Origin of the sequence: Shewanella fidelis ATCC BAA-318, from assembly GCF_000518605.1 — a bacterium.
Classification (GTDB): Bacteria; Pseudomonadota; Gammaproteobacteria; order Enterobacterales; family Shewanellaceae; genus Shewanella; species Shewanella fidelis.
In genome coordinates this window covers 516400-607754 of sequence record NZ_KI912458.1, presented here as the reverse complement: position 1 = coordinate 607754, position 91355 = coordinate 516400, and the positions used below count along the sequence as shown (strand labels likewise).

General features: G+C 41.9%; 66 protein-coding genes and 1 rRNA gene. 30 read left to right on the top strand and 37 right to left on the bottom strand.

Annotated features, from left to right (window positions below; all coding sequences use genetic code 11):
* Together L884_RS0116130 and gmhB are read right to left on the bottom strand one after the other, a co-directional pair.
* A 16S ribosomal RNA gene (locus tag L884_RS0116130) occupies positions 1-90 on the bottom strand; the annotation flags it as partial.
* Between the two features lie 934 nt (positions 91-1024).
* A complete protein-coding gene (gene gmhB / locus L884_RS0116125) occupies positions 1025-1579 on the bottom strand; it encodes a D-glycero-beta-D-manno-heptose 1,7-bisphosphate 7-phosphatase (protein WP_028768462.1) in 555 nt (184 codons plus the stop codon).
* 133 nt (positions 1580-1712) lie between these two features.
* On the opposite strand from gmhB, the gene L884_RS0116120 reads away from it, so the two are divergent.
* The gene (locus L884_RS0116120; protein ID WP_028768461.1) at positions 1713-3029 is read left to right on the top strand and encodes an aminopeptidase P N-terminal domain-containing protein; all 1317 of its coding nucleotides are present in this window, start codon (positions 1713-1715) and stop codon (positions 3027-3029) included.
* Between the two features lie 514 nt (positions 3030-3543).
* On the opposite strand, the gene L884_RS0116110 is transcribed toward L884_RS0116120, so the two are convergent.
* Together L884_RS0116110 and L884_RS0116105 are read right to left on the bottom strand one after the other, a co-directional pair.
* On the bottom strand, positions 3544-4833 hold the full coding sequence (locus L884_RS0116110; protein ID WP_245603150.1) for an NAD(P)/FAD-dependent oxidoreductase: 1290 nt from the start codon (positions 4831-4833) through the stop codon (positions 3544-3546).
* Positions 4834-4869: 36 nt separating this feature from the next.
* A complete protein-coding gene (locus L884_RS0116105; RefSeq protein WP_028768458.1) occupies positions 4870-5922 on the bottom strand; it encodes a proline racemase family protein in 1053 nt (350 codons plus the stop codon).
* A 308-nt stretch (positions 5923-6230) separates the two neighbouring features.
* Here L884_RS0116105 and L884_RS0116100 point away from each other — a divergent pair, with 308 nt between their 5' ends.
* The 4 genes from L884_RS0116100 to L884_RS0116080 all read left to right on the top strand — a co-directional run bounded on the left by L884_RS0116100 (position 6231) and on the right by L884_RS0116080 (position 10953).
* Entirely contained in the window at positions 6231-7232 is a 1002-nt protein-coding gene (locus L884_RS0116100) for a 4-hydroxyproline epimerase (protein ID WP_028768457.1), read from the top strand.
* 40 nt (positions 7233-7272) lie between these two features.
* On the top strand, positions 7273-8838 hold the full coding sequence (locus tag L884_RS0116095) for an aldehyde dehydrogenase (NADP(+)) (protein WP_028768456.1): 1566 nt from the start codon (positions 7273-7275) through the stop codon (positions 8836-8838).
* Positions 8839-9118: 280 nt separating this feature from the next.
* A complete protein-coding gene (locus tag L884_RS0116085; protein ID WP_028768455.1) occupies positions 9119-9790 on the top strand; it encodes a GntR family transcriptional regulator in 672 nt (223 codons plus the stop codon).
* 98 nt (positions 9791-9888) lie between these two features.
* Positions 9889-10953 carry a ketoacyl-ACP synthase III gene (locus L884_RS0116080; protein WP_028768454.1) on the top strand — a complete coding sequence of 355 codons (1065 nt, stop codon included), beginning with the start codon at positions 9889-9891 and terminating at the stop codon, positions 10951-10953.
* A 104-nt stretch (positions 10954-11057) separates the two neighbouring features.
* Here L884_RS0116080 and L884_RS0116075 read toward each other — a convergent pair whose 3' ends face one another.
* Positions 11058-11636: a lecithin retinol acyltransferase family protein gene (locus tag L884_RS0116075; protein WP_028768453.1), complete on the bottom strand. Its 579-nt coding sequence runs from the start codon at positions 11634-11636 to the stop codon at positions 11058-11060.
* Between the two features lie 250 nt (positions 11637-11886).
* On the opposite strand from L884_RS0116075, the gene L884_RS0116070 reads away from it, so the two are divergent.
* Both L884_RS0116070 and L884_RS0116065 read left to right on the top strand, forming a co-directional pair.
* Entirely contained in the window at positions 11887-12420 is a 534-nt protein-coding gene (locus L884_RS0116070) for a heme NO-binding domain-containing protein (protein WP_028768452.1), read from the top strand.
* A 22-nt stretch (positions 12421-12442) separates the two neighbouring features.
* On the top strand, positions 12443-14197 hold the full coding sequence (locus L884_RS0116065; RefSeq protein ID WP_084221455.1) for a hybrid sensor histidine kinase/response regulator: 1755 nt from the start codon (positions 12443-12445) through the stop codon (positions 14195-14197).
* 11 nt (positions 14198-14208) lie between these two features.
* On the opposite strand, the gene L884_RS0116060 is transcribed toward L884_RS0116065, so the two are convergent.
* The 8 genes from L884_RS0116060 to L884_RS0116025 form a co-directional block, all read right to left on the bottom strand.
* On the bottom strand, positions 14209-14886 hold the full coding sequence (locus L884_RS0116060) for an exonuclease domain-containing protein (RefSeq protein ID WP_028768450.1): 678 nt from the start codon (positions 14884-14886) through the stop codon (positions 14209-14211).
* Entirely contained in the window at positions 14886-16733 is a 1848-nt protein-coding gene (locus L884_RS0116055; protein WP_028768449.1) for a DUF294 nucleotidyltransferase-like domain-containing protein, read from the bottom strand. Before L884_RS0116055 ends, L884_RS0116060 begins: the two co-directional genes overlap by 1 nt.
* Before the next feature lie 206 nt (positions 16734-16939).
* A complete protein-coding gene (locus L884_RS0116050; protein ID WP_028768448.1) occupies positions 16940-17239 on the bottom strand; it encodes a hypothetical protein in 300 nt (99 codons plus the stop codon).
* A 153-nt stretch (positions 17240-17392) separates the two neighbouring features.
* On the bottom strand, positions 17393-19111 hold the full coding sequence (locus tag L884_RS0116045) for a sodium:solute symporter family protein (protein WP_028768447.1): 1719 nt from the start codon (positions 19109-19111) through the stop codon (positions 17393-17395).
* Positions 19112-19140: 29 nt separating this feature from the next.
* The gene (locus L884_RS0116040; RefSeq protein WP_028768446.1) at positions 19141-19407 is read right to left on the bottom strand and encodes a DUF4212 domain-containing protein; all 267 of its coding nucleotides are present in this window, start codon (positions 19405-19407) and stop codon (positions 19141-19143) included.
* Between the two features lie 387 nt (positions 19408-19794).
* Positions 19795-20667 carry an AraC family transcriptional regulator gene (locus tag L884_RS0116035; protein WP_028768445.1) on the bottom strand — a complete coding sequence of 291 codons (873 nt, stop codon included), beginning with the start codon at positions 20665-20667 and terminating at the stop codon, positions 19795-19797.
* 184 nt (positions 20668-20851) lie between these two features.
* A complete protein-coding gene (locus L884_RS0116030; protein ID WP_028768444.1) occupies positions 20852-22339 on the bottom strand; it encodes a tryptophan halogenase family protein in 1488 nt (495 codons plus the stop codon).
* A 131-nt stretch (positions 22340-22470) separates the two neighbouring features.
* Positions 22471-25113, bottom strand: coding sequence for a TonB-dependent receptor (locus tag L884_RS0116025; RefSeq protein WP_028768443.1), 2643 nt, complete (start codon positions 25111-25113; stop codon positions 22471-22473).
* 489 nt (positions 25114-25602) lie between these two features.
* Between L884_RS0116025 and L884_RS0116020 the strand changes: the two genes are divergently transcribed.
* The 3 genes from L884_RS0116020 to L884_RS0116010 all read left to right on the top strand — a co-directional run bounded on the left by L884_RS0116020 (position 25603) and on the right by L884_RS0116010 (position 30409).
* Positions 25603-26874 (top strand): MFS transporter, encoded by a 1272-nt coding sequence (locus L884_RS0116020; protein ID WP_028768442.1) that lies wholly within the window; start codon positions 25603-25605, stop codon positions 26872-26874.
* An 89-nt stretch (positions 26875-26963) separates the two neighbouring features.
* Entirely contained in the window at positions 26964-27815 is an 852-nt protein-coding gene (locus L884_RS0116015) for an ROK family protein (RefSeq protein WP_037411028.1), read from the top strand.
* 5 nt (positions 27816-27820) lie between these two features.
* The gene (locus tag L884_RS0116010; protein ID WP_028768440.1) at positions 27821-30409 is read left to right on the top strand and encodes a family 20 glycosylhydrolase; all 2589 of its coding nucleotides are present in this window, start codon (positions 27821-27823) and stop codon (positions 30407-30409) included.
* Positions 30410-30479: 70 nt separating this feature from the next.
* Here L884_RS0116010 and L884_RS0116005 read toward each other — a convergent pair whose 3' ends face one another.
* The 7 genes from L884_RS0116005 to L884_RS0115975 form a co-directional block, all read right to left on the bottom strand.
* Positions 30480-31103: a thiol:disulfide interchange protein DsbA/DsbL gene (locus tag L884_RS0116005; RefSeq protein WP_028768439.1), complete on the bottom strand. Its 624-nt coding sequence runs from the start codon at positions 31101-31103 to the stop codon at positions 30480-30482.
* Between the two features lie 58 nt (positions 31104-31161).
* Positions 31162-32001, bottom strand: coding sequence for an SDR family oxidoreductase (locus L884_RS0116000; protein ID WP_028768438.1), 840 nt, complete (start codon positions 31999-32001; stop codon positions 31162-31164).
* 36 nt (positions 32002-32037) lie between these two features.
* Complete coding sequence (locus L884_RS0115995) at positions 32038-33231, bottom strand: cyclic di-GMP phosphodiesterase (protein ID WP_028768437.1); 1194 nt, start codon at positions 33229-33231, stop codon at positions 32038-32040.
* Positions 33232-33759: 528 nt separating this feature from the next.
* A complete protein-coding gene (locus L884_RS0115990; RefSeq protein WP_028768436.1) occupies positions 33760-34227 on the bottom strand; it encodes a DUF2919 domain-containing protein in 468 nt (155 codons plus the stop codon).
* Positions 34228-34362: 135 nt separating this feature from the next.
* Positions 34363-36369 carry an NAD-dependent DNA ligase LigA gene (gene ligA / locus L884_RS0115985; RefSeq protein ID WP_028768435.1) on the bottom strand — a complete coding sequence of 669 codons (2007 nt, stop codon included), beginning with the start codon at positions 36367-36369 and terminating at the stop codon, positions 34363-34365.
* 97 nt (positions 36370-36466) lie between these two features.
* Positions 36467-37441 carry a cell division protein ZipA gene (gene zipA, locus L884_RS0115980; protein ID WP_028768434.1) on the bottom strand — a complete coding sequence of 325 codons (975 nt, stop codon included), beginning with the start codon at positions 37439-37441 and terminating at the stop codon, positions 36467-36469.
* 23 nt (positions 37442-37464) lie between these two features.
* Complete coding sequence (locus L884_RS0115975) at positions 37465-40899, bottom strand: chromosome segregation protein SMC (protein WP_028768433.1); 3435 nt, start codon at positions 40897-40899, stop codon at positions 37465-37467.
* 231 nt (positions 40900-41130) lie between these two features.
* On the opposite strand from L884_RS0115975, the gene cysZ reads away from it, so the two are divergent.
* Together cysZ and L884_RS0115965 are read left to right on the top strand one after the other, a co-directional pair.
* The gene (cysZ, locus tag L884_RS0115970; RefSeq protein ID WP_028768432.1) at positions 41131-41904 is read left to right on the top strand and encodes a sulfate transporter CysZ; all 774 of its coding nucleotides are present in this window, start codon (positions 41131-41133) and stop codon (positions 41902-41904) included.
* 190 nt (positions 41905-42094) lie between these two features.
* Positions 42095-44443: a carbohydrate binding family 9 domain-containing protein gene (locus L884_RS0115965; RefSeq protein ID WP_028768431.1), complete on the top strand. Its 2349-nt coding sequence runs from the start codon at positions 42095-42097 to the stop codon at positions 44441-44443.
* A gap of 82 nt (positions 44444-44525) precedes the next feature.
* Here L884_RS0115965 and L884_RS0115960 read toward each other — a convergent pair whose 3' ends face one another.
* Together L884_RS0115960 and L884_RS22245 are read right to left on the bottom strand one after the other, a co-directional pair.
* Entirely contained in the window at positions 44526-45773 is a 1248-nt protein-coding gene (locus L884_RS0115960; RefSeq protein WP_028768430.1) for a diguanylate cyclase, read from the bottom strand.
* 172 nt (positions 45774-45945) lie between these two features.
* The gene (locus tag L884_RS22245; RefSeq protein WP_037411079.1) at positions 45946-47160 is read right to left on the bottom strand and encodes an RDD family protein; all 1215 of its coding nucleotides are present in this window, start codon (positions 47158-47160) and stop codon (positions 45946-45948) included.
* 230 nt (positions 47161-47390) lie between these two features.
* Between L884_RS22245 and cysK the strand changes: the two genes are divergently transcribed.
* Positions 47391-48359 (top strand): cysteine synthase A, encoded by a 969-nt coding sequence (gene cysK, locus L884_RS0115950; RefSeq protein ID WP_028768429.1) that lies wholly within the window; start codon positions 47391-47393, stop codon positions 48357-48359.
* 34 nt (positions 48360-48393) lie between these two features.
* Here cysK and L884_RS0115945 read toward each other — a convergent pair whose 3' ends face one another.
* Entirely contained in the window at positions 48394-49071 is a 678-nt protein-coding gene (locus tag L884_RS0115945; RefSeq protein WP_028768428.1) for a TetR/AcrR family transcriptional regulator, read from the bottom strand.
* 158 nt (positions 49072-49229) lie between these two features.
* On the opposite strand from L884_RS0115945, the gene L884_RS0115940 reads away from it, so the two are divergent.
* From L884_RS0115940 to L884_RS22240, 4 genes are all read left to right on the top strand, one after another.
* Positions 49230-50303, top strand: a complete 1074-nt coding sequence (locus tag L884_RS0115940) for a class I SAM-dependent methyltransferase (RefSeq protein ID WP_028768427.1) — start codon at positions 49230-49232, stop codon at positions 50301-50303.
* 119 nt (positions 50304-50422) lie between these two features.
* Positions 50423-51412: a TDT family transporter gene (locus L884_RS0115935; RefSeq protein ID WP_028768426.1), complete on the top strand. Its 990-nt coding sequence runs from the start codon at positions 50423-50425 to the stop codon at positions 51410-51412.
* Between the two features lie 485 nt (positions 51413-51897).
* The gene (locus L884_RS0115930) at positions 51898-54603 is read left to right on the top strand and encodes a TonB-dependent receptor plug domain-containing protein (protein ID WP_028768425.1); all 2706 of its coding nucleotides are present in this window, start codon (positions 51898-51900) and stop codon (positions 54601-54603) included.
* Positions 54604-54637: 34 nt separating this feature from the next.
* On the top strand, positions 54638-54943 hold the full coding sequence (locus L884_RS22240; RefSeq protein WP_084221454.1) for a GNAT family N-acetyltransferase: 306 nt from the start codon (positions 54638-54640) through the stop codon (positions 54941-54943).
* 36 nt (positions 54944-54979) lie between these two features.
* On the opposite strand, the gene yfcC is transcribed toward L884_RS22240, so the two are convergent.
* From yfcC to focA, 3 genes are all read right to left on the bottom strand, one after another.
* Entirely contained in the window at positions 54980-56524 is a 1545-nt protein-coding gene (yfcC, locus tag L884_RS0115920) for a putative basic amino acid antiporter YfcC (RefSeq protein WP_084221453.1), read from the bottom strand.
* Positions 56525-56670: 146 nt separating this feature from the next.
* A complete protein-coding gene (gene panF / locus L884_RS22235) occupies positions 56671-58113 on the bottom strand; it encodes a sodium/pantothenate symporter (protein WP_037411025.1) in 1443 nt (480 codons plus the stop codon).
* 430 nt (positions 58114-58543) lie between these two features.
* On the bottom strand, positions 58544-59470 hold the full coding sequence (gene focA, locus L884_RS22230; RefSeq protein WP_245603146.1) for a formate transporter FocA: 927 nt from the start codon (positions 59468-59470) through the stop codon (positions 58544-58546).
* A 1408-nt stretch (positions 59471-60878) separates the two neighbouring features.
* Here focA and pflB point away from each other — a divergent pair.
* Together pflB and pflA are read left to right on the top strand one after the other, a co-directional pair.
* Positions 60879-63161 (top strand): formate C-acetyltransferase, encoded by a 2283-nt coding sequence (gene pflB, locus L884_RS0115900; RefSeq protein WP_028768423.1) that lies wholly within the window; start codon positions 60879-60881, stop codon positions 63159-63161.
* Between the two features lie 63 nt (positions 63162-63224).
* Positions 63225-63965, top strand: coding sequence for a pyruvate formate lyase 1-activating protein (gene pflA / locus L884_RS0115895; RefSeq protein ID WP_028768422.1), 741 nt, complete (start codon positions 63225-63227; stop codon positions 63963-63965).
* A gap of 17 nt (positions 63966-63982) precedes the next feature.
* Here the strand turns inward: pflA and yfbV are convergent, their stop codons facing one another.
* Positions 63983-64426, bottom strand: a complete 444-nt coding sequence (gene yfbV, locus L884_RS0115890; RefSeq protein WP_028768421.1) for a terminus macrodomain insulation protein YfbV — start codon at positions 64424-64426, stop codon at positions 63983-63985.
* A 195-nt stretch (positions 64427-64621) separates the two neighbouring features.
* Here yfbV and ackA point away from each other — a divergent pair, with 195 nt between their 5' ends.
* On the top strand, positions 64622-65818 hold the full coding sequence (gene ackA, locus L884_RS0115885) for an acetate kinase (RefSeq protein ID WP_028768420.1): 1197 nt from the start codon (positions 64622-64624) through the stop codon (positions 65816-65818).
* A 107-nt stretch (positions 65819-65925) separates the two neighbouring features.
* Positions 65926-68073, top strand: coding sequence for a phosphate acetyltransferase (gene pta, locus L884_RS0115880; RefSeq protein WP_028768419.1), 2148 nt, complete (start codon positions 65926-65928; stop codon positions 68071-68073).
* Positions 68074-68235: 162 nt separating this feature from the next.
* Here the strand turns inward: pta and L884_RS0115875 are convergent, their stop codons facing one another.
* The 5 genes from L884_RS0115875 to L884_RS0115855 form a co-directional block, all read right to left on the bottom strand.
* Positions 68236-70323, bottom strand: coding sequence for a peptidase domain-containing ABC transporter (locus tag L884_RS0115875; RefSeq protein WP_028768418.1), 2088 nt, complete (start codon positions 70321-70323; stop codon positions 68236-68238).
* 88 nt (positions 70324-70411) lie between these two features.
* On the bottom strand, positions 70412-70780 hold the full coding sequence (locus tag L884_RS0115870) for a hypothetical protein (RefSeq protein ID WP_028768417.1): 369 nt from the start codon (positions 70778-70780) through the stop codon (positions 70412-70414).
* A gap of 1 nt (position 70781) precedes the next feature.
* Positions 70782-71174 (bottom strand): hypothetical protein, encoded by a 393-nt coding sequence (locus L884_RS0115865; protein WP_028768416.1) that lies wholly within the window; start codon positions 71172-71174, stop codon positions 70782-70784.
* A gap of 73 nt (positions 71175-71247) precedes the next feature.
* A complete protein-coding gene (locus tag L884_RS0115860) occupies positions 71248-71643 on the bottom strand; it encodes a hypothetical protein (protein ID WP_028768415.1) in 396 nt (131 codons plus the stop codon).
* Positions 71644-71842: 199 nt separating this feature from the next.
* Positions 71843-73078: an HlyD family secretion protein gene (locus tag L884_RS0115855; RefSeq protein WP_028768414.1), complete on the bottom strand. Its 1236-nt coding sequence runs from the start codon at positions 73076-73078 to the stop codon at positions 71843-71845.
* A gap of 1500 nt (positions 73079-74578) precedes the next feature.
* On the opposite strand from L884_RS0115855, the gene L884_RS0115850 reads away from it, so the two are divergent.
* Positions 74579-75043 (top strand): hypothetical protein, encoded by a 465-nt coding sequence (locus L884_RS0115850; RefSeq protein WP_037411024.1) that lies wholly within the window; start codon positions 74579-74581, stop codon positions 75041-75043.
* Positions 75044-75678: 635 nt separating this feature from the next.
* On the opposite strand, the gene L884_RS0115840 is transcribed toward L884_RS0115850, so the two are convergent.
* A complete protein-coding gene (locus L884_RS0115840) occupies positions 75679-76590 on the bottom strand; it encodes a class I SAM-dependent methyltransferase (RefSeq protein WP_028768412.1) in 912 nt (303 codons plus the stop codon).
* Between the two features lie 22 nt (positions 76591-76612).
* Positions 76613-77743: an AI-2E family transporter gene (locus L884_RS0115835; RefSeq protein WP_028768411.1), complete on the bottom strand. Its 1131-nt coding sequence runs from the start codon at positions 77741-77743 to the stop codon at positions 76613-76615.
* An 88-nt stretch (positions 77744-77831) separates the two neighbouring features.
* Here L884_RS0115835 and folX point away from each other — a divergent pair, with 88 nt between their 5' ends.
* Both folX and L884_RS0115825 read left to right on the top strand, forming a co-directional pair.
* On the top strand, positions 77832-78203 hold the full coding sequence (folX, locus tag L884_RS0115830; protein WP_028768410.1) for a dihydroneopterin triphosphate 2'-epimerase: 372 nt from the start codon (positions 77832-77834) through the stop codon (positions 78201-78203).
* A gap of 63 nt (positions 78204-78266) precedes the next feature.
* Complete coding sequence (locus tag L884_RS0115825; protein ID WP_028768409.1) at positions 78267-79169, top strand: TIGR01777 family oxidoreductase; 903 nt, start codon at positions 78267-78269, stop codon at positions 79167-79169.
* 69 nt (positions 79170-79238) lie between these two features.
* On the opposite strand, the gene L884_RS0115820 is transcribed toward L884_RS0115825, so the two are convergent.
* Positions 79239-81692: an ABC transporter permease gene (locus L884_RS0115820; protein WP_028768408.1), complete on the bottom strand. Its 2454-nt coding sequence runs from the start codon at positions 81690-81692 to the stop codon at positions 79239-79241.
* Entirely contained in the window at positions 81683-82420 is a 738-nt protein-coding gene (locus L884_RS22225; protein ID WP_037411021.1) for an ABC transporter ATP-binding protein, read from the bottom strand. The genes L884_RS0115820 and L884_RS22225 overlap by 10 nt, the downstream gene beginning before the upstream one ends.
* Between L884_RS22225 and L884_RS0115810 the strand changes: the two genes are divergently transcribed.
* The 4 genes from L884_RS0115810 to L884_RS0115795 all read left to right on the top strand — a co-directional run bounded on the left by L884_RS0115810 (position 82401) and on the right by L884_RS0115795 (position 88543).
* Positions 82401-83030 carry an arylesterase gene (locus L884_RS0115810; RefSeq protein WP_051435653.1) on the top strand — a complete coding sequence of 210 codons (630 nt, stop codon included), beginning with the start codon at positions 82401-82403 and terminating at the stop codon, positions 83028-83030. The genes L884_RS22225 and L884_RS0115810 overlap by 20 nt on opposite strands.
* Positions 83031-83157: 127 nt before the next feature.
* Complete coding sequence (locus L884_RS22220) at positions 83158-84207, top strand: DUF481 domain-containing protein (RefSeq protein ID WP_245603145.1); 1050 nt, start codon at positions 83158-83160, stop codon at positions 84205-84207.
* A 403-nt stretch (positions 84208-84610) separates the two neighbouring features.
* Positions 84611-87259 carry a parallel beta-helix domain-containing protein gene (locus L884_RS0115800; RefSeq protein WP_028768406.1) on the top strand — a complete coding sequence of 883 codons (2649 nt, stop codon included), beginning with the start codon at positions 84611-84613 and terminating at the stop codon, positions 87257-87259.
* Positions 87260-87361: 102 nt separating this feature from the next.
* Entirely contained in the window at positions 87362-88543 is a 1182-nt protein-coding gene (locus tag L884_RS0115795; protein ID WP_028768405.1) for an SO2930 family diheme c-type cytochrome, read from the top strand.
* Positions 88544-88605: 62 nt separating this feature from the next.
* Here L884_RS0115795 and L884_RS0115790 read toward each other — a convergent pair whose 3' ends face one another.
* A complete protein-coding gene (locus tag L884_RS0115790) occupies positions 88606-89646 on the bottom strand; it encodes a helix-turn-helix transcriptional regulator (RefSeq protein WP_028768404.1) in 1041 nt (346 codons plus the stop codon).
* Between the two features lie 658 nt (positions 89647-90304).
* On the opposite strand from L884_RS0115790, the gene L884_RS0115785 reads away from it, so the two are divergent.
* On the top strand, positions 90305-90640 hold the full coding sequence (locus tag L884_RS0115785) for a hypothetical protein (RefSeq protein ID WP_028768403.1): 336 nt from the start codon (positions 90305-90307) through the stop codon (positions 90638-90640).
* 144 nt (positions 90641-90784) lie between these two features.
* Positions 90785-91252, top strand: a complete 468-nt coding sequence (locus L884_RS0115780; RefSeq protein WP_051435652.1) for a GNAT family N-acetyltransferase — start codon at positions 90785-90787, stop codon at positions 91250-91252.
* The last annotated feature ends 103 nt before the right edge of the window (positions 91253-91355 follow it).

Genomic DNA, 91355 nt, shown 5'->3' with positions numbered 1-91355 from the left:
GGAGCAAGCTCCCTTGTGTTACCGCTCGACTTGCATGTGTTAGGCCTGCCGCCAGCGTTCAATCTGAGCCATGATCAAACTCTTCAATTAAAGTTTTGATGGTCCGAAGACCTGCTCAATGAATTCTGTGATTTGATTTGTTTCGGAAAAACAAAATCAAACTTTTTACATATTGCTATGAACACTCGTTCATTAAGAAATTTTTGACTGCTTCACTCTTTACTCTTTACTAGAAAGAAGTAAGGCAGTTTCGAATAACTTAATCTCTGTGAGTGTCCACACAGATTTGCTTGTCATATTGTTAAAGAGCGTTGCCAGCTTGGTGTTCTTGCGAACCGCTTCAAGTGGCTAGGGCTGCGTATTCTACACTTCCCGTTGTTGGCGTCAAGCGTTTATTTTAAGAAGCTTTTCAAGCGATGCTTTCTTAATCAGAAGTCATTGCATGAAGCTCTTAAACCGCTTGTCACCAGAGCTTAATTCCCAAAGAATTTAAACTCTCTAACATTGCTGCAAGTCCCGTGCTATCTAGCGTTACGCTAGCTAGTTGGCCTACTGTGCCGTGTCAGTGGATGCGCATTATAGGCATATCTCAGATCGGCGCAAGCCCCTTTTGCAATAAAATTAGCTTTTTCGAATCGAGCGTGCATTTACTGCACATTATGCGGTTTTAAACAGCAGCAACTGTTGGTTCAACTCTCACGCAGGTTAAGATATAGCTTGTTTGTTCACTATATTTAAAATTAAGTGCATTACACACTGTCTGCTTTTGTCAGTTAACAATTATATATAACTGAGGTCTAGCCAGAATATTACTAAGGCCTAGCCAGCTTTAGTCGTTAAACAAATCGTGAAACGACAACGCCCCTGCTACATATAGTTAGCAGGGGCGTTGATAATACGATTAACTCATAATCTAAGTCGCCTGTAAGAGTTGATCTTACACAGGCTAATTAGCTGCAATCAGTCACGACCAATATCGACTGTGTTGCTTCGTCATTTAGTTAAGACTTCTGCCTCGTTGTCGCTAGACTTGGCTGGTAAGGTAAGCTGGGACATCTGCAATCGAATCTAAAACGACTGTCGCAGCAGCTACAGCTTCGTCAGTAACAGACTTACCCGTTTTTACTAAGATGCGCGTAGGTACACCTGCCGCCTGAGCAGCTAGCATGTCATCACGTTTATCCCCAACCATTACCGATTGTGACAAATCAATTTTCAAAAACTTTGCAGCTGAATTAAGCATACCTGGCTTTGGCTTGCGACAATCACAATCGATTTTATATTCACCAATACCTTTTTCCGCATGATGTGGACAGTAATAGATCCCATCAAGCTCAACACCTTTATCAACAAAGTTCCAATCCATCCATTCAGTTAAAGAATGGAATTGGTCTTCACTATACATGCCTCGAGCAATACCTGACTGGTTAGTGACGACAGCAAGCAAGTAACCCATTTCTTTTAAAGAAGCACATGCGTCAAACACACCATCTACATATTCAAAATCATCAACTTGGTGTACATAACCGTGATCTAAATTGATAACGCCATCTCTGTCTAAAAATACCGCTCGATTCACAATACATTCTCTCTAATATGCAATAGTTATTATTATTTCATCCCTTTCAAAAAATTGCACCGTGAACTTGCTATAAAGATGCCAATATCGTGTAATGAATAAAATATACAAAAAATCACAACAGGAACATATTATGGCTGATGTCTACCAACTAAGACGCGAAGCACTGCTGGCCGAACTACCTGAAGGTAGCCTAGCTATAATCGCGGGCTACCAACAAAAAGTACGCAGTAAAAATATTAAATACCATTTCCGGCAAGATAATGATTTTCTCTACCTGACAGGGTTTGATGAACCTGATGCTGTTGCTGTACTCATCAAGCGCCAAACATGTGAATACTTGCTATTTTGTCGTCCCAAAGATCAAACTCAAGAAGTCAGTTTTGGCGAACGCGCAGGAGTCGCTGGTGCCGTAGCTATTTACGGTGCAGATAAAGGTTACAGCATCAATGATTTTGAAGCTCAGTTGCTGCCGTTACTACAAAATATCGCAAACCTTTATATTAGCGATGAATTGGGACGCTTTTCTTCACAATTAGTTAATTGGGCAAATCATCAAAGACTTCATTGCTCTTTTGATACACCAAAACAATTTACCCATATCATCCCCCTCGCTGAGATATTACATAAAAAACGAGTAATAAAACGTCAAGATGAGTTAGAAAAGATCCGAGCAGCAGTCAGCGCTTCAATAAACGCACACAAAGCCGTTATGAAAGCTTGCCGTCCCGGCGTTAACGAGCGTGAATTATCATCCCTGTTTGACTTTACAATCGCAAAATATGGCTGCAATGATGTCGCCTACCCCAATATTGTCGCCGGAGGTAATAACGCATGCTGCTTGCACTATGAAGACAACAACTGTGAACTGTTAAGTGGACAGATGCTATTAATTGATGCCGGTGGTGAATTTCAACATTATGCCGCTGATATTACCCGCAGTTACCCTGTAAATGGCAGATTTACAGCGGAGCAAAAAGCCATTTATCAACTAGTACTAAGCGCCCTTGATCAAGCAATTGCCAAAGTAAAGCCTGGGGCTAGATGGGAGCTACTATATGAAACCTGTATGCAGGTGATGGCTCAAGGGTTAAAAGAGCTGGGGCTGCTTACAGGCTCAATTGATGAGATCATGGCAACTGAGAGCTACAAGCGATTTACTGTGCACAAAACGGGTCATTGGCTTGGGATGGATGTTCACGACGTGGGTCCGTATCATGATCAACAAGGAAATTGGCGACAACTTGAAGCCGGAATGGTCTTTACCATTGAGCCCGGCATTTATATTCCGCTAAACGCCGACGATGTACCTGAAGCTTATCGAGGTATGGGGATCCGTATTGAGGATGATATTCTTGTTACTGACAGTGGATATGAAAACTTATCTGCCGATGTCCCTCGCACTGTCCAAGAGATTGAGCAATTTATGATGCCAGTAGAAAGGGAATAGACCGTTAATTAGGTGAAAATGAAAATAGACAAGCCTATTTGGCTTGTCTGCAATCTTGATAAATAGCAGGTTTAAGGCGCTGACTAATCAGTTAGCGCACATTACCATGAGTTTGGGCTAATAAGATCGGCTGCAGTCCCCCCACCTAACGCATAAAAAATGGAGAAAAATGCCCAGATAACGCCGAAGCCCAACAAAATTTGAATAATCAATAAAAGATCTTCAACTATTTTTAACGGATCGTCTAACACGGCTTTGCAATAAGATAATAGCTTTTTGATACGCGGTCTCACTAGTGATTAATTTAAGAAGCAATTTAACTGCAATTAACGACAGGATCATCAATACAAGTTTTTATCGGCCAATTAAACTGCAGAAATGCACTAACTGCACAAAAACCACACTTCCATATTCAACGCTGCCCTATTTTTCTCCTATTGCTGAAAGTCTCTATACTCAGTTTTACCAAGTACCAAGACCTTCAAACATTAGCTGATACGACAATTAGGTTAAACTAACTGAACCTATCGATGCGATAAGGGCTTAAATCAATACTCGGCTGTTTACCTTGTATATCTTCTGCTAGCAAACGCGCAGTTATCGCAGACCAAGTCAGCCCCAAATGTTGATGACCAAAAGAAAAGTACACATTCGATTGCTTTAGACTCTGGCCAAGCACAGGCAAGCTATCAGGCATTGACGGGCGAAAGCCCATCCAACGTTCGCCGTCAGACACTTTTGCATCTGCAAATAGTTGTGGCAATAAAGCTTTAGCGTGAGGAAACAAACAGTCTGCTCTAGCGTCAACCAATGGCGCAGCTAAGCCACCAAACTCAACAGTACCAGCTAAACGTGTTCCGGTTTGCATTGGTGTAATAATAAATTTGCGTTCAAAAGAGGCCACCGGCCGAGATAGGCTACTTTTTTGCGGCATCATCAAATGATAACCGCGCTCTGTTTCCAGTGGCACAGAGTAGCCAAGCTGTTTAGCAAAAGGTTTTGACCAAGCACCAGATGCAATAAGCACACGTTTGCTAACCCGCTTAGCTGTTTGGGTTTGCAAAACAATATCTGAACCTTCTGCAGAAACATTAACATTAACTAATTCTTCAGTGAGAATTTTTCCTCCCATCTGTTTAAATTTTGCCGCCAAAGCTAGGCATAAAGCATGTGGATTAGCTGTATGTCCGACTTGAGTAAAATATAGCGCATGGGTGATATTGCTAGTTAATGAAGGCTCTAATAAACGTACTTCATCACCAGTTAACATCTGCACCGCTACGCCAGCATTGCGATAAGCCTCAAACTCTTTTTCAACCACTTTCGCAGTTGTGCCTTCAAATACCAATAAGCTACCGTTTAATGTCAGCAAATGCTCACAATCGCAAAATGTAACTAATGACTTTATTGCCGAGATAGACGTTTGATTTAAACTTTTAATCGCTCGGCTATTATTGGCTCTTCGCCAAGGCAACATATTAGCTAAAAACCGTATAAACCAGGGCAGCGCTTTAAAAAAGTAACGAGGTTGGATCCGAAATGGTCCAAGCGGATCTAACAGCATTCCCGGCAATTTAGGTAGCATTGCAGGATCGGCTAAGGGAAATACTTGCTCTGTTGCAAAATGCCCTGCATTGCCCTTCGAGGCCCCCTCGCCCACACCTTGCTTATCTATTACAGTCACTTGAAAACCGGCTCGCAACAGTTCAATTGCGGCAGACAATCCGACGATACCCGCACCTACAACTGTGATCTGTTCCTTATTTAACGTTGCTATGTCATTCATTTGATTCATATCCAGCATGCTTTTCTCTTTATCGTTATGGAGTCCATTTTTCGGTTAGCGCAAAATAAAACCATTCTGGAAAATATCCTCTGGGTCGAGGTAAAACTCATGCTTGCCGGTGATAAATGCACGACCAGAAACTTCTGGCAATACAGACTGTTTTCCATGAAATTGTGATTGCGCTGTTGCACTTACAATCATGCGACCATTAACAATGCTTTCAATCATTATTGGTTGTTTGAGCGTGACCTCGCCTTTAGCATGAAGCAAAGCAATTCGGCCCGAGACACCAGTACCAGTGGGAGAACGATCAACTTCGCCATCAGCAAAAATACATACATGACGGGAATGAGCTTCAGGATTAGTCACTTTTTTAGAAGTAAATATCGTGCCATATAAAAAACTTAAATCTGACTCAACTGGATGCTTAAGTGAGTGCTGATCCATAACAGCTAATTTGATGCGACGCCCTAGATCTATTAACTCGGCGACATTGTTTGCATCACAACTAATTCCATGGGCGTCAGCATCAACATAAGCATAATAAGCGCCACCAAAGCCAATATCGTAGTTCACCATACCAAATCCAGCGACATCAACAGTGCAATCAAGCGCATCAGCCCACGAGTCAACATTAATAAAGCTGGCTTGGATTTCTCCTTGGTTATCTCTGTACGCTCTAGCGGTAATTAACCCCGCTGGTGAATCAATTTTTATAACTTTTGCATCAACTTTAGTAGACGCCGTTAACTGAATTGCTCCGGTTTGACACATCACTTTTACGAGCGCCAAAATGCCATGGCCGCACATGCTGCTATAACCCTCATTATGTAAAAACAACACGCCAAAATCAGCATCGTCAGTGACAGCTTCAGTGATAAGAGCACCATACATATCAGCATGACCTCTAGGCTCATGCATTAACAATTTACGATAGCTATCAAGGTGTGCCTGCACATACTCTCGCTTAGCTAAAATGGTTTCGCCTTTTATCTCTGGATAGCCGGAAATAATTATCCGTAAAGGCTCCCCTTCGGTATGCGCATCGATGGTGACAAATTGTTTAAAACTATCCGAAAGCTGAGAATTAATTGTGATAGACGTCATATTTTGGTTGCTCCAACATTATTATTTGGATATTGTATACAATAGAAAGCGTGACTTTAGTAGTATTTTTTTTACATACACTTCCATAACAAATGACTTTCAATCTAAAAACACATGCATACAATATACGAGACTGCAGCGCAGTAATAGAGGTCTAAGATGAAGTAGATTGGCAACGTGTTTTCGCGGCGATTTCAACATCGGCTAACCAAAGGGATACCTAAACCCATTGCATTGGAATACACCAATCCTGGGCTCTTATTAGCCGGAACAACACCTAAAAATAATGATAACAAGGAAGTATTTCCATGCAGAAAGGCACTTTTTTTTGCGTCGATGCTCATACCTGTGGCAACCCAGTCAGATTAGTTACCAGCGGCCACCCTCACCTCAACGGCAACAGTATGAGTGAAAAGCGACAGCACTTTCTTCAAGAGTATGACTGGATCCGCCAAGCGCTGATGTTTGAGCCCCGCGGACACGATATGATGTCTGGTGCTTTTTTATATCCCCCTTGTTCAGACAATGCAGATGCCTCAATTTTATTTATCGAGACTAGTGGCTGCTTGCCTATGTGCGGACATGGCACCATAGGCACTGTCACTGCTGCAATAGAGTCAGGTCTGTTAGTTGCTAAAACCCCCGGGCAACTTGTTCTGGATGTCCCCGCTGGACAGATCCGTATCGAATATCAACAAACTGCAGACAAAGTGGATTGGGTAAAAATCTATAATGTAGCAGCCTACTTGGCCCATCAAGACCAAATACTCGACATACCGGGGCTTGGACCACTCAAAGTAGATGTTTCATATGGTGGAAACTACTACGTCATTGTTGACCCACAAGCTAACTTTCCAGGCCTGCGCCATTGGAGTGCCGGTGACATACTAAAGTGGAGCCCTATCGTCAGGACCATTGCTCAAGAGCAGTTAACTTGTGTGCATCCCGATGATCCAACGGTGAGTGGCATCAGCCATGTACTGTGGACAGGCGATACCATCAGCGAGGGTTCTGATGGTGCCAATGCGGTATTTTATGGTGATAAAGCGATTGACCGCTCGCCTTGCGGTACCGGCACCAGTGCTCGCTTAGCTCAGTTATTTACTAAAGGGCTATTGAATGTTGGTGATGAATACACCCACGAAAGCATTATTGGCAGCCAGTTTGTCGGCCGAATAGAAGCTGCCACCCAAGTCGGTAACTTCCCAGCAATTATGCCAAGCATCAAAGGCTGGGCCCGCATTACCGGACAAAACGCAATAACTGTAGATGATAACGACCCTTACGCCTTTGGTTTTCAAGTGGTGTAAGCCCAATATTCGATATGAGCTGCAACTTTAGGGAGCAAGCATGACTGATTTCAACCAGCAAAATATTTCCGGACAACATTTTATTAATGGAGCATGGACAAGTGAAACAACAGACTTTTGTAGCAATAATCCAATAACTAACCAAGCTTTAGCGTTTAAATTTGCAAACGCAAGCGCTGAAATAGTGACTAATGCTACTGCGGCTGCAAAGCAAGCTTTTAAGCAATACAGAAGCATAGCCCCTGAGCGCCGTGCGGCATTTTTAAATACAATCGCTGATGAGATCCAAGCGGATATTGAAGCAATCACAGCAACAGCACATTTAGAAACCGGTCTACCTATGGCACGCCTTCAAGGAGAAACCGGACGAACTTGTGGTCAGCTAAGATTATTTGCAGCAAACTTAATCAATCCAATTGATAACCGTTACGTTGATCTAGCCAACCCAGAAAGAGCACCACTACCTAAACCAGATACGCGTTTATCAACGTTACCCCTAGGTCCAGTTGCAGTATTTGGCGCATCAAATTTCCCTCTCGCTTTCTCTACTGCAGGGGGAGATACAGCTTCAGCCCTCGCAGCAGGTTGCACGGTGGTGGTCAAAGGCCATCCAGCACACGCAGCAACAAGTGAATTAGTATGTAAAGCGATTGAACGCGCTGCTAATCAGTGTGATATGCCAGCAGGTGTATTTAACTTAGTTCAAGGTGTTACCCCTGAGGTTTCAACGCAATTGGTTACTGACTCAGCGATAAAAGCAGTTGGCTTTACCGGCTCATTAAAAGTGGGACGCATTTTAGCGGACCTATGTGCAAGCCGAGCTGAACCCATTCCTTTTTACGGTGAACTAGGCTCTACCAACCCACAATTTATACTGCCTCAGCTGCTTGATCAGCAAGCGCAAGAACTTGCATCAACTCAAGTCCAATCGATGCTGATGGGTCACGGCCAATTTTGTACTAGTCCAGGTGTCATCGTTGCGATAAAAAGCGACGGATTAAACCAATATAAGGCCACACTGGCACAAGATATTGCCGCCCAAAGTGCTGCAAGTATGCTGACATCAGGGATAGCGGCAACATATCAAGCGCAGCTTGAAACATTAATAGCAAACCCGAACATCGAACTTATCGCACAAGGCGAATCGTCACCAGCTAATCACTTTACTCGCCCAACAGCATTAAAAGTGGCAGCAAATGACTTTTTAGCGTCGTCTGAACTCCAGCAAGAAGTATTTGGGCCATGTGCAGTGTTAGTTGAGTGTGATGATGCCGCACAAATGCTATTGATTGCTGAACAACTTGAAGGTCAGCTGACGGCATCAGTTCATGGCTTAGAAGCAGAGTTAGTCAATAACCAAACCCTCATCGAAGCCATCGCCTTTAATGTTGGACGCATAATTTTTAACCAAATGCCAACAGGTGTTGAAGTTTGTCACTCAATGAACCATGGTGGCCCCTACCCTGCTAGCACCGATAGTCGAACCACATCTGTAGGCTCTGCGGCTATGGCGCGTTTTGAGCGACCAATTTGCTATCAAAATATGCCTACGTCTATTTTGCCAGAACGTGTATCTGTTGATGCTCAAGGCGTAAAGACGTTTTAAATTGAAGCAGTTAAACATGAGACCTATTGTGGGTCTCATGTTTATTTATTTTGCAGTTATTGATGAGCGTACTCACGTTATCGTTGAAAATGCATCAGTAATCAGCCCACTAATTACATAATAAAAATAGCAATATAGTGATAGTGAATTTTGCTCAACTAGTGATATGAATTGCAAAAAAGATGATGCTGAATCCATCTGTTGCCCTTTCTTTATAATGGCATAAGCGGTACCCTAGGACGGATCAACGTGTATTAATAACAAAAAAATATCGGGTACTATGAGCAAAACAACACCTATCGTCCATAAAACTCGCACACAAATAGTGGTCGAGGTGCTAAGGGAAAAGATCCTTTCCGGTGAGATTGCCGCAGGCCAACCCTTACGTCAAAGCGCCTTGGCAGACGAATTAAATGTTAGCCGAATTCCTGTAAGAGAAGCATTACTGCAACTAGAAGCTGAAGGACTAGTAAAGTTTGAAGCTCATAAAGGCGCAACTGCGACCCTGCTATCTACAGAACAAGTCACCGAACTTTTTGATTTACGAGCACTGATTGAATCCGACTTACTCGCGAAGTCTATTCCAAATTTAAGTGAAGAAGATATCCATCAAGCAGAAAATATTCTGCAAGAAATGGATACAGCGTACCAAGACGAGGAACAAGTAGAAAATTGGAGTAGTTTAAACTCACAATTTCATACTTGTCTCTATAGCGCTGCAAACCGCCCGCATACACTAGAAGTTGTGCAAGGCCTAAATACTAATTGCGATCGTTATATTCGTTTGCAACTATTTTTAGCAAGCGGTGTACCTAAAGCTCAACAAGACCACCGCGAACTACTTGAATATTGTAAAAATAAAGATATTGAGAAAGCGGTAGAATTATTACGTGCGCATATCTTACATGCCGCTGATGAAATTCGTGTACTAGTTAAGCAGCAAGACGACTAGCTCACAGCTGATTAGCATCATATTTGCTAAGCTTCGCTGATAAAGATCCCATAAGGCAGAGCTCAGGTTCTGCCTTTTTAAGTTAAGAGAATACCTAAATGCAGTACGCCACTATTACTGGTTGGGGCAAGTGTGTTCCGCCCGCAACCCTAACAAACCATGATTTAGCCACCTTTATTGATACCTCAGATGAGTGGATCAAGCCACGAACAGGGATCAGCCAACGTCATATTAGTCATGTTGATACTTCAGAACTCGCCTCTGTAGCAGCTAAAAGAGCACTTGCAGCAGCGGGTATTGATGGCAGCGAACTCGATATGATTATTTTGGCAACAGCTACGCCAGATACGCTTATTCCGAACATTGCATCAACAGTGCAAGCCAACATAGGCGCAACTTGCGCAGCCTTTGACATCAACGCAGCATGTAGTGGCTTTTTATATGGCTTAGGCCTTGGAAGCTCACAGATCAGAAGTGGTCAATGCCAAAAGGTATTGGTTATTGGCGCTGAACGTCTGTCATTTTTCTTAGACTGGTCACGTCGTGATACTGCAGTATTGTTTGGTGATGGTGCCGGAGCCGTCGTTTTAGAAGCAACCGATGAAGCGATTGGTGTTTTAGGCTATGAGCTGAACAATGATCCTGATGGCCGAGATATTCTAAAAGCCGGTTTTGGTACCGCTATGGATCGTTTTGAAGCTTCTTCTTTAGACTTTTATATTGAATTTAATGGTCAAGAGATCTTCAAACGTGCAATTGCTGGCATGGGTAAACTAAGCACTAAAGTGATTGAAAAATGCGGTATCGATAAAGACGAAATTGATTGGGTTATTCCTCATCAAGCAAACGAGCGTATTATTGATACGCTAATTAGCCGCATGAAGATCCCGAAAGAGAAAGCTGTTGTAAATATTGCCAATTACGGTAACACCTCTGCTGCAACCATCCCTATTGCGATTTGTGATGCGTTAGAGCAAGGCAAGATCCAACCAAACCAAACCATTCTTTCTTGTGCATTTGGTGCAGGCTTAACCTCAGCTGCTGCATTGATAAAATGGGGCGACAGAGTAACACCTATCGCTAGCAGTGATGCTGAACTCCCACCTTGCGATAAAACAGGTATTGAGCTAGTTGCAAAAGCGGTTAAACATTTTTGTGGCTAATAAAAACATTGTCGAATAAACCACTAGTAAGCAGAGCGCTGACTATTGAGTCTATTTTGCAATAACATAGCTCCTCATAAAAACACCGGCTTTTGTCGGTGTTTTTATTGAATGATTTCATCCCAATATATGGCTTGCTTAAAGTAACGACCTAAATGGTTATTGAGTTTAGCAAAACTGGTCACTTCACAATCTTCACCGCTCACACACTGCCAAACAAAACGATGGCAATTATTATCAAACAGATCGTATTCTCGGTAACTAAAAATAGCCTGTTTGGCTCGCTCAAGTGTTTCATCTGCCACCAATGCTTGGTGAAGGTGATTGCCCGCTTGGTAAATTCGACTTCCGCTGCGATCGGCAAGAAATCGTTTCGCTGAAATGGCTCTCACTAAACCGCTGCCATGCAGCTCCACCAGCGTGTCATCACCTAGCCAAACACCTGTATGTTCAATCACACCATAAACAAAGCAGCACACGATACTTCCAGGAACAGGCCGCACTTTTTGTCCATCTGTCCGCCAAAGACTGGGAGCAAGCTCAGCAGAGTTACCATTTTCATGACTTATTTTTGCCAAGCCACGTTTACGTAACGAAGCAACCTGCTTTTGCTTTTGTTTTTCCTCAGCAACGATAGCTGCACCAACAGCTGCCACACCAATCCAAATCAACGGCAACGCCATAATCAGCCCCTTTAAAAGCGCTCATTTACAATAACTTTCAACTTAAGTTATAGAAGAGCTATCGTGAATTGAATAGTAAAAATGTAACTAAAAATCAAACAGCAATGCTTATTGCTGCTCATTTGAGCTCGACTATTGAAGCGGCACTATCATCGTTTTCATAAAACTATGATTAAGTTTATGATAATTCATTGAAAGATTACGGCTAATACACTACTTTAAATAGTGACAATAGTTAAAGGAGCCGTATATGAAAGGGATTATTTTTGCTGAATTCTTGGAACTTGTCGAAGATACCTTTGGCCTTGAAACCTGCCAAAAAATGCTTGATGAAAACCAAAATGATGGCGTTTATACCGCAGTTGGCACATACGATCACAAAGACTTAGTCAAATTAATTGTCACTCTGAGTAAACTCACGGGCATTTCTGCAGAAGAGTTACAGCAAGTCTATGGCAAATCTATTTTCAAAACGCTCTATAACAGCATGCCGGGGTTAGAAGGTAAAGCTGATACAACATTTTCATTCATTAATAGTGTTGAAGAATACATTCATATTGAAGTCAAAAAACTCTACGCCAACGCTAACCCTCCCGCTTTTAAATTTGTCTCAGAAACTGAAACCCAATTAATCATGGATTACATGTCTGCACGATGCATGTCTCATGTTTGTCTCGGTCTTATACAAGGTTGTGCGGAACATTTTCAAGAGACAATAGATGTACATATGGAGCCTATGGCTGATGATCAATCTGAAGTGCGTTTTACCTTAACCACTGTTTAGTTTTCTTTGTTGAGTGATTTGTATGCCTAATGATGAGATTATTCAATTAACAGAAAAGGTTAGCTTACTTTCTCGTAAAATAGAACGCGAAAAAGCAGCTAAAAAAGCGGCGGAAAAACTCTTAGAAGAAAAGAGCCGCGAGCTTTATATTGCCAAGCAGTTGGTTGAAGACTCATTAGTCAATATTAAAGAGAAATCCGAGCAAGACATTGCTTTATTGCAATTTAAAACCTTTCTCGAGTCCATATTGCTCGACTTTAATCAACTATTTTTGCAAAAACCTATCTCAAATATTTTATTACAACGCTTACTCGATGATCTGATTGGCATTGACGAGATAAAGGCCAGTAAAATCAGATTTAAGTCTTTGGATCAGAGCGGTAAATTTCGTTCCTACTACGCGGGTGATAAATCACTGATTAATACCGATAGCCAACTTTCCTCACCACTATTTTGGAGTAATGATCACCGCCAGATAAAAATTATCATCAACTCAAGTGAAGTGATTTTAGGCAGCTTAACCTTAGTCATTGATGCTCCAACCTCTTGGCAACACACTATCGAAAAACAATTACTGCTATTTTGTGACATGCTAAGTGCAGCCCATAGTCGGCAAGAGTTACTTGCTCGTACAATTGAAGAAAAGCAGCGAGCAGAAAGTTCTGAGCAATCGACAAGGGATTTTGTCGCAATGATCAACCATGAACTTAGAACGCCACTCAATGGCCTTTTAGGATCTGCAGAGCTTATGAGTGATACAGAGCTAACTCCTCACCAACAACAGTTATTGACGACGATGCATCAGTCAGGCGAATTACTGAGGGTGATTATTAATGATTTGCTCGATCTCAGTAAAATGAGTGCAGGTATGCTACAAATTGTCGAGATTGACTTTTCTCCCGCTAAACTTTGCCAGATGATCTACGATATTTTTAAGTTGCGTACTGAAGAGTTTGGATTAGAGTTTATTTTCAATTATCAAGATGATATTCCAAAAAGACTGCTAGGTGATCCTGACAGGATTAAACAGATCTTAGTCAACCTCATTGGCAACTCCATCAAGTTTACTAAGCAAGGTAAAATCACGGTCAACTTGGAGTGGAAGAATCAGTGTTTCTGTTTTTCTGTATCCGATACAGGTTGCGGTATTCCCCAAGATAAAATTGACACCCTATTTGACCCCTTTACCCAAGTTAATAACTCGAGTAATCGAGCCTTTGAAGGTACAGGCCTTGGACTCGCTATTTGTAAACATCTCATTGAAGAGATGAAAGGCAGCATAAGCTTAGAATCAACCTTAGGTAAAGGCACAGTATTTGATATAAAACTGCCCTTAAAACCTGTGCTAGTACACGCTGAAAGCGTAGATTTAAAGCAACAAGAATTCCCTATCGATACACTTTCATTACTTGTTGTTGAAGACAGCACGGTTAATCAAGTATTGATTGAGATGATTTTAGGTAAATTAGGGATCAAACCAAGTATTGTCAGTAACGGACTGGAAGCGATAGAGTTTTTAGAAAAACATCAGGTAGATGTAGTATTCATGGATTGCAGAATGCCTGTTATTGATGGTTTTGAAGCCACCAGAAGGTTACGGGCGAAAAACTATAACAAACCTATTATCGCCTTAACCGCCAGTACAACGTCAGTAGAGACTGAGCAATGTTACCAATGCGGAATGGATGAAATCGTTAATAAACCCTATCAAAAAGAAGATATAAAAAAAGTACTTATAAAATGGGGTAACAGGCTCGCGGAAGCAAATCAAGAATAATCAATTAACTGTTAAGCTAACAAATCTGTAAGCACTAGCTCATCTTTTCCAGCAATAGCTGCCATTTGTGCCAATAATAACTCACCACAAGCAAGCGCATCGACGGCTGCATTATGTGCAGCGTAGACAGGCAAATTATAACGGCTTCGGCATGCGTCAAGCCTAAGCGAACCTTCCTGAATCACATCATGTTTTCTTAAAAGACGCTTTTTCTCTAATGCCATAGTATCTACAGCAATCAATTTAACTTCTTGCTTTAACCAACGTAAATAACCTGCTTTTAAAAAACAAAGATCTAACGGTGCATGATGCGCAACCAATATATGGCCTTTAGTTTGCTCTAAAAACCACTGAAGAGCTTGCTCGATATCGACGGCATGGGTTAACTGATCATCTACTATCCCATGAATGACTGCGCTGTTACCCACGCTACCCTCTATTTGAACCAATAAATGTTTAGCTTTTGCAAGATGCAACTCCCCCGCTATTATCGGAACAATGCCAATGCTGAGTATCTGATCTTGCTGACTATCAAGACCGGTCATTTCAAGATCAAACGCCATAAAAGGCATTTGACTCACCGGTAACGAAAGCTGCTGATTTAACGCCTGATAATAATCTCTTAATAGCGCATTTTTGCAAAGTAGCGCATCGAGCTGTAACCGCAACTTTAAATAGATAGCGTTCACTAAAAATTCCTCATCATTTTTAGCTTTAGACCAACTTGACCATCATGCACCACTTTAAATGCGTCCCTAAGTTGATGCCTGATAAGCGACGAAACGCTTTGAGGCATAAGGTAATTAGTGATCGGTAATGACTGAGTATATTGAAGGCCTTGGTTAGATAAGCGCATATGAGCAATAAACTCATGAGCGTCTGCTAAGTTGAGCGCATCTTTTCGATTAATAATATTCTGCTCCATAAGGGCACGAATACGCTTAGCAGTATTAACCTCCTTAATCCCAGCAGACAAAGCATAAACTCGGGCAATATCATTAATGAGTGCATTACCCTTATGTTTTAAATCTATACCTTTTACTTCGCTTCCATCGCGCTCTAATACAAACTTTCTGAAAAAGCCTAGTGGAGGAGTACTCGTTAATGAGTTGCCAGTAAGACCCGCTAAAAAGATGTCATTATCTTTAGTTTTACTCAGTACCGAATCTTGTAAGCTATCAAATAAAGACTTCGGACCATAAACACTGCGCATATCAAAAAAGATACTCGCATGCATCAATGCTTTCGGTTCAGGGGTATTAACCCACTTATCAAACACCTGTTGCCAGCGCTGCAATGACATACGCCATTTTGGGTTTTGCGCCATAATATCCCCAGGACAGTACACATAACCGCACTCATCTAACCCTTTACAAACAGCTCGAGATAGCGCTTCAAAATATCCTGCCGCGGCATCATCGGGCTCATGGGCTAGTAATAGCCCATTATCCTGATCTGAACAGGCCGCTTGGTCTTGTCGCCCTTGAGAGCCAAAAGCTAACCAACAAAATGCCATTGGCGCTTCACCTAATATTTGTTGGTTCAACACAATCAACCTACGCGTTAACGCATCGGTGACTGACGTCAGCACCCGGCCAATCTCTTCTGCTCGAGCATCAGCACTAATTAGGTTTTGTAGTAATAAAGGAATTTGTTTGCTGACTTGGATCAGGCTAGCAATATCATTTTGGCGTTCAATTTCACCTATCAGCAGTAATGGTTGTGAACTTTGCCCCCTAAGTATGTCGGTACTGGTAACAATTCCGGTAGCTTGGCCATTATCAAGCACAGGTAGATGATGAATATTATGGGCACTCATCGACAGCATGGCTTCAAATACCAGCGAATTAGACTCTATAACAACAGGGTTACACGTCATCGCTTGATGCACAGGTAAATCACCATTAAGATTTTCAGCAAGTACTCGGTTACGTAAATCCTTATCTGTCAAAATCCCCACTAGCTTATTATTATCAATAACAAGCACTGACGAGACTCGCGCTTTGCGCATTAAACGACTCGCCTCGGCTACACTTGTATTCAAATCAATGGTTAACGGCGTGCGAGACATCAAGCTCGTGATGCGGCTGGTTGTAGTTAGATCTTTTGCTTTAAAGCGGCCTTGATGCCGCAGACGCTTAGCAAATGCCCGATTAAAAAAACGGTCAAACTCACGACTTTCTAAGCGCAGCAAATCAAACATATCCGGTGGCAAGTGATACACTAATCCATCTTCAAGAATAGCCACACGATTGCTAGCATCTTCACCAGACAACAAAGATGGGAAACCGAAATAATCACCCTCGCCTAATCTATCAAGCAGCTCACCATTTTTATCACGCACCTCAAATGCGCCACTGCGGACGATATAAAGCTGTGGATGAGCGGGATCGAGAGGAACAAAGCCAGAAGCCTTACTGTAATAACCAATGCTTAGGCTTTTGCAACAGCGCTCTAATGTCAAATCAGATAGAGTACCGAAAGGGACCAGGCCTTTTATAAAATCGGTGACGGGTTGAAGCTCGCTTGCATCCATAGATTAACTGCCACTATTTTAGATAGTAAAACTATACCGAATTCAACCTAGTGCAGATATTCGACTAATGGCGTAAAAGAGGTGCATTGAACAATTTAGGGCTGAAGCAAAAACATTTACTGCAGTTAGCAACTCAGGCACTGCAACAACTCTGTGAAGGATAAAGCCGGTACAGCTTTGCCGGCTTACGCTTTAACTCAAGCGGTTTACTCCGCTAACCAGTTGGTTATCGCTTTACGCTTTTTTTGCTTGATCTCACGACTAACTTTATCTTTTATCTGCTGTTTGGGATCTAATCCCCCTTTTATTTTCTCTACTTTTTTAGCGGCATTACGCTCAACTTTATTGAGTTTATGTTTAGTACGCCTAAGTTCGTCTTTATATTCAGACTTAGTCTCCTTAATATCCCTGTTCAGACGTACGGCATCCTTAAGAACATTTTGCGCAAACAAGCTCGGTGAAATAAGAGCAATAGAGAGTGCCATCAAGGGCAGATACTTTTTCATATAATCAATCCAAAAATTTAAAGGCCGAATTATCTAGCCTTCGTTTTGAACAATGAACCCGCTTGCGCTCATTATGATTATAAGCAGACCGAATAACACACAAAAAAGAGTGCCGAAGCACTCTTTTTTATTAGCTTAGTTTTAATCTAAAGCCTAGTGATCGTGAGCTTCACCAGAGCCTTTAGGGAATCGAATTGACTCAACCATATCTACGACATCTTGTGGTACAGCTTTAGTCACTCGGCTAACAGCAAATGCCACACAGAAGTTAACCATCATACCGAATAAACCAATACCTTCTGGTGATATGCCAAATAACCAGTTCTCAGCAGAGTTGGCAGATGGGTTAACAAACTTAAAGTACACAATATAGCTAGCACTAAATAGTAAACCTGTCACCATACCTGCAATCGCACCTTCTTTATTCACTGTTTTAGAGAAGATCCCCATGATAATTGCAGGGAACAAAGATGATGCAGCGAGACCAAATGCAATTGCGACTACCGCGGCAACAAAGCCCGGAGGATTAATACCGAAGTAACCCGCCATTACAATACCTGCAGCAGAAGCTAATCGTGCATACATAAGCTCCTTCTTATCGGAAATATTTGGCATCAAGTTTTTCTTCAATAAGTCGTGAGACACAGACGTTGAAATCACCAATAATAAACCAGCAGAAGTTGATAGCGCCGCAGCCAAACCACCAGCGGCCACTAATGCAATCACCCATGCAGGAAGGTCAGCAATCTCTGGAGTAGCAAGTACCATGATGTCACGGTCAATCTTCATCTCGTTTTCAGCTCCCGCTGTATAGAAGATCTTACCGTCGTCATTCTTGTCATCCCATGTGATAAGACCTGTCTTTTCCCAGTTTTTAATCCAATCTGGTGCGGTTTCATAGGCAACACCTGTCGACTCTGGACCATTAATGGTTTCAATCATATTTACACGAGAAAACGCTGATAATGCAGGCACAGTAGTGTACATAATAGCGATAAACACTAACGCCCAACCCGCTGATACACGTGCATCTTTAACTTTTGGCACAGTAAAGAAACGTACAATCACATGAGGTAAACCCGCAGTACCAAACATCAATGCACCTGTGATAAAGAACACATCAATCATGCTCTTAGACCCTTCGGTGTATTGAGCAAATCCCAGCTCGTTTGATAATCCATCGAGCTTATCTAGCAAGTATTCTCCTGTGCCATTACCGGCAGCATCGACCAATTCAGCACCAAAACCGATTTGCGGAATAATGTGACCTGTCATCATCACAGAGATAAAGATAGCAGGAACCATGAAAGCAAAAATCAATACGCAGTACTGAGCCACCTGAGTGTAGGTAATCCCTTTCATACCACCAAGTACAGCATAGAAAAATACCACAGCCATACCAATATATACGCCGGTATCAACCTCAACCTCTAGGAAGCGAGAGAATACAACACCTACGCCACGCATTTGCCCTGCAATATAAGTAAAGCAAATAAAAATCGCACACACGACTGCTACAGTACGAGCAGCTTGAGAGTAGTAACGATCACCAATAAAGTCAGGTACCGTAAACTTACCAAATTTACGCAGGTACGGTGCCATACAAAGCGCCAGTAATACGTAACCACCAGTCCAGCCCATTAGGTATACAGAACCGTCATAGCCGACAAAGGAAACAATACCTGCTAGAGAAATAAACGACGCAGCAGACATCCAGTCAGCAGCAGTTGCCATACCATTCATTACTGGCGGCACACCACCACCAGCGACATAAAACTCTTTAGTTGATCCCGCTCGAGACCAAATCGCAATGCCGATATAGAGGGCAAATGTAAACCCAACAATCAGATAAGTTAATGTTTGTACATCCATCTCATGAATCCTTATATAATGACTTGGGCTTAATCTTCGTGAACGCCATATTTTTTATCTAACGCGTTCGCCTTAGCGACGTAGACAAAAATAAGTGCAACAAAAACATACATAGAACCCTGTTGCGCAAACCAGAATCCCAATTTAAAGCCCATGAAATGGATCTCATTGAGCACATCTACTAATAAAATACCGCAGCCAAATGACACCGCCGCCCATATGACGAGTAAACCTAAAACAAGACGCAAATTCTCGCGCCAATATCCTTCTGCCTTTTCGTTGCTTTCAAAACTCATAGTGACTCCCATGTACTGTTTTTATATTTAAGTCATGACTTAATCTAACAAGCACACAAAGAACAACAATCAAGACCTTAGTCTAACGCCAACGTTAACCAAATAAGTTAAAACAACAAACCACATTTTAAACAAGTACTTAAAGGTTTACGTACGCGTAAGGCTTGAGTGTTTTTCAAACAAGACCTTAGACCAAGGTAGTAGTGAAAAGGCAAAAAGCTTGAGCATAAAACTGCAACTAACATGTAGATAAAAGCTAATATGATGAATAATCGCAGGGGCTGCTTGGAGCTGATATAGCAAGTTGTTCAGTTAAACCGCAAATGGCTGATATTAATAAACGCCACTTTCTAACGTCTGTTAATACCAGCCCTCACAAAGTGAGTGCTAAGACAGGACATGTTTAATTTTTATGCTATTTCTAAAAGCGCTGGGGGTACTGCCTTTTATTGATAGAAACTGGCGATTAAAGTTCGACGTGTTATTAAAACCACACTGATCACTAATAACAGCTATCGGATGATTTGAATTAATTAATAACTTACAAGCTTTACCAATGCGCAATTGATTAATAAAAGTGGTCAAGGTTCGTTCAGTTCGCTTTTTAAAAAAACGATGAAAATGGTTGGTACTCATATGCGCTATCTCTGCAAGTTCTTCAGCATAAATAGCACGTTCAAAATTGTTATAAATATACTCAATCACCCTATCTAACTTATCTATTCCCACATCGGTACGGTGGCCAAAAGTAAAAAAGCTACTTGATAAAATCTTCACCTGCGGATCTGATTTCATCATATTCAGTAAACTAACAAGTTGTACAAAACGATTAAAAGGGTCAGCCTTTTGCATATTCACAAACAGTTCTTGGGCTTTTTTTGTGCACTCAGAGCCAAAGAGTAGCCCTCTACAAGACAGATCTAACATGGACTTAAGCTCAACAAATTCCTTATGCTCATCAATCAAACCTTCTAACCAAAGCTTCGGGATCTGTGCAACATATACCGTTTGTATGCTGCCGTCATCGTTTGGCTCTGTATGCCATGTATGTGGCATATTCGGCCCAACAAGTACCAGATCGGCACCAGCATACTCTTCAATATTGTCGCCAACATACCTCAAGCCTGATGAGTTTAAGGTTAGGCAAATTTCATATTCGGGATGGTAATGCCAGTTGAAGTCAATATTAGGTAATTCATATTTAACAAAGCGCCATGAGCTATTAGCTGACGGGATCACTTTTTCACACATAGGTTTCATTTTATAAGTCCGTTTATTTAGCGCATCCTAGCGGAGAGAGTGGTAACGCTATTTATTGATTTTCTAAAAATTAAAAATGCCAACCATAAATAATATTGATTAAGGAATTCTAACTTGGGGGCACTGCATGAGAATTAGACCTAAGTGGAATAAAATATTGCATTATATTTTATTCCAATTGAGTTTATTCTGCTGTGTTAGCAAAATAGTTTAGGGCTATTTGTTTAAAATAGTTTTGTGCTTTGTCTATCACTTGTGGCGCTATGCGGTGCTGCTTAATAAACAGCTTTTCGTCACGATAGTCCATTCCCGCAAATAAGGCGTACCAAGAGGGGCTAAAATACGCAAGCTCAACATCTAAACGATACATAAGCGCATCAAAATCTTGGCCTGTGCGCCAACACGACATTATTTCTGCAAGCCGAGGTTGCATCTGCTCAGGTTTAGTTACTTGGCGCCAATACTCACTATCCCGACGTTGGCTAGTAACATAGTGAGCATGAATATACTCTTTTACTCCAAGTACCAATCGAGTTAACTGCTGATTATAAGCCTTTCGGGACTGCGCTAAATCAATCGCTGGATGTTGAACTGTTAACGTTTTCACAAAGGATTCTATTCCCCATTGGGTAACCATTAATGCTGTTGCCTCTAAAGGTTCGACAAAACTATGAGATAAACCTATCGCTAACACATTTTTGGTCCACGGGCTGCGACGCATGCCAACTCTCATGTTCACATGTTTAAAATCACTGTTGTCTGCATCGATATTAAGCTCAGCAGCTAACTCAAGCTCTGCTTGCCGCGGGCTAAGATGAGCAGAGCTATATACGTAGCCATTACCTACCCTTGAAGTTAGAGGTATTCGCCACATCCAACCTGCTGTCAAGGCTTTAGAAGTCGTATAGGGTTTAGGTATTTCCCCATCTAATTGAGTACTTACAGCCACAGCCGCGTCATTTGCAAGCTCAGCTGCAAATGATTCAAAGGGGACATCTAATGCTTGCTCTATCAACACCGCACGAAACCCGCTTGCATCAATAAAAAAGTCGCCGCTGACATTAATACCGCTTTTAAGGTTAAGCTTGGCGATATTGTCATTGTTATCTTGAACAACAGTCGTAACATCATCAATTAAATGGCTGACGCCTTTAGCTAATGCAAACTGTTTAAGCACTTTTGCCAATTTTGCCGCATCAAAGTGATAACCATACTCAGGTTCAACGGGCAAAGATTTATGTGGCTTAGGAGCAAGATTGAGTTGTGCAAGCTGACCGCTAAGAAAAAAATCATCTCCAATAATATGAGGCCCCGCCCCTCGACGTCTTGTGTTAGCACAATGAAAAAACACTTCCGCAGGCTTTACATCTAAATCATTGTAAAATGGATGAAAATAGCGACTGCCAGCATGATTCCAATCATCGAAGTATATACCCGTTTTATAACTTGCATCACAGCGACTCATCCAGTCTGATTCGGTAAAACCGAGTGATGCCATAAAGTGTTTCAAATAAGGTGTGGAGCCTTCACCTACCCCTATCGTGCCAATCTGACTAGACTCGATTAAGGTTATCTCGACTGGTGTTACAGTTTGGGCATTTGCGAGCGCAGCTGCCGCCATCCAACCAGATGTACCGCCACCTACAATCACTATTTTTTTGATAAGTTCCATTTAGCAATTCCTAAGTTCACAATGACAATGAAAAACAACTCGAACATTAATGTGACTTTCATGCCCGTTAACAAGCACAAAAAGGAGAGCCAATACCAGCCTCTCCTTGTGTCTAAGTCATTATTAATTATTTAGAATTGGTAACTTGCTCCTAGATAATAACGTGAACCAAACTCGATGGTATTTTGAGTTAAGTCATAGTTAGTATCACGAGACTGGATCACTTCATTGGTCAAGTTAACCCCTTCTAGTGTTAAGTTAAGGTTTTCCATTACATGCCAAGTAATTGAAGCATCCCATTGACTGTAGTCATCATTAAGAACCGTATTTAGTGCGCCAACACCTTGCCACTCTGTACGCCAGTTATACGCAACACGAGCGGTGATATAGTCATTCTCATAAAATACAGAACCATTGAATGAATTCTCAGATACGCCCGGCACTAACTCTTTTTCACCATTAGCATTGGTTTGCTCACTATCAACATAAGTGTAATTACTTAAGAACCCTATACCTGAATCCCAAGTGTGTTGTAACTGCAGCTCTACGCCGGTAACGGACCCATCACCACTGTTTTGTGGACGCGTAACACGGCATTCATCCCACTCATCTTCAGTTGGTCCACATGTTTCAACATATTCAATGCTTTCAACCACATTGACAACGTTGTCAATTTCTTTAACAAAAACAGCGGCTGATAGCAGTGAAGAAGGCGAGAAGTACCACTCAACACCAACATCAGCTTGCGTAGATTCATAAGGTTTCAGATTAGGGTTACCACCATTTGCGCTACCAATATTTTGCGCAATATTGAGTCCTGGCTTGAGGTCGCTGTAGTTATTGCGTGCCATCACCTTTGAAGCAGCACCACGTAAAATCAAATCATCAGATAGGTTATAAGCGATGTTCAAACTTGGTAACCAATTATCATAATCAACGGTTTCATTGAATACATTGCCATCAGCATAACCAGTAGATTTTTGCTCCGTCGTAACGTAGCGAACGCCTAAGTTACCGCGGTAGTTATCACCGGAAAAGTCAACTTGAGCGTAAAGAGCCAACATCTCCTCTTCTACCGAGAAGGTATTGCCTTTATTTAGCACTTCAACAAGTTCGCCATTGCTGTACTTTTGGCTGATAAAATCCCACCACTTATTTTCATCAAGATAAGCATATGAATTAAGTGTATTACCCGGTGATTGCGAGTGCAGCCCCGTCAGTACCCCACCACTCCAATTGGCAAGATTACCATCAGGAACAAAGCCTATGATCTCACTTGGATTTCGGTTATAAGCCTCGCGTGAGAAGTCACTCGTGTTGTATTTAATACCTGTTGCAATATTATCGATATAGTCATTATCTAGTTCAAAAACCACATCAAACTGCGCATAAGCAATATCGTGATCTTGCAGTGAACTTTCATAGTTGGCTTCTTGCGCATGTTTCAACTGCGATGCATCTGTGGCATCAAGAGAGGTTAACTGAACTTGATAAGGCCCTGTTGCATCGTAACTAAAACCGCCATCAACGCTTGTCTGCCCATTAGGAAATGCCGGATCACCAATTTTATCCCCTTCATCGGTAGCTGGGATCCACCAAGAAGAAGAGCCGCCTTGAGTTCCGCCCTCTGAAGTTGACTGGCCTACAACGCCACTTAAGGTATAGCCATCGCCAGTATATTTACCGGTTAGGTTAAGTACGTCTGCTTGCATATTCACCGCATGACGCACCACAGGGTTATAAATAATAGATGCATATGCTGGCTGAATCGTCGCAGACTCAGTGCCACCTAACGCATTATTCACCACATTTGTTGCTTCAGCACCACGGGCGCTGACTGTTAAGAAGTTATGGTTAACATGGGGATTATCAAACTCAAAATTAAAGTAATCTAAGGTCAGTTCAAAGTCTTCCGTTGCCATAAATTGCAAGGTTACCTGCGCACTTGTGCGCTCACGCTCTGCCCTAAACGCTTGAGAACCAATACCCCATGCACCTACAGCGGCTTCTTCACCGGTTTGCTCGTTAGCGGCAAAGTAAGGGTAATAACCACTTAAAGACTCTAAAACCTGACGACCTGAAGTCAGCTTTTCATAGGAATAGGCAGCCAGAATACCAAAGCGTTCATCTTCATTTTTCCAACTTCCCAAAAATGCAGCGCCAGGATCATTTTCTTCATATAGAGAACTACGCGCAACTTCGGCAGAAATCATATAAGTATTCGCATCTAAATCGAGCGGTTTACGAGTTTGTAGATTTACCGTACCGCCCAATGCGCCCTCTTCAATGCGTGCTTCAGGGGATTTATACACTTCAACCCCGGAGATCTGCTCAGCACCTACAAGCTCCATATTAAAGGTTCGAGTCGCTGGTCCTAAGTCATACCATGAGGTATTTGCCACTGACTGACCATTAAGCAAAATACGAGATTGTTCCGGCGCGGTACCTCGAATTGTCACCCCACTCACCTCACCGTATTGACGCTCAACAGTGACCCCTGAAATGCGTTGCAGTGCATCGCCGACATTTTTGTCAGGAAATTTACCAATATCTTCTGCAGTAATTGCATCTACAACAGAGTTGGCAAACCGTTTGGTGTTTAGCGACTTTTGCAATGAGCTACGCATGCCCTTTACTTCTATCACCTCTATATTTTCATCTGCTTGCGGCCCCTCGGCCGCAAAAACTGGGCTCGATGCCCCCATCAACACACCCGTAACACAAAGTGCCAAACTAGAGCGCTTAAACATTTTTAAATTATTATTAGCTTTCATGGTTAGTCCTGTTTCCCTACACTTAAAATGTTAAAAAACTATTACTAACTTATACCGCGGAGCCTATTAATTTAGGTACATTTCAATTAAGTAATAATACTTATCTATCTTTAACGCTTGATAATTGAACTTACAGACCGTTCTGCGTTGCTGGAATGTGAACAAGTAAAGTTAAACTGAGATGGATTAATTTACTGTGTCCTTTTAAGTAGCGCTGACTCCGTTTGGAACTCATTACATGGAGAACATTATCAGCTTCTAGATAACCATCACTTTCACTTTAGATTTTGACTTTCCCTATAACGCATTCCGTTCAAGTCTAACTAGCTTACTGACGAAGAAAACTCAATGGTTGAATAGTATTACCATTTGATAGTTATGTATCTCAACTCAAATAAAAGCTAGGCAATATATAACGACCTAATAACTATCACTTTAAATCTTGCATGGCCTATTTAAGCTGATTTATATGCACAAAGGATATTAATAATGAATAAGAACCTATTTTTAGTAGGAGTGGTATTGCTCACCTTTTTCGTCGTTTCTTTTATAACTAATATTTTGGGCCCTATATTTCCCTCACTCGTTAGCGATTTTAATATCAGCCTTACTATCGCGGGTTTCCTACCTTTCTCGTTTTTCGCCGCTTATGGTGTGATGTCTATTCCCTCGGGGATCTTGGTCGACAAATTTGGCGAAAAAACGGTGCTTTATATCGCATTTTCTATGGCCGCAACCGGCGCACTGTTATTCGGCTTATTGCCAAGCTTTTCAATGGCAATGTTATCGCTGTTTCTTATTGGCTCTGGCATGGCGATGTTACAGGTCGCGATTAACCCATTGTTGAGGGTGGTCGGTGGCGAGGAGAACTTTGCTTTCTACTCTGTATCTGGCCAGCTGCTTTTCGGTGCGGCTGGTACTCTCAGTCCCTTGGTATACAGTTATTTTGTTACCGGCCTCAACCAGCAACATGAGCAAAGTCCATTAATCAATTTACTTAGCTATCTTGTACCCAATGATATGAATTGGTTATCGATGTATTGGCTATTTGCAGTCATATCAATTGCCATGCTGCTAATCATCTCAAGGGTTAACTTTCCACAAGTTAATCGCAACGAATCTGAGTCAGTAGGCACCTTGTCTATTTATAAACAATTACTTAAAAATAAAGCCGTTATTTTATTTTTTGTTGCAATTGCAGCATATGTTGGTGCCGAGCAAGGAGTTGCTAATGCAATGTCTCTGTTCCTACAGCAATATCATGGGCTTGATCCGGTAACAGAAGGTGCTAGCGTTGTCAGTCGTTTTTGGTTAATGCTGACCCTTGGCTGCATTCTAGGACTGGCTCTCGTTAAACTACTTGATAGCAGAATTGTGCTCATAGGCTTTTCTGCATGCGCCATTCTCTCTTTAAGCGCCGCCATTTTGGGTAGTAAATCAATAAGCGTTATTGCTTTTCCCTTAGTCGGCTTCTTTTTATCAGTAATGTGGTCAGTAATATTTTCTCTGGCTCTTAACTCGGTAAAAAACCACCACGGTTCAGTTGCTGGCATCTTATGTACAGGCATTGTTGGCGGCGGTTTAGCCTCCCCATTAGTTGGCTTAATCGCAGATATAACTGGCGATCTCAGAGCTGGACTCGTCGTGGTTTATATCATGCTGTTTTATATATTTAGCATCGGCTTTTGGGCCAAGCCTTTAGTCAAAAATAGCACTATCACTATATTTAGGAGAAAAGCAGAAACTAGCGAAAACATTTAATTTTGTAATATTAAAATCATTAGCTGTATTTAATTAAGTATCCATCTTATTCACTCTGAATAAATTACAGAGTTATGACTAGGTTTAATATGAGTTTTCCTTCAATTGTCACTCTCGATATTGGTGGCACTAAAATCAATGCAGGCCGTTATGTTAATGGTGTAATCGAAGATTCACGTTCATTTAAATTTTGCGCGAATGCAAATTTAGAAAACATTGAAGCTTTTATTATTCACTGCATTGATACTTTTTTTATACAAAACACAATCGGTATTGCTATTGGTGTGCCTTGTATAGTTGATACTCAGCTAGGGGTGGTATACGACGCAGTCAACATTCCTGCGTGGAAAAAGTTTGATCTAAAATCTAGGTTAGAGCAGCACTATAAAGTTGAGGTTTACGTTAATAATGACGTCAACTGCTTTACAGCTGGCGAACATAAATTTGGTGCGGGAAAAGGCTATAACGATATCGTTGGCTTGTGTCTAGGCACAGGTGTTGGCTCAGGATTTATCATCCAAAATCAACTCTATCAAGGACAAAACTGTTCGGCTGGTGAAGTTGGTGAAATCAGCTACCTTAACTCCACAATTGACGATTATTGTTCAGGGCGCTTTTTTGAATTGCAATATGGGGTTAATGGCGCTGAGCTAGCGCTATCGGCTAGAGCCGGCGATACACACGCAATAGCGGCATTCGAGCAATTTGGTCAACACCTTGCCCATGCCATTGCTCATCTCCTGCTGATCATCGATCCGCAAGTGATTGTGATCGGTGGCTCTGTCTCTCACTCGTTTGATCTGTTTATCGAAGCAGTATGGAAGGGATTGAAAACCTTCCCATATCAAAAGGTCATTCAGAACCTCACTATTTCTCCCTCAAACCAACATGACAGTGCGTTGCTAGGCGCTGCCCATTTACACTTAGCATCATCAAGGTAAATACAATGAATAAAAGAATAATTATCACAGGTTTACTTTCGCTCAGTACAATGACTTCAAGCCTTGTTGCGGCACCTGCCACGCAATCAAATCTAAATACGCTTGCCAGCAACTTATTAGTACAACAAGAGTTTGTCGATTCTGCACCTGAGCTATGCCCTAATGAGCTTAAATCTTGCTATCGTTCTCGGATCCACCTTCAATATCCGCTGGATTATGAACCTGACTTCAAAAACTGGGCCATTTACTTTAGTCAGTTAACGCCTGTGCAAACGGTAGACTCCACCGATTTTACCATTACCCATATTAATGGTGATTTACATAGAATAACCCCAACAGCTGAATTTACAGGCTTTAAGGCTAATCAACCTATTGTCATTGACTACTATAGCTATGGCTCGCAAATCACGCGGTCTGAGTTTATGCCTAACTACTTTGTTCATGCTCAAGATCTAACTGCAACTGTGATTGATAGTACAAAAACCAGCATCGATGCTGAAACGGGCTTAGAAACCCAGAAATATTTACTCCCTTTTACCGATGCGACATCACAATTTAAACTGTCTAAAACAGATAATACCCAATGGGCCAGTGCTGAACATATTTTTGCGATAACACCTGAAATCGACACTAATATCGACATACAAACCAGCTTAATTCCCAAGCCGGCTTCAGTTAAGCTCTTATCCAAAGAGACCATTGATTTATCTAAAGGCTTGGCATTCACGACCTCTGGCGTATCACTAGCAGAGCTTAATCCGGCATTTGAACGTTTAGCCCTCGTTGGCTTACCCCGTTCAAAAACTGGATTTCCCGTCAACATTAACGTTAATCAAACAGTCCAAGGCAGTGAAAACTATGTTTTTAGCAGCACAGCTGATGCCATAACGATCACAGCCAACTCAGCTAGCGGCGCTTTTTATGGCCTGATGTCACTTGCAGGCTTAGTGGCGATTGATAATCCCAACATAGCTAGCCTTGAAATAAATGACTCTCCAAGATATCGCTTTCGAGGCTTGCATATTGATGTTGCGAGAAACTTTCTATCCAAAGCCTTTCTATTAAAAACCCTAGATCAAATGGCTGCGTATAAGCTCAATAAACTGCATCTGCATCTAGCGGATGACGAAGGTTGGCGCCTAGAGATCCCAGGGCTAGCGGAGTTAAGTGAAGTAGGCGGCAAGCGCTGTTTTAATGCACCAAATGATTGCTTAATGCCCCAGCTCGGCAGTGAGATAAGTGGAAGTAGCCAAACTGATGGCCATTACAGTGTAGCTGATTACCTCGAGATCCTCCGTTACGCCAAAGCCAGACATATCCAAGTTATCCCCTCTTTAGATATGCCAGGGCATAGCCGTGCTGCAATCCATGCAATGGAAGCGAGATACAATCGCTATTTGGCTAATGGCGATATCAAAGGTGCCGAGCAATACCGTCTTGTTGAGCCTGAAGATAAAACACAATACAGTTCAATCCAGCATTACTCGGATAATACCCTTAACGTCTGTTTAGACAGTACTTATCGCTTCATTGAAAAAGTTATCACCGAAGTACAAAACCTGCACCAACAGGCTGGAACACCGCTTACCACCTACCATATTGGTGCTGATGAAACCGCAGGTGCTTGGCTAGCCTCACCAGCTTGTGATGCCTTAAAAGCTAAGCAAGCAGATAAACTTGCTGGATTACACACATTAAATGGTTACTTTATAGAAAGAGTATCGGCAATGTTAGCTGATAAACAGATTAAAGTTGCAGGCTGGAATGATGGTATGGGAGAAACTCGACCAAAAAACATGCCTAAACAGGTACAGACTAACTCTTGGTCATTGTTATTTGAAAAAGGTCATCTCGCTACCCATAAACAAGCCAATTATCGTTGGGACACCATTATCTCAACTCCTGAAGCAACCTATTTTGACTTCCCTTATCAAGCCCACCCGCAAGAGCGAGGAAATCACTGGGCTGCACGCAGCATTGATACTCAAAAAGTATTTCAATTCATGCCTGATAATTTGCCCGCTCATGCAGAATTTTGGCTTGATAAGAAAGGTCACCCTTATCGTTCAGATGATAGCCTATCTCCCCTAGATAAAGGCGTTCGCTTTAAAGGTGTTCAAGGTCACCTTTGGAGTGAAATGCTAAGAAGTGATGCTCAAGCAGAATACATGTTATTTCCGCGATTACTGGCTCTTGCAGAGCGGGCTTGGCATAAAGCTCCATGGGAGCTAGATTACGACTACTCAGGCCAAGTATACGACCAAAACTCAGGTCATTTCACAGCAGAAGCTAAAGCCCAACGCGCGCAAGATTGGCAACGTTTTGCCTCTATTGTGGGCACTAAAGAGCTCGCTAAACTTGCCAAGGCTGATGTGTTTTATCGGATCCCAACTGTGGGAGCGACTGTCAAAAATGGGGTGTTAAAAGTCAAAATGCCATTTCCAAATATTAAGGTTGAATATCGCACTGTACCAACGGAAGGTAAAAACGAAAGTTGGCAGCCATTTAGCCCCAACGCTCAAGTATCAGGTCATATCGAGATCAGAGCTATCAGTGCAGATGGCAAGCGTAAAGGTAGAACATTAAATTTATAAGAAGTTGATACTAAAAAGCCCACTAGATTAGTGGGCTTTATTTAGACTATGTGCGCTAATGCTCTGTTGGTTACTCTGGTAAGTTGTTGAGGTACTTGACTAACTTCACTAAATCTTCTGGTGTTTTTCCTGGATTTTTTACTAAATACTTACCGTTAACCACGATTGAAGGCACCCCACGGATCTCGGCTAACTGAGCTTGGGTATCGTAATTCATCAATGCCAATTTAGCGTCAGCAGAGTTCATAGCTGCTTCAACGTCTTTGCCATCAAGCCCTTGGCTGACAAAAAAGTCTTTTAATTGCTCAGGACGAGTAAACGCCCCTTCTTTTTCATGAATACGGCTAAAAATATTGCCGTGAACCTGCTTAGTTACACTGAACTTTTGCGCAAGATAGTAAGCTTCCTGACTTAAGATCCAACTCGTTCGACCTGCACCAACGGGGGTACGCTCAAAGCTGACATCGTCTCCAAGAAGGTGAGCGGTCTGTTCAAAAAACGGATCTTGACGATAACAATGTCCACAATTGTATGAAAAGAACTCCCGTACGACAGGAGTTTTACTTTCAGGGATCCCTGCGATTTTAACGTAATCAACTCCCTCAACATAAGTATTCGCCGCCGCAATCTGCAGTGGTAGCCACAACATTGCTACAATAAAGAGGTGATTGAACGCTTTTATCAATAATTTCATATAAGTCCTCAAGTTAGTTTTTATTGGCAACCTACCACATAGGTTGCCTACTCACTTATTATTCGCATGCGTCCAGCATAGCTATTGGATCGCTAAATTGAAACTGAAAATTCAATTCTGTCAGCAAACGCTCGCTACTAATAAGCTTACCTGTTACTGACTCATTCTCGCCATGCTGTTCGATAAACTCTGGCGCAATTTCGCCAAGTGCGTTAGCCGCCTCGACATAAAATACCTGTCTTGTTGGGTGGACAGGTGCACACACATTATAAGTACCCTTGGCATCTTGCTCAAAAATCAATCGGTTAACCGCAGCAATACAGTCATTTAAGTGCACTAAATTTACCGCGGCTGTTGCACCCGGTAACTGTTTTTTTCCAGCTAAAAAGCGCCCTGGGTGTCTTTTCGGTCCAACAAGCCCTGCAAAACGAACAATACACAGATTAGCCGTGTCACTAAACATGGCTTCCGCTTGTAATAGTTTATCGCTAACTTCAGAGTGTACCTGTGCGTCCTGCTCGGCTAACAGTCCATTAATGGGCGGATAAACTCCAGTTGTACTGACAAATATTACCTTTTTATACTCAATCCCAGATATCAATCGCTTGAGCTTTTCAAGTCGCGCTATATAAGCATTGGGATTTTTTCGTAGCCCCGGAGGAATGTTAATGACAAGACAATCAAGATCTAATGCGTTAATGAGAGATTGTTCATCACTCGCTAAGTGAATGTCATCATCTAAATCGAATCTAAAACCATTAATGCCACACGCAGTTAATTGCTCAACTTCAGCTTGCGAACGCTTGCTACCTGATACCGTCACGCCCTTTTCTAGCAGTGATTTAGCTAATGGCAAGCCAAACCAACCGCAGCCGACGATAGCCACAGATTTGATCATATATTTCTCTTTAAACGCTATTAAACTTAATTTGAGCTATAAGGTACTAAAATAAAAGCTCACTGGCGAGCTAGCATCCAACACTCTTTTTGCTGCAGTAGAAAGTTGTTCGAGCTTAATCACTCCCTTGATCTCAAGATCTTCCTGCTGCAAAAACTTAAGTTCAGAGTGTTGACCATCGATGTTGCAACAACGAATTATCGGCTTTTTAAATTCAGAGGTGGTGACCATAACCTTAGCAACGTCTCCATTTGTTAGCTCTACCAAGGTTCCCGGCGGGTAAATTCCCAGTACTTTAACCAAAGCGGAGATCATGGCGCTGTCATGCTTTTGCACTCGATGCTTAAATAAATAACCTAATGCGACTTGTGGCGAACGCCCTTCTCCTCGAAGTAAACGTTCAAAGTCATTGGCTAAGCTGACAACTTGTGTTTCAACAGCTATCTGCTTACCTTGCAATTTATGCGGATAACCACTGCCATCTATCCATTCATGATGGTGCAATACAATATCCAGTACTTTTGGCGGGAACAAAGCCGATTTTTCTAGCATGTTATAGCCAAATTGAGGATGCATATTGAGAAAATTTATCTCGTGATCCGACAAATTTGTTTTTTTACGGCGAATAATATCCGGGACTTTTTGTTTACCGATATCGTGAAATAATGCCCCCATGGCAATATCTCGCAGTTGACTATGATTCATCCCCAAGGTCTGGGCTATCATCATCGCCAATACAGCAATAGACACGCCGTGCTGATTTATCGAAATGTCAATTCCCGCATCAACACAGGCTAAATAAGGTGTTTCAGTTTCTTTAAGATGGTCCATCAACTCTTCAACTAGCGTCGCAGCGCTACGATAAGCACCTTGAGGATCGGCACCTAACTTAGCAAATGCCCCACGACAATCATTAGCCGCTTTAGTAAAACGTTGTTGTCCCTGGCGTAATGATTTCCTTAATTGCGCTTTTTCTTCCTGCGCCAACTGCTGTGGTGTGAGACTTGGAGTAACTGTTGCTGACTGTACCTTTGTGGGTAGTAATTCTGCTCCGGAAATAAGATACACATAGGCGACATTAAGGGTTTTGATTAGCTCGATATGTGATGGGCTTTCAATTTCAATGCGATTGAATAAGAACGGATGATTGGTCCATGAAAGTGGCAACTTTACAACCATGCCTACTTTAAGATCTGACAAGGGCACTTTCACCTCGGCAGTTTTAGACATCTATCTCACTCCAATATCATATTAAGACGGTTTAACGCCCTATAACAACGCATAGAACAACTGCACTAACCAACAATAGATCTATTTGTAGACTTACTATCAAACTGTTTGTTGGCAGCACAATCCTCTACATTAAGCAGGATATATTATAGATTTTTAAATTATTATAAACACTTAGCGTCAACTTTATGACAGTTAATTTAAAATTGACAGCATTGTTTCGCAGCTGAACCTATTTCAACCGAAATAACTGCAAGGAATATCATATAAGAATTCTATCAAAGAAATGTTTTTGCAAGGATTGTATACAATATTCAACGAGTCTATACTGCAATTGTTCCTTAACACTGGTCGCCCCGAAAGATCGTTAAGAAACAATACTGTCAATTGTCCTTTTACTCTGACGATCTAGGTTGCTGTATAACCCTTGATCAAACGGTAAAGGTTTTATCGTAAACATAAGGCGTCTTTTACAGAGTGACTCTCTGCAAAAGCATCCCTATTTGACGCTGCTTGCAGCGTCTTTTTTTATTGTTTTTCTTGCCAATCATTAAAGTACAGTCGCAGATGTTTGGATTTATACAAGTATAAGCAACTCCAAAATAGAAATAACGCGTCTAAACCCATACTCCAACTATATGCGTAGTAGCTATGTAATATCCGCTGAATAAGCAAAGCACCATCAACAATTAATAGCCCAAGTAGCAACCACTTCATATAGGGAAACAGGTGCCGAACCCAAGCGGGCTTACGTTTTCTTTCTGCGATCACTGCGGCGTAAATAAACAATGCGCCCGCTCCCGCAGCTAATGCCATAAGGAAGTCATCTTTATGAGGGTAGAATAATGTAACCAACGCCGCTCGATCACTCGCTTGAGTCAAAGATGCAATGAATACACACCATCCCCGCGCAATGAAAACCAATAATAGGTACAGCATAATAGGTGGTTTAACGTGGCCTTTATCATCAAGCCAAGTGATATTGCTAAAATTCAAAAACTATCCCTAATCTAAGCCACTTACATAAGATATGGTGCTATTTCAGCATTATTCAAGCGCACAAATAAAAAAGCTCCCAGCCAATGGCTTGAGAGCTTTAAACAATAAAGCAATGACTAACGACAACAACCGCTATGACAAGATTGCAATTAGTGCTTCTTCATCAATAACTTTTACGCCAAGCTCTTGGGCTTTGGTAAGCTTTGAGCCCGCCGCAGCTCCAGCCACCAAACAGTCGGTGTTTTTAGAAACGCTACCTGCCACCTTAGCACCTAACGCTTGCAACTGAGCTTTAGCATCGTTCCGGTTTAGCTGAGATAAGGTTCCAGTTAATACCCAAGTTTGACCTTTAAGCGATAAGTTTTCTTCAGCAACCTCTTCAATTACTGGCCAGTGTACGCCGGCTTCAACAAGCTTATCGATCACCTCAAGGTTATGAGGCTGTGCAAAAAAGTGAGTCAAATGAGCGGCGACAACCGTGCCCACATCATCAACTTTAATAAAAGATTCTGCGTCCGCCGCCTTAACCGCATCAAGTGTCTTAAAATGAGCCGCAAGGTTCGCCGCAGTGGCCTCACCAACTTCCCTGATCCCCAAAGCGTAAAGAAAACGTGCAAATGTTGTCTGCTTTGCCACTTCTATCGCTGCAACTAATTTTGTCGCCGACTTCATTCCCATGCGCTCTAACATGGTCAAAGCAGATGCCGTCAGTTTAAACAGATCTGCAGGACTCTCTACCAGCTCCTTGTCAATTAACTGTTCTACTACCTTATCGCCCATGCCATCGATATCAAGGGCTTTACGAGAAGCAAAGTGTTTAATCGCTTCTTTGCGCTGCGCTTCGCAGAAAAGGCCGCCAGTACAACGAGCAACCGCCTCACCTTCTACACGTTCTACTTCACTTTCACAAACAGGACAACGTGGTGGAAAAACAATATCCTTTGCATCTTCTGGACGCTTATCAGCAACGACTGCAACGATTTGTGGAATAACATCACCCGCGCGGCGAATAATAATGGTGTCACCAATCTTAACCCCAAGTCGTGCCACTTCATCAGCGTTATGCAGTGTTGCGTTTGATACCGTCACGCCGCCAACAAATACCGGTTTTAAACGCGCAACTGGCGTTACCGCTCCGGTACGCCCAACCTGAAAATCAACGCCCTCTAAAAGCGTCATCTCTTCTTGAGCAGGAAACTTAAATGCGGTAGCCCAACGCGGTGCCTTAGCCACAAAACCAAGACTTAACTGATGCGCAATTTGGTTAACCTTAATCACCACCCCATCGATCTCAAATGCCAAACTACTGCGGCGCTGTTGGATATCATTATAATATTCAATCACTTCGGCAACAGAACTACAAACTTTGACCTCTTGGCTAACTGGTACGCCCCATGAGCGTAACTGTTCTAATTGGCCAAAATGACTATCTGCAAGTGGCCAAGACTCGGGTTCGACAACACCTAAAGCATAAGCATAAAAGCCAAGAGCACGGCTCGCGGTGATCTTACTGTCTAATTGGCGTAAGCTGCCTGCGGCGGCATTACGTGGATTAACAAATAGCTTTTCGCCTTTGGCTCTGGCTCGCTCATTAAGTGCCTCAAATGCCTTGTGAGGCATAATCACTTCACCACGCACTTCAACCAGTTCAGGCAGATTTTCACCTCGCAAAGTTAAAGGAATTGATTTAATGGTGCGGACGTTTTCAGTGATATCTTCACCGGTTTGACCGTCACCACGTGTTGCGGCGCGCTCATAAATGCCGTTGCGGTAGGTAATACTCACCGCTAAACCGTCCAACTTTGGCTCACAACAATAGCTTAAGTCTGTACCTGTTTTATCAACAATGCGTTGATTAAAAGCATTAAATTCAGCTTCATCAAACACGTTGTCTAAACTCAACATTGGCTTTAAATGTTGGATTTGTTCAAACTTGGCTAAGGCCTCACCACCCACTCTTTGAGTAGGTGAGTCTGCTAAACAAAATTCAGGGTGCTCAGCTTCTAATGCTTTGAGCTTATTTAACAGGCGATCATATTCTGCATCAGGAATGGTCGGATTATCGTCAACATAGTAACGATAGTTATGTTGATTAAGTTCAGCGGTTAACTGAGCAATTTCAGATTGAATAGCTTGCATCTTGATGTCCAAATAATAACAAAGGCCGCAGCTGCGGCCTTTCAAATTTCTACGCTTACCGCCTAAATATTAGGCACAACCTCACAGCAAATCAGGTTTAAACTAGCGCTCGAATACGTTGAATATAATTTTGTTTAGTACTTTCTTGCCAAAGTTCACGGCCACCGTCCAGTACTTCACCACCTAAATCATCTGCAATTTGGTGTGCTGAATTCAGCATAATTGAAAAATTCATTAACGCATCACCATGGCATGGTAGAGTCATAAATAACACCACACCTTGAGTGGTGAACTGCTCCATATTATCCGGATCAAATACACCAGGTTTAACCATGTTGGCCATAGAGAATAATACTTTGCCAGTACCTGCGTTATCTTCATGGCGATGGAAAATATTCATGTCGCCAAACTTGAAGTTAAGCGTTAATAAACATGGCAATAACTCTGCACCATGCAGCTCTTCACCTTCTTTGGCCACCACGTGTAATACCAATACATCCTGTGGTTCACCTAATTCTTCAGCAGGCTCTGGTTCAGCAACGGCTTCTGCAGTTACCTGCTGTTGCGCTTCAGCGGTTTGATGACTAACTTGCGCTTGTTCTTGCGCTGGGTGGTTGCTCTGCTGCGTCGCTGTTTTAGCGGGTGCAGTCACTGTTTCATCTGTTGCAAAAAGCGACTCTTGAACAGGTGTTTGCTCATCAATGTCTGTGTTATTTGACGATAGCGATGGCTCTACACGAGTTTTGCTTATCTTTTCCGCCGGAGTCTGGCTTAATTCAAAAGTACTTGTACTCGCGCCTGCAAAAGCAGCTGTATCATCACTCTTGCGACTATTTGTCGTCGCCTCGCTTGCTGGTGAACTTTCTACTGCGGCCGCTTTTACAACCCTAACCTCACCAATGCCATCGTTATCAAAACCATCAGCATCACGACGATCACGATTAATGTCGGTCATAGGGCTTTGTTTATACCCTTTAGGCTGCTGCTTTCTTATCGACCAAAAACCATGCACAAGTACGGCGATAATGGCTATCGCACCTAAAAATAGCAATACCAGTTGCAAATTTTCCATTGGTTACCCTGTATCTCTTATGTTTATCCGGCGTCAGCAAGTGCCACCGCTTCATCTATATCAACCGCCACAATGCGTGAAACACCGGGCTCATGCATAGTCACACCGATAAGTTGATCGGCCAATTCCATGGTGATCTTGTTGTGACTAATATATATAAATTGCACACTTTGCGACATCTCTTTTACCAAACGACAAAAACGTTCGACATTGGCGTCATCTAAAGGTGCATCAACCTCATCTAGCATACAAAACGGTGCCGGATTTAGTCTGAAAATAGCAAATACTAATGATAAAGCCGTTAACGCTTTTTCTCCACCAGAAAGAAGGTGAATCGTACTATTCTTCTTACCGGGTGGCCTCGCCATAATCGTTACGCCTGTTTCTAACAAGTCGTCGTCAGTTAAGGCTAAATATGCACTACCGCCACCGAATACTTTAGGGAACAATAAGCCTAAGTCAGCATTCACTTTGTCAAAGGTCTCTTTAAAGCGACTCTTTGTTTCTTTATCTATTTTGCGTATCGCTTCTTCAAGGCTACTTAGGGCAGCGTTAAGATCATCATCTTGGCTATCTAAATAACACTTACGTTGGTTTTGCAGTTCAAACTCTTCAATAGCCGCTAAATTGATGGCACCTAAGTGTGCGATTTGCGCACGTAATCGCTCTAACTCTTTTTGACGCCATAGCGTGGTCTTATTGTCATCTAATGTGGATAAGACTTGCGCAACATCAACACTTTGTTCATCTAATATACGCTGTTGGCTATCAATTTGTCCTTTTAAACCTTCACGACGTAACTTTAACGTGCTTAACGCTTGAGTCAAGTTTTCTAACTTCGCAAGCTGTTGTTTTTTATTCGTTCCTGCACTATCGCACAGTTCCTGAATTGACGCTTGCTCTAATCTAATTTGCGCTAAAGCATCTTGCTTAACTTTCTGTGCTGTTAATGCCTGTTCTAACTGCACACTTAATGGTTGTTGTTCACCATCTTGCAGCGTCTCGTCTTTACTCTGAAGCACACGCAATTGTGACTGTGTTTGCTCAAATTCATCTATCCGCTGTTGATGTTGCTCTAATTGCTGAGCAATCAGCATCAATTGCGTTTGTAATTGATGCTCACTGGCAGATAGTTGGCTTAGCTTATTATCGAGTTGTTGCCTCTGTGGTCTTAGTTTTGCCAGTTCATCAGCAGCCTTTGACTTTTTAGCCTGAACAGCGGTTTTGTCTGCAACGGCTTTATCTAATTGCACTTTAAGTTGCTGTTGCAATTCATTTGCCTGCTGCACTTCAAATTGCAGTTGTTTAAGCTCTTGCTTAGTTTCAAGCAACTCTTGCTGAGCCTGGTTAAACCGTGCGGATGCATCATTAATAGATTGCTGCTGTGAACGCAGTTGGCTGCTAAAGCTTGCCAGCTCAATCTGTTTAGCTTGAATAAACTGCTGTTTTTGCTCAATCTGCTCAGTTAAAGGCAGCAAAGCATGTTTGAGTTCAGCGATAGCATTATTAAGTTGAACAAGTTTATCTTGTTTAGTTTCAGTGCTGAGTTCGAGCGCCATTTGCTCACTTTTAAGCTCAACAATCGATCCCGTGGCTTGTGCCTTCTCAACAATAAAGTCATGGCCGACAAGATAACCATCAGCTGTCGCAATTAACTCATCTTGTTTTAATGAACCTCGTTGCAGCAGTGCTTCATTAAGGCTTGCTAACCAAGTGACATGGTTTAGCCAAGGAGCAAGATTTGCAGGCGCACGGATCACACCATTATCTGTTTCACCGCCGATAAAACCAAAAGCGATCGCTTGTGCGCTATCAACATCTACTGGGTATTCACCGCTTGCATGCACAGGTGTGTTTAATACACCTGAAAGCAAAATATCGACTGCACTCTCCCACCCCGGAGTTACCTCGAGCACTTGCCACAAAGCTTGTTCGTTGTCGGGAGTATCGGTAGGCAATAACGAGGTAACTACCGCTAATCGCCCTTGCTCATCAGCTAGTTGCACTTTAAGTGTATCTTGCTCAATCAATAAAGATTGCTCTTGCTGTTTCACATTTGCCAGTTGATATTTAAGCTCATCGACAATCTCTTGTTCTTGCTCAACAACTTGCGATAATGCATCAACTTGTTGACTAAGGTCTTGCGATGTTAATTGCTCAAGTTCTGCCTTAAGAGTTTCTGCTTGTAATTCTACTCGGCTGATCAGCTTTAGCTTACTTTCAATACTTGTTTGATGGTGGCCAAGCTGAGTACGATTCATCTCAAACTTTAAATTTGCCTGAGTATAAACATCGTTTAACTCATTTGTTTGTTCAGTTAAAGACTCGAGAATATTACTCGCATCGCTAACCTGCCGATCAAATTCACCCAACTGCTGACGCAGTAATACCAGATCGGGAGAGGCTTTATTTTGCTGTTCAACCAGCTCAGCTTGCTTGGCTTGGTCTTCAACACACCGAACTTTATAAGCCTGCAACTGAGCAGCGACCTCTTGCAGACGTTCTGCTAAGCTTTCATCTTGTAGCTGTCGGTGCTTCAGAGATTGCTCTAATTTGGCAATATGGGTTTTGGTTAAATAAAAATCTTCAACTTGATGAGCTTCTTGCGCATCGAGCTCACTCAGTTTTAAAGTAAGTTCGGTTAACTTAAGCTCTAATGTCTGATTTTCTGCCAGAAATTGCTCGTGCTGTAACTCAAGTTTTGCTAACTCTGCATCAATTTTAGCGATTTGCTGAGTTAATTCGTGATACCGAGAAACCGACAGTTCTGCATCGCACTTACGTTCGGCTTGTTTAAGCTCGCGGTATTTTTTTGCCGTTTCAGCTTGTTCAGCTAACTTCTCTAATTGCTTAGCGAGTTCGGAGCGAATATCCCCAAGACGGGCTAAATTTTCACGGGTGTGGCGAATACGATTTTCAGTTTCACGGCGGCGCTCTTTATAGCGAGAAATGCCTGCCGCCTCTTCAATAAATACCCTTAACTCTTGCGGCTTAGACTCAATTAAGCGTGAAATGGTCCCCTGCTCAATAATCGCGTAACTTCTGGGACCTAGACCGGTTCCCATGAAAAGGTCAGTAATGTCTTTACGGCGACATTTTTGATTATTTAGAAAGTAATTTGAATCACCATCGCGACTGACTTGGCGCTTAACTGCGACTTCTTGATAACTAGAGTACTGCCCTAATAAACGACCATCTTGGTTATCAAAAATTAACTCAACGCTGGCAACAGAAACAGGTCTTCTGGCCGTTGAACCGTTAAAGATAACGTCAGCCATAGAATCACCACGCAGGTGTTTAGCAGAGCTCTCACCTAACACCCAACGCACGGCATCAATTACGTTAGATTTACCGCAGCCGTTTGGACCGATAATGGCGCTTAATGGGTTAGGAAAAGGAATTTTGGTTGGATCGACAAATGACTTGAATCCGGCAAGTTTAATCTGTTTAAGTCTCATGGTGCCGTGTAGTCATTTCCTCGCTAGACAATAGCGATTAAGTTTTAGGGCTAAGCGATGGAGCAGCTCAACTAATCAATAGCTATCGTGCTCCAGTAATTAGGCTAACTTTACCAAAGCTCAATGCATTTTGTAACGTTTTTATCATCGATTAAGCGCATTTAACTTGTGATTAAATACCGACTGACTCACAATCGTACTAATGCGCATTATTAACAACCTAATATTTCTATGAATACAACCAAACAAGTACAAAAAAAAAGTGGGGTTAATTACTTTCTTGATGGCTTTAGCCTGATCAAAACTAAAGGCCTAAGGAAATTTGTTTTTGTTCCTCTTTCAATCAATTTACTGTTGTTTGCAGGGCTAATTTACTTTGCCATTGGTCAACTAGAAAGTGTCTTTGCTTGGCTATCTGGACAACTGCCTGAATATTTAAGTTGGCTTAACTTTATTCTATGGCCTTTAGCTGTGTTAACTTTACTCGTAGTGATGTCGTTTATCTTTAGCTCAGTGATGAACTGGATTGCAGCCCCGTTCAATGGTTTACTCGCAGAGAAAGTCGAGCAACAACTGACAGGTAAACCACTCAATACTGGTGGCGGAATCGACCTAATAAAAGATTTACCGCGTATTTTAGGTCGTGAGTGGATCAAACTAAAATACTATTTACCCCGTGCAATTGTATTCCTGTTATTGTTTTTAGTGCCATTTGTTGGCCAAACCATCGCCCCTGTTTTATGGTTTTTATTTAGCGCTTGGATGATGGCTATTCAATACTGTGATTATCCATTTGATAACCACAAAGTCCCTTTTAATGATATGAAGTTTGCACTTAACCAAACTAAGGGGACTAGCTTTAGTTTTGGAGCAGCTGTGACATTATTTGCCATGATCCCAATCGTCAACTTCGTGGTCATGCCAGTGGCCATTTGCGGCGCAACCGCAATGTGGGTCGATAAATACCGGGGCGCCTATAAAAATGACGCTATCGCCCCAGACTAGCCAGTTGTGGGCGAATTGATACCAATAAAAAGCCATGTGTAACATGGCTTTTTTAATGGCTAAATTTTATAAAACCACTTCAAAATTTAAGCTACGACAAGTTTTGTAACAAAATCTCACAGTGATAAGGTCTTATCGAATAAGGAATTCTGGCACAATTTGCGCAACATCAAATAAACATAAATAACAAATGATTAAAAACGCAGTTGCTTGTCGCATTGTTTCACTCGCTTTCTTGTCTACCTTCTCTTATAGCTCATCTGTCCACGCTGGTGACTCAGCACAATTTAATATTCAAATCCCAACTATTGAGGGAGAAGTTGAAATTGATGGTAAGTTTGATGAGAGCCAGTGGCAACAGGCTGCAAGTGCAAAACTGGCATTTGAAACCAACCCAGGCGAGAATATTCCCGCGCCGGTTGAAACCGATGTGAAAATTTTCTCTACGCAATCTAGTCTATTTATCAGTTATATCGCCAAAGATCCTAATCCTGAGCAGATCCGCGCCAACTTAAGCGATCGAGACAACGTATGGGGCGATGATCTCGTCGGCATAAAACTGGATACATTCAATGATGCGAGGCTTGCCTATCAGTTCTTCGTCAACGCCTATGGCGTACAAATGGACTCAATTGAAAACGAACTTACTGGTAATGAAAGTGATGCGTGGGATGGCATTTGGTATAGCGCAGCTAAACGCACAGAGTCGGGTTATCAGGTTGAAATAGAACTCCCTTTACGACTGCTCAATTTCGATGCAAAAGCTGAACAAACATGGGGGATCGAGTTTATTCGATTCTATCCTCGTAACGAAGAACATCGTCTTTCAAGCCATCAAATTGATCGTAACAATAACTGTACCTTGTGCCAGTTAGGTGTCGCTTCAGGTCTGGCAGATCTTGAACAAGGAAACGACCTGCAGATCACCCCGTCACTCGTGCTTAATAGAACCGGCAATCGGCCGCATCGAGAAAATAGTGAGTGGGATAACGAAAACAATATTGAACCTAGCTTAGATGTCCGTTGGGGGATCACGCCTAGTACTTTACTCAGTGCCAGCTTAAATCCGGATTTCTCTCAGGTCGAAGCCGATGCCGGACAGCTGGATATTAACAGTACTTTTGCCCTATTCTTTCCGGAAAAACGTGCTTTTTTCCTCGACAATAAAGATTATTTTGACACCCAATTAAATCTTTTACACACGCGCAATATCGGTGCTCCGGATTATGGCCTAAAGCTCACCAGCAAACTAGGCGACCATACCTTTGCGACACTGATAACGGATGACACAAATACCAACTTTTTAGTGCCGGGTAACTTAAGCTCTGATGTTGCCAGTATCGATGAGAAAAGTCATAACTTTGCCGGTCGATATCGTTTTGATTTCGGTAAACCACTGTCTATTGGTGCCCTTGTTACCGCAAAAAAGAGCGAGGATTACCATAATTATGTCAGCAGTTTAGACGTAAAATATCAACCAAGTGATCATGATACCTTTATCGCTCAGTATGTTGTGTCTGATACCGAGTATCCAGAAGAACTATACAAAGCGTTTTGTAACACCGACGACTGCTTACCAAAGCAAAATTGCGACTTAACTGACTGCGGCGTTAATGAGCGAGTTTTAAGAACGCAAAAAGATGGCAGTTTTAGCGATGATATGTATTTGCTCAAGTATCAATATGAATCTCGCAACTGGGACGCTTTTGCACAGTACACTTCTGTCGGTGATGACTTCCGTGCCGATCTTGGCTTTATCGAAAAAGTGGATTTTAAAAAGTTTGTCACTGGTGGTGGCTACACTTGGTATCCAACTGCAGGCTTTTTCAATGAAGTAAGACTAAGTGGTGATTGGGATATTAGCCATAATCAAGCTAATGAAAAGCTTGAACAAGAAGCGGAAATGAGAATACAGGTTAATGGCCAATGGCAAAGTTATGCCACCTTTGGTGTCGTTCACCGAGATCGCGTTGGCCGCCGTCATAATGGCGCTTCTCTGGCTATTGATGGCAATACACAGATGTTTACCGAAACCATGGGCTGGTTCTATGGCAATATAAAACCAACCAGAACGCTATTTTTAGAGGTTGATGTCAACTATGGCGACGATGTCGATTTTGCCAATGACCAACTCGGCACCCGAGTAAAGTTTAATCCGGGTGTTAATTGGAAGATTACCGATTCAATTGAAATGGATTTATCCCATGTGTATCGCACTCTAGACGTAGATGAAGGACGTTTATTTACTGCCAACTTAAGTGACTTGCGCCTCAGTTGGTATATCGACATTCACAACTTCATTCGTATTTCGAGTGTATATACTGATATCGAACGCGATCAAAGCTTATATAAATACAGCACACCAAATGCACAATATCAGCAATTAGGTAATGAAGTGTTGTACGGCTACAAGCTCAACCCACAAAGTGTGTTCTACTTAGGTTACTCTGATGGTCTAAAAGCGGATGATGCGATTGACTCATTAATGAAAACTGAAGAAACCTACTTTATGAAGCTCAGTTACGCTTGGTTACTCTAATTGAGTATGGAAGTAATACCAATTAGTATAAAAGCCAAAAAGCAGCCAATATGGCTGCTTTTTACGTTAATACCTGCAATCATTAGTCTTGCGCAATACACACAAGATTTCGGCCATTCTGCTTAGCTTGATATAGCCCAATGTCGGCACGATTAAGTAATGCGTCAACATTTTCATCAAGGGTAAACTCAGTCACTCCAGTACTAACGGTAATATTGAGTAAACCTTTTGAAGTCGTAATTGGCGTCAGCTCTAGCTGCATTCTAAAACTGTCTAGCAGGGTATAAGCTTTTTCTACATTTAGCCCTTTAAAACCCACTACAAACTCTTCACCACCGATCCGTGCCACAGTAAAGTGCTGCGAAAATGATTGCTGTAAGCGTCTGGCAAACTCGATCAACACCTCATCACCAACATCATGACCGTAGTTATCATTAACCTTTTTAAAATAATCGATATCGAGTAACGCTAGGGATAACGAACTGTTTTTCTGTGCAATATTTGTCAATTTATCTTCGTACAAATTAAAGAAATAACGGCGGTTATACACATTCGTCAAATAATCAAGGTTGGCTTGTTCCCAGAGTTTCGTCACCATATCCAGCGCATCTAATGTGGTCAGTACGCGGCAGTGAAACTCTTCATGTACAAAAGGTTTTTGCAAAAAGTCATTCGCACCATTTTTGATAAATCGAGCAGATAAACTTTCGTCGCTATCACTGGATAAACCAATAATGGCCAGCTCCTCTCGACTCAACTGCTCACGAACTTTAATGATCAAGCCAAATCCATCTAGCCTTGGCATATTATAATCGGTGATCAATAACTTTATGTCGGGATTATCATTAAGGGTTTCCAACGCCGACACACCATCATCCGCCTCGATAACTTGAAACAAGTGCTGCTCAAGCAAGCTACGAATAAACTTACGACTTACGACAGAATCATCGGCAACTAGCACTTTAACGCTTTGATTACGACAAAGTCGCTTAACTAACTTTGCGGTATATTCGTAACTAAAACGGTTCTCTTTAAAAACGTAATCAACAATACCAAGTTGCAATAACCGCGCTCGCTGCTCGGCATCCCAGCTACCTGTTAATACGATACATGGGATCTGTTTGGCTAAAACAAACTTAACAATTTCGCCTTCTTGCGCATCAGGTAAGTTTAAATCGGTTATCGCTACAAAATATTCATGTTCAGCAAGTAGTGCTGTAGCGCTTTGCATATCAGGAGCGACATCAACTTCACAGTTTAATTCCTGAGTGAGTAAATGACGCATTACCCGAGAAACGACTTGGCTGTCCTCAACCACTAAAATTCGCAAGCTGTTCTCCTCCTTCCGAACGCTTTCAACAGTATATCTGCTAGCAGCCACATATAGGCAAGCCTTGCGGCATATAGATATTGAAACGGAAATTATTATCTAGTCGCATATTTTTACATGCGTTTATAGCTGCCAGCTTACCTTGTGTTGATAAAAAACGGTATCGTTAATGTCATATATCTGCTGCATTATTTATTGAATAATTAACATCTTGAGCCACATTATCATCGGTAATAGCTGTTTGATGTTGACTTCGGCGTACATCAATCACCACTGTGGCAGAAATTTTATCTTGTATTGCTTGGCGGTTTGCATCCCAATAAATCTGAATAAACCCAAGCAGTCCAGTGGTAAACCCGGCAGCATATCCACCATAGCGACCAAATGCTCCCCATAGCGTTATCTTTGCGCCATCAAGCTGAACCACTCTGATCCCTAATAACTTTTTGCCTAATGTTTGGCCATCAAACCAAGCTGTAAACACGGTAAAATAAAATGCCGCCCAGCCAAACCCCAGTCCAAGATCATTAAGTAAGCCTTTTAACCAAGCTAGCGGACTGGTTTTTTCAGCCGCTGCTTCAAGGTTTTCCTCTGTCGCTTGATTACTCTTAACGTCGCTAAGCTGCTGCTCAAGTTTTGCATTTTGCTTATTTAATTCAAGCGCAGTTTGTTCTAATTTCGCTATCTGTATTTTCAGTAACTCTTTAGAGCTGTTCTCTACAGGTGAAAGCACTTCTAATTGCTCAACGGTATCAGTGCTTTGCTTAAGTAACTGCTCTTTTTCACGTTCAGTTAGCGGCAAGTCAGCAACCACATTGGCTATTAGTTGATATTTGTCTGTCACGCCAAGACTAGAGTCCGCTAATTCAGCATTCAGTTTCTCGATACGCTTTGCTGCACAGGAAAAATCACGGCATTGGCTTAATGAATAAATGGCAGGCATATAACCGATAATATCCATCATGCCATCAAACTCAGCTGGAGCACTCGATACCTCGCTATCGGAGTTTTCAGCACTGGTTAATTCGCTGTAATGACGATTAAACTGCGGATCAATATTGTGTATTTGCTCATCAATATCTGTGTAATAGTCAACAACTGCCATTATTAAACCAATTAACATGATGCTATAAATAGCCCACTTAAATAACTTTGCCGCTTTTTTACTTTGGGTTTGAATAACTAAAGTTGCCAGCACTAATAGTACAAACGTCCAGCCAGCAGTCTCTGCTAACACTACGACCAACAAACCATCAATTAACATTGCTATGCCCCTTTTTAGTGGGCTAGCAAGTGGCATATAAAGAATATTTGACGCAAGATCAAAAGCAAAAGGTGTTACCCAAGTCTTGGGATCATTGTGCTTACAAATTGTCGGCTGTTGCATCATTAACTTTCCGTTAACCTCTTAGGTTGGCTAGACTATTGGGCTTGAAAAGCATCGACTTTTCCAAGGTTTACATAACAGTAACATGCATAATGTGTAATAATATTTACATTTACGAATAACAGCAAAAGCTTTAATAACCAAAAGGAATAAAGAAGAACAAACTATCACTTCTAATGTGGCCAAAGGCTATTATGATTTAGCTGTGCATTTAAAGGAGCAAGCAACCCATGAGCAAAATTTTCGAAGATAATTCACAAACAATTGGTAACACCCCACTTGTCCGTCTTAACCGCGTTAGTAATGGTAAAGTGCTTGCTAAAGTAGAAGCACGTAACCCAAGCTTCAGCGTCAAATGTCGTATTGGCGCCAACATGATTTGGGACGCAGAAAAAAAAGGCATCTTAACTCAAGAACAAGAACTGATTGAGCCAACATCAGGTAACACAGGTATTGCTCTTGCTTATGTTGCTGCAGCTCGTGGATATAAATTAACTCTAACTATGCCTAACACCATGAGCTTAGAGCGTAGAAAACTGTTAAAAGCGCTTGGAGCAAACCTAGTACTGACTGAAGGTGCTAAAGGCATGAAAGGGGCTATTGATAAGGCTGAAGAGATCCGCCAGTCTGCTCCTGAAAAGTATGTACTACTGCAGCAGTTTAATAACCCTGCAAACCCAGAGATCCATGAAAAAACGACTGGTCCAGAAATCTGGAATGATACCGACGGTAGTGTCGATGTTGTCGTTGCTGGCGTAGGTACTGGCGGTACAATTACCGGTGTGAGTCGCTATATTAAGAACACACAAGGCAAAGCTATTACTTCAGTAGCTGTAGAGCCTGTTGATTCGCCAGTTATTGCACAAACTCTATCAGGGCAAACAGTTCAACCTGGACCACATAAAATCCAAGGTATTGGCGCAGGCTTTATCCCTGGTAACTTAGACCTGAACCTTATTGACCGTGTTGAAGCGGTAACTAACGAAGAGTCAATCGAAATGGCTCAGCGCTTAATGAAAGAGGAAGGTATTTTAGTTGGTATTTCATCTGGTGCAGCTGTTGTTGCCGCTAACCGTATTGCAGCTCTGCCAGAGTTTGAAGGCAAAAATATTGTGGTAGTACTGCCATCTGCTGCAGAACGTTACCTGTCTTCGGCTTTATTCCAAGGCCAATTCACCGACGCTGAAAACGTGCAGTAAGTTTCAAGAGCTGATAAAACAATAAAACCCAAGCTTAGCTTGGGTTTTTTATTGCATTAACGATGTAACTTACCGTTGCTTGACTCGTCGCCAATAACTGCTTTTCATCGATCTCTTCGTGAATTAAACATTGATATTCAAAAAACTTTATCATAGCTAGGATCTGATTTGCGTCTATGTCCGCAGTGCTTGAGCCTAAAGCAATAAAAAACTGTTTAATGCTCGTTAGAAAAGTACTATCTAACGCTCTTATTGACGCGGCCAGTTGTGGGTTGCGCAGGGCTTCTTCATGAAATGCCGCCTCAAGTACTCTGTCATCCCTGAGAGCAACTTGCCCTTTTACATGCTCACAGATAAACATACTCAACTCATTGATAATAATTGATTTAACGTGCTCTGTATTGGCTATCTGCTTTGCTTTAATCAGCCCTTCAACTAACGCATAACTCTTTTGCTCTAGCACCTTATTCATCCACAGGTTTTTCTCGGCAAAATAAGTCAATGAATCATTAATCAGATCTTTAATATCGTTAAAATAGTAAGTCGTTGACGATAATGGGACATTGGCTTCAGCCGCTACGGCTCTGTGCCTAACACCACGGATCCCCTCTTTCACAATAAGCCTTAGGGTTGCTTCTAAAATTTCTACTCTACGTGCTTGGCCATCACTGCGGTTTGACTGGCGTCCTACATAGGTTAATGATACCTGCATTGTGCTTCCCTATAGGCTAAACGACTAGTTTTTAATCACGGTTACAGTTTCTATAGCTGACTTTACTTATGAAGTCGGATCAAGTTCAAACAATAAACAAACTGTAACATGTAAAATCGCCCTTCACTAATTATGTCTCCATCCACTCCGGTTTACTTATGCCTTTTTATCGTTCTCCCCGTACTATTAGTGCCTTCGATGCAAAGTTCGAAGCTCAAAAAATTGCCTTTGCCCCAATAAGCTTCCAAGTGGCGCGCTGTTTACTGAAATTCAATCTATTGAAACTGATCTCTGACAGTGGCAGCCAAGGCTGCGATATCGCCTACTTGGCAAAACATGCTGAACTATCTGAATATTCTGTCGGTGTGTTAGTCGATATGGGCTTAAGTATGGGCTTGTTATACCTTAATAATGATAAATACACATTAGACAAAATCGGCCACTTCCTGCTCCATGATGATATGGCGCAGGTTAATCTTAATTTTACCCACGATGTCTGTTACCAAGGTTTATTTGAACTTGAAGCCTCACTATTAGAAGGTAAGCCAAAGGGACTAAGTTCGTTAGGCGACTGGCAAACAATTTATCCTGGCTTAAGTCAATTGCCGGAGCAGATTAAAAAAAGCTGGTTTGAATTTGATCACTACTATTCCGATCATGCATTTGAGTCCCTGTTACCACTGATCTTTCAAGCCCGACCAAAACACATTGTTGATGTTGGCGGCAATACCGGCAAATGGGCTCTTGCTTGTACAAACTATGATCTCAATGTTCATGTCACAATCATGGATCTGCCAGGTCAGCTGAATCTTGCTATGGAAAACGCTGCTAATGCAGGAGTAGCGCAGCGAGTACACCCGTTTGCGACTGATCTGTTAGACGAACAAAAACCGTTTTGTGAGCAAGGTGACTTATACTGGATGAGCCAGTTTTTAGACTGTTTCTCAGAAGACGAAATCCTAAGCATCTTACAACGTGCAGCTGCGGTAATGAAACCTGACAGTGAGCTATGTATTTTAGAAACGTTCTGGGATCGTCAACCGTTTGAGGCTGGTGCTTTCTGTGTCAATGCCACATCACTGTATTTCACAGCGATTGCCAATGGTAATAGCCGTATGTATCACAGTAAAACCTTACTCAAATTGATCAGTCAAGCAGGCTTATACGTCGATGAAGATATCGACAATATCGGTCTAGGACATACTCTTCTTCGCTGTAAACGTAAGCCCTAATTTAATCCCCACCTACCAAGATTAAGTATAATTGAAGCTAAGGTTAACTTAGTTTCAATTTTTATTAACCAGAGGTCGAGATAGAATAAAACCATAAAGATTGCTACAAGGATTTTATTATGACCAGCACACAAAGCCATAAACTTAGACACAGAGTTTCTCGTCTACCTAGCCCAATGGCAGGGCTAGCATTAGCCATTGCAAGCCTTGGTTGGGCTTGGGAAAGTATGCTACCCAGCTTAAATGGCCAAGGTCAATTAATCGGCGCATCAATTGCTAGCGTAATGCTACTTATGCTGGTTTTTAAATTTATTTTACATCCAAAGGTACTTGTCGAAGAACTCACTCACCCGGTAGTTGGTAGTGTTATTCCTACTTTTGCGATGGGGCTCATGGTCGTTTCAGCAGCCTTAGGCCAATTTAATCATGGGATCGCTGTTGCTTTATGGCTTACCGCTATTGCGATTCATATCGGCTTTCTAAGCATGTTTATTTACTATCGCGCAATCGATTTTAAACTTGAACATATGGTGCCAAGTTGGTTTGTACCACCTATTGGGATAATCGTTGCAGCAGTTTCATTTCCACATGGTTCTGAAATGCAATATCAATGGTTAGCTGATGCTATTTTAATGTTTGGTATGGTGAGTTATTTGATCATGTTACCTATCATGTTATACCGCCTAATCTTTTGTCAGCCTATTGCTGATGCAGCAAAACCAACTATTGCCATCATGGCGGCTCCGGCAAGCTTATCACTTGCAGGTTACCTAACGATGACAACACAACCATCGTTGATTATTGTTGGCGTGCTCCTCACTTTGGCGTTATTGATGACAAGTGTTATTTACTTAGCGTTTTTTCACTTACTAAAACTACCGTTCTCACCGGGATACGCTGCATTTACCTTCCCTATGGTGATCGGTGCTACAGCATTATTTAAAACCGTAAACTGGATTGTTGTAACATTTGGCGCAAGCAACGTCTCAGCTGACCTACTGATAACAGCTAAAGTAGAGCTAATTGTAGCAACTCTTGTTGTCGGCTATGTTGCCACCAAATACTTACAGCACTATAAATCTAGCATTTTTACAAAAGTAAGCCTTTGATAAAGCACTATCTTACTCAATAAGATATCAAGCAAAAATAATGTTAATCACGCCGAAAAAGTGAATTCAGTCGTAGATAAGACTTAACAATTCTCGGACTCAGTGTGATTAACATCACAAATTAAAGCTTTTAAACTCCACGATACACACCTTGTTACACTGCAATCTCAAACCTCACAACCCAAAACAAAATAGCAACAAATAAACACCAATAAATAAACATGAGCAGCAACCGCAAAACAAATCAACACTCAAACCCACCCTTTTGCACACAAATCCGCAACAAACAAAACAAGTTTTAGCAACATGTTGTTTTATCGCAATTTTCTTATATAAATAACAGCTGTAAATAGCATGTTGCCCCAGTTAACCCTTTGTGCTTTCATCCCGTTCAGGCACCCACTTCTTAACATATATTTACATTCCCTTAAGAAGTGGTGGCTAAATAAAAATAACTATATAAGTTCCAAGGGAGTATTAAAGATATGGCACTTAACTCAAGATTGGCCAAAGCAATTCGCTTTGCGTTAGCAACTGGTGCAGCAACAGCAGCACTAAGCTCGCCAGTAGTTCTTGCAGCAGATGATGAGAATGTTGAACGCATTCAAGTAACTGGTTCACGTATTCAACGTAGTGATATGGAAACAGCAACGCCAGTTACCGTACTTAGCGCTGATGAAATGGCTAAACAAGGCTTTACTAGCGTACAAGATGCTCTAGAAAGTCTAACCTCAACCACCGGTGCAATGACAACTCAGTCTGTACATGGTTTTACACCTGCAGCCTCTTCAATTAGCTTACGTGGTGCTGGTGCGAACCGTACCCTTACCCTAATTAACGGCAAACGTTTAAACCAATATCCAAAGCCAGCTGGCGGTACTGACAACTTTGTTGATACAGCTAACCTACCAATGGAAGCGGTACAACGCATTGAAATCCTACAGTCAGGCGGTTCAGCTATTTATGGTGCTGACGCCGTTGGTGGTGTAATCAACATCATCTTAAAGAAAGACTTTGAAGGCGTTGCGGTTAAATACCGTCATGGTGATACCTCTAATGGTGGCGGTGCCAATGATCGTATCGCGCTATCGATTGGTGCCTCATCTGATAAAGGTAACGTATCAAGCTTTATCGAATTTACAGATAACGAATCACTATTAGCCACTGATCGAGATAACTTTGGCCTACATACAGACAAAGTACCTCACAGCCAATATTCGCAATACAGTTCATACGGTGCACGTATTGCCGGCACAGGTTCAGGTGCTCGCCAGTTAACTCCTCAAGAATGTACGGATGGCGGTTTCCTATGGGATGAAGCACGCAATATCTGTGGTTTTGACCGTTCTGCATGGCGTGATCTACAGCCAGAAAGCACTCGTTTTATCAGCTCAACTAACTTTAACTATGAGTTAGCTGAAGATATGACTTTCGTTGGTCGTTTAGACTTTGCCGAAGCAAAATCAATCACTAACATTGAGCCTTCAGCAATCGATGATTACGACATCACTGTCGCAGGCGATAAGCTAACCGTTAGCTATGGCCAAGAAGGCAAAGATGGCTACATGAGCAAAGAGTTCGATAAGTCTACTGGCCTTGGTGGTGACTTTGCTAACGCAGAAGACGGTTCTTACTACTACGCTCGCCGTCTACATGAGCTAGGACACCGTTCAACTGAAACCAAAACTCGTAACTACTTCTTCACTGCTGGCCTAGAAGGGTTAATTGCAGATGAGTATAACTGGGATGCTTCAGTTAACTACGGCCGTACAAGCGTCGATGTATTTGGTAGTGGTAACGCAACTGTTGGCGGTATGTTCAACTACATCACTGCTGGTGAAAACGGTAACTCATTACTTGAAAATATGTCTCCAGAAGATGCTGAAAAAGCGTCTTATAGCTCGTTTGAACGTGCGCAATCTACACAAAAGAACATTCAAGCTAACATCACTGGTTCATTGTTTGAAATGGACGCTGGTGATGCGATGTTCGCATTCGGTGCTGAATACACCATTCAAGATTATGAAACTGACTCAGATTCAGAATCTAAGAACGGTAACATCTTAGGTAAAGGTGGTTCATCAGGTGCTGGTGAGCGTAAGAACTGGGCAACATATGCCGAAGTAAGTATCCCTGTATTAGATGATTTAACTATCGATGCAGCATTACGTTACGACCACTACGACAACTTCGGTGGTAACCTATCACCACAAATCGCAGTTGAATACCGTCCTGTTCGTGAATTACTTGTTCGTGGTTCTTGGAGCTCAGTATTCCGTGCCCCAGACATGCACCGTGTATACGGCGACCCAACTGACGGCTTCACTACTGTTATTGACTTTAAACAGTGTGCGGCAATGGGCGGTACCCCAGGTACTGTTTACCCTGATGAAGAGCTAAACGCTGTATGTAACGAACTTCATATTGATACCACAACCGGTGCCAACGAAGATCTAGATGCAGAAACTGGCTACACTGCAAACATTGGTGCGGTATGGGGCGGCGACGCATTTGACGCTTCATTCGACTTATGGGAGTGGAAACTAGATGACATGGTAAGTGACATCAGTGCTTCTCAAGCAGCTCGTGATTATGAGCTGTATGAAGACATGATCACGCGTGACGAAAACGGCACAATTACTCATGTTAACGCTGTTGCACAAAACTTAGCGTACCAAAAAGTGCGCGGTTTAGATTTAACAGCGGGTTACACTTGGGATCTAAACAGCTTTGGTGAGCTTAAGCTTAACTTTAGCGGTACTTACATCCTAAACTCTGAGTACCAGCTAACATCAACTGACCCTGTGGAAGATGATATCGATAACGGTGGTTTACCTCAGTACCGCGCTAACCTAATCCTTGGTTACTTCATTGAAGACTTTGAAGCAACACTTGGTGCATACCACACTGCACGTATGCACGGTGTTCAGTACAAGTCTTTCAAAGAAGCTGCTGAAGCAAATGGCGATGTGTTCATTGAGGAAGATCATGAAGTTGCCTCTCAGACTAAGTGGAACCTAACTGCAGGCTACACTATCTCTGAGTCAATCAAGCTAAAAGCAGGTATTATCAACTTGTTTGATGCGGGTCCAAACTTTGACCCTACTGACACTCAATGGCCTCACTACCCACGCGGGATCTACAATGCTCGTGGCCAAGAGTACTTCATTGAAGGTGAAGTGAAGTTCTAAGCTAGACTCACTTAATCTAATATAAAGTGATTATATTAACGGCACCTTAGGGTGCCGTTTTTTTGCATCTGACACTGTTGAACTCAGCAAGCTTTATCTTTGTCCCAGCGTTTATGGAAAAGGCTTAGGCAAGCAATTAATGCGACATTTTGAGGAAAGCATTGAACTGACTTCTGCGAAGACAGTTAGCTTATACGTGCTTGACTGTAATGCACCTGCTATTAAGTTCTACACTAAGCAAGGGTTTACATTTGGTAATAGGCAACAGCTAGATAACTATCAAGAACAAACAATTATCGACGTACAAATGATTAAAAACGTAATAAAAAGCTCCCAATAAAGGGAGCTTAACTATCTGACAATTTTTACTCTATCGTTAGCTAAAGCCTAGGTAATGGGCACTAATAACAATCACACTAGAAACCGTAAACAGCGCCAACATAAAGCGCCAGATAAACTTAAGCCATTGCCCCCAGTCTACCCGGCAAACACCTAAAGTCGCCATAAGTGAGGCGGATGTTGGCACCAGAATGTTAGTGAAACCATCACCAAGCTGAAAAGCCAATACCGCAACTTGCCGAGTGACTCCCACGAGATCAGCAAGCGGTGCCATCAACGGCATAGTCAATGCGGCTTGCCCCGAGCCTGAAGTCACAAAAAAGTTAAACACCGATTGGAATACATACATAAACCAGGCTGACATCACACTTGGCAACTGACCAATAAATTCGCCAGCTTTGCTTAAAATAGTGTTCAGTACGCTTGGTGTCGACGCGTCACCACCGCCAAGCAATAATAAAATGCCTGACGCACAGCCTACCAGTACAGCAGGCTCTAGCATGGTTGCTGCGCCCTGCTTAAAGCTACTGGCTATGGTATTAATATTCATATTATTGAGTTTAAACAGCACGCCAATTAAACCAACAACTATACCCATTGTAAAAAACTGACTGGCGATTTCAGGGATAAACCAAGCTTGGGTAACAACTCCCCAGATAATCCAAGCAACCGTAGCAAAAATCGTCAATAACACCAGAATATCACCGAGGTTGAAACGGCTATCAAGTGATGCTTCTTTTTGATTTTCTCTAAAATAGCTATCACTATGAAAACTATATGATTGTGTTGGGTTTGCTTTCACTTTAGCACCATAGCGCATGGTAAAAATCAAGCCAAGCAAAGTAAAACCTGACCACATAGCAAAACGAAATCCAGAACCCGACAGCACAGGGACACCTGCAATGCCCTGAGCAATTGCCACACTAAATGGATTCATCCAAGATGAAGCAAAACCAATTTGCGTCGCAACGTAAGTCACCATCACAGTGGTAATACCGTCATAGCCTAAGCGGATCATCAAAGGGCAGATAATAATCGCAAATGCTATCGCCTCCTCCCCCATACCAAAAACCGCACCACCGAGAGAAAACAACACAAAAATAACGGGAATAAACAAACCTTGTTTACCCTGAGTGATATCAATGAGTTTTAAAATGCCGTTATCTATGGTGCCAGTCGCCATCACAATGCCAAACGCACCACCAATGACCAGCATAAACATAATAACGCCAAGGGCGCTGCCCCATTTAGAGCCTGATGTTAGTCCTTCGAAAGCAAAGTTAAAAAAGCCTACGCCACCATGGCCTTCAAATAGGGCAACCGGCTTTAAGATTGGCTCTCCGCTGGCGTCCACTTCATAAGTAAATGAGTTGGGATCAATCACGCTACGGCTCTTCTCCACACCATCGACAACATAATTGACGTCTTGAGTTTGAAAAGAACCTATGGGAATGAAATAGGTTAGGATTGCTGCGGCAATTGCGACAAAGAAAATAATCACTAAGGTATCAGGCATTCTTATGGTTTTACCTTGGGAGACGGCCTGATTATTGATTGTATTTGAGGGGCTTACTGGATCCATTTTACCACCATATTCTTATTATATGGCGGCAAATATAAACTAACGGCTACGCCTTGACCAGCACGTCGTTAACTCTGAGTTACCAGAGAGAGGTAAATCACAACAAAGGCGTTACTTTAGCTAATACTACCCCACAGAACGCTAATCTAATTAGCGTTACAAGAACGTTTTGATAAAAAACCTTGATAACCGTGGCTAAGCAATAGCATCAATAACGAAATCGCTAGAGCAGGAACAATAGGATGTACACTTTCTTTTAGGGGGATCTGTGCCTGCAAAGCCAAATAGCTTATCAAGCCACTGCACATGGCAATCAATGCGCTTCGAGCACTGACACTCGGCCAGAACAGCCCGGCTATGATTGGCCAAAGGAATACTGCTTGCAATGCACCAAAAGCAGCTAAGTTAATCCACACTATCATGTCAGGTGGCTGAACAGCCCAAAAGCAAGCTAATACGGTAATGACTAGCATTACAGCCTGAGTAAAACGCACTTGCCGCGTGGCTGACATTTGTGGATACGCACGAACTGCGCCGTCACGCACTATGCTTACCGCCGATTGCAATAACATTGAGTCAACTGATGACATGACCGCTGCAATAGGTGCGGCTAATAAAATACCTGCCCAAAATGGGGTCATCAATTCAGCAATGAGCGTCGGCATAATCTCATCAGGTATAGCCAACTCAGGGAACAGAACCCTGCCGAAAAAGCCGCATAAGTGAGGAATTAAGGTCATTAAGAAGCAAATTATCGTGCCCCAAATCATGCCGCGTTTTAACGACTTTGTATCTTTAACCGCAAGCAACCTAACAATGGTGTGTGGCAGGCCCATAGTACCAAAGCAGATCAGTACCCAAAAAGACAGCATCATTGGCCAACCTAGCGCCGCCCCCACCCCATGTGGACTAACGAGTTCTGGGGTATTGTGTGTCGTTTGCTCAAGCAAATCACCGAGCTGTGGTTGACTCAAAATCACCGCAAGTAATATAAATAAACCCAACAGCATCACCATACCTTGCAAGGCATCAGTGAGCACTACCGCTCTAAAGCCGCCGGTGAGTGTATAAGCTAAAACTGTTAATACAAAGACAGCGAGACCAAGCTCATAACTGATGCCTGTCACCCCGGCAAGCAATCTTGCTCCGCCGATAAACTGCACAGCGATCATGGCGATAAAACCTATCACTAAGCTCAGCATCGCAATCATACTTAACCAGTGGTTATGATACCGCGCATCTAGCCATTCAATAATGGTACTGTAGCGTTGCTTCTGAGCTAAAAACTTAGGCCCTAAAACACCTAGAGCCAGAATAACTACCGGCACTTGAATAACGGCTAACCAAACCCAGCTTAAACCAAATTTGTAAGCAGCCCCAGGGCCACCGATAAATGATCCAGCACTGGTATAGGTCGCCACTAACGTTAACGCCAGTAAAGGTCCTCCAAGAAACGCCCCGCCAATAAAAAACCGCTTGGCTTTATCAGTATCTAACAGTGCAGATTGCTTAGTTTGTCGCGCACTCCACACTCGAGTGATCACTAGGCTTAGGCCTAAATATATAACAACAGGTAAAAGGCTAGTCATGGTGGTTGTCTGCAGTTCGAGTTAATAAATAGCTAAGACTCACTATCAAAAAAATAGGTGATGCAATGCAAGAAAACCAAAACCAAATTGGCAGTCCAAGCCAACTGCCCTGCTCCGTCAGCAGCAAAGGGCCAAAGCACCAAAGCAGAAAGTAACTGAAAGTCAGTAGCAATGAGGATTTACTTAGGGAACTCATAATGGAAGGCCGTGGAAGAAAAGCTGTAACAGCCGCAGATTTTAATCAATCTCAGATAGAGTTACCAGCGGCGAACTCAACCTCGCTTTAAAAGTATGAGCTGTATGTACAAAGCAGAGCCTAATAAAGGTTAAGCAATGAGTATTACTGTCAAGCTTACCCAAAACAAAAAGCAGCTCATAACCATGAACTGCTTTAATGAAACATCGAATAGATTAACTACAGATAACGCTATTAATCTACTTTACTACCAGAATCGACTGATTGGTCAATAGTTGAGTTAACAGATTTAGTCGCAACCTGTTTAAGGCCAGCATTGTCAACCAACCAATATCCAAGGCCAACAAATACGCCACCGCCAACGATGTTGCCTAAGGTCACTGGGATAAGGTTGTTAAACACAAAGTTCATCACGGTCAGATCAGCATATTTATCAGGGCTAATATTTAGTGCTTCAAACCAAGCTGGATCTGCAAACTGATGGATTGCGATGCCCATTGGTACCATGAACATGTTGGCAATGCTGTGCTCAAAGCCACTACTAACGAACATAGCAACAGGTAACATAACTAAGACTACTTTAGTTAATACGTCTTTAGTGGCAAAAGTCATCCAAACACCTAGACAAACCATCATGTTACATAAAATTCCCAATACAAATGCTTGAGTCCAACTATGATGCAATTTATGCTGGGCAATATTCAATGCGCTTAAGCCCCAGCGCCCGCCGTCTAATTGGTACATTCCGGCCAAGAAAATAAGCAATACCATCAGCATAGCGCCAACAAAGTTGCCCGCATAAACTCGGCCCCAAGTTTTCACTAAGTCGCTATTTGTAACTTTTTTCTGAGCCCAAGCTACGGTGCTTAAAACGGTGCTAGTAAAAAGCTCGCCACCACACACAACAACTAAAATAAGCCCTAAGCTAAACGCTAGGCCACCGATAAAGCGGGTCATTCCCCACGAACCTTGGCTGCCTGTAGTCACTGTGATGTAAAAAACAAATGCTAAAGCGATAAATGCACCTGCAAAAATAGCTAAGCCAAATGATTGCCAACTCGATTTAGCAACTTTGTCTAAACCGTAACCTTCTGCAACCTGTGTAAGATTGATCTTAGCTGACTGCGGTTTATTTTGACTCGATTGGTCATTCACTTTCATTTCACTAACCCAGCCTTTACACATTTGCCTAAACTACACAGAATCTGCATATTTTTCTCCAAACCACTAAAAATCAACTAACACACATCAATACAAAGCTAAAAATTGTTAGCTAAGACAGGCCTTTATTGCGGCTTAACCGAACAACAAAGGTAAATTGGTCGGACCAATTCCATTATAGCTAGCTAAAGATATCACAGTCGCATTACAAAGGCATTAAAAACTCCTTACTAATACAGCAAAATATGATAATTGTTTAAGCTAGATCGAGTTATCAACAAATCTGTGCTTACAACCAATCAATTCAGCAAACACATAGCGAAACATAACGAGTTAATTTTAGCCGATTAATACCCACAAGCCAAAACGCCCTAGCAAATAGCGGTTTTAGTTATGTATGACAACGGCACCTTTTATTACAGGTTTTTGCGATACAAGTATCGTAATCAAGCTCTTTAGCTGTAGGTATAAGACAAGCAACACTTTAGCAGTAGCCACATTTGTCGCAGCCAACATCAATTCAGTTAATAGGTGGTAAAACACACCTTGGCAAAAACGCCTAACTTCTCTCCCCCCTAGTTACTCGCTTGCCAAACGACTAGGGCAAAACAAATCTTACCGCCACAGTAAAAAACACTAGTCGCAGCGTTAAAATGCACATAAAACCCCAGCGAGAACCTTTAAGCGAGTAATTTACTTTACCTTTACAAGGCGTTGATAACCGGCCAGGCCGTGTATAACCGTCACTTATCAAACGAACAGGTGAGCCATAACCTACTTACAATAGCTTACTGAGCGGCAAGCCAACAGCTTTGAACATATGTCGCAAGCATTCATCTTTTACCATTATTCTTTCATCGTTGATTCATATTCTATTCATAGTATCGACTACCAAAAATGGGTTTAATCATCTAATGTTTGCAATCTAAAGTCATACCAATAATGAATAGCTAATCGCAATAATAGTCCCCTCTGTAATAATTGAATTTGGCTCTGTTATAAGCGGCGACTACTCAAGGTAAAACTAATGCACAAGCATGTGTTATTAGTTGTGACAATTTGAGACAGTATCTTTAATAGTCAATCGTTTAAAAAATGCTACCTTGGTAACAGTTTTTGCATTTACAACGGTTTTCGAGATTGATTTGGATGCAGCGCATCCTAGCTTATGCTAATATAGCAGTGGTTAATTGGTCTTACCAATTTTATCTTCAGCCAGAGATGAGTGCTGGAGAACACAAGACAATTGAACTGAACAGATTACTGCGAAGTGAAATTACTTCGAAACGCAAGAATGTTATTTGGCATGTAACGCGTTTAAGACTTTACTATTGGTGTATCGCTCGCCTCGTCATAGAGCTAATTTCGATACCCAATAACCTTATCTCAAACAGAAGGTAATAGTACGATGACCGAAAAAACTGAACAGTTTTCAGCCGCCTGGGCTGGTTTCACCGCTGGTGATTGGAAAACTGAAGTCAATGTGCGTGACTTTATTCAAAAAAACTACACACCTTATGAAGGCGATGAGTCTTTCCTAGCTGGTGCTACTGAAGCGACAACCGAACTTTGGGACAAAGTTATGGTTGGCATTAAGGAAGAAAACCGTACTCACGCGCCAGTTGATTTTGATACTTCACGTGTATCAACTATCACTTCTCACGAAGCCGGTTACATCACTAAAGATTTAGAAACTATCGTTGGTCTACAAACAGAAGCGCCGCTTAAGCGTGCTATGTTACCTAACGGTGGTATTCGTATGGTTGAAGGTTCTTGCGCTGCATACGGCCGTGAACTAGACGCTGACGTAAAATACGTATACTCAGAACTACGTAAGACACACAACCAAGGTGTATTCGATATCTACACACCAGAAATCATGCGTTGTCGTAAGTCTGGCGTATTGACTGGTTTACCAGATGCATACGGCCGTGGTCGTATCATTGGTGACTACCGTCGTATCGCACTTTACGGTATTGATTTCCTAATGGCAGACAAGTTCGCACAGTTCAGCTCTTTACAAGCTGACTTCGAAAACGGCGAAAACTTGTCTTACACTATGCAACTTCGTGAAGAAATTGCAGAGCAACATAAAGCACTAGGTCAAATGAAGAAGATGGCAGCAAGCTACGGCTTCGACATCTCTCTACCTGCGACTACTGCTCAAGAAGCTATCCAATGGACTTACTTCGGCTACCTAGCTGCAGTTAAGAGCCAAAACGGTGCTGCTATGTCTCTAGGTCGTACTTCTAGCTTCCTAGATATCTTCATTGAGCGCGACATCAAAAATGGCGTGATCACTGAACAGCAAGCTCAAGAAATGGTTGACCACTTCGTAATGAAGCTACGTATGGTTCGTTTCCTACGTACTCCAGAATACGATGAGTTATTCTCTGGCGACCCAATCTGGGCAACTGAGTCTATCGCGGGTATGGGTCTTGACGGTCGTACACTTGTAACTAAGTCTAGCTTCCGTTTCCTACACACCCTATACAACATGGGTCCTAGTCCTGAGCCAAACATCACGGTTCTATGGTCTGAGCAACTACCGCTAAACTTCAAGAAGTACGCGGCTAAAGTATCTATCGATACTAGCTCTATCCAGTACGAAAACGATGATCTAATGCGTCCAGACTTCGAGTCAGACGATTACGCTATCGCATGTTGTGTAAGCCCAATGGTTGTTGGTAAGCACATGCAGTTCTTCGGCGCGCGTGCAAACCTTGCCAAGACTATGCTTTACGCTATCAACGGTGGTGTTGACGAAAAGCTAAACGCTCAAATCGGTCCTAAGACTGATCCAATCGCTGACGAAGTATTAAACTACGATGACGTTATGGGTCGTTTAGACACTATGATGGATTGGTTAGCAACACAATATGTGTCTGCACTAAACGCTATCCACTTCATGCACGACAAATACTCTTATGAATCTGCACTAATGGCACTTCATGACAGAGATGTACGTCGTACTATGGCGTGTGGTATCGCAGGTCTTTCTATCACTGCTGACTCACTAGCTGCTATCAAGTACGCAACTGTTAAGCCAATCCGTGATGAAAACGGTATTGCTGTAGACTTCGACATCGAAGGCGATTATCCAAAGTTCGGTAACAACGACCCACGTGTTGATGATATCGCAACTGAATTGGTTGAGCGCTTCATGGCTAAGATCCGCAAAATGAAGATGTACCGTGATGCGATCCCAACTCAATCTATTCTTACTATTACATCTAACGTTGTATACGGTAAGAAAACGGGTAACACGCCAGACGGTCGTCGCGCTGGTGCTCCATTTGCGCCAGGTGCTAACCCAATGCACGGTCGTGATGAAAAAGGCGCAATTGCATCTTTAACATCTGTTGCTAAGCTACCATTTGCTCACGCTCAAGATGGTATCTCTTACACATTCTCTATCGTACCTAACGCACTAGGTAAAGATGATGATGCACGTAAGGCTAACCTTGCAGCACTTATGGATGGTTACTTCGCTCACAACGAAAACCGTGAAGGTGGTCAGCACTTAAACGTTAACGTTATGAACCGTGAAATGCTTGAAGATGCAGTGGTTAATCCAGATATGTATCCACAGCTAACGATCCGTGTTTCTGGTTACGCAGTACGCTTTAACTCACTAACACCAGAGCAACAACAAGACGTTATCACTCGTACCTTTACTAAAGGTTTGTAAGATTACTTAAGTGTCGATTCAGCTGATGCTTGCCAATGCAGCATCAGCTAAACAGGAGTAAAAATGGCAGTTATCGGTCGGGTTCATTCAATCGAATCTTTTGGAACAGTAGATGGCCCTGGCATACGGTTTATCACCTTTATGCAAGGCTGCTTAATGCGCTGCCTATACTGCCATAACCGCGACACTTGGGACTTACACGACGGTAAAGAAATGAAAGTCGATGACTTAATGAGTCAAATCATGAGTTATCGACCTTTTCTTGAAGCCAGTGGCGGTGGTGTAACCGCAAGCGGCGGCGAAGCAATATTACAAGCTGAGTTCGTGGCTGAGCTTTTTAAAGCCTGTAAAAAAGAAGGTATACATACCTGTCTTGATACCAATGGCTTTCTTAGAAAGCATACACCCGTTATTGATGAACTACTCGATAACACAGATTTAGTGATGCTTGATATCAAGCAGATTAATGATAAAAAACATATAGATCTGACCAATGTCAGTAACCAGCGTACGTTGCAGTTTGCAGAATATCTGCACAAACGTGAGCAAAAAACATGGATCCGCTATGTGGTCGTTGGTGGCTACACCGATGATATTCCATCAGCTGTTGCACTTGCTGAGTTTATAAAACCTATGACTAACGTGGAAAAAGTAGAGCTGCTGCCTTATCACGAACTAGGTAAACATAAGTGGGAAGCGATGGGAGAGAAATACCAATTAAATGATATTTCACCACCAAGTACCGAAACCATGGAACAGATTAAAAAAGTATTTACCGATATGGGAATTAATGCCGTTTACTAAACGGCATTAACACAGCGCTAAAGCTCTTCCCAATAGCTGGCATCTAAACGTTCAAACGCCGCTTTTAAGATTAGCGCCATATCAAAGTAACACGCTTTAGCACCAAGTGGGCGACAGTTAACCCCCATTTGGATTAACTTGGCTGACAGCTGATTGCCCCAGTCAAGTAAGGATAACGGTAATGGATGGCGAGAACGCCAACCTAACCAAAGTAAGCCTTGAATAGGCAAGCTAATAAAAAACAAGGCGATAGTTATTGCCTGTGGCAAATAACTCCAGCCATGCAAGTACAATTGACTTGCGGCAGCCAACAATGCCAAAAGCGGCATTAACGGCAGAGCAAGCTTAGTAGCTCGCATAACGCGATACTCAGGGAAATAAAAACTGAGTTGGCGAACCATAGGCCAGGTCTTCATATAACGACGACCTTCACCTAAGGTTTTAAGAACTTTAATGCTCAATGCTGGCACCTATAAATAATAATTCAGCCTAATTTTAGCATAAACACTCAGCCGCCCCAATTGCATCGCGCTGAGTAAAGCATAAATTTTGCTCTTTTAAAGAGCATACTTTAGGACTTCGGCTATAGTTGCCATAAGAAGTTTAGTTACTGGGTGGATCACACGGATCCACTATTTATTGCAAAAGGTTTAAACATGTCAAACAAACTGGTATTGGTGCTTAACTGTGGTAGTTCATCGCTAAAGTTCGCCGTTATTGATGCGCTAACTGGTGATGACCAAATTTCAGGTCTAGCTGAATGTTTTGGTCTTGAAGATTCAAGAATCAAATGGAAAGTTAACGGCCAGAAAAGTGAAGCAAGCTTAGGTGCTTTTACTGCTCACAGAGAAGCTGTTGAATACATTGTTAAGGACATTCTTGGTGCTCACCCAGAAATCGCTGCTGAGATCCAAGCTGTTGGTCACCGTGTTGTACACGGCGGTGAAAAGTTCACTCGCTCTGTGGTTATTGACGAAACAGTTATCCAAGGTATTGAAGATTGTGCAACGTTAGCACCACTTCACAACCCTGCTCACCTTATCGGTATTCGTGCTGCACAGGCGTCATTCCCTACTCTTCCACAAGTAGCGGTATTTGACACTGCGTTCCACCAAACTATGCCTGAAAAAGCGTATATCTATGCGCTTCCATACAAGTTATACCGCGAAAACGCTATCCGTCGTTACGGCATGCACGGTACTAGCCACCTATTCATCAGCCGCGAAGCTGCTGCTGCATTAGGCAAAGACGAAGCTGACACAAACATTATTTGTGCTCACTTAGGTAACGGCGCTTCTGTTACTGCAATCAAAGGCGGTAAGAGTGTTGATACTTCTATGGGTCTAACTCCACTAGAAGGTTTGGTAATGGGTACACGTTGTGGTGACGTTGATCCTTCAGTTATCTTCCACCTAGTTAACCGTTTAGGTTACACACTAGATGAAGTTGAATCAGTACTTAACAAGCAAAGTGGTCTACTAGGTATTTCAGAACTAACTAACGATTGCCGTGGCATCGAAGAAGGTTTTGAAAGCGGTCACAAAGGTGCGACTTTAGCATTAGAGATCTTCTGCTACCGTCTAGCTAAATACATCGCTTCTTACACTGTGCCACTAGAGCGTCTAGACGCAGTAGTGTTCACTGGTGGTATCGGTGAAAACTCTGATCTAATCCGTGAAAAAGTACTTAACTCTTTAGCTATCTTCAACTTCAACGTTGATAAAGAGCGTAATGCTGCAGCTCGTTTTGGTAACGGCGGTAAGATTACAACTGATGAAGGTACTGTTGCTATGGTTATCCCAACTAACGAAGAGTGGGTTATTGCGCAAGACGCAATCGAACTAACTAAGTAACTACATAGTTCCTTTAAGCAGCTAATACATCTGTATTAGCTGCTACAAAGTGCAAGATTAGTTTTCCGTCATACTCTGTATGACATTTTCAGTTTCAAGAGGTCATTATGTCTCGTAACATTATGCTCATTCCTGTGGGTACCGGAGTTGGTTTAACTTCGATCAGCCTAGGTATGGTACGTGCACTTGAACGCCACGGCGTGAAAGTTCGCTTTTTCAAACCTATTGCTCAACAACGTCCAAACGATAACGGTCCAGAGCGCTCAACAACAATTTTGAGCAAGTCTCCTACCGTGAATCCGCTTGAGCCATTCGAGATGGAGCACGCAGAAAAGTTAATTCGTGCAGACCAAACTGACGTATTGATGGAGCAAATCATTGCTCGCGCGACAGAATGTGCTGATGATACTGAAACTTTGATCGTTGAAGGTTTGGTGCAAACTCGTAACCACCCTTTCTCTAGCGATGTTAACCATGCAATCGCTAAAGCCCTTGATGCTGACATCATTTTTGTTGCCACTCCAGGTAATGAAAGCCCAACAGCATTGATGAACCGTCTAGAGATCTCTCATAATTCTTGGGGTGGATCAGACAACAAGCGTCTAATTGGTGCCATTATCAACAAAATTGGTGCACCTGTTGATGACGAAGGTCGCGCGCGTCCTGACCTATCAGAAGTGTTTGACCATGACGAAATGCCGCGTCCAGACGCAGCAAGCATGTTCCAGCTTCCAGGTAAGAGCCCACTACGTATTTTAGGTAGCGTACCTTACAACCTAGACCTAGTTGCACCACGTGCATCAGATCTAGCTAAGCACTTAAGTGCAAAAATTATTAACGCTGGCGAGATGAACACTCGTCGTATGCGTAAAGTAACATTCTGTGCGCGCAGCATTCCTAATATGGTTACTCATATTAAAACTGACTCACTACTCGTGACTTCAGGCGATCGCTCAGACGTTATCGTGTCTGCATGTCTAGCTTCAATGAACGGCGTAAAAGTTGGCGCCTTGTTGCTAACTGGCGGCTACGAGCCAGAGCCACAAATCATGGAGCTTTGTGAGCAAGCTTTCGAAACTGGCCTACCAGTATTCTTAATCGACACAAACACTTGGCAAACAGCGCTAAACATCCAACGTTTCGATCACGAAGTGCCTGTAGATGACGCAGTACGTATTGAACAAGTTCAAGAATACGTTGCAAGCCACATCGACCAAAACTGGGTAGAGAGCATCACTAAGAACTCTCCACGTGAACACCGTCTATCGCCACCAGCATTCCGTTACAAGCTAACTGAACTTGCTCGTGCTGCACGTAAGACAGTTGTGCTACCTGAAGGTGATGAGCCAAGAACAATCGAAGCTGCAGCTATCTGTGCTGAACGTGGTATCGCTCGCTGTGTACTTTTAGGGAACCGTGAAGAGATCGAGCGTATTGCTAGCCAGCAAGGCGTTGTACTTGGTGAAGGCGTAGAAATCGTTGATCCAGAAGCTTCTCGTGGCCGTTATGTTGAAGCTATGCTTGAACTACGTCGCGGTAAAGGCTTGACTGAAGTTGTTGCTAAAGAGCAATTAGAAGACAACATGGTACTAGGTACTATGATGCTTGCTCAAGGCGAAGTTGACGGTATCGTATCTGGCGCAGTAAACACTACGGCTAACACAATTCGTCCACCATTACAGTTAATCAAAACTGCACCAGGTTCTAGCTTAGTATCATCTATCTTCTTCATGCTTATGCCTGATCAAGTTTACATCTACGGTGACTGTGCGATTAACCCAGATCCAAATGCTGAGCAATTAGCTGATATCGCAATTCAATCAGCAGAATCTGCAATTGCATTCGGTATTGAGCCACGCGTGGCAATGATCAGTTACTCTACTGGTAGTTCAGGTAGCGGTTCTGATGTTGATAAAGTACGTGAAGCGACTCGCATCGCAAAAGAGAAACGCCCAGATCTAATGATCGATGGTCCTCTACAGTACGACGCAGCGGTTATGCCAAACGTAGCACGCTCTAAAGCGCCGAACAGCCCTGTTGCTGGTCAAGCAACTGTATTCGTATTCCCAGATCTAAACACGGGTAATACAACATACAAAGCAGTACAACGTAGTGCAGACTTAATCTCTATTGGCCCAATGCTGCAAGGTATGCGTAAGCCAGTAAACGATTTATCACGTGGCGCACTAGTAGACGATATCGTTTACACCATCGCTCTAACTGCGATTCAAGCCGGACAAAACGACCAAGCTTAATAGCTAGTTTGTTTTAAGCCGTTATAAAAAAGCCTGCAATCGCAGGCTTTTTTATATCTATCGCTGACGTATTGGTTACTGATAGCTAATCATACCTTCTATACAAAAGCTGAGGTGAAATTTGTCCATAAAACTCGAGGCAGTCCACTTCAGAAAATACAACTAATAATTCTTTAGCAAACCATTAGTATTTAAATTATAAACTTTATCCACATGCTCCAAGGTCGATTTCCTGTGGGTAACAATAATTCTTGTAACTGGAAAGCGATCAATACTTGCATTAACTCGTTGCTCATTATCAACATCCAAGTTACTTGTGGCTTCATCTAATACTAATATGTAAGGTCTTTGGTAAATCGCTCTTGCCAATAAAACTCGTTGTACTTGTCCACCAGATAATTGAACTCCCATATCTCCAATTAAAGTCTGGTAAGCCATAGGTAGCGCTTCAATTTCATCATGTATTGATGCAAGTTTGCATGATTGCTCAACTTTCAAAGGATCATACACTTCATCAAAAAATGAAATGTTGTCGGCTAAAGTTCCTGATAATAAAGTATCATTTTGCATAACGCTGCCAACTAGTTCCCTATATTTTACCAAACCAATTTTTCTGATATCAACACAATCAAATAATACTCTTCCAGTCGTCGGCTCTAGTAAACCTAAAATTATTTTTAACAACGTCGTTTTACCGCTTCCTGAAACCCCTGTTATCGCAATATTGTCACCAAATTCAATAGTAAGATTTACATTTTCAAACAATACCGGTGATTTAGCCCCATATCTAAAACTAATGTTTTCAAGCTCGATACGCCCAGTCACTTTATTTGCAAGCCCCAAGCCCTTACGATTAGCCTCTGTCGATTCCAGAGCGATATCCGAAAGCCTAGATAGATGAATATCCAGCATTTTGAATGAAACAAAGCTATCTATCAGACCGCTAACTCTTGAAGAAAATTGACCTTTATATGCAATAAAAGCCATCATCATTCCTATTGATAGAACTCCTTCCATTACAAAGTTGGCAGCAAAATAGATAACAAGCATATTTTCAACGGCGAGCACTATGGTATTAACCGATGAAAAACCTAGAGACCACAAAGACCCCCTTATACCTAAATTAACCACATCCGAATATAGGGACAGCCATTCATTTTTACGTTTGTCTTCATGCCCATGTAATCGTATCGCTTGAATCGAGCGAACTCCTTCAAGAAAAAAACTATCTTCCTTTGCTGATGCAGCAATGAATTCCTCGGAGTTCCGCTTGAATGGGCGATAGAAGACCCACCTTAGAAGTGCATATATCAAAACAGCCAAAATTGCGATAAATGTCAGTTTTGGACTATATACGTACATCATAATCAACGTTGTCATCACCATTAACCCGTCTAGCACTACGCTGACAAACGTTGAAGTAATAAAAGACTGAATAGCACTTTGAGAGCCAAAACGGCTGACAATATCACCAATATGGCGCTTTTCAAACCAAGTTATTGGCAACCTAATTAAATGAGAGAACAGCCCAGAGCTCCACTGGATATTTAGGTGACTTTGTATATGTAAACCAATTAAGTCTCGTAAAATACTGGTTACGAGTGATACAACTGCCACCATTAAAAAGGCAATAAACAACAGCACAAGTAGCTCTCTATCTTGATTGACTATCACATCGTCAATAACCAATTGCATGTAGTAAGGTGAAGCGAGAGCAAAAAGCTGCAACAGTGCAGAAGCCACAAATATTTTGAATAGCCCCGATTTCAAACCCACACTAGCTTTCCAAAAAGGGCTTAATCTTAAACCTGAAATTCGTGACTCTTTAGTGAAATTAACTGTAGGAAAAAACTCCACAGCTATTCCTGTATAATGTTTTTTAAACTCTTCAATAGAGTAAGTTATCTTGCCAATAGCTGGGTCATGAATAACAACAGATTGCTTACGGTATTTTGTTAAAACAACGAAGTGATTCAAATCCCAATGTAAAACACAGGGTAAACGAAGTTGACCAAGCTCGCTGACAGCAGCCTGTAATGGCCTGGAGTCTAACTCAATCCGCTCGGCATACTCACATAGTGTCCGAACAGACATACCTGACTCACTATAACCAAGCTCTTTCCTTAAAGTAATCAAGTTAGTTTTTCGCTGATAAAAACTTGATATCATTGCAAGGCAGGCTATCCCACACTCGCTGTTTTCAGACTGGTAAATGACAGGGCATTTTTTTGTTGTGAAAAGGGAAAACATTACACTCCTAAACCAACACTTTCCTGAAAAAGAACAAAGCTCTTCAAGTTTTTGAAGTAACTTAAGGAGCTTTATTAAATACTAAAGACTAGAATTGTGATAGAGCATCCATATACCACTTATTAATTCCACCTCCACCTCCTCCTCTCCAATGTTCAGTGGAAGGCCAGTATCGGTTAGCGTTGGAAGGCATGCCTGATTCACTTCGGGATCCAGCCGGGTAACCGGGTCGATTATTACATGCATTGGTGACGGCTACTCCTGTAACTGTTCCAACAAAAACAGCACCAAACACTGGGCTAGCGGAAATACCAGCAGAAACCAGTGAACCTAGGGCTGCACATCCTGGCGAGCCACTTCCTGACATAACCGCTGATCCTGCAGCCCCCTGAAGGGCACTGCTAACTCCCCCTCCGCCAAAAATAACATCTTGTTCTACAATTTCTAATAATTTCATATTATATCTCCTTGTGATTGACTTTCTTCCTTATAAAAAATAAATAACCAACTTCCGTAATAGCTAAAAAAGTAAATGGTATAAAAAAATATGGGATACCACTTGTAAAAAATGAAACAAACATAAGAGTTGGAGGTATATACCTTAACTTAACAAGAAAAGGATCGTTTTTGTTATCCCGCATCCCTCCAAAGACTAACTTTTTAAAATCAAGCTTAAATAAAAATGACATACTTACATAAAGCACTAACATACCAATCGCCATTAACAAGTAGCCAAAAAGCTCCTTTGAAATAAGACTGGAAATAGCATCATTAAAATTAATTAAAGAACAATCAACCAATATACCCACAACCACTGAAACACTTAAAAAACACAATGACTTACCAACCATGCGCACCAACCATATTACTCTCCAACGTTAGTAAAACTAACTCTAATTCATAAAGGCCATCGTTAATACAAAATTAAAAAAACAAAAAACCTTCCTCCTTATTAATAATAAACAAATAAAAAAGCTCCCCAACAACCAGTAGCAAAACAGGCATACTGATAACACTTATATATTCAGATAATAACAACCCAAAAGTCACAGAAAAAGGAACAACTCTATACTTACTAAAACCTGATACTTCCCCCTTATAAAACTTACCCAGTAACAGTTCAAAAAAACCAAATCTAAAGAAAAGTGAAAGCAGCAAGTAGAATATAGCAACCCCCATTACGACCCCTATAGCCTTTATGGAATAACTACTTATATGATATGCAGCAAAACTATCAAAGTTAATATAAAAATCAAATGCAAAACAATAAAAAACCAAAGACAAAAAAACAAACAAATAAATAGACAAAACTTTCTTCATAAGTCACCCCATACCTCGACACCCTCAAATTAACGACCATACATACTAGTTATTAAAATTATATAATAACAAACAATTAACATTGCCAATAAAACGACAAGTTCAACCAACATAGTTAACAATATACAAAGCAAACCAGTAACACCCACTATTAAGTGTGGCTAAATTGCTTCAGGGTACATGAAAACACTTAGTACATTTAATACCCTCTCATAATATACAATGGTTCAAAAACCCACTCCAACAGGCTTCTACTCCCAGTATTAATATCTGCTTGCAATAGCATTCCAGGTATAAAATCTATTTTATTTCCATAAGCCTTAATATTTTGTGTTAAAAGTTCAATTGATACTTTATAGACAGGTTCGTCAAAAGAAAGTTTGCTAGCAGTTTCAGATGCAAACACAACACTTCTAGAAACATGAGACACACGACCAGTAGCCATGCCAAATTTTTGAAATGGAAACGCATCTAACTTTAGGTTTACCTCATCTCCCTCGCTTACAAAAGCTATGGCTCTTGTAGGTATATAAACTTCAGCCTCAAGCTTTGAATCGTCCGGTAAGATTGTCACCAAATAATCTCCACTCGATGCGAACTCGCCAACATTAAGCTTGATTGACGTAACAACGCCGTTAATAGGTGCTTTCACCAATAGATTATTTCCTTCTTGAATAGATACTTTTGTATTAGATAGTTTTGACAACTCGATTTCCAACTGGCTTACCTGCTGTTGCTTTTCAAATGGCAATCTAGCCTTATCATTTAACGAATTGGCAATATTAGTCTCAGATTTCAAAGCGATAGTATTATGTTCTTGAATTTTTTGCTGTAAATCCAATATAAAATCAAGCTGTTCATTCACTTCATTTTTACTTGCATTCCCTTTGCTATGAAGCTTCTTGATACTTGCCAAACGCACTTTTGCCAACTTCAAACGTTCTCTGAGCAACTCACCTTGCAGCCTTAATTCTTTTCTCTCTTGTTTCAGAAAATTAATAATACCCTCCAGTCTCACCTCTCTCTCTTGGTACAGGGATGAATACTGAGATATTTGTTCGTTTATGAGCGATATCTGAATGTTGAGTTCTTTGATCTTCTCTTTGTCAGAATTTAATGAATTGGCCATAAACTTATTGTTTGTAACCGACATAAGCATGGTTCCAGCAGAAACACGATCTCCCTCCTTGACCGCCACCTCACTGACAACACCGCTAACATGAGAGTAAACTCTTGAAATGCCATGAGTGGGAACCAAGTAGCCTTTTACCTTTTCTTTTTTAGAGTAATCACTAGAAAAAAGATAGATTACTGTAATGAAAACAAGAGCAACAAGAAGCGCTAACAATATTGAATAATGGATAGGTGTTATTACAACAGCTTTCCCATAATATCCATTGGTATGATTTTCTAGAACTTCCTTGCGAAACAACATACGCTCACTCCATGATAAAAATCCATTAGCTTAGCGGGTCACAACCATTTATAAAACACACCTATTTTCATTATATTAAGCATGAGAAACAACAATTACACACAAACCTACAGCCGACATAACAACTATTAAAGCTTAGCTTAGCTTAGCTTAGCTTAGCTTAGCTTAGCTTAGCTTAGCTTAGCTTAGCTTATTTTTATTTTAATCACGCTTTAAAAACAAATGTCAACATATATTTAAAATAACCCACAAAACCAAACAAAATAAAAACTTATACAGCGTAAATTTACATACCAACAATCTTATTACCCGTTATTATTTATTATTTCACTCCTTTCACTACTTCCCAGGCCACCTTAACATGTCGCCCCTAAATGATATCGTCGAAGAGTGCTACTTTGAAAGTTAGCTTTGTCATGTTTAACAAGGAAGAGTTGCCTTAACTAGCGCTTAGTAGAATGATGCAACAAGCATTTTCACTGTCATCACATAAAAATTAAAATTTATTATTCTCTAGTTAAAAATATTAATTTAAATTAATGACTCTTCTATCTTAATTTACTTATATTTTTACACTGGCAATTTTCCGATTGCAAAGAGGATTTTTACCTAAATAAGAACACAGATTATAAATCAATAGCTCAACTCGTTACCTAATCCTTGCGCTCAAACCACTAACTAGAAACAGGAAAACATAACCTCATTAACGGATGTTCACTTAGGTTCATAGATCAAGACTATTCGAAGGTATTGCGATTACTAAATGTTATTTATTAAAAGTGACTTTTGCTAATCAACAACTATAGTAAATCCCACAAATCAATACGCCACTACACCAAAGGGCTCCAAAATCTGGGAGGTAAAGTTGTTAGCAGGTAAATCTACTTTTTACTCGTAATCATTAACATTACGATCGCTTTGGAAACAATGCCTCTCATATCTGAAGTTTTGCTGCGCTTTTAGTTAACCGTTAGCTGCTAATCGTCCACCTCTCGCAACAGCTTACTTAAGCCAGTCACCAATCCTCAAAGAAATATTTAAGTATGATTGTATTCCGTATCTTTCACTTGAATTGCTAAGGTATGATGCTAATCACTATTTTCCGTACACTCATTTCAGCTAAGTGTTCTATTACACAAGTAAATGAGTGAAATTTAGAAGTAACTTATCAACAGAAGAGTTATAAAAGATCGTAAGATCGTTTACTTATTAACACTTACAAAAAGAAATGGAAATATCTGAATGATTTATTAAGGTAATACAAAGGTGAGTCAAAAAATGAACAGCGGTTTTACTCTTTATTTATTAAGTGGTTAGCTATGTTAAAAATAGTATTCAACATGCTTATCCACAGATTCTGTGGATAACCTTTCAGAGTCATCCATACAGATATGCCTTAGATCTCTTACTACGTCAAGCTTTAGATAGGATCTAGGCTAATTTTGTTGCGTTAGTCTCCGATAATGGTAATACTGCATCAAACTCTCAAGCAATCAGCATATGATTAAACGCATTCTATTTGGTTTCATTATCTTTAACTTAGTCGCTTGTAGTCCTGAGGGGCAAGTTAACAATGACACTTCAACCACCAGCAATCCCTCAATGCGTTCACCAGAGCTCACCTCTTTAGGCTTCTTAGATGCACTCTACAATCAGAAAAGCGTGGATAAGGCTAAACTCTATGTTAACGAGCCACTACAAGAGATTTTGAGCCACTATTATATCGCTGCTTCGGTACAGCGTAATGTGCTTAACCTGAGCATGACAGATGTTGAATTGGAAGTTGACGAAGTTGATATCGACTTTTTTAGAAAATCGACCAATGACGTTACCGTTATTGTGAAAATTATGGGCTTACGAAATGGCAAACACTGGGTTGACGATCGTACATTGCGGCTTAACAAGTACGGTGGCAACTGGGTAATCGTTGAGATAGTACCGGAAAAGCGTCAGGTCAATGGCTAGAGGCGCTAGAATGAATCTGGCTATAAATCCATACAACTTTATTGAATAGATAATCCAAACAAAAAATAGCAACCCTTGGGTTGCTATTTTATCTTCAGACTCAAATACATGAGCTGTCGCGATTTTCCTTAATCTAAAAACGCTTCTTCGTCCATTTCAACTGGCAGCGACTCTAACATCTCGTCTTGTAGTTGGTAATATGCGCCTTCATATTCCTGAATTTCCATAATGACTCCGGATCTTTGATTAAGGTATAGGGTACAAAGGCATGTCATCGATATGTGACATTTGGCCTTCTTTTAAAAACATGCCAACTATGCATTGTTCTTACAGAGGAGTATAACAGCCAAACCTCACCACTTACAGAAAACTTTCAAAATAATCACTCAAAAAACGTAAAAACAGTCACAAAACCCACTAAAAACACTAAAATCCGTTCACAAACCTGAAAGACTTTCAGTTTTTTATTCAGTTTAATACTTAAAAGCTATCTTTTAGTGAACAATAATTATACAGACAACATTCATTCTCAACATCTAGTGATGTGACACACTGTTATCAATTGCGGCGATAACTATTTTTTCGTCCATAAAAAAGGCCAAACGATTGTTTGGCCTTTTAAGCTAGCGCATATGCTAACTACGTTTTCTGTACCTAAGCACCTTAAGCGCTTTGTTGGCATCAATATCATCAAAAACAGCTGGGTTTGCTAGTTGCTCGCAGAAAACGAGACTAGGACTGAACTCAGCCACTTGCTGCATTAAAAAGTCGATACTCAACTCAGGTGCATTTAGACACAATAGCATATCGCCATCATCCGTTAACAACTCAGGTAAGCGTTTAAGTAAACGGGCGTAATCTTTTGTCGCAACAAAACTGCCCTTCTGATTACTTGGCGGATCAGCAATGATCACTTCATAGGGGCCAAGTTTGGTCAATTTCCCCCAAGACTTAAAAATGTCGTGGCCGAGAAAACGCGCCCCCACTTTAAAATCATTTAAAATATGATTTTGCTTACCAATTGATAATGCGCCCTTGCTCATATCAATGTTAACCACTTCGTCCGCTTTGCCTTGCAGCGCTGCAACAGAGAAGCCACAGGTATACGCAAATAGATTAAGCACTTTTTTATGAGCGCTATGCTCACGCACCCATTGGCGACCGTTAGCCATATCCAAAAATAACCCATGATTTTGGCCGCGCATTAAATGCACTTGAAAGCACGCTCCATTTTCAGTAACGATATGCTTCTCTGGCACTTCGCCCTTAATAATCTCAGTATGCGTTTCACCGCCTCGGCGATACTGGAATACTAAATTTAATGGCTCATCAGCTTTGACTTCAAGCCAGCGTTGCTCAATGGCTTCACATAAACGGGTTAATTCAGAGGCTTCTAGTACTTTAAAACTGGTTAATAGCACTACAGGCGCAAACCAATCCAAACACAAATGCTCACAGCCCGCAAAACGCCCTCCGCGCCCATGAAAAAGACGCGTCACATCTTGTGGAAACTCTACTTGTTTTACTGCTTCAATAAATAACTGCATCAAGCTCACTTTTACTTGTTAACTAATTACTGTCTTGCTTATTTTCTTCACTGTTTGTAATAGCTAAAGTTGTCTCTTCAGTCGCTACACCGGCATTTAGCTTGGCCACTTGTAACTGCTCCTCAGAAACATCATCGCCCAACAACACTGCCAACCAACGACCACCAGAACTGGATTCAAGTGCGATTTTTACAATCATGGTTAATGGTACCGACAACAGCATACCGACAGAGCCAAGCAACCAGCCCCAAAAAATTAACGATAAGAATACGACTAAGGTAGATAGGCCCAATCCCTTACCCATATATCTAGGTTCGACGGCATTACCCATTACGGTATTAGTCGCAAGATATAGCACTGCCACCCCACCAGCAGCCCCAGGGCCAAGTTGAATGAAAGCCAAAAGCACTGACGGAATAGCGGCAATGATTGAACCAATATTAGGAATATAGTTGAACAAAAATGCAATCACGCCCCATAACAGCGCATAATCCACACCGATAAAATATAAGCCAACACCGATTATCAAACCAGTGCCTAAACTGACCAGCGTTTTAATCACCATATATTGATTAACTGAGAGTAAAAAGCGGTCAACTTGCTTTAAACGCATATCAGGATCATCAAGTGCTAAATGCATTTTGGTCGAAAAGCCATTCGACTCAAACAGAATAAACACTACAGTCAAAATAATTAAGAACAAATTGGCCATAACACTACCAACGCCAGACAACATATTGGTTGTCATTGAGAGCGCTACCCCAGGGTCAAAATACGCCAAAATCTGATCTTTCGAGATTTGAATGTTAAACGCAGCCAACTTTTCTACAATCCAAGAAAACTGCTCAATCAATTGATCACGATAAAACGGTAACTGTTTAGAAAACTCATTAATTGAGGTGCCAACAACAGAGGCTAACCACATGCCCATTAGCACGATAAAGACCATTAATAGCAATACAGCAAGGGCTCTTGGTACACGATGACGTGTCATCCAACTGATCACTGGATTACAAATCACCGCGATAAATACTGACAGTACAAAAGGCACCACAATCGGGCTTGCCGCTTTAATGCCTGCCAAAATCACCACAATAAATGCAGATATGGCAAAACCTTTAAACGCCACGCCTTGATTCTCGAATCGAGTCATTACAATAAAGTCCTTCTTGATTCACTATAATATTGATAGGGTTATATAAACTGCTTCTAACATAAACTACAACAGGGACATCGTTTTTATGAAACCAGAAATCGCCGTGATCCGCATTAAGAACCTAAGATTACGCACTTACATTGGCATTAAAGAAGACGAAATTCAAAATAAACAAGATGTCATCATAAATACTGAAATTCATTATTGTGCTGATAAAGCGAGAAACAGTGATAATATGGATGATGCTTTGAATTATCGCACGATTACAAAAAAGATCATTGCTTTAGTTGAAAACAATCGCTTTTCTTTACTCGAAAACCTTACCAGCCAAGTGTTAGTTATCGCCAGTGCCCATGCATGGGTTGACTTTGCCAAAGTCGAAATAGATAAACCACACGCATTGCGCTTTGCCGATTCAGTATCACTAGAGCTACGTTATCAAAAACAAGAGATCTAACCGCTAAGATGTAGCGTACTGATAAATATGCAATTAACTCTATGAAGTCTGAGATTTAAGCCTATGAATATATTACTAACTGGCGCCAGTGGATTTATTGGTACGCAACTGGTTGACGCGTTAAAGCAGCATCAATTGACAATTCTCACTCGTAGCCCCGAGCGCTCGGCAGAAAAACTAGGTCGGCAACATCAATATCTAGCAAGCTTAGATGGTCTAAGCGATTTAAATGATTTTGACGTAATAATCAATTTAGCAGGTGAACCTATTGCGGGAAAACGCTGGAGCGCTGCACAAAAGCAAGCTATTTGCCAAAGCCGCTGGACGATCACAGCCAAATTGAGTGAATTAATCAAACACAGCGACACTCCGCCGCATACTTTTGTTAGCGCATCCGCTATTGGCTATTATGGCGATCAAAAGCTGCAGCCCATAGATGAAAGCTTTGAAGTCAATCAACAAACTCAGGCGGAATTCACCCATCAAGTCTGCAAACGTTGGGAAGATGAAGCCCTCAGCGCGCAAAGTGAGCAAACTCGGGTTGCGATACTCAGAATTGGTTTAGTGCTCGGCAGTCAAGGAGGTGCATTGGCTAAAATGTTACCGGCCTTCAAACTTGGCCTAGGCGGTCCGATAGCTGATGGTCAACAAGGCATGAGCTGGATCCATCAGGCTGATCTGGTGCGCTTAATCATTTACCTCGCTGAGCATAACGACTGTATTGGTATTTTTAATGGCACAGCGCCAAACCCTGTTAGTAATAAAAGCTTTACTAAAGCACTGGGTAAAGCGGTTAACCGTCCAGCGTGTATCCCTGCCCCGGCCTTTGGCCTCAAGCTCGCTCTAGGTGAAATGTCGACCCTGCTTATCGAAGGTCAATATGTCACCCCTAAACACGCATTATCATCAGGCTTTACTTTTCAATACCCTGAGTTAGATGCAGCACTCGAGCAAATATTACATTAGCCTTAACAAAAAAGGATAACCCCTTGGTTATCCTCTTTGCTTTTAACTTTAATCAGTTAATTATTGGCATTAATGCCCTTTTAACAGTTCACCGCAAGACTTATTCAGCAGTTGCCTACAACGCCAAATCCCTAACAATGCCACCACCAAAGCGCCACTTAGAGGTGCAATACCCCACCAAGGCCAATGCATATAAACATTAAGCTCAAACACCTGAGTTTTCAGTAGGTAAAGCGTAAACTCCGCAACAATAACCGCTAATAGCCCGGCCACGGTACCAAGTAATGCAAACTCAAGCCCGGTTGCGGCCCGCAGTAACCAGCCCGAGGCACCAAACGTGCGCAGTACTGCTAACTCGCGTTGTCTGGTTGCCATACCTGCCTCTGTTTGGGCAATCATCACTAGCGCACTGGCAAGTAACACCAACACCAAGACTAATGATAACGACAAAGACACTTGGTCAATGATCTGCCTTAGCTGACTCACCATAGCACCAACATCAATAATGGATACCGTAGGGAACTGCTTGATCAACTCCAAGATCACCCCGCGCTGCGAGTCATCAAGATGAAAACTCGACATCGACGTATAAGCAAATGGCGCTAGCGCTTCCTTAGTGAAAATCATAAAGAAGTTGGGTTGCAACGTTTCCCAGTGTACCGCGCGAATACTGGTAACCTTCACGGTTAACTCTTGATTATCTATGGTGTAAGTTAACCTATCACCTAGAGAGAGCCCTAGACGCTCTGCAACGCCCGACTCTACTGACACATCGAATTTATCTTGGTTAAACTCACCCTCAATAATCTCATTATTCGGTGGCATTGTTTGACGGTAGGTCAGATTTAATTCACGTGAAATACCTACCCGCCCCTCTACACCATCTTGCTTTTGATCCCTTGAAATAAGTACTTCATCATTAATTGCCGTTAAACGGCCTCTAATCACCGGATAGATGATCGGTGCCGATTTAAGCTCGGGGGCTAGAAAGTCACTTATTGGTTGTGTCTCTTCAGGCGCAATATTAACTAAAAAGTAATTCGGTGAGTTTTCAGGTAACTGCTTCTGCCATTCATTAAGTAAGTCTTGACGTAAGGCAAAAATCGTCAGCAACAGCACTAATGCACTACTAAATCCCACCAGCTGCACCGCATTTTGTTTAGCTCTGCGTCTAAGGCCTGCTAACGCTAACTGCAATGGATTGGTGGTCTTCATGCCCACACTGTGACCCAAACGGATCATGAAGAAACCGAGTACACTCAGTAAAACACCTAACAATAATACTGCCGCAACCACAGTTAAGGTTAAGGCCAAGCTTTGAGAGTACAAATAGCCCAAAACCGCCATCGCGCTCAGGCTTAACACTAAATGCAACCACATTCCTAGGTGTAAACCTTCAAGCTGACGCTGCAGCACCCTTAAAGGCGGAATAGCAAGCAAGCGCATTAAAGGGTAGGCAGAAAACATAAAGGCGCTAATAAAACCAGTTCCTAAACCTAACATTACAGGGCGCATCATTGGTGGATTATAAGCGGCGATCTCCTCAGGCAAAAACGCGGTAATCGCCCTATCTAAGCCCAAACCACCTATTAAGCCCAAACATACACCAACAGCTGTCACTAACAATAAATGGGTGCCAAATAACACCCTTATCTGTTTTGCTGATGCACCAAATGTTTTAAGCATTGCCACAACATCATAATGACGCTGACAATATCGCTGAGCAGCAATGCCAATTGCTGCGCAGGCTAATGCGATCCCAAGCAAACTTGCTAATAGTAAAAAACGCTCAGCTCGTTTAACCGCTTCAGCGATTGGAGAGTCACCAGATTGCACATCTACCCAGCGCTGACTGGTATTCAGTAATGGTTTTGCTTGCTGCTCAAATGCTGTTAACGCGTTGGCATCGCCAGTAAATTGATAGCGGTAAGTCACGCGACTGCCCGGCTGGATCACCTGAGTTTTCACCACATCCTCAATACGCATTAATACTACAGGCGAAGAAGCAAACGGATTAAAACCGGCATCAGGAAGCCGAATGATCTCTTTCGATAGCGCAAATTTTGCATTACCAAGTTCAATTTGCTCTGGATAACCCAACAAGCCACCTAAGCGGGTTTCAAACCAGATATTATCTGCTTGGGGTAATCCGTCAGCTTTACCCGTGCTCAGTTCGATATCACCTTTTAAAGGATAGCCCTCAGCCACCGCCCGTACTGTCACTAACTGAAACGCATCTCCGGCATACAGCATAGAGTTAAACTGCATACTACTCACCTGAGATAACCCCATCTCATCGGCCAAGCTCAACACTTTTGGATCGATTTTATTCGGTGAGTCAATAATTCTATCTGCAGCAATAAACTTTGAGGCTTGACCATTAATGGCTAACTGCAAACGTTCACTCACGCTAGCAAGGCCTGTCACCGACAGCACAGCTAAAGTGATCGCCAATATAATTAAAATCAATTGCCCTTGTGACAACTCACGTTTAAATAAACGCCATGCTAAATTCAGCTCCATGCGCTCGCCTCTTCAGTTAGCTCCGCGCTTTGCGCCATAGTACTGTCAGAAACTTTTTCAGTTAATCGACCTGAGTCCATAATAAACTGACGCTGACAACGACTGGCAAGCTCCATATCGTGACTCACAAGGACTAATGTAGTGACGCTTTCTCGGTTAAGTTCAAACAGCATATCGGCGATTTTGTCACTATTGGCCGAGTCCAAATTACCAGTAGGTTCATCTGCAAATAACACTTTAGGCTCACAAATAAAGGCTCTGGCAATGGCCACTCTTTGCTGCTCACCACCTGATAATTGATTAGGAAAATGAGTTAACCTGTGGCTTAGCCCTACTCGTTCTAACATGGCCTCGGCTTTTTGTTTTGCCTTATCCACCCCAGCAAGCTCGGCAGGTAACATCACGTTCTCTAATGCATTAAGGGTATCGACCAACATAAAAGACTGAAAAATAAAACTGACTTTTTGCTTTCTCAGTGCAGCCTTAGCCTCTTCATCAAGGTTTTCCAGTGCCACGCCATCAAGCTTAATCGAGCCGCTACTTGGCGAGTCCAAAGCGGCGAGCAATCCTAATAAGGTTGACTTCCCCGAACCTGAGGGACCAAGAATCGCAACACTCTCGCCCTGCTTGACATCCATATTAATGCCGTTGAGGATAGTCAACTCTCCCTCTTGGGTATTAACTGATTTAACTAGGTGGCTTACGGTTATGGCGCTATTTTCAGACATAGGATCCTTCTTTAACTTAAAAAACCGACTCAGCGGTTTAGTCTTATTGTTAGTTTTCAGCAGTTTTGGGCTGAGTGCTTCCCCTATATTAATCCTAGGTGATAGCCTAAGTGCAAGCTATGGCATGCCTGAAGATCAAGGCTGGGTACAATTATTACGTGAGAAAATGCCAAATAGCACAATAATTAATGGTTCAGTTAGCGGCGAAACCTCCGCAGGCGGATTACGCCGACTGCCCGCCCTGCTTGAATCCTCTCAGCCTAAAATCTTATTGATTGAGTTAGGTGGTAACGATGGTCTGCGCGGATTCCCACCTAAACAATTGAAAAATAATCTTACAAAAATGATTGAGCTGGCAAAAGCCCAGCAAGTCAAAGTGCTACTCAGTGAAATTATGGTGCCGCCGAATTATGGCCCACGCTATGCGTCGCAAATAAACTCAGTCTATAAAGAACTAGCTGCCGAACACGACGTCACCTTGATGCCGTTTTTTATGGAGCAAATTGTTACCGACAGTTCGCTAATGCAAAGAGATGGCATACACCCAAATCAAAAAGCACAGATAATAATTGCCGACTTTATGTTGCCATGGTTTGAGCAGGCTTTATAATCTGCGGCCTAAATCATTGCACCTGTTTTTTACTAGATAAACCTTGAGACATAAATTTATATCTTGTTCAGAGCTGATAAGCCCAAAATAAAATCAGCCAAAGCAGTAAATTTTTCAAGGGAGCTTAATGGAATACCAAATGCGCTATACACTTATTGCCGCGAGTTGCCTCGCCGCACTTTACTCAACATCTGCCCTGTCGACAGAGACCACTCAGGCACAGCCTATCGCTCAAGAGCAAACTTTAACGCCTGAGCAACTGTATCCACCTGTTGACGCAAAATATGACTGGCTACAACTGACATCTCTAGAACTGTTAAAAGGTGAAATTAAAAACCTGTATGACGACAAACTAGAGTTTGAAAGTGATGAGCTTGATACCGTATTTATCGACTGGGAAGATGTAAAAGTACTGCAAAGTAGCTGTATAGTAAGCATCGGCTTTACCGACCTTAGCACTAAGACTGGCCGCCTTTTAGTAGAAAACGGTAAGTCATATATTAATGGTGAAGAGTTTGATAATGCCGATATCATGACGATTATTGCTGGTGATCAATCAGAATCGAACTACTGGTCAAGCAAAATCACTTTAGGTGTTAATTTCCGCAGCGGTAACACCGACCAAATCGACTATAGCGCGTTGGCGAAAACCGCTCGCCGAACCACCGAATCACGCTTCAACCTTGACTATATCGGTAATTACTCTAAAACCGACGGTGAAAGTCGTATTAACAACCACCGTATCAATTCAAACTTTGACTGGTTTATCTCGAAACAGTTTTATGTGCGACCAATTTTTGCCGAAGTTTACAAAGATCCATTCGCTAACATTGAATACCGTGCCACAGTCGGTTCGGGTTTGAGTTACAACATCATAGATAACTCAAAAACTGAATGGAGTGTGAGTGGTGGTCCTGCTTATACTTACACTCGCTTTGATGAAGTAAAAGCCGGTGAAGCCGAAGACGATGGCAGCACAGCCGTAGTAGTTGAAACCGTATTTGATACAGAAGTCACTAGTGATATCGACTTTAACACTTTGTACCGTGTGCAATATGGTAACGAAAAGTCAGGTGGCTACACTCATCACGCTATCGCGACACTAGAGATTGAACTCACCAGTATGTTTGACTTAGATGGTTTGGGATCACATCAACAAGCCGCAACCAGATGCTAACGGCTTTATTCCTAAGCAAGATGATTACCAATTTATTATCGGTTTTGGTATCGATATTTAGAGCGTAAATAACCGCACACTTTTACGCTAATAACAAAGCTAAATCCCCACTCCTGTTAGTGGGGATTTTTATTAGCATCGCTTTAGACAATCTAGTTTACCGTAACCTTGCCGCTAAAATTTTCAAGTTTTTTAAGCATTAACCAGAATCCATACAAGCGTTTAAATTAGCTTTTGTTCAACTTATATTTCAATCATTAAGCTTTTAGCTAGCGTTTAATCTCTTGGTAATAAAAACAAAGATAACAGGTTGTTAAATATTTGTTGTCCACATTTCACATTGCTTATCTTGTACGTCAGTGCAATCTAGGAGTTGCATAATAAAAATAATTTTGGAGACGCTATGTTCAACAACAAACCATCATGGCTGATGCCCACAATCATCGCCACTGCAGTAGCAATTAGCCTAAGTGCTTGCTCATCAGACGATAACGACACCACAGATGAGACAACTGAAGTTGTCACCCCTACACCGGATCCTGGTCCAACCTTCCCCGAAGGTGCCATCATGATTGAAACAGGTGACAACCTCACTACTCGAATCCAAGAAGCCCTTATTAACGCTCAAAGTGGCGATGTGCTGGTACTGCCTAAAGGCACATTCGAAATAGAGTCGACGCTATTATTTGACGGCGACGTTGATGGTGATGGTAGCTTCGCTAAAAACGTAACTATTATGGGTTACGGTATGGATGAAACCGTACTCGACTTTTCTAACGCTAACTCAGGCGATGGTATTTTTGTCCAAAACGCACTCAATATCATTATTCAAGATCTTTCGGTTAATGAAGCCAAAAATAACGGTATTAAACTGAAAAACACCAACGGTATTATCTTGCGCCGCCTTGCAACCGTATGGGAAGGTGAACTAGATGAAGGTAACGGCGCGTATGGGCTTTACCCTGTTGAGTGTGAAAATATTCTTATTGAAGATACCTATGTGCGTGGTAGTGCCGATGCAGGTATTTATGTTGGTCAATCTCAATATATTGTAGTGCGCCGCAATATCGCCAAAGAGAACGTTGCAGGTATTGAGATTGAAAACTCAAAATATGCAGATGTGTATGATAACGAAGCCATGGGCAATACCGGTGGTATTTTAGTATTTGATCTCCCTATTGGTAACCACAGATACGGCTCAAGTGTGCGGATCTTTAATAACAAAGTTTATGATAATAATACTAAAAACTTTGCTAACGCCTCAGCCAACCCTGCTGGTGTACACATTGTACCACCGGGCACAGGTATGATTATTCTGTCAACAGACGACGTGGAGATCTTCAACAATGAGATCACCAATCACGACACCATGGCAGTAACAATTTCAAGTTTCTTTATCGCCGAACCCGATATGTCAGCATTTGTTGCCAACTACGGTCAACCTGGGCAACCGATTGAAGATGGCTGGCGTCCAACACCGCGTAATATTTATCTACACGATAATAAAATTGAAGGCTATGGCCAAAAGCCTAATGGCTACTTGATTGATGACATCATCAAAGGCTATCTCTTTACCCACGGTAAATTTCCCGGCGTACTGTACGATGGCTTAGGTGAGCTACTATCGAATAATGGCACCGCTGCCTATTTAGGTTTACAGGAACTTCCATTTGCCACTGACGGCAGTGACAATGTGTGTGCGTCAAATAACGGCGATGTGTCGTTTGGCCGCTTATATGCAAATGACAACACTGACACCAACAGCCCAGAGTTTTTGTTTGAAGCGCCACAAGCTGACATCATGGATTGTCAGCAGGTTAGTTTACCTGTGCATACCGTCACCTTTGGCGAGCAAATCTTTGGTTGTGGCGTTGATGACGATACCGCGGGCTGTGACGGCGGTAATCTCGTTGGCGGCGGTGGTAGTATTGGCGAAGGTGAAGGCGGTTTAGTCGGCGATGGCGATCTAAGCCTATGTGTTGCAGAAGGCTCAAATGCATCATGGGACGCACTGCTCAAAGCCAACTGCCCTAACCTATCTGACTACAACTTATTTGCAGATATGAAAAATCCAACTAACGCCCCTAACTCAGGTGGTCTGCCTTATGACTTAAATACACCGCTATTTACAGACTATTCTAGTAAATACCGTTATGTATTTGTACCAGAAGGCAGCAAAGCGGATTACTCTGCCACTGAGTCAATGGACTTCCCTGTGGGTACTGTCATTGTTAAATCGTTCGCACTGCCAATGGACACCAGCAAACGTGGTCTGGCGAATGAAGATCTGATTGAAACACGTTTGCTTATTCACCGCGAAACCGGTTGGACAGCACTGCCTTATGTGTGGAATGCTGAAAAGTCTGATGCAGTACTCGCTAAAGCCGGCGCCATTCAAGCCAAGAGTGTAAGCCACAATGGCACAGACATGAGCTTCGATTATGTCGTACCAAGCATGAACCAGTGTAAACAGTGTCACCAGTTCAAACCTGATGCTGACAGTCCTGCTAAGTTTGTCCCGATTGGCCCTAAAGCACGTAATCTTAATAAAGACTATGCCTATGGCGACGGCAGCATGAATCAGCTACTTAAGTGGCAAGCTGCTGGGATCTTGCAAGGTGTACCAGATATTGCAGGCATAGATACTGTTCCAGCCTACAATGACGGTGACGAGGCCACGGTTAGCCTGCTGTCTGATGCAGCGCTAATGGATGTAGCAAAGGGATACTTAGATATCAACTGCGCTCATTGTCATCGCCCAGAGGGCAACGCATCTAACACAGGCTTAAAACTTGAGTACTGGCGCTCGTATGCAGAAGATGCAGGACTATCTCACGGTACCTGTAAGTCTCCTGTTGCATATGGTGGCGGCGCGTTAGGTTTTGATATCGTGCCAGGTAAGCCTGAAGAGTCAATTCTGCACTTTAGAATGGAGTCTAACGATCCTGGTGACAGAATGCCTGAAATTGGCCGTAGCCTATCACACGCAGAAGGCGTCGCGCTCATTAACGAGTGGATTAAGCGTCTACCTGCAGCAAGCTGCTCAAACTAACTCGTTAGCTTGTTGATTAATTAGCGAGTCAAACCCAAAGTAAAGGCCGGCATATGTCGGCCTTTTTTAACCCTAATAAAACCAATAAATGGAGAATTATTTATGCCTATGCCGATTCCATTTATCATACTGATCTTACTATGCTTAACCGCTGGCTGTGGCGGCTCCGATGAGGGGACAGTGGCCGAAACCACTCCGCCAGAGACTACGCCAACTCCGACACCAACGCCTGATCCTTCATCAAGTTGTGAAGCCACCACAACCGAAGTCAACTGGCAGGCGCTAATGAGTGAAGATTGCCCGTCATTATCACAATATGGATTGTTTGTTGATCCAAGTATTCCCACAAGCTCAGCTGTGGCACCGGGACTCAGCTATCAACTTTCAACCGAGCTTTTTTCTAACTACGCTAGCAAATATCGATTTATCTTTGTTCCTGAGGGCCAAAGCATTAAATATGTATCGCGCTCAACCTTTGAAATGCCTGTAGGTACAGTGTTAGTTAAAACCTTTGCTTTACCCTTCGACACCCAAATTAACGATGCCAATAACCAAGTTCTGATTGAAACACGGCTATTAATCCACAGACAAACAGGTTGGACGACTCTGCCTTACCTATGGCAAGACGGTGAAGCCACACTACAAGTCGCTGGCAAAGAGATTGCTCACACCCTCAACCATAAAGGACAAAGTCAGCGCTTTGCCTATCAGGTGCCTAGTCGTGCTGAGTGTAAACTGTGCCATCAAACCAACAGCGATAGCAGTCAAATTGAGCCTATTGGCTTAAAAGCACATTTGCTCAATAGAGACGTTAGCTATCAAGGTAATCAAGTCAACCAGTTACAACTATGGCAACAGCAAGGATTGCTGCAAGGTTTACCACAGCTTAATCAAGTGGGTAAAACCTACGATATTTTCGACGACTCTGCTGCGCTTACCGCCAGAGCAAAAGGCTATTTAGATGTTAACTGCGCTCATTGCCATAATCCCCAAGGCTTTGCCAGCATTTCAGGATTAAGGCTAGGTTTTTATGTTGATCACACCAGCTTTGAATACGGCATTTGTAAGCAACCACCAGGTTGGGATGGCGGCGCACGTGGTTTATCTTACGATATTATTCCCGGTGACGGAGAGCACTCAATATTGGTTTACAGGCAAGAACTTAATGAGCCTAAAGACAGAATGCCACCTGTTGGCCGCGCTATTGCCCATACTGATGCCGTTGCACTTATCAAACAGTGGATTGATGAAATGCCTGCGGAGCTGGCAAATTGCCAGCAATGATCAACCCCATTATGGATTTAGTCGGCTTAAGATCTTAACCCGCACTTATAGCGGCAGCAAAGCTAAGACGATGACTCAGCCACTAATGGCCGATTTAAGCGATGAAAATGGCCGGGAGGATGACCAATCCAATGTTTAAAGCTTTGGCGAAAGTGGCTCACTTCGCCAAAGCCCATCAAATCAGAGATCGCTTCAATCGAATAGTCACTGGTTAAAATCAAATCTATCGCCATTTGGCAACGCACTTGATCTACCAGCTTTTGATAACTAGTGTTGGCTGCTGCCAGCCTACGTCTTAGGGTTCTTGCGCTGATATTTTGCAACTCCGCCATCGCATCCATACAGGGTAACTCTGGCGCGTGTTGACGCAAAATAGTGAGTAACTCTGATATATATGATGATTCAATATCGCAAATACTTTGGCTTTTTTGCCGCTCAAATGGGTAAGTGAGTGGCAGCTCAAGGTAGTCATGAGCAATCGACCACTCAAAAAATTCACTATCAAACTCAACTTGCGCCCCGGTTTTAATGGCTAAGAAACTCGCGTCTCTGCAAGGTTCAGCTAACGCAATATGACTCAGCTGAATTGTTTTTGAGGTTAACTCTTTAGCAAAAGCCAATAACGAACAAATACTGTGCTGAAATTGGCAACTATAACGCTCAAGCTCAACCTTGTTAGTGTTGAGCCAGCGCACATGCAAATGTCCAGAATCATTTCTAATTAAAGTATCTGAAAAGCTACCAACCAGCTCGGGGTGGGCAATGGCAAAAGCGAGACAATCACCTAAGGTGTTAAACTTAGCCAAATAAGGCTGCAACACATCTAAGTCTGCCACTTTATAGCAACTGGCCGCTTTAGCAGCGACCTCAGGATCTTGACTTAACCTACGCATAAACATCATGGCGTAATCAACTTGCCACACATAAACAAACTCGCTTGAGTTGAGCGCGGTTATATCTAAACCAATATCTTGCAATAGTTGCTCAACATGCTGCTCAGCAAAATGGTTCAGCAAATAATTGATGATGTTTTTTAGTTCATACGCTGGATAGGACTGATCCCCTACTCGCATATTGGCTTGATAGCTGCAGATCTGATGCATTACTCTCAATTACTGATGAACGGTAATAATATTTTTAGCGGATCTAAATAAGAATTAATAGCCTTTTATTAATTTAAGCTTAAAAATTACTATGACCTTGGAATGAAGGTTGGTTGCATTTACCTTTGCATCCTTGCTAAAGAGCCAGTTCGGCATCCTGCCTCTCGTTCGAGAGCTTGATAATTTCGTTATCTCCCACCTTATTTTCGACCGCTTCAGCCGTATCTACATCGGATAATAGGTGTACTCATTGAAGCTAATCGTTTTTGGTTCTAACTTGGTAATGCCCTTTCTCTGTTTCACTACAACAAGTGTTCAGCTGCAGACATGTCTTTTACTATATAGAAACGCTAATGTTAAAAATGTATGCATTGCCTTATATTTTGATGTATAAGAAACAAGGCCATCAAGAGCTGGCAATAGCTAACCTATTGTTTAATAAAAATTTAACTCGATAGTTAAATCAAATCCCGTCACAAATAAGTTAATTCTGACTTTCACTAATAGCTAAGTCAGTGATCTCGTAGCAATGTTTACATTAAGCTATTGATTAAAAATACATTCAAAGTTACCTTGTTAACATAAAGTTAACCAGGTTGGCTGCTCTTATTCGGAATTCAGCCTACTATACCGTTATATTGCAAAGGGAATGTTCAGGATGAATGACGTAGCAATAGAAGAAAAACAAAATTTTTTCAAAGAACTATTCTCTGGTGGTTTGCGGTTAGTTGATGTTTTTTGGGCTGGTTTTATTATAGTTGGTTCAATAATCGGGTTAATTGTCTCAAAATTAACCACACTAGAATCACTAATTGTTGGCGATAGTTTAAAGTCTTTATATTTTATATTAATCAGTATTGCTGTCTGGAAATCTGCTAGTCGTTATCAAGGCAAAAAATTATGGTCAATCTTAGCAAAAATCAGCTCTGTCTTAACCATATTAAGCAGCATTTTTGTTCTTGGTTCTTGGGCTATGTACGTATCTTCAAACTAGCAACATAATAAGCGCTTCAACAGGATAAATACAGGTGGCTCCTTTCCTTCGGGTTATAGCCAACCTGTATTTGCCCGTTAAAGGGGCGTTAACAGAACTAAAGGTATCAATATCACAATTCTTATCGAAACAAATCGCCTTCAGATGCGACAATTCACATTGGAGGACGTTGATGCTGTTTATGAGTTCTCTACTTGCTCAGCTGTTATGCAGTTCACTGGAGACGCCGGTGTCATAAAAAGTAAAACAGATGCTGAAAATATAATCAAAAACGTATGGCTGGCAGAATACAAAAGGTATGGTTATGCCCGCTACGCCCTTGTCCACAAGGATGACAAAAAGGTAATAGGTTTCTGTGGTGTTAAATATGAGCCAGAACTTGGTTGCCCTGACATAGGTTACCGTATGTTACCCAAGTACTGGGGACAGGGTCTTGGGACTGAAGCTGTGGGCGCAGTTCTTACTTACGCTCGTGAAGTTCTGGGCCTCAAAAAAATTATAGGTGAAGTCGTAGAAGAAAACCTAGCTTCAAATAGGCTGCTATTAAAGCTCGGCTTTTGCCATACAGATACGTATGAAAAAGATGGTTTCGTAATAAACCGATATGAATGATACGTCACTCAGTTAACAAGCACGGGTAGGCGTGAGCGTTATCTATTCAGGGAGAACTCATCATAATGGACTATAAACCAAACTTTTGTTCGTATTCGTATTC

What these genes read in the sequence shown, in the direction of transcription:
- L884_RS0116120 (WP_028768461.1), top strand. Translation starts at nt 1,713, where the DNA reads ATGGCTGATGTCTACCAACTAAGACGCGAAGCACTGCTGGCCGAACTA.
- L884_RS0116110 (WP_245603150.1), bottom strand. Translation starts at nt 4,833, where the DNA reads ATGCTGGATATGAATCAAATGAATGACATAGCAACGTTAAATAAGGAA.
- L884_RS0116105 (WP_028768458.1), bottom strand. Translation starts at nt 5,922, where the DNA reads ATGACGTCTATCACAATTAATTCTCAGCTTTCGGATAGTTTTAAACAA.
- L884_RS0116100 (WP_028768457.1), top strand. Translation starts at nt 6,231, where the DNA reads ATGCAGAAAGGCACTTTTTTTTGCGTCGATGCTCATACCTGTGGCAAC.
- L884_RS0116095 (WP_028768456.1), top strand. Translation starts at nt 7,273, where the DNA reads ATGACTGATTTCAACCAGCAAAATATTTCCGGACAACATTTTATTAAT.
- L884_RS0116085 (WP_028768455.1), top strand. Translation starts at nt 9,119, where the DNA reads ATGAGCAAAACAACACCTATCGTCCATAAAACTCGCACACAAATAGTG.
- L884_RS0116080 (WP_028768454.1), top strand. Translation starts at nt 9,889, where the DNA reads ATGCAGTACGCCACTATTACTGGTTGGGGCAAGTGTGTTCCGCCCGCA.
- L884_RS0116075 (WP_028768453.1), bottom strand. Translation starts at nt 11,636, where the DNA reads ATGGCGTTGCCGTTGATTTGGATTGGTGTGGCAGCTGTTGGTGCAGCT.
- L884_RS0116070 (WP_028768452.1), top strand. Translation starts at nt 11,887, where the DNA reads ATGAAAGGGATTATTTTTGCTGAATTCTTGGAACTTGTCGAAGATACC.
- L884_RS0116065 (WP_084221455.1), top strand. Translation starts at nt 12,443, where the DNA reads ATGCCTAATGATGAGATTATTCAATTAACAGAAAAGGTTAGCTTACTT.
- L884_RS0116055 (WP_028768449.1), bottom strand. Translation starts at nt 16,733, where the DNA reads ATGGATGCAAGCGAGCTTCAACCCGTCACCGATTTTATAAAAGGCCTG.
- L884_RS0116050 (WP_028768448.1), bottom strand. Translation starts at nt 17,239, where the DNA reads ATGAAAAAGTATCTGCCCTTGATGGCACTCTCTATTGCTCTTATTTCA.
- L884_RS0116045 (WP_028768447.1), bottom strand. Translation starts at nt 19,111, where the DNA reads ATGGATGTACAAACATTAACTTATCTGATTGTTGGGTTTACATTTGCC.
- L884_RS0116040 (WP_028768446.1), bottom strand. Translation starts at nt 19,407, where the DNA reads ATGAGTTTTGAAAGCAACGAAAAGGCAGAAGGATATTGGCGCGAGAAT.
- L884_RS0116035 (WP_028768445.1), bottom strand. Translation starts at nt 20,667, where the DNA reads ATGAAACCTATGTGTGAAAAAGTGATCCCGTCAGCTAATAGCTCATGG.
- L884_RS0116030 (WP_028768444.1), bottom strand. Translation starts at nt 22,339, where the DNA reads ATGGAACTTATCAAAAAAATAGTGATTGTAGGTGGCGGTACATCTGGT.
- L884_RS0116025 (WP_028768443.1), bottom strand. Translation starts at nt 25,113, where the DNA reads ATGAAAGCTAATAATAATTTAAAAATGTTTAAGCGCTCTAGTTTGGCA.
- L884_RS0116020 (WP_028768442.1), top strand. Translation starts at nt 25,603, where the DNA reads ATGAATAAGAACCTATTTTTAGTAGGAGTGGTATTGCTCACCTTTTTC.
- L884_RS0116015 (WP_037411028.1), top strand. Translation starts at nt 26,964, where the DNA reads ATGAGTTTTCCTTCAATTGTCACTCTCGATATTGGTGGCACTAAAATC.
- L884_RS0116010 (WP_028768440.1), top strand. Translation starts at nt 27,821, where the DNA reads ATGAATAAAAGAATAATTATCACAGGTTTACTTTCGCTCAGTACAATG.
- L884_RS0116005 (WP_028768439.1), bottom strand. Translation starts at nt 31,103, where the DNA reads ATGAAATTATTGATAAAAGCGTTCAATCACCTCTTTATTGTAGCAATG.
- L884_RS0116000 (WP_028768438.1), bottom strand. Translation starts at nt 32,001, where the DNA reads ATGATCAAATCTGTGGCTATCGTCGGCTGCGGTTGGTTTGGCTTGCCA.
- L884_RS0115995 (WP_028768437.1), bottom strand. Translation starts at nt 33,231, where the DNA reads ATGTCTAAAACTGCCGAGGTGAAAGTGCCCTTGTCAGATCTTAAAGTA.
- ligA (WP_028768435.1), bottom strand. Translation starts at nt 36,369, where the DNA reads ATGCAAGCTATTCAATCTGAAATTGCTCAGTTAACCGCTGAACTTAAT.
- zipA (WP_028768434.1), bottom strand. Translation starts at nt 37,441, where the DNA reads ATGGAAAATTTGCAACTGGTATTGCTATTTTTAGGTGCGATAGCCATT.
- L884_RS0115975 (WP_028768433.1), bottom strand. Translation starts at nt 40,899, where the DNA reads ATGAGACTTAAACAGATTAAACTTGCCGGATTCAAGTCATTTGTCGAT.
- cysZ (WP_028768432.1), top strand. Translation starts at nt 41,131, where the DNA reads ATGAATACAACCAAACAAGTACAAAAAAAAAGTGGGGTTAATTACTTT.
- L884_RS0115965 (WP_028768431.1), top strand. Translation starts at nt 42,095, where the DNA reads ATGATTAAAAACGCAGTTGCTTGTCGCATTGTTTCACTCGCTTTCTTG.
- L884_RS22245 (WP_037411079.1), bottom strand. Translation starts at nt 47,160, where the DNA reads ATGCAACAGCCGACAATTTGTAAGCACAATGATCCCAAGACTTGGGTA.
- cysK (WP_028768429.1), top strand. Translation starts at nt 47,391, where the DNA reads ATGAGCAAAATTTTCGAAGATAATTCACAAACAATTGGTAACACCCCA.
- L884_RS0115945 (WP_028768428.1), bottom strand. Translation starts at nt 49,071, where the DNA reads ATGCAGGTATCATTAACCTATGTAGGACGCCAGTCAAACCGCAGTGAT.
- L884_RS0115940 (WP_028768427.1), top strand. Translation starts at nt 49,230, where the DNA reads ATGCCTTTTTATCGTTCTCCCCGTACTATTAGTGCCTTCGATGCAAAG.
- L884_RS0115935 (WP_028768426.1), top strand. Translation starts at nt 50,423, where the DNA reads ATGACCAGCACACAAAGCCATAAACTTAGACACAGAGTTTCTCGTCTA.
- L884_RS0115930 (WP_028768425.1), top strand. Translation starts at nt 51,898, where the DNA reads ATGGCACTTAACTCAAGATTGGCCAAAGCAATTCGCTTTGCGTTAGCA.
- yfcC (WP_084221453.1), bottom strand. Translation starts at nt 56,524, where the DNA reads ATGGATCCAGTAAGCCCCTCAAATACAATCAATAATCAGGCCGTCTCC.
- panF (WP_037411025.1), bottom strand. Translation starts at nt 58,113, where the DNA reads ATGACTAGCCTTTTACCTGTTGTTATATATTTAGGCCTAAGCCTAGTG.
- focA (WP_245603146.1), bottom strand. Translation starts at nt 59,470, where the DNA reads ATGAAAGTGAATGACCAATCGAGTCAAAATAAACCGCAGTCAGCTAAG.
- pflB (WP_028768423.1), top strand. Translation starts at nt 60,879, where the DNA reads ATGACCGAAAAAACTGAACAGTTTTCAGCCGCCTGGGCTGGTTTCACC.
- pflA (WP_028768422.1), top strand. Translation starts at nt 63,225, where the DNA reads ATGGCAGTTATCGGTCGGGTTCATTCAATCGAATCTTTTGGAACAGTA.
- ackA (WP_028768420.1), top strand. Translation starts at nt 64,622, where the DNA reads ATGTCAAACAAACTGGTATTGGTGCTTAACTGTGGTAGTTCATCGCTA.
- pta (WP_028768419.1), top strand. Translation starts at nt 65,926, where the DNA reads ATGTCTCGTAACATTATGCTCATTCCTGTGGGTACCGGAGTTGGTTTA.
- L884_RS0115875 (WP_028768418.1), bottom strand. Translation starts at nt 70,323, where the DNA reads ATGTTTTCCCTTTTCACAACAAAAAAATGCCCTGTCATTTACCAGTCT.
- L884_RS0115870 (WP_028768417.1), bottom strand. Translation starts at nt 70,780, where the DNA reads ATGAAATTATTAGAAATTGTAGAACAAGATGTTATTTTTGGCGGAGGG.
- L884_RS0115865 (WP_028768416.1), bottom strand. Translation starts at nt 71,174, where the DNA reads ATGGTTGGTAAGTCATTGTGTTTTTTAAGTGTTTCAGTGGTTGTGGGT.
- L884_RS0115860 (WP_028768415.1), bottom strand. Translation starts at nt 71,643, where the DNA reads ATGAAGAAAGTTTTGTCTATTTATTTGTTTGTTTTTTTGTCTTTGGTT.
- L884_RS0115855 (WP_028768414.1), bottom strand. Translation starts at nt 73,078, where the DNA reads ATGTTGTTTCGCAAGGAAGTTCTAGAAAATCATACCAATGGATATTAT.
- L884_RS0115850 (WP_037411024.1), top strand. Translation starts at nt 74,579, where the DNA reads ATGATTAAACGCATTCTATTTGGTTTCATTATCTTTAACTTAGTCGCT.
- L884_RS0115840 (WP_028768412.1), bottom strand. Translation starts at nt 76,590, where the DNA reads ATGCAGTTATTTATTGAAGCAGTAAAACAAGTAGAGTTTCCACAAGAT.
- L884_RS0115835 (WP_028768411.1), bottom strand. Translation starts at nt 77,743, where the DNA reads ATGACTCGATTCGAGAATCAAGGCGTGGCGTTTAAAGGTTTTGCCATA.
- folX (WP_028768410.1), top strand. Translation starts at nt 77,832, where the DNA reads ATGAAACCAGAAATCGCCGTGATCCGCATTAAGAACCTAAGATTACGC.
- L884_RS0115825 (WP_028768409.1), top strand. Translation starts at nt 78,267, where the DNA reads ATGAATATATTACTAACTGGCGCCAGTGGATTTATTGGTACGCAACTG.
- L884_RS0115820 (WP_028768408.1), bottom strand. Translation starts at nt 81,692, where the DNA reads ATGGAGCTGAATTTAGCATGGCGTTTATTTAAACGTGAGTTGTCACAA.
- L884_RS0115810 (WP_051435653.1), top strand. Translation starts at nt 82,401, where the DNA reads ATGGCGCTATTTTCAGACATAGGATCCTTCTTTAACTTAAAAAACCGA.
- L884_RS22225 (WP_037411021.1), bottom strand. Translation starts at nt 82,420, where the DNA reads ATGTCTGAAAATAGCGCCATAACCGTAAGCCACCTAGTTAAATCAGTT.
- L884_RS22220 (WP_245603145.1), top strand. Translation starts at nt 83,158, where the DNA reads ATGGAATACCAAATGCGCTATACACTTATTGCCGCGAGTTGCCTCGCC.
- L884_RS0115800 (WP_028768406.1), top strand. Translation starts at nt 84,611, where the DNA reads ATGTTCAACAACAAACCATCATGGCTGATGCCCACAATCATCGCCACT.
- L884_RS0115795 (WP_028768405.1), top strand. Translation starts at nt 87,362, where the DNA reads ATGCCTATGCCGATTCCATTTATCATACTGATCTTACTATGCTTAACC.
- L884_RS0115790 (WP_028768404.1), bottom strand. Translation starts at nt 89,646, where the DNA reads ATGCATCAGATCTGCAGCTATCAAGCCAATATGCGAGTAGGGGATCAG.
- L884_RS0115785 (WP_028768403.1), top strand. Translation starts at nt 90,305, where the DNA reads ATGAATGACGTAGCAATAGAAGAAAAACAAAATTTTTTCAAAGAACTA.
- L884_RS0115780 (WP_051435652.1), top strand. Translation starts at nt 90,785, where the DNA reads ATGCGACAATTCACATTGGAGGACGTTGATGCTGTTTATGAGTTCTCT.